This window comes from Amycolatopsis sp. NPDC045836 (assembly GCF_056431745.1).
Window position 1 is genome coordinate 1 of the sequence record NZ_JBWKKF010000031.1, and the last position, 86012, is coordinate 86012.

Here is an 86012-nt window from a genome sequence, read left to right on the forward strand (position 1 = left end):
TCTTGTACCGCCCAGTGGGTTCCTCCTCCGCCCTAACCACCCCCCCCCCCCCCCCCTCCCACCCCCCCCCCCCCCCCCCCCCCTCTTTTTCCCCCCCCCCCCTCCCCCCCCCCCCCCCCCCCCCCCCCCCCCGTCCCACTTTTGCATTTCGATTCGGACACGGCACACTCCTTCGGGTGATGGCTCCGCCCTGGCTCCAGCTGATGGACGACACCATCCGGGCCTGCGCCGCGCACGGGACCCCGGATCTGCTCCGTCGCCTGCGTGAAAGACGTGCGCAGCTGATCGACCCGAAGCTGCGCATCCTGGTCATCGGCGAGACCGGCCAGGGCAAGAGCCAGCTGGTGAACGCGCTGGTCAACGCGCCGGTGTGTGCCACGGGCGACGACCTGACCACCACCGTGCCCGCGGTGGTCGAGTACGCCGAAGCCCCCAGCGCGGCGGTGGTGCTGCACCCGTCCGCCCGCCAGGACCGGCTGCTCGAGAGCGGGCCGTCGAACCAGCTCGTGCCCGCCGCGGTGGATTCGGTGACCGCCGACGCCAACCGCGAGGCCGCCCAGCCCGGCACCGAGATCGCCCGCGCGCACATCGGCCTGCCCCGGGCCCTGCTCGCCACCGGCCTGGTGCTCATCGACACCCCGCCCGCCGGGGACGCCGCCCGCACCGCCACCGCGTTGTCGGAGATCCTGCAGGCCGACGCCGTGTTGATGGCCACCGACGCGACCAGCGAGTTCTCCCCGAGCGAGCTGGAACTGCTCGGCCAGGTCACCCGGGTGTGCCCGACGGTGATGGTGGCGCTGACCAAGATCGACATCGTGCCGGGCTGGCGGGTGGTGGCCGAGCGCAACCGCGCCCGGCTGACCGCGGCCGGGCTGAACGCCACCGTGGTACCGGTTTCGGCGGCGCTGCGGCTGGCCGCGGCCAAGGCGGGCGATCGCGACCTGAACGCCGAATCCGGCTTCGAGGAGCTGCTGCACCGGCTCAAGCACGAGTGGCTGGACCAGGCCGACGTGCTGCACAACCGGTCGGTGGCCGCGCTGGCCGGGATGACGGTGGACCAGCTGGTACCCCCGCTGCAGGACGAGTTCGCCGCCACGCAGCGCGGCGACTCGCCGGAAGCGGTGGCGCGCTGGCAGGCCGCCGGGCGCAAGCTGGAGCAGCTCCAGCAGGACTCCGCGCGCTGGCAGACGCTGCTCGGTGACGAGATCGCCGACCTGATCGCGGACCTGGAGTTCGACCTGCGTGACCGGACCCGGCAGATCCTGCGCGAGGTCGACGAGTACTTCGACGCCGCCGACCCCTCGCGCGACTGGGACGAGTTCGAGGACTGGCTGCAGGTCAACCTGGCCACCGTCGCCGAAACGAACTTCAACTGGCTGCTCGAGCGGTTCGACTGGATCGCGCACAAGCTGGTCCGCCAGGTCGCCCCCGGTGATCAGGACCTGCTGCACGAACTGCTGGTCGCGGACGCGCCCGCCGATCACGCGAGCGGGATGCGCAAACCGCGGGTCGAGCGGTTCAGCGTGGGCCAGAAGCTGTTCGTCGGCATGCGCGGGTCGTACACCGGCCTGCTGATGTTCGGCCTGGCGACCACCGTGGCCGGCATGCCGCTGATCAACCCGATCTCGCTGGGCGCGGGTGCCGCGTTCGGCGCGAAGAGCGTGTTCGAGGAGCGCGGCAACCGGCTCAAGCGGCGGCAGGCCACCGCGAAGACCGCCGCGCAACGCCACGTCGACGACTTCTTCCTGGCCTACGGCAAGGAGAGCAAGGACGCCGCGCGGCTGCTGCAGCGGGCCCTGCGCGACCGGTTCACCGCCTACGCCCAGCAGCGGCGCCAGGAGATCTCCGCTTCGGCCAAGGCGATCAAGCAGGTGATCGACGCCGAGGCCGCGCAGCGCAAGCAGCGCGCGCAGGAGATCAGGACCGCGGTCAGCGAGCTGGCCGCCATCCGCCAGCGGATCAAGGCCATGTCCGCCGCCCGGATCGTGCCCAGTTCCCCGCGTGGGCTGATCGCGTGATCGCCGAAGCCGCCGGTGCCCTGCTGCAGCGCGCGCTTTCGCTCTACCAGGACAGCGCCCGCGCGACGAGCTGGCTGGAGCGGCACCTGGCGCGGTTCGCCGAACCGCTGCGGCTGGCCGTGGTCGGCCCGGCGGCCACCGGGAAGTCCACGCTGGTCAACGCGCTGGCCGGGGACGAGGTGGCACCGCTCGAGCTCGGTGACCGCCAGGTGCTCACCTGGTACCGGGGCGGATCGGCACCGCGGGCGCTGGCGTACCCGCCGGGCGGGGCGGCGCCGTGGGAGCTGGCGGCCGACCGCAGCGAGCGGCGGTTGCGGGTGGAGCTGGCGCCACTGGCCGGGCAGCAGGTGGACCGGCTGGTGGTCGACTGGCCCAGCCGCCAGCTGCGCGACCTGGTGCTGCTGGACACGCCCGCGCTGGACCCCGAGGCCGGGCCGCAGGCGCTGGCCGGGGGGCTGACCGACGCCGACGCCGTGCTGTACCTGGTGCGCCGCCCGCACGGCCCGGAACTGGACGGCCTGCGCACGCTGCACGGCCCGCCGAGCGCCTGGGCGCCGCCGGTGCACACGATGGTGGTGCTCTCCCGCGCCGACGAACTCGGCGCCGGCCGGGTGGACGCGCTCATCTCGGCCCGGCAGGTGGCCCGCCGCTACCGCCGCACCGACGAGGTGCAGGACCTGTGCCAGGACGTGGTCGCGGTGGCCGGGCTGGTCGCCGGCGCCGGCCGCACGCTGGGTGAACCGGAGTTCGCCGCGTTGAGCGCGCTGGCCCAGGTGCCGCGGCCGGACCTGGAGAGCAGGCTGCTCTCCGCGGACCGCTTCGTCCGCGCCGACGCCCCGCTGCCGCTGCGGCCCGGCGCCCGCGAGTGGCTGCTGGGCCGGTTCGGCCTGTTCGGGCTGCGGCTGGCGACCACGCTGATCCGGCGTGGCGCGAACACCGTGCCGTCGCTGGCCGGGCAGCTGGTGCAGCGCAGCGGCCTCGGGGAGCTGCGGGACGGCATCGCGCAGCAGTTCGGCGCGCGGGAGGACGTGCTGAAGGCCCGCGCCGCCCTGCTCGGGCTGGAGGTGCTGCTGCGGCGGGAGCCCCGGCCCGGCGGGGAGCAGCTGGCCGCCGAACTGGACCGGCTGGTCTCCGGCGCGCACGAGTTCGCCGAGCTGCGGGTGCTGGCGGCGTTGCGCAGCGGCCGGACCGGGTTGCCGGAGGAGCTGGCCGAGGACGCCGTCCGGCTCACCGGTGGGGTCGGCGTCGGCCTGCTCGAACGCCTCGGCATCGAGGACGAGCTCTCCCCCGCGGAGTTGCAGGAGGCCGTCCAGGACGCGCTGTGGCACTGGCGGGAGCAGGCGGCGAACCCGGCGCTGAGCGGGACCGCCCGGCGGGCCGCCGAAGTGGTGCTGCGCAGCTGCGAGGGGATGCTGGTCGGGGCTCCGGCCTATGGGTGATGGCGCGAAGCGCTCCGCTGAGGGTGGTGGTGGGCGGGTCAGTAGTCGAACTGGTCGACGTTGTCGTTCGTGATCAGCAGCGGGTCCCCGAGCACCAGGGTCTTCTCGGCGGCGCTGTAGCGGACGGCTGGCAGTTCGGGGCTGACGTTGTTCATCGGCTCGAACACCTTGCCGTCGGCGGTCTGCTTCGCCGCCCACGCCGTCAGGTAACCGAGGTTCTCCACGTCCCAGAGCACCGAGGCCGACGCCGAACCGTCGCGCAGGTACTCCTTCATGGTCTGCGGGGTACCGACGCCGACGGTGAACACCTGCCCGATGCGCCCGGCCTCCCGCACCGCCCTGGCCACCCCGGGCGCCGAGGTGGTGCACTCGCCGACCAGCCCGGTCAGCTGCGGGTGCGCGGCCATCAGCTCCTTGGCCTTGGCCGTCGCGGCGTCCTGGTCCTCGCCGACGTAGACGATGTCGACGATCTGCGCACCGGTGTAGTTCTGCGCGGTGTAGGCCTTCTGCACCGCGATCCAGGCGTTGAGGTTGACCGCGGCCGGCCCGCAGGACACGATCGCGTACTGCCCGGTGCCGCCGGTCTTGCGCATCAGCGCGTCGGTCAGCGCGCGGCCGATGCTCTCCGCGCCCGCCTGGTTGACGAACAGTTCACGGCCCGAGTTGGGGGCGTCGGTGTCGGTGGTCAGCACGCGGATGCCCTTGGCCCTGGCCTCGGCGACCACCGGCGCGATGGCGTCGGGGTCGTTCGGCGCGACCACGATCACGTTCACCTCCCTGGCGACGAAGTCCCGCACCACGGCGACCTGCTCGGCGGCGTCCGCGGTGAGCGGGCCCCGGTAGGTCCAGCGCACGCCGAGCAGTTCCGCGGCCCGCTTGCCGCCCTCGTTCATCGCGTCGAAGTAGGCGATCGACTGCACCTTGGGCACGAAGGCGACCTCGATGTCCCCGGCCGGCGGCTCGGCAGGCGGTTCGGCCCCGCACCCGGTCAGCGCCAGGCAGGCCGCGGCCGCGATTCCGGCGAGCCGTCTCGGCAGCCTCATCCATGGGTCCTTTCGTCGGGGCGCACGCGCACACCAGAACGAACGTCCACCACGAGGGTTGCGGCCGAGTAACCAAATCGCCGCGGTCTGATCAGGGTTGGCGGGCTGCCGGACCGGGCGTGCGCGAACACGGAGTGTACGCGGACGGGCTCCCACCGCCGCGTCCCGGTCCCGCCTGTGACGTGACCCGGCTCACCGCCATCCGGGCGAACCGGTACCACTGGATACGCGGCGTACGGGCCGCCGGTTCGCCGCCCCGTACGCGATTAACACCGGACCAGACCGGGTAACTCGAGCGAGCAGGGGCGGGCGGCCTGGGCCCGAGCCGTCCGTCCCGAGGTCCCGCTCGTACAAACCACGTCGCGAGCGGGGCCGTCCCCCAACTCAGCGCACCAGCCCGCCGACTTCGTTCGCCTGCGCGTACCGCTTGGCGAAGCTGTCCGACCGCTCGGTCATGTTGCCGTAGTCCGGGAAGCCGGTGTCGTCGCGCAGCCACGCCCGGATGAGCTTGTCGTCGGCGGCGTAGGCGGTGTAGGCCTGCTCGTCGGTGATGCCGTAGGTGTTCTTGAGGTGGTGCAGGTTGGCGGCGGCGAGGTCGATCGCCAGCCGGTCGTCGCGGGCGAGCCTGCCCCTGATCTCGTCCTGGCCGACCTTCTCGCCGTGGTACTTCTCCATCAGCTCCGCCGCCGTCCCCGCCTGCATCTGGCCGATGCCAACGGAATTGCCGGCCACACCCCCCGATTCCAGGCGGCGGAACAGGTCGAACGGGACCTTGGTGGCCAGCTGCCGCCCTTCGCCCTCCTGGATCAGCAGGGCGGCGAGCACCTTCGGGTTGATGCCGTACTTGTTCGCGGCGGTCACGATGTCCTTGCCGTGCGGGTCGAGGAAGCTGCCGGAGCCGGTCACCGAACTCTTCCAGGCACCGGCGTTCCAGGCGGCGGCGAAGCTGGTGTGGGTGGGCTGGTTGAAGTCGTGCTGCTCCCCGCCGAGGTTGGCCCGCAACGCCCAGGCCGCCGTCTGGTCCGCTTCGGACGCGTCGCGCAGCACGTGGTTGATCCGGGTCTGGATGGCCTCGATCGCGTGCCTGCCCTCCTCGATGGCGTCGCGGGCGTCGTCCTTGCCCCGCCAGGTGGACCGGTCCTGCCCGTCGATCGGCGGATTCGCCGTCACCTCGCCGTTTTCGGCGACCTCGAGCCCCTTCGCCGGTGCCTCGTGGTCGGCGATCCGGTAGAGCGCGTCCTGGTTGCGCTTGATCCGGCCGTGGGCCTCCTCCAGCAGGTCGCGGATGCCCTTGGCCTGCTTGGCGGCGTCGTCGAACTCCTTGCTCGTCTCCCCGATGAACGACAGCGCCTGCTGGGCGGCGGGCCCCTTCCAGCCCGACGCCTTGAGCGGCTGGGCCACCGAATCCGTCAGCTCCGCGCCGAGCGCCTCGATCCTGCCGATCACCTTGCCCCAGTCCTCGACGGCCTGTTCGAGGGCGTGCACCGGGGCGTGGTACAGGTTCTCGTACTTCAGCATGCCCCCGCCTATTCGAAGAACTCGGCGATTTCCGCCATGGACAGTTCGGTCTTGTCCTCGGTCACCCGGTAACCACCGGCGCCGGCGGCCAGGCTCTGCTCGATCTTGTGGCACGCCTGGTGCAGCGTGGTGATCTGCGAGTACCAGAGTTCGCCGGTGCTCTTGAGCGCGTCGCCCAGCTGGAAGTTCTCCCCGCCGAGCGTGCGGCCGGCGGTCTGCGTGGTGTCGTCCGGGAGCCGCCCGTCCCTGCCCAGCCGGTCCCGCACCCCGCCCGCCTCACCGGACGCCTGCTTCAGCACCGCCGGGTCGACCTCGTAACCGTCGTTCCCCACGGCTCAGCTCGTTTTCAGGTCGCCGAGCACGGTGCTGAGCCGTTCCCGCGCCTCTTTGTCCATGTTCGACACGCTCTGCGCGCTCTGGTCGAGCTTCCACGCGGTGTTGGCGGTCTGCTCGACCAGCGTGGTCAGCTCCTTCCACCAGGTGTGCCCGCATTCGGTGAGCGCCGCGCCCGAAGCCCAGCCGCCGTGCGCCGAGGCGGCCTGGTTGCCGCTGTCGAACAGCGAGCCGATGGTGTTCTTGGCCTGGTCGGCGCTGGCACGCAGGTCGTCGGCCACCTGCCGGACGCCGTCCGGGTTCATCCGGATGTTCGGGTTGCCCATGGCTTCCTCCTAGTCCCAGTTCGGGTGGGGGCGGACGATCAGCGGGGTGTCCCCGTAGCCGGTCTGGATCTCGTTGTGCGGCGCACGCGAACCGAGGCCGATGTTCGTGCGGTTCGAGTTGTGCTGGGTGTAGAGGATTTCCCCGTCCGGCGTGACGGCGGTGACCAGCGCGGTGTGGTGGATGGTGCCGCTCTCGTTCCGCAGGTAGAGGATGTCGCCCGGCCGCGCGTCCTTGGTCTGCACGCTTTCCCCGCCGTTGGCGAGCAGGTAGTCGTGGTGGTTCTGCGCGGCACCCCACGCGGCGCCGTGCTGGGTCTTGTCGAACGAGCCGTACCCCGGGATGCTCGGGAAACCCTGGTGGTCCTCGTTCCAGCCGGTCTTGCCGCCGCCGTCCTGCGGCAGCATCCCGCCCTCGTTCATCGCGTAGGACACGAAGTTGGTGCAGTTGGCCATGCCGGGGATGTCGGTGTGGTCGGTGTTGCCGTACTTCTCGGCCCAGCGGATCATCTCGATCCGGTTCAGCCCGTCGTCGCCGACCATCTGCTTCTTCACGTCGTCGGGGATGCCCGGCATGTCGTAGAGGTTCACCGGCGCGGCCTGCAGGTACTGCTTGCGCTCGGCGTCGGTGAGGCCCTTCCACCACTCCGCCTGCGTGGCGGCGTCGGCGTTGATCGGCATGGTCTGCTTGAGCATGTTGAGCCCGGCGTGCCCGGCCTTCTTCACCTCGTCGTTGAGGACCTCGTCGGCCAGCTGCTGCTGGGTCAGCACCTTGGTGATGCCGGCGGGCTGCATCAGCCGCCGCAGGCTGTCCGCGGCTTCCTCGTCGATCTTGGTGGCGTCGTTGACGGCGTCCCAGATGAGCCAGCCCGCCCGCTTCGCGTGCTCGGCCGCCTTCGGGTCGTCGGTCCCCGATGGCACGGTCACCCCGCCGTTGCCGTCTACCTCGAGCCCGGCCTCGGTGGCGGATTCGACGGCGGCGTCGAGGTTGCGCTTGGCCGCGGTCAACGCGGTGGCCAGCCCGTCGAGGGTGACCACCACGCCGCGGATGGCCATGCCGGCGGCCTGGAAGTCCTGCGCGATCTTGCGGCAGTGCCCGCCCGCCTTCTCACCGAGCGTGTCGCCCCACTGCTCGCCGAGGGCCTTGCCACCCCGTTCGTACAGGTTCTCGGCGGCGGTCTCGGCTTCCTTCGCCAGCTTGAGCCAATCGTCGGCCGCGGTGGCGAAGGTGGCCGGCTTCGCCGCCTTGAGCTGCTGGTAAGTGACCATGCGCCTGACCATGGCCTCGCCGCGGCGGTGGTGGTGCCGGTCGATCACCCCACACTTCCGCCGCACACGGCGACGCTCTCGGGACCGGCCACGGACACCTGGTCCTGGCCGGTCGCGGCCCCCGCCGGAGCGGTGGCCCCCAGCAGCAAACCGGTGGTGGCGACGACGGTGGCCGCGCCGGCGAGCAGGCGGTTTCGAGTGTTCACGACAAGAACTGCCCCTCGTTTCGGAATCATTTGCCGGCGACCACGACAACAGCAGCGGTGGAAACGGGAAAGGGTTCGTCTCGTTGAACGGGACGCGTGGATTCAGCGACCGTCGCCCCAGGATTCGATCGCCGACAACGCCGTGGCGGGTAGCCGCGCCAGGTTCGCGCTGATCGCCGCCGCGGCGTGCTGCGCGACCGGCGCGATGGAAGCCAGTCGCCTGCCGTCGAAGACCGCCACCGCCACCGCGGCGACCACCTCGCCGGACGGCGCGAACACGGGAACGCCGAGGCACGCCGCCCGCCACGGCGCGGACCGCCGGTAGTCGAACGCGATGCCCCGGTCCGCGGCCCTGGCCACCATGCGCCGCCACTCGGCCGCGGAGTAGCCCTCCGGCGGCGCCGCCTCGGGTGCGGTGGTGGCGAAGACCACGTCCGCGGCGCACCCGCGGGGCAGCAGCGTGCCGGGGCTCCACGGCCGCACGTCGTCCAGCTCGCCGGACACCCCGGCCACGATCGTGGACTGCCCCGACGCCGCCACGGTCAGCCCCACGCTCGCCCGGTCGGAGTTCACCGCGAGCTGCCGAAGCGGCTGCTGGGCGGCGGCGCGCAACAGGGGCACGGGCTCCCACGCCTGCCCGAGCCGGAACAACCGCGGCCCGATGCGGTAACGCCCGGCGGTGCGCTGAACCGCTCCGAGTGCGGTCAGCTGGTCCAGCAACCGGTGGACCGTCGCCTTGGGCAACCCGGTACGCCCCGCGAGCCGAGCCGGACCGGCTTCCCCTTGGGAGGTGAGCGCGTCCAGCAGGAGGAAGGTCCCCTCCAGCACCCCACGCCCACCCCGGTGCCCTTGTTCCATTCCGAACCCCCCGTTCAGCGACAGGAGGCGGGGAGCCGGGGCGGAATACACCAGAAACCCGATCGGGTCAGCCTCAACGCCCGCTATCCGCGAATACGCGTTCTTGCGGACTTCACGTTTCTGCAGAAGGCATGGTGCATGGCCGGAGTTCCGCTCGGGGAGCTTTCACTCAGCGGGTGCTCGCCGTTTCGCCGCGGCCGCCCCGCGACACCGTCCGCCTGCTCAGTGCCCTCACGCCGATCCCGGACAGGGTAGCGGTGACCAGCGCGCCTGCCACGTCACCAAAGCGACCGACCGGACCGGAAGCGTCGGCGGACTACACACGTCTCTGCTGGTCAGAGACCTCTGGTCGGGATGACAGGATTTGAACCTGCGACCCTCCGCTCCCAAAGCGGATGCGCTACCAAGCTGCGCCACATCCCGTAAGCCGGCCACCACCCGGGTGGCTTGCACCCAGCTTAGCGGCAACCGGTAAGCTGCCTGTGCACCCGGTCCTCCGGGAGCACGCGGGCGTAGCTCAATGGTAGAGCCCCAGTCTTCCAAACTGGCTACGCGGGTTCGATTCCCGTCGCCCGCTCCAGCAGCGAAACCGCAGGTCAAACCGGCCAAGGCGCGCCGTCAGGTCGGTTTGACCTCTCGGGCGGTAGCCATCGCCCGTTCCGTTTCCCAGAAGGCGCGCATCGAGCGGATCAGGCCGTCCTCGCCCACCCGGTAGACGAAGACGCCGTCCGTGTCCACGCGGTAGTTCCCCGGCAGGTACGTGGTGATGGTGCCGACGTTGGCCACCTCGTTCCCCGCGGCGTGCGAGTCGCGGATGGTGAACTCGAACCGCTCCACCTGCCCGATCGCCTTGTCCCAGAAGGCCGCGATGCCCTCGTGGCCGTGGTGGCCGGTGCCGTCCGGGTCGAAGAAGGACGGGCCGACCGGGTCCTCCACCGTCGCGTCCGGGGCGAACAGGGACAGCCACTCCTCCTTCGCGCCCCGGGTCACGGCGGTCATCGAGCGCCAGGCGGCCACCCGCGCCGGCGGCTGGTCGGCCTCGGGGTCCCAGCAGACCGAGATGCTCATCCGTCCTCCCCTACCGCCGCGATGACCTCCGCGCCGAACTTGCGGATCGAGTCCTTCTTGGCCGGCAGCTCACCGTCGAAACCGATGCCGTCGAACACCCACGGCATGGTGATCACGTCGGTCACCCCGATCTCCGCCTGCGCCCGGTAACCGTCCACGCCGAAGCTGTCGATGCACACCGCCTGGTACTCGAACGGCACGTCCCCGCGCCCCTCCTCGGCCAGCAGTGAGCGCAGCCGGCCGATCGTGGAGCGCAGGTCGTCGAACTTCATCATCGCCGACGACCAGCCGTCCCCGTACTTCGCGGCCCGGCGCAGGGCGGCCTCGGTGTGGCCGCCGATGTAGAACGGCACCCGCTTCGGCGGCGTCGGGCTCATCCGCAGCTTCCCGAAGTCGAAGAACTCGCCGTGGTACTCGACCATCCCGCCGTCGAGGATCAGCCGCAGCACCTCGATCGCCTCGTTCACCCGCTTGCCGCGCCGGGCGTACGGCGCGCCGCACCATTCGAACTCCTCCGGCGACCAGCCCACCCCCAGCCCCAGCCCGAACCGGCCGCCGGTCAGCGCGGCCACCGAGTTCACCTGCCTGGCCAGCAGCACCGGGTTCCGCGAGCCGAGCTTGAGCACCGAGGTGTAGAACTCGAGGTCCGTGGTGACCGCCCCCATGGCCGCCGCGGCGACCAGCGGATCGGCCCAAGGCGTTTCCTCGTTCCAGAACCTGTTCCCGTCCGGGGTGTACGGGTAGTCCGCGGACACCTCCTCGGAGTAGAACAGCGAGTCCGGCAGCACGACCGAGGAGAAACCGCTCTGTTCGGCCGTGACCGCCAGCTCGGTGAGCTGGTCCAGTGGGCTCATGGCAACCGAGAGGGAGAACTTCACACCGCAGAACTATAACGTGTTCTAGTCGGACTGGCTATCCCGCGTCACGCCGCCGGAACACCGCGGCGGCCACCGCGAACGACCCCGCCGCGTACGCCGCGAGCACCAGCGCGGCAACCGGGCCGCTGGTCGTGGCCACCACCCCCGGTGCCTCGCGCACCCCGAACGCCACCGCCAGCGAGCCGGAGTTCGCCCCGAGCAACCCGGTCCGCAGGGCGCCGACCAGCGGGAGCGAAGCCAGCGGCGCGGACAGCTGGTCGAGCACCACGGTCACCAGCAGCCCCACGCCGATCCCGGCGCCGACGCCCCGGACCAGGATGCCGACCGCGAAACCGGTCGCCGCCCACGCCGTGAGCACCAGCCAGATCGCGGCGAACACCAGCAGCACCGGGCCGGGCCCCGGCAACGCGAACGACCGCCCCGACGCCACCGCGACACCCGTGCTGCCGACGAAGCTGGCCAGCAGCGTGACCGCCGAGAGCAGGGAGCTCGCGGCCACCACCGTGAGGAACTTCCCGCCCAGGAACGAAATCCGCGACGGACGCCGGATCAGCAGCGTGCGCAGCGTCGCCCAGCGGTAGTCCGAAGTGGACAGGATGACACCGAGCACCAACGCCATCGGGCCGCCGAACGCGGGCAGCCCGCCGAGGATGTACCGGTCCAGCCCGGCGGGCAGCAGCGCGCCGAGCAACGCCTCCGAGTCCGCGGCGGTCAGCCCACCGCGCATCAGGTACACCAGCAGGTAGCTGAACCCGAGGACCTGCACGAACCAGATGCCGCTGACGATGAACAACGCCGGGTGCCGCCGCAACGCGAACAGCTCGGCCCGGACCGCCACGGCGCTCACGCGGCCCACTCCCCGGCACCGGTCAGCTCGAAGAACCGCTCCTCCAGCGAACGCCCCGCCCTCAGCTCCGGCAGCGTGCCTTCGAACACCACCCGCCCGGCGCGGAGGACGCCCACCCGGTCGCAGACCTGCTCGACCTCGCCGAGCAGGTGGCTCGACAGCAGCACCGTGCTGCCCCCGTCCCGGAGCGACCGGATCAACTCGCGAAGCGCCGCCACGCCCGCCGGGTCGAGGCCGTTGGCGGGTTCGTCGAGCACCACCAGTTCGGGCGAGCCCAGCAGGGCCGACGCCACCCCGAGGCGCTGCTTCATGCCCAGCGAGTACCCGCGGTACCGGTCGTCCGCCCGGCCGGCGAGGCCGACCCGCGCCAGTGCTTCGTCCACTTCGGACTCCGGCAGCCCGGCGTACCGGGTGAGCAGGCGGAGGTTGTCCCGGCCGGTCAGGTGCGGGTAGAAGGCGGCGCCCTCGACCAGCGCGCCGACGCGGCGGAACACGGCCGGGTCGCCCGGCGGGTGCCCGAGCACGCGCACCGTGCCCGAACTCGGCCGGACCAGGCCGAGCAGCGTGCGCATCAGCGTGGTCTTGCCCGCCCCGTTGCGGCCGACCAGCCCGTACACCCGTCCCGCCTCGACGTTCAGGTCGATGCCGTCGAGCGCATCGGTGCGCCCGTAGCGCTTCCGCAGCGCGCCGACCTCGATGGGCTTCATTCTCCGCTCCCGTTCAGCAGCGCCTTCAGCGCCGCCGTGTAGTCCTCGAAGGCCAGCCGTCCGCGCCGGGTGAGCGACACGTAGGTCACCGGCGTGCGGCGCTGGTGGGTCTTGGTGATCTCGACGTACTCCGCGTCTTCGAGCTTGCGCAGGTGCGTCGACAGGTTCCCGGCGGTCATGCCGAGCAGGTCCTGCAGCCGCGGGAAGGAGATCGAGTCGCCGTCGGCGAGCGCCGCCAGCGCGACGGTCACCCGCAGCCGGGCCTGGGCGTGGATGACCGGGTCCAGTTCCACGCCCATCAGCACCGCCGCCGCTGGAACAACGCCTGCGCGCCGAAGCCGAGCAGGCCGCCGACCGCCACCACCGCCGACTGGTAGTCCTTGCCCACCAGCACCGCGCCGACCGCGGTCAGCAGGAACACCACCCCGGCGCCGTAGAACACCGTGTCGCGGAACATCGCGCCACCGGCCAGGCACAGCGCCCCGGCCAGCGCCATCGTGGTGCCCGCCCACAGCGGCGGTACCAGGTCCACCGGCAACCCCTTGGCCATCAGCAGCAGGTTCACCGCGATCAACGCGGCGTAGCTGAGCGGCCAGCTGATGCCGTACATCGCCCCGGCCCGTGACGACGACCCGCGGACGCCCTTGCCGGAGCGGATGCCGACCACCGCGGAGACCACCGAACCGGCGGCGACCAGCGCGGTCATCACCACCCCCGGCACCCAAGCCGGGAACACCGGTCCCGGCCAGCCCTGACCGGCCAGGTGGAAGACCAGGAAGGCGAGGAACCACAGCACCGCCCACATGGCCCCGATGTGCTGCACGCCGCCGTGCAGCTGCTTCGCCACCACCGCCCGCTCTCGATCGATCAGGTCCAGCGACTCCCGCGCCGACCAGTTCGGCGGGTCCCCTTCCGGCATCCCGGCCACATCCCCTCAGCTTTGCATTTCAAAGTATCTGGACTTTGTACCGCAAAGCTCTCGGCCGGGGCAAGCGGTTACGGCAGCTGCCCCTCCCGCCAGCCGCGGTCGAGGATCTCCGCGGCCGTCTGGGCCGGGGTCTGCCGCGACGAGTCCAGCCAGAGGCCCAACCGCGGGGTGTTCCGGCGGAGCTCGGCGTCCATCATCTCGGGCGTGTAACCCACATACGCGCTCTTGGCCCGCCCGCGTTCGCGCTCGGCGACCACGGCCGGATCGGGGGCGAGCACCACCACGATCAGCGGACGGCTGCGCAGCATGCCGACCACCTCGGCCAGGTACGGGCCGAGCACGACGTCCTGGAACACCACGCTGAACCCGGCCTCGAAGTAACCGTCGGCGCAGGCCGCCGCCAGCCGATAACGCAGCCGCAGTTGCGCTATCGCTTCCCGGGTGGGTTCGGCGGACATTTCGTGCCTGCCGGTGACCACCATCTTGCGGAAGAGGTCACCGCGCAGGTGGACCGCGGACGGCAGCGAGCCGGCGAGTTCCTGCGCCACGGTGGACTTGCCCGAGGCGGAGATGCCGGTGATGAGGTAGACGGCTTTCGACATGCCGCCAATGCTCTCAGCCCGCCCGATCGCCCGCAGCTGAATTTGTTGCCACCGGCGGATTCGGGTGAGCAAAATCGTCCGCCATGAGCACACGGGGCGTTTTCACCGGGAGCACCGCCGACCACTACGCGAATACCGCCGGGGTTACCGGCCCGAGGAGATCGAATTCCTGGCGGAGCGGTTCGCGTTGGGCGAACGGTCGAAGGTGCTCGACCTCGGGTGCGGTACCGGGCAATTGACCGTACCGCTGGCCGCGCACGCCGGGTTCGTGCTGGGACTCGACCCGTCCGCGGACATGCTGGCGCACGGGAGGCGGCGGGCCGAGGCGGCCGGGGTGACCAACACCGCGTGGCTGCTCGGGTACGACTCCGACCTCGGTGACCTCAGTGGTCTCGGTGGCCCCAGCAGCCGCACCGCCCTGCTGGCCGAGGAGAGCCTGGCACTGGTGACGATCGGGCAGGCCCTGCACTGGATGGCCGCCGGAACGGTGTTCACCACGCTTCGGCCACTGCTCGAACCCGGCGGCGGGATAGCGGTGCTCGCCAATGGGACACCGGTCTGGACCCAGGACGCGCCCTGGGCGCCCGCCCTGCGCGAGACCGCGTCGAAGTGGCTCGGCCCGCTGCGCTTCCCCACCTGCGGCAGCAGCGAGGCCGAACGCGCCGAGTACGCGAACCTCCTGGCCGGAGCCGGGTACACCGGGGTCGAAGAGCATCGGGCGGACTACCTCGAGACGTTCGGCATCGACGAGTTCCTCGGTTCCTTCTACTCGGCCGCACCCCGCGAGCGCCTGCCCGCGGAGCAGTGGGACCTCTTCGACCAAGATCTTCGCCAGGCATTGACCGCCGCGCAACCGGACGGCCGATTCACCGAAGCGGTTCCGGTGCGAATACTGATCGGGCGTAAACCACAAGGGTGATCGACGCCACGGATAACCTGTGATGTGCGTCACAACAGTTCCGATTACTGTCCGTCTACCTAGTTCCTTTTGAGCTGGGAATCTTTACTTCGCGCTCCATTCGAGCTGTTGCCCGAGTCACCGGTAAGGGGACGGAAGCGATTTCGAAAACCGGGCGATCGCGTGTTTATCGTCCCGTGATCGGCCTATTCGGTCGAGGACCCCGACACGCGAGAAACACCCCAGGAGGACAAAAGTGTCCACCGCTTCCCGGCCGTCCTGCGGCCGAAACCGCCGTCTCGGCACTTTCACCGCGGCCTGCGTCGCCGGCGCGGGCGCGTTCCTGTCCGTGCCCGGCACCGCGGTCGCCGCCCCCGCGCCCGCTCCGGTGGAGGCCCCCGCTCCGCCGCAGCACCGGGGCACCACCCACACCGAAGCCGCGAAGCCGGCCAACCAGAGCCTGCTCGAGGTCGCGGCCGCGCAGCAGGGCAAGCCGTACAGCTACGGCGCCACCGGCCCGGACAGCTTCGACTGCTCCGGCTTGACCCAGTTCGTCCACCGCCAGATCGGCATCGAGCTGCCGCGCACCTCCCGCGACCAGCGGGCCGCGGTGGCGCCGGTGGACCGCGCCGCCATGCAGCCCGGCGACCTGGTCTTCTTCGCCAACTCCGCTGGCAGCGTCTACCACGTGGGCATCTTCGCCGGTGACGGGCAGATGTGGGCCGCGCCGGAGTCCGGTGACGTGGTCCGCCTGCAGAAGATCTGGACCGACTCCTACACCGTCGGCCGCGCCTGGTGAGCCGGTGGCCCGGTTTCACTCCCCCGCGTGAGCCGGGCCACCCACCAGGGGGAACCACCCCGCGGCCGCCCGCGTTGTCCGGATCAGGAGACCGTCAACGCAGGGAGTCACCATGGGCACCGCGATCGTGCTGATCGTTCTTGTCGTTCTGGTGGTCGGCGGCGGGGTCTACCTCGCCAGGAAGAACGCCGCCGCCAAGCAGCAGCGGCTCGACGACGCCAAGGCCGACGCCCGCCGCCTGCTCGAACGCCTCGGCGGGCAGGTGCTCAACCTGACCGGCTCGGACACCGCTTCGCAGCAGGCGCTGGCCGACGCGGCCGAGCGCTACAACGCGGCCGGTTCGCAGATGGAGCAGGCGCAGACCGAAGAACAGGCCCGGCTGGTCAAGGAGACCGCCGTGGAGGGCCTCTACTACGTGCGCGCGGCGCGCCTGGCGATGGGCATGGACCCCGGTCCGGACCTGCCGCGCGACGCGGAGCGCGAGAACGCGGGCAAGGTCACCGAGTACCGCTCGGTCGACGTCGAAGGCCAGCACTACGAAGCCTCGCCCGACCCGACTTCGAACACCCCGCACTACTACCCCGGCGGCCGCGTGGCCGGGCGGCCGGTGCCGCAGGGCTGGTACAGCGAGCCGTGGTGGAAGCCGGCGCTGGTCGCCGGTGCCTGGGGCCTGGGTTCGATGCTGCTGTTCAGCGCGATGTTCTCCGGCATGGCGGGCATCGCCAGCGCTTCGGCGTGGGAATCCGGTTACGACGCCGGTCAGGAGGACGCCGCGGCCGAGGCCGACGCTGGTGGGGATGCGGGCGGTGACGCCGGGGGCGGCGACTTCGGCGGCGGTGACTTCGGTGGCGGCGACTTCGGCGGCGGCGGCGACTTCGGCGGTGGCTTCTGAACCCGGCTCAGGCCGGCTGGCAGACCGGGCACCAGTAGAGGTTGCGGCCCGCCAGTTCCCGGTGGGCCACCGGGGTGCCGCAGACCAGGCACGGCAACCCGGTGCGGCGGTAGACGTAGACCTCACCGCCGTGCCGGTCGTTGCGCGGCACCCGGCCGGTGACCTCGGGCCGGTGCTCGTGGGCCACGGTGTCGATCCGGCCGACGCGCACGCCGTCCCCCATCAGCACCACGAGGTCCGCCCAGATCTCGTCCCACAGCGCCCGGTCGAGCGCCTTGCCGGGCAGCATCGGCGCGACGCCGTGCCGGAACAGCACCTCGGCGCGGTAGACGTTGCCGACACCGGCCAGCACCGACTGGTCCATCAGCAACGCCGCGATCGAGGTCCGCGACCCGGAGATGCGCTGCCACGCCAGCTCGGGCTCGGCGTCGCGGCGCAGCGGGTCCGGCCCGAGGCGCCCCTTGATCGCGTCGGCCTGCTCCTCGGTGAGCAGTTCGCAGCGGGTGGGCCCACGCAGGTCGGTCCAGTGGGTGCGCCCGGCCAGGCGCATCCGCACCTGCCCGACCGGCTCGGTGACCGGCAGCTTCGCTTCGGTGAAGGTGCCGTACAGCCCGAGGTGCACGTGCACCAGCCCGTGGGGACCGTAGTCGTGGAACAGGTGCTTCCCGTACGCCTCGGCGGTTTTCAGCACCTGACCGTCCACAACGGAAGCCTCGGCGGCGAACCGGCCCTGCGGGCTGGAGACCTCGACCGGCGCGCCGGCGTAGCGCCGCTCGTGCAGCCGCGCCAGGCGGTGCAGCGTGTGGCCCTCGGGCATCAGGGCAGCGCCGGCGGGGTTCCGGTGCGCTCGTAGTCCAGCAGCTGCCGCACCCGCCTGCCGTGCCGCTCGTCCGGCGAGGGCTCGGTGGCCAGGAACGCCTCGACGATCTCGGTGGCCTGCTCGGTGGTGTGCATCCGCGCGCCGACCCCGATCAGCTGGGCGTGGTTGTGCTCGCGGGTCAGCTTCGCCGTCTCCACGCTCCAGGCCAGCCCGGCGCGGGCACCGGCGACCTTGTTCGCGGCGATCTGCTCGCCGTTGCCGGAGCCGCCGATCACGATGCCGAGGCTGCCTTCGTCGGCGACCACGCGGCGGGCGGTCTCGACGCAGTACGCCGGGTAGTCGTCGGCCGGGTCGTACTCGGCCGGGCCGACGTCGGTCACTTCGTGGCCCTGCTCGCGCAGGTGCTCGACCAGGTGGTTCTTCAGTTCGAAGCCCGCGTGGTCGGCTCCAAGGTAAACACGCACGGTGCTGAGTCTGCCATCCGGCGGCGCGCGGGGCGCGTCCGCCCGGCATGCTGGGCGGATGAGCATCTTCGGGCAGCCGGGGCACGACATGCGGCTGGAATGGGGCGAGGAGGGCATCAGCGCGCTCAGCGCGGAGTGCGCCGTGCTGATCATCGTGGACGTGCTGTCCTTCTCCACCACCGTCGACATCGCGCTCGGCCGGGGCGCGCGGGTGCTGCCGCTGCGCTGGCGCGACGAGCACGCGATCGAGGCGGCGCGGGCGGCCGGGGCGGTGCCCGCGGGGGAATGGGAGTGGAGCCTGCGACCGGCTTCGGTGCTGACCATTCCGGCGGGCACGCTGCTGGCGCTGCCGTCGCCCAACGGTGCGACGCTGTGCGCGAAGGCGGCGAACGCCGGCACCCAGGTGCTCACCGGCTGCCTGCGCAACGCCAGGGCGGTGGCGCGGATGGCGCGGGTGCTGGCGCAGGGCGAGCCGATCGGGGTGATCCCGGCGGGGGAACGCTGGGGGGTGGACGTGCTGGCGAACCTCGGCTCGACCGGCACGCTGCGGCCGAGCGCGGAGGACCTGCTCGGCGCCGGGGCCATCGTCGACGAGCTGATCACCGCGGGTGCGCAGTGGCCGTCAGCCGAGGCCGGCCTGGCCGCGCGGGCCTACCGGGCAGCCGGTCCGGACGTCGGCGCGGTGGTCGCCAGTTCGTCGTCGGGCAAGGAGCTGAGCCAGGCCGGGCACATGCGGGACGTCGATCTCGCGATCGCGGTGAACTCCTCCGAAGTGGCCCCCTATCTCGACGAGGGCGTTTTCGTCGACGTGACCCCGAGGTGAACGTGCGCTGGGACGAACTCGCGGACGGTGTCTGCGCCCGCCGCTACGAGAAGTGGGACCTGACCGTCGGACTCGTGGTCGGCGACGGCGCCTGCCTGGTCATCGACACCCGTGAAAACGCCGCCGACGGGGCGGAACTGGCGAACGCGGTGCGCGAGGTGACCCCGCACCCGTGGACCGTGGTGCTCACCCACGACCACTTCGACCACGCGTTCGGCGTCTCGGCGTTCCTGCCGTGCGAGGTGTGGGCCCACGAGGACTGCCACCGGGAACTGGCCGCCCGGGGCGAACCGGAACTGGCGCTGCCCGATCGGCTGCTCACCGGCCGGGCCGAGCTGGACCTCGGCGGGCGCCGGGTCGACCTGGTGCACTTCGGCCCGGCGCACTCCGGCAACGACGTGGTGGTGCACGTGCCCGACGCCTCCGTGGTCTTCGCCGGCGACCTGCTGGAATGGGCGCCGCCGGGCACGTTCAGCGCCGAATCCTTCGGCCCGGACACCACCCTCGGCAACTGGCCCGCCGCGCTCGACGGCGTGCTCGGCCTCGGCGCGGAGATCCTCGTGCCCGGCCACGGCGCTCCGGTCGACCGCGAGTTCGTGGTGGCGCAGCAGGAGATCCTGCGGAAGCTGACCACATTGGACGGTGCGCTCCGGGCCGGGGAGATCGACGCCGCCCAGGCGATCGCGGCTTCCCCGGTGGCCGAGGACGTCACGCGGTCCGCCTTGCGGATCGGCTGAGCGGGCTACCCCGCCAGCTCACTGCGGTAGGTCTCCCCGAGCAGCGCCACGCACAACGCCGCCCCCAGTGAAACACCCACCAGGTAGAGCGAAATCGGCCACGACGAACCGGTCGCGTCGTAGAACTCCGTGGCCAGGATCGGGGACACCGCACCGCCGATGATGCCGCCCATGCTGTACGCCACCGACGCCCCGGAATAGCGGTACCGCGTGGCGAACAGTTCCGGCAGGAAGGCACCCATCGGCCCGAAGAACAAGCCCATGATCACCATGCCGCCGCTCAGCGCCACGGTGATCAGCAGGAGGTCCGCGGTGTTCATCAGCCAGTACATCGGGAACGCCCACAGCACCGAGACCGCCGCCGCGCCGAGGCAGACGCGCTTGCGCCCGAGCCGGTCCGACAGCCGCGCGGAGGCGAGCGTGGCCACGCCGAGGCACACCGCGGCGATCACCGTGCAGGTCAGCATCGCGCTGTAGGACCGCCCCAGCACCTTCGTGCCGTACGACAGGTTGAAGGTCATCACCGTGTAGAACAGCGTGTGCGCGAGCACCATCGCACCCGAGGCCAGCAGCAGCACCCCGCTCTGCCTGCGGACCACCTCGAACAGCGGCACCCTGGCCCGGTCGGCGCGGTCCATCGCGCGCTGGAACACCGGTGTCTCGGCGATGGTCGTCCGGATGTGGTACCCGACGACCACCAGCACGGCGCTGAGCAGGAACGGGATGCGCCAGCCCCAGGCGCGGAAGTCCTCGGTGGACAACACCGAGGTCAGCAGCAGGAACACCCCGCCGGAGAGGAAGAAGCCGACCGCCGGGCCCAGCTGCGGGAAGCTGGAGTACAGCCCGCGCCTGCCCTCGGGCGCGTACTCCACCGACAGCAGCACGGCCCCGCCCCACTCCCCGCCCAGCCCGATGCCCTGCAGGAAGCGGAACGCGGTGAGCAGGACCGGCGCCAGCACGCCGAGCGCGGCGTACCCGGGCACCAGGCCGACCGCGACCGTGCTCAGCCCCATCAGCAGCAGGGACACGACCAGCATGCGCTTGCGGCCGACCCGGTCCCCGAAATGTCCGAAGAGGACGGCTCCGAGCGGCCGGGCGATGAACCCGACGGCGAAGGTGGCCAGCGAGGCGATCGTGCCCGCGGCCGGGGAGAACTCCGGGAAGAAGACGTCCCCGAAGACGAGCACGGCTGCCGTGCCGTAGATGTAGAAGTCGTAGAACTCGATCGTGGTACCGATGAACCCGGCGATGGCCACCCGTGAACGTGACACCGGCGTCGAGACGGCTCCCATGAGCGATGACCCTACTCACCGGAGCCGCCCGGTCACACCCCGCCGATCAGTCGAAGTTCAGCGTGTCCGTGCTGGTGCGGGTGCGCTTCAGCTCGAAGAAGTCCGGGTACGAGGCGAGCAGCTGCGCGCCGTCGAACACCCGCAGCGCGTCCTCGCCCCGCGGGATCGAGGTCAGCACCGGGCCGAAGAAGGCCAGGCCGTCGATGTGGATGGTCGGCGTGCCCACGTCGGAGCCGACCGGGTCCATGCCCTCGTGGTGGCTCTTGCGCAGCGCGTCGTCATATCGGGTGGAGTTCGCGGCCTCGGCCAGCTCCTCCGGGGCGCCGATCTCCCGCAGCGCTTCGCGGATGACCTCGTCGCCGTAGCCGCGGCCCTGGTTGTGGATGCGGGTGCCGATCGCGGTGTAGTAGTCGCGCAGCACCGCTTCGCCCTTGGCCTCGGCCACCGCGATGGCCACCCGGACCGGGCCCCAGCCCTGCTCCAGCATCGCGCGGTAGTCCTCCGGCAGGTCCTCGCGGTTCTCGTTCAGCACCGAAAGGCTCATCACGCGGAACTTCAGGTCGATGTCCCGGTGCTGTTCGACCTCCAGGATCCACCGCGAGGCGATCCAGGCGTACGGGCAGATCGGGTCGAAGTAGAAGTCCACCTCGGCCGGTTTTCCTGCGGTCATCACGTCTCCCTGGTCGATGGGGCACTCCCTGCACCCGGCAACAGCCGGGGCGCGCCCGTTGTTCCCCATCGTCAATGAGGCCGCTCACATGATTGGATGCCCTGGTAAGCGAACCGATAACCGATATCAACGACCAGAGGTGCCTGTGCCCGCCCCGAACCTGACGCGCGACCAAGCCAAGCAGCGAGCCGGACTGCTCGAAGTCGAGTCCTACGACATCGAACTCGATCTGACCGACGGCCGTGGCGGGCCGGGCGAGAAGATCTTCGGCTCGAAGACCACCGTGCGGTTCACCAGCTCCCGGCCCGGCGAGGCCACCTGGGTCGACATCGTCGCCGAGCAGATCCGCTCGGCCACGCTGAACGGCGGCAAGCTGGCGATCGAGAACTACCGCGAGGAAGACGGGATCGCCCTGCCGGAGCCCGCCGCGTCGAACGAGCTGGTCGTCGAGGCCGACTGCCGGTACATGAACACCGGCGAGGGCCTGCACCGCTTCGTCGACCCGGTCGACGAGGGCGTCTACCTCTACACCCAGTTCGAGACCGCGGACGCCAAGCGCATGTTCGCCTGCTTCGACCAGCCGGACCTCAAGTCGGTCTACCGGCTCACCGTGATCGCGCCGCGTGACTGGAAGGTCATCTCGAACGCGCTGGTGGAGTCGGCCGAGGAGACCCCGGAGGGCGCGGTCCGCACGGTCTTCCGCACCTCCGAGCGGATCTCCACCTACCTGGTCGCGCTGATCGCCGGGCCGTACGCGGAGTGGCGCGACAGCTACACCGACAGCCACGGCGAGATCCCGCTCGGCATCTACTGCCGCGCCTCGCTGGCCGAGCACATGGACGCCGAGCGGCTGTTCACCGAGACCAAGCAGGGCTTCGCCTTCTACCACGAGAAGTTCGGCACCCCGTACCCGTTCAGCAAGTACGACCAGCTGTTCGTGCCGGAGTTCAACGCCGGGGCGATGGAGAACGCCGGCGCGGTCACCTTCCTGGAGGACTACGTCTTCCGCAGCCGGGTCACCCGCTACGCCTACGAGCGGCGCGCCGAGACGCTGCTGCACGAGATGGCGCACATGTGGTTCGGCGACCTGGTCACCATGCGCTGGTGGGACGACCTGTGGCTGAACGAGTCGTTCGCCACCTTCGCCAGCGTGCTCGCCCAGGCCGAGGCCACCGAGTACACCAACGCGTGGACCAGCTTCGCCAACATCGAGAAGTCGTGGGCCTACCGGCAGGACCAGCTGCCCTCGACGCACCCGATCGCCGCGGACATCGTCGACCTGCACGCGGTCGAGGTGAACTTCGACGGCATCACCTACGCCAAGGGCGCGAGCGTGCTCAAGCAGCTCGTCGCCTACGTCGGCCAGGACAACTTCCTCGCCGGGCTGCGGCTGTACTTCGGCAAGCACGCCTGGGGCAACGCCACCCTGGCCGACCTGCTGGCCGCGCTCGAAGAGGCCTCCGGCCGCGACCTGTCGTGGTGGAGCGCCGAATGGCTGGAGACCACCGGGCTCAACTCGCTCACCCCGCGGTTCGAGGTGGACGGCGACGGCCGGTTCAGCTCGTTCGAGGTGGTCCAGTCGGGTGCGAAGCCCGGTGCCGGTGAGCTGCGCACGCACCGCATCGCGATCGGCGTCTACGACGAGGACGACGCCGGCCGGATCACCCGCACCCGGCGGGTGGAGCTGGACGTGACCGGCGAGCGCACCACGGTGCCGGACCTGACCGGGGTGGCCGCGGGCAAGCTGGTGCTGGTCAACGACGACGACCTGACCTACTGCACGATGCGGCTGGACAGCGGTTCGCTGGTCACCCTGATCGACCGGATCGCCGACATCACCGAGCCGCTGCCGCGCACGCTGTGCTGGTCGGCGGCCTGGGAGATGACCCGCGAGGCCGAGCTGAAGGCACGCGACTTCGTCACCCTGGTTTCGCGGGGCGTGCACGCCGAGAGCGAGGTCGGCGTGGTGCAGCGGCTGCTGCTGCAGGCGCAGACCGCGCTCAACTCCTACGCCGAGCCCGAGTGGGCGATGTCACAGGGCTGGCCGGCGTTCACCGGCAAGCTGCTGGAGCTGGCGCAGGCGGCGCAGCCGGGATCGGACCACCAGCTGGCGTTCGTCAATTCACTCGCCGGTGGGGTGCTGGACGAGACCGCGCTGACCGCGGTGGCGGGCTGGCTCGACGGCTCGGCCCCGCTGGAGGGGCTCACCGTGGACACCGACCTGCGGTGGCGCCTGCTGCACGCGCTGGTCGCGCACGGCAAGGCCGGCGACGCCGAGATCGACGCCGAACTCGCCCGTGACGACACCGCCACCGGCCGCCGCCAGGCCGAGGGTTCGCGGGCGCTGCGCCCGACGCCCGAGGCCAAGGCCGACGCGTGGCAGCGCGCGGTCTTCGACGACGAACTGCCCAACGCCGTGAGCAACGCGCTGATCGGCGGGTTCTCGCACCCGGGGCAGAAGGCGCTGCTCAGCGCCTACGTCGGGAAGTACTTCGAGGTGATCGACGAGGTGTGGTCGCGGCGGTCCAGCGAGCGGGCGCAGCCGACGGTGATGGGCTTGTTCCCGTCGTGGGCGGTGGAGGCCACCACCGTCGAGGCGGCCGACGCCTGGCTCGCCGGTGAGCACCCGTCGGCGCTGCGCCGGCTGGTCTCCGAAGGCCGGGCGGGCATCGTGCGGGCGCTGGCCGCCCGCGAGTTCGACCAGCAGGCCTGAGCACCACGAGAAGGGGCGTGACCACGCGGTGGTCACGCCCCTTCTTCGCTGCTCGAGTCAGTGCTTGGGCGCCGGGCCCGCCTGGTCGGTCATCATGCGCAGGCCGCTGACCAGCCCGCCGACCAGGTCGCCCTCCTTGAACGAGGCGACCATGCTCATCACCGCGAGCTTGGCGCCGCGGTCGGGCAGCCGCTGGAAGGCGTGCTCGCCGGTGACCACCTCGACCACGCGCTCACCGGGGGAAACGGCGACCAGCACCGCTTGGGAGGCGCCTTCGCCGATGGTGGCGTGCAGCCGCTCGGCCGCCGCCCGGCTGTCCGAACCCAGCTCACCCAGGTAGACGCTGAAGTCCAGGCCGGTCTCGCGGCTGGCCAGGGTCAGCGCCTCGTCGAGGCGGGCCAGCTGCACCGCGGTGAACGGCCCGCGCGGAGCGGCGGGCTCGTACATCTTGGCGACCGAGAGGCGGCCGGTCGGCAGCACCACGGTGCCGGTCGGCAGGTCGCGCTCGTCGATCTCGTCGACGGCGCTCGCGCCGCCGTGCGTCAGTTCACCAGCTCCCACGGGCCCCTCCTCGTGCCGTGCCGGCGGCGCCGGCCGCGTCGGCTTCGTCGGCCCCGGCGTGCGCCCGGCGCCCGGTGCCCTCGGGGTTCGCGCTCCACCAGATCGGCGCGTGCTCCCAGGGCTGCCCGGGGCGGTAGCGGGGCGCACCGGCGAATTTCGACCGCAGCGTCACCAGGGTGACCAGCAGGTAGATGGCCAGCGGCGCCGCCGCGAAGACCAGTAGCGTCTCGACCAAGTTCACGCGCGAAGCGTAACCGATCGCCCGGTGGAGCGTCCCGGGACGCCGTGATTCGCCAATCCTTCACCGGCCCTGCGCCGCTTGTCCGCCCGGCAACCCCCCAACAGGGCGAAGCGGGGTAGCCGAAAGGTTGCAACTGAACGTACGGGCGGCCGTACTCAGCGCTGTTGTCTTGTTCCAGCCCTGAAATGCTCGTACTTTTTTCACCTGTACGGGCCTTGCCGCCTTGCTCGCCAGCCTCGAATGTCACGGAACGGTCCCAGGAGGACAGGTCATGCCCAGTGCCCCCACCCCCGCCCAGGCGACATACGGCCAGTTTTCCTCACTCTACGAAACAACCGAGGCGGTTCTCGACTCGGACGGGCGTGGCACCAGGGTGACACGCGGCACACGGGTCACTGCCGGTACGCGCGTGACGGCCGGAACGCGGGTCACCCGGGGCACGCGAGCCACCAGAGGCACCCGGGTCACGCGGGGCACGCGAGTCACGGCGGGCACGCAGACCACGGCGGGCACGCTGGCCACGGGGGGCACGCGGGTCACCGCGCAGCGAGGCACCCGAGTCACCTGCGGCACCCGGGTCACGGCACAGCGAGGCACCCGAGTCACGGCACAGCGAGGCACCCGAGTCACGGCAAGCACCCAGTTCACGGCGGGCACCGGGGTCACCGCGGGCACCCGCGTGACGAGGGGCACACGGGTCACCCGCGAACAGCCCGGCACCCGCGTCACGGCAGGCACCCGGGTCACCGCGGGCACCCGGGTCACGACAGCGGGCACCCCGGTCACCACCGGCATCCAGGTCACCACTGGCATCCCGCTCACCGCGGGCACCCGGGTGACCCGAGGCACGCGGGTCACCCGGCAGGGCACCCGCGTCACCGCCTGAAGCAGCGACACGGACGCCCCGGCTGCCCTCAGGCCGCCGGGGCGCCGAGGTACTGGCGCCAGAGCGGATCCGCGTCCGTGGTGTGCGCGAGCAGCCGCCAGTGCGGGCCGTGCGGGGCCCGCGGGATCACCGGCAGCCGCCAGCCGATCTCGCTGAGCAGGGAGTCCGCCTTCCGGTGGTTGCACTTCGTGCAGCACGCCACGCAGTTCTGCCAGCTGTGCTCCCCGCCCTTGCTGCGCGGCACCACGTGGTCGATGGTCTCCGCCCGGCCACCGCAGTACACGCAGCGGTAGCGGTCGCGGTGCATCAGCCCGGCCCTGGTCAGCGGCACCTGGGCGCGGTAGGGCACCCGCACGTAGGTGCTCAGCCGGATCACCGAGGGCACCGGTACCGTCATGGTCGCCGCGTGCAGGATCAGCCCGGCCGGGTCGCCGTGCACCACCTCCGCCTTGCCGCACAGCAGCAGCACCACCGCGCGCCGCAGCGGCAGCGCGGTCAGCGGTTCGAAGGTGGCGTTGAGCAGCAGCACCCGACGCCGTCCGCCCAGCGGTGCGGCCGGCCCCGAACCCCCCGGATCGCGTCCCTTGCGCTGGCCGTGTACGCGGGTCACACGCCCGCCACGGCTCGGCGGCCCACTGGGCAGGGGGCCTTTCGCCCCGCCCGAGTGCGCACAGGACACAACCTCCGGCGCTTGCACGGCCGTTTCGCGGGCCGGCGCGCCGAAGGGGATCGGTTGTCGGTCTGGCACTCGACCACCTCCACCGGTTCAGCCATAGTCGACCACAGATCACACCCGGAACGCACGTGTGTTATCCGACGTGTCATCCACCGGTACCGTGGTGGCCGGTTCCGGCGACCCCGAGCGCGCATCGCCCGCTCCCCGGAACGGTCGCCGGAGGACGTGAAATCCACGTGACCACGAGCGAAACCCACGGAAAAGGAGTACCTCTCAGCCGTGAACGCCCTGCTCAGCCAGCAGACCCCGAGTCCGCCGGACGCCCTGCCGCTCTGCACCCAGGAGGCGGGTAGCTGGTGCCGCTGGGTCTACGACGTCACCGGCAACGCGTGGCTGGCCGGATCCGCCGACTGGCTGCTCGAGAAGCCGGTGCGCATCCTGATGATCCTCGTCATCGCGTTCTTCGTCCGGTTCCTCGCGCGCCGGCTGATCGACAAGGTCACCACGCTGCCGGAGAACAACGGCAGCAGCGGCAAGCTGCCCGCCATCCTGCGGCCGCTGCGCGAGCGCGCGCCGGAGATCCTCGGCCCGCTCGTCGCCGAACGCCGCCGCCAGCGCGCCAAGACCATCGGCTCGGTGCTCAAGTCGCTGACCACGTTCCTGGTCTACGGGCTGGCGGCCATCCTGGTGCTCGGCGAGCTGGGCATCAACCTCGGCCCGATCATCGCGTCGGCGGGCATCGTCGGCGTCGCGCTCGGGTTCGGCGCGCAGAACCTGGTCAAGGACTTCCTGTCCGGCATGTTCATGATGCTCGAGGACCAGTACGGCGTCGGCGACGTGGTCGACCTCGGTGAGGCGGGCGGCACCGTCGAAGCGGTCGGCCTGCGGATCACCACATTGCGTGACCTCAACGGCACCGTCTGGTACGTCCGCAACGGCGAGGTGCTCCGGGTGGGCAACTCCAGCCAGGGTTACGCGGTGGCCGTGGTCGACGTGCCGCTGAACTACAACGCCGACGTGAGCCGGGCCACCGCGCTGCTCGCCGAGGTCGCCGAAGACGCGGTCAAGGTCGAGCCGCTGGCCTCCGACGTGCTGGATTCGCCGGAGGTGCTCGGGGTGGAAGCGGTCACCCCCGAGGGCATGCAGCTGCGGATGACGGTGAAGGTCCGGCCCGGCAGGCAGTGGGCCGCCCAGCGCGCGCTGCGGGCCCGGATCATGAGCGCGCTGGAGGACGCCGGGTTCGAGCCGCCGCTCGGCCGGTTCTTCGGCACCGCGCCCGCCAACGGCGGACAGGCATGATGGAGAGGTGAACGTGACGCCCGAGACGCAGGACCCCAGGACGTTCTTCGAGGCCGTCGGCGGTGAGCCGACGTTCCGCTTCATCGTCGCGCGGTTCTACCAGCAGGTGGCCGAGGACGAGATCCTCCGGCCGCTCTACCCGGAGGAGGACCTCGGCCCGGCCGAGGAGCGCTTCCGGCTGTTCCTGATGCAGTACTGGGGCGGCCCGCACACCTACTCCGACCAGCGCGGGCACCCCCGGCTGCGGATGCGGCACGCCCCGTTCAAGATCGGCCCGATCGAGCGCGACGCCTGGCTGCGCGCGATGCGGGTGGCGGTGGACGAGGCGAAGCTGCCGCAGCCCTACGCCGATCAGCTCTGGGCGTACCTCGAAATGGCCGCACAGAGCATGGTGAACAGCTGGATCTGAGGCGGCACAACGGAAAAACGGACGCTGCCGGTCGGGGCGGGCGGTGCGGATGGAAGGATTGCGCCTTGTGCGCAGAGCTGCCGACAGCAAGGCGACCGACGGGGGCGTGACCCAGTGGTGGCGCGACAGCGTTTTCTACCAGGTCTACGTCCGCTCGTTCGCGGACTCCGACGGCGATGGGATCGGCGACCTCGAAGGACTCCGCAGCAGACTCGGCTACCTGGAGCTGCTGGGCGTCGACGCGCTGTGGCTGACCCCGTTCTACCGCTCGCCGATGGCCGACAACGGGTACGACATCGCCGACCCGCGTGACGTCGACCCGTTGTTCGGCGACCTGGCCACCTTCGACCGGCTCGTCGCCGACGCGCACGGGCGGGGCATGAAGGTGACCATCGACCTGGTGCCCAACCACACCAGCGACCAGCACGAATGGTTCACCGCGGCGCTCGCCTCGCTGCCGGGCAGCCCCGAGCGCGACCGCTACATCTTCCGCGAGGGCCTCGGCATCACCGGTGAGCACCCGCCGAACAACTGGGTCAGCGCGTTCGGCGGGCCCGCCTGGACCCGCGTGCCGGACGGGCAGTGGTACCTGCACCTGTTCGCCCCGGAACAGCCCGACCTGAACTGGAACAACCCGGAGGTCGCCGCCGACCTCGAGCGCACGCTGCGCTTCTGGCTGGACCGCGGGGTGGACGGCTTCCGCATCGACGTGGCCCACGGCATGGCGAAGCCACCCGGCCTGCCGGACATGGACCTGCGGGCGGCCGCCGCCGACGCGCTGATCAGCGGTGACTACCGCGACATCCCCGACCGCCGCTTCGACAACGACGGCGTGCACGAGATCCACCAGATGATCCGCAAGGTGCTCGACGAGTACCCCGGCACGATGGCGGTCGGGGAGATCTGGGTGTCCGACGAGGAGCGGTTCGCCCGCTACCTGCGCCCGGACGAACTGCACCTCGGCTTCAACTTCCGCCTGGTGCTCACCCACTTCGACGCCGACGCGCTGCGGGCGTCGATCGAGCGGTCGCTGGCGATCGCCACCAGCGCCGGGGTGGCGGCCACCTGGACGCTGTCCAACCACGACGTCTGGCGGCAGGTGAGCCGCTACGGCGGTGGTGCGCGGGGGGTGCGGCGGGCGCGGGCGATGGCGCTGGTGGAACTGGCCCTGCCCGGTGCGATCTACCTCTACAACGGCGAAGAACTGGGCCTGGCCAATGTGGACCTGCCGGTGGAGGCGCTGGTCGACCCGCGGGCCCGCACGGCGGGCCCGGACAAGGGCCGCGACGGCTGCCGCGTGCCGATCCCGTGGGAGGGCACCGAACCGCCGTTCGGCTTCTCCACCGCGGACCGCGCGTGGCTGCCGATCCCGGCGGACTGGGCCGAGCTCACCGTCGAGGCCCAGCTGGAGAACACCGATTCGACGCTGTCGCTCTACCGGCACGCCCTGGAGCTGCGGCACCAGCACCCGGCCTTCGACGGCGACCAGGTCGAGTGGTACGGCGCCCCGGCGGGCTGCTTCGCCCTGCGGCGCAAGCCGGGCGGCCTGGTGTGCGCGCTGAACACCTCGGCCGCCCCGGTGGACCTGCCGCCCGGTGAGGTGCTGCTGACCAGCGCTCCCCTCGTCGACGGCAAGCTCCCGCCGGACGCCGCCGCCTGGCTGGTCTGAACAGCGATCGGGGCCTCCCCCGCGTTGATCGCGAGGAAGGCCCCGGCAGCGGTGTTCCGTCAGCGGCCGTAGTGCGGCTGCGTCTGGGCGTTGAACACGTCGTACTTCACCGACTTCGCCGGCGCGGTGGCGCGGTCACGCACATCGAGCACGTCGAGGCCCTTCTGGATGTCCGACGAGTAGATGTAGCCGTTGTAGTAGTACGCCGACCAGGAACCGCCGGTGATGTTCTCCGTGGCCGACAACGGGCCCCGGTCCCACCAGGCGATCTCCTTGGGGTTCGCCGAGTCGGTGAAGTCCCAGACCGAGATGCCGCCCTGGTACCAGGCCTGCACCATGATGTCGCGGCCCTTGACCGGGATCAGCGAACCGTTGTGCGCCACGCAGTTCTCGGTGTCCGCCTGGTAGCGCGGCAGCTTGTAGTAGCTGCGGAACTCGAGCTCGCGGTCGTCACCGGCCCCGGTGATGTCGTAGATGCCGTCGGCACCGCGGGTCGGCCCGAACTTGGCGTTGCAGATGGCCTGGCCACCGCCGCCGAGTTCGTCGGTGAAGATGACCTTGGTGCCCTCGTTGTTGAACGTCGCCGAGTGCCAGAACGCGAAGTTCACGTTGTCCTGGACCCGCTCGATCACCCGGGGGTGCAGCCGGTCGGCGATGTCGATCAGCACGCCGTCACCCATGCAGGCCCCGGCCATCAGGTCCTTCTCCGGGTACGCGGTGAGGTCGTGGCAGCCGGTGGTGGCCGAGCGGCGCGTGCCGTCCGGGTTGGTGCCACCGGCGTTGCCGCCGTCCGGGAAGAGCACCGGCTCGGCGATCAGCTTGGCGTCCTGCGGGGCCTTGTTCGGCACCTGCACGATGGAGACCTTGTCGTGCGGGGGCTGGCAGTCCGGCAGGTTCGCCGCCGGGGCGTAGGAGGAGATGTAGAGCAGGGTGGAGTCGGACGCCTCGTCCGGCACCAGCGTGTGGGTGTGCGAACCGCAGTCGGTCTCCACCGCGGAGACGTAGCGCGGGTGCTCCAGGTCCGAGATGTCGAAGACCTTGATGCCCTCCCACGCCGCCGGGTTCGAGGCGGGCAGCGAGGTGCTGGAGCACGAATCGTCGCTGCGCGAGGCGTCGGTGGACAGGAACAGCAGGTCGCCGACCACGGACACGTCGTTCTGCGAGCCGGGGCAGAGCACCTGGCTGACGATCCGCGGCTTCGACGGCTGCTTGACGTCGTAGATGACAAAACCGTCGTAGTTGCCGACGATCGCGTGGTCCCCGGTGAAGGCGATGTCGGTGTTCAGCGAGTTCGTGTTGTCGAACGGCGCCTGCTTCGGGATGTTGGCGATCTGTCGGATGTTCGGGCTGTGCACGATCTGGTCCACCGGCGGAATGGTGTTCTGCGCCACCGCGCCGGGCACCCCGGTCAGTCCGGAGAGGACGAGCCCGGTCGCGCCGGCCAGCGCGACGAACACCCTGGAAAACCGCCGGGTCCGGTGAACGCTGTCCATACGGGCTCCCAACTGTAGCTTGTGGACGGAGATTATTACCTCTCGCGCACCGGGTCGATAGCTACTCAAGTAGGGGTCCGCTCCGCGGGACGTTGACGGACGGGCGGGCGACGGGGTTCGCTGGCGCCATGACACGAACAGTGACCGCCGCGGTTTTCGCGGGACTCGCCTGCACGCTGCTGGCCGGGTGCTCGGACGAGCCGGTCCCCGCTCCTCAGCCCTCGGTGGGCGTGCTGATCCCCGGCAAACCGGGCGAGAGCGCCACCGTGGTCCCGCCCGGTGAAGCCGCGCAACATCAGCAGACCGTCACCACCAGCGAAGCCGATGTGGCCTACATCACCAACATGATCCCGCACCACCGGCAGGCGCTGGTGATGACCGCGCTGGTCGCCGACCGGGCGGCCAACGAGCAGGTCCGCGCGGTGGCCGCCCGGATCGACGTGGCCCAGGGCGCCGAGATCGACCAGATGTCCTCGTGGCTGACCGCCCAGGGCAAACCGGTGCCGCCGGAGGACACCGGGCACGGCGCCCACGGCTCACACGGCGGGCACGACCACGCCACGATGCCCGGCATGGCCACCCCCGAGCAGCTCGACGCGCTGCGCGCGGCCAAGGGCACCGAGTTCGACCGGCTGTTCCTGGAGCTGATGATCCGCCACCACGAGGGCGCGCTGACCATGGCCGAGCAGCAGCTCGGCGCCGGGGTCAACGTCCGCGCGCAGGAGATGGCGCAGGAGGTGGTCACCGGGCAGTCCGCGGAGATCGAGCGGATGCGCGCGATTCAGCTGCCGTAGCTTTCGCCGCCGGAGCCCGCGTCGAACCCGGCTTCGTAGCCGTCCTCGTAGTCGGCCTGGTCGCCGTCCGACAAGGCCGCACCGGCGATCCAGCCCGCCACCGCCCCCGCCTGCAGGTACGGCGCGGCGCGGCGCCACCGCGACGGCTTCTCGATCGCCGGCTCCGGCCGCTCGTCCGCCACGGGCCGCTCCGTCCGCCACGGGGTCTCCTCGGCGCGCACGCCGTCGAGGAACTCCCTGGTGGGATCCGGTTCAGCGGGCTTCTCGCGCTCGGTCATGCCCCTACGATGACACCGGGGCCGCCCCGGATCCACCGGAACGGCCCTGGTAATCGCCTCGTAAGGAGTTCAGCGCACGCCGAACAGCAGCGGCAGCAGCGCGTGCCGCCGCCGCACGATCGCGCCGTACCGCGCGTCCATCCGCAGCCACGAGTCGGTCGCGGTCACCCGCACCACGTCGTCGCTGATCGACGAGTCCAGGAACCCCATCCCGGACAGGGCGAACAGGCAGCGCATCTGGACCTTGACCTCCAGGTCGCCGCCGCTGACGGTGAGCACCGCCTGGTCCATCAGCGAGGCGGGCGGATTGCCGTGCGGCCCGGCGTTCTCCCTGGCCAGCGACACCCCGCGATCGGCGAGGTCGGCGACCACGGTGACCGGCAGGTCGTCCACCGGCTGCCACCGGCCCGGCGAGGGCAGCTCGGAGTGCCACAGCAGGTCCCGCGACGGGCCCGGGTCCATCTTCTCGCCGCCCGCCACGGTCAGCGCCGCGAGCAGTTCGGCCCCGGGCACGGTCACGTCCGCCGGGCTGATCTCCCCGGCCACCGCCCTGGTCGCCAGCACGTCGAACGGCGTGGCCACCCACGCTTCGACCACCCCGGCCGAGCGGTTGCGCAACCGGACGGCCACCTGGCCGTCGAGCCGGACCGCACGCGCCACGAACGCACCGAGCGTTTCGCGGTCCGCCGGATCAGCGATCCGCAGTTCAGGCATCCGACTCCCCCAATTCGCGCCGCAGGAACTCCCGCTCGTCCTCGGTGAGCCGGCGCGGGCGTTCGGTCTGCACATCGTAGGGCGCGAGCCTGGTCTCGGCGGTCACGGCCACCCGGTCCGCCTCCGCGGGCCCGGCGTGCACCCGGTAGCCGATGGTGAACGAGGAGTACCGCAGGTCGGTCAGCTCCAGTTCGACCAGGATGTCCTCGTCCCCGACGACCACCGGCGACCGGTAGTCCACCTGCAACCGCACCACCACGATGCCCTTGGCCAGCTCGGTCAGCCCGGCCCTGGTGGATTCGCCGAACAGCAGCGGCACGCGGGCCTCTTCGAGCAGCGTGACCATGTTGGCGTGGTTGACGTGGCCGTAGACGTCCATGTCCGACCAGCGCGGCCGGACCAGTGCGTGGTGTGGCATCAGCGGACCGTGCTCCGCATCTGCCTGGCGGCCACCGACAGCGTGGCCAGGTCGAGCCTGCCGGAGCGCTGGATCTCGTCCAGCGAGACCCGCGCCCGCGCCAGGCGCGAGGCGTTGGTCTGCTCCCACTGCTCGATCTTCTGGTCGGCGGTGTCGTCGGAATCGCTGTGCCGCAGGGCGTCCAGGGTGATCGCCCGCAGCGACGCGTACAGGTCGTCCCGCAGCGCCAGCCGGGCCAGCGCGTGCCAGCGGTTGCCCCGCTCCAGCGCGCTGATCGAGGTCAGCATCTTGTCCACGTTGAGGTGCTCGGACAACGCGTAGTACAGCTCGGCGGTCTCGGCCGGGCTGCGCTCCACGTCGATGCCGACCTCCTGCTCGGCCAGTTCGGCGACCTCGGTGACGTCCAGCAGGCCGTAGGTGTGCAGCAGCACGCCCACCCGCTGGGCCAGCTCCGGCGGCACACCGTGCGCGGTCAGCCGGTCGACGTCCTCGCGCACCGACTCCAGCTCGCGCCCGCGCAGCAGGCTCGGCACCCGGCCGGCCAGCTGGGCGACGGTCTCGCCGAAGCGGTTGATCTCCGCGCCGACGGCCAGCGGCTGCGGCCGGTTGGTCAGGAACCAGCGCGCGGCCCGGTCGAGCAGGCGGCGCGACTCCAGCATCATCCCGTCGGCGACCTCCGACGGCACGACGTTGTCGAGCGCGTCGATCTCCCGCCACAGCGACGGCAGGTCGTAGACCGAGGTGACCACCGCATACGCCCGCACGGCGTCGGTCGCGGTCGCGTTCATCTCCTCGGCGAGCCGGAAGGCGTACGACAGGCCCGCCCCGTCGACCACCTCGTTGACCAGCAGCGTGGTGATGATCTGGCGGTGCAGCGGGTGCTCGGCGATGGCGTCGCCGAAGCGCTCCCGAAGCGGCTTCGGGAAGTACTCGGGCAGCCGCCGCGCGAACACCTCGTTGTCCGGCAGCTCGCTGGCCAGCAGCTCGTCCTTGAGGTCGAGCTTGACGTGCGCGAGCACGGTGGCCAGCTCGGGCGAGGTGAGGCCCTTGCCCTCCTTCTCCAGCCGCTTGAACTCGGCCGGGCTGGGCAGCGCCTCCAGCTTGCGGTCGAGCTTGCCGTCCGCCTCCAGGTCGGCGATCAGCCTGGCGTGCACCGACACCATCGGCGCCCGGTGCGCCCGGCTCACCCCGAGCACCGCGTTCTGCCGGTAGTTGTCCGCCAGCACCAGCGCGCCGACCTCGTCGGTCATCTCCAGCAGCAGCTCGTTGCGCTGGCCGGTCTCCAGCTTCCCGGCCGCGACCAGCTGGTCGAGCAGGATCTTGATGTTCACCTCGTGGTCGGAGCAGTCCACCCCGGCCGAGTTGTCCAGCGCGTCGGTGTTGATCTTGCCGCCGGCCCTGGCGAACTCGATGCGGCCGAGCTGGGTCAGGCCCAGGTTGCCGCCTTCGCCGACCACCTTGGCCCGCAGGTCGCTGCCGTTGACGCGGACCGCGTCGTTGGCCTTGTCCCCGGCGTCGGCGTGCGACTCGCTCTCCGCCTTGACGTAGGTGCCGATGCCGCCGTTCCACAGCAGGTCGACCGGGGCGAGCAGGATGGCCCGCATCAGGTCGGCCGGGGCCAGCTTCTGCACGTCCTCCGGCAGCGCGAGCGCCTGCCGCACCTGCGGGGTGATCGGAATGGTCTTCGCGGCCCGCGAGTAGATGCCGCCGCCCTCGCTGATCAGCGACCGGTCGTAGTCCTCCCACGAGGACCGCGGCAGCTCGAACAGGCGGCGGCGCTCGGCGAAGGAAGCGGCCGCGTCCGGGTTCGGGTCGAGGAAGATGTGCAGGTGGTTGAACGCGGCCACCAGCCGGATGTGCTCGGAGAGCAGCATGCCGTTGCCGAACACGTCCCCGGCCATGTCGCCGATGCCGACGACGGTGAACTCCTCGCTCTGGGTGTCCACGCCCAGCTCGCGGAAGTGGCGCTTGACGCTCTCCCACGCCCCCTTCGCGGTGATGCCCATGGCCTTGTGGTCGTAGCCGACCGAACCACCGGAGGCGAAGGCGTCACCGAGCCAGAAGCCGTAGCTGATGGCCACCTCGTTGGCGATGTCGGAGAACTTCGCGGTGCCCTTGTCGGCGGCGACCACGAGGTAGCTGTCGTCACCGTCGTAGCGCACCACGTCCGGCGCGGGCACGGTCCGGCCCTCGTTGAGGTTGTCGGTCAGGTCCAGCAGGCCCGAGATGAACATGCGGTAGCAGGCGATGCCCTCGTTGAGCTGGGCGTCGCGGTCGATGCCCGCGTCACCGGTCGGGGCGGGCGGGCGCTTGACCACGAACCCGCCCTTCGCGCCGACCGGCACGATCACCGCGTTCTTCACCGCCTGCGCCTTGACCAGGCCGAGGATTTCGGTGCGGAAGTCCTCCCGGCGGTCGGACCAGCGCAGCCCGCCACGCGCGACCGAGCCGAAGCGCAGGTGCACGCCCTCGACCCGCGGTGAGTAGACGAAGACCTCGAACTTGGGCCGCGGTTCGGGCAGATCCGGCACGCCCTGCGGGTCCAGCTTGAGCGCCAGGTACGGCCGCGGCACCCCGTCTGCCGACTTGACGTGGTAGTTCGTCCGCAGCGTCGCCCCGATCACCGCCATCAGGCGGCGCAGGATCCGGTCCTCGTCGAGGCTGGTCACGTCGTCGATCAGGTTGGCGATCTCGGCGGCCTTCGCGGCGGCCTCGTGCTCCCGCTGCTCGGCGTCGATCCCCAGATCGAAACGGGTCTCGAACAGGTTGACCAGCGCGGTCGCGATGTCGGTGTGCGCGAGCACGGCGTTTTCGATGTACTCCTGCGAGTACGGGCTGCCCGCCTGGCGCAGGTAGCGCGAGTAGGCCCGCAGCACGGCGGCCTGGCGCCAGCTCAGCCCGGCCCGCAGCACCAGCGCGTTGAAGCCGTCGACCTCGCACTCGCCCTTCCAGGCGGCGGCGAAGGCGTCCTCGAAGCGCAGGCGCAGGTCCTCGACCTGTTCCTCGGAGATCTCGTCGAGCACGCGCTGGTCCATGCGCAGGCCGAAGTCGTAGATCCACGACCGGGAGCCGTCCTCGCGGTTCAGCTCGTACGGCCGCTCGTCGACCACCTCGACGCCCATGCGCTGCAGCAGCGGCAGCACGGTCGACAGGGTGACGCCCTCACCGAGCAGGTACAGCTTGAACCGGCGCTCCCCGGGCTCGGCGTCGGCGGGCAGGTAGAACGACATGGCCAGGTCGTCCGGGCTGTTCAGCGACTCCAGCCGGTGCAGGTCGGCGAGCGCCTCGACGGCGGAGTAGTCCTCCTTGTACGCCTCGGGGAACACCGAGGCGTAGCGCTGGCCCTGCTCGGCCGCCGACTCCTCGGCGACCGGGCCGGCGTCCCCGTCGCGGGTGCGGCGCTCGGCCAGGATCGCCTCGACCATGAGGTCGTCCCAGCTGCGCACGGCGTCGTTGAGCCGCTCCTGGATGCGCAGGGTGTCCGGCTCGACGCGGGTACCCGGCTCGGTGTGCACGGTGAAGTGCACCTGGGCCAGCAGCGTTTCCCCGACGCGCGTGCTGAATTCGAGGTGCGTGCCTTCGAGTTCGTCGAGCAGCACCTCCTGCATGGCGATCCTGGACTTGGTGCTGTACCGGTCGCGCGGCAGGAACACCAGGCAGGAGAAGAAGCGGCCGTAGGGGTCGCGGCGCACGAACACCCGCAGGCGGCGGCGGTCGGCCAGGGTGATCGCGCCGGTCGCGGTGGCGTAGAGCGAATCGGCGTCGGCGGAGAACAGGTCCGCCCGTGGCCAGTTCTGCAGCACCTCCAGCATCCGCTGCCCGGAGTAGGACTCCATCGGGAAGCCCGCCCGGTGGATCACCTCGCGCACCCGGCCGGCGACCACCGGGATGTCCAGCACGTTCTCGTGCAGCGCGGTGGTGGTGAACATGCCGAGGAAGCGGTGCTCGCCGGTGACGCCGCCCTTGTCGTCGAAGGTCTTGACGCCGACGTAGTACGGGTAGATCGGGCGGTGCACCGTCGAGGGCGCGCTGGCCTGGGTGAGCACCAGCAGCGACGGCTCCAGCGCGGCGGCGGCCGAATCCGGGCCCGCGGTCAGGCTGCGGGCGGCGAGGCTGTCCTGGCGCAGCACCCCCAGCCCGGAGGCGAGCACCGCACGCAACGCGGGTTCCTCGCCCTCCACGGTGGCCGCTTCGACCAGTTCGTACTGGCGGTAGCCGAGGAAGGTGAAGTGCCCGTCGGCCAGCCAGCGCAGCAGCTCCGCACCCTCGCGCACCTCGCCTTCCGGCAACGACGGCGGCTCGTTCTCCAGCCCGGCCGCCAGCGACAACGCCGCCTCGGCCATCTTCTCGGCGTCCTCGACGACCTCACGCACATCCCCGAGCACCGAGGTCAGCCGGTTGTCCAGCTCACGGGCGCGGTGCGGGTCGGTGATGCAGTCGATCTCCAGGTACATCCACGATTCCGCGGCGGCGCCGTCGGGCGGCTGGGCCACGTCCGCGGCGGCGTGCACCTCACGCAGCTCACCGGTGATCTCCCGGCTGACCACCACGATGGGGTGCACGATGCGCTGCACCTGGACCCCGGTGCGCGCCAGTTCGGCGGCCACGGAGTCGACCAGGTACGGCATGTCGTCGGTGACCAGCTGGACCACGGTCGCTTCGCGGGTCCAGCCGTCCTCGGCGGTGGTCGGGTTGAGCAGGCGCACCACCGGGCGGCCCGGTACCCGGTGCCGGGCCAGCTGCAGGTGGGTGCGCACCGCCCCGACCAGGTCGGCCGGCGCGTCGTCGGCGATCTCCTCGGCGGGGGTGTGCCGGAAGTACAGCCTGATCAGGTCCTCGATGTCCGGCGCCAGCGCGGCGGCCGCGTCGACGAGCTCATCCCGGATCTGCTCGGGGCTGGCCGAGCGCCGCTGGCTCGCGCGCTCGGAGCGGTCCAGCGTGGTGCTGGTGCCCGCTCCAGGCGGGTTGGAAGCCCCGCCCACGCTGATCGAAGACGCCGTCGAACTCATTGCAGGCAACTCTCCCGTTCCCGACACCACGCTGTGTCACTGACGCTGTGTCTCTCGCTCGCCCCAGTATGGGCTTTACCTGGCACGAAAATACTGCCTTCGGCTTGAGGCGGAACGACCGCCGTCGGCGGGGGAACGAGCGTTCCCCGGCGTAGGCTGGCGGCTTCGATTCAGCCTTCGATTCAGTTCGTGGCAAGAACAATCGCCCGGTGTGCGAAGCCACACCGGATACTGGCCGGATCCCCAGTTCCGCTCAGGCTTCCCCGCCGGCCTGACGGCGGCCGTGGTCGTATTCGCCGCGGCGGGCACTGCCGTTCACCGGCTGCGCCTGCTCCCCGTCGCCCTGCGTGCCGAGCCGCTTGACCAGTGAGGCGGCACTGGACGTCCCGGCGCGGTGCTCGGCGAGCGCCAGCGCCAGCAGTTCGGCCAACCCGGCGTCCGGCGGCGGGTCTTCGGCGGGGATCACAAAATCCGCCGGTGGCGCGGGTGGGGTGTAGTCGCCGTTCGTGAGGTCGTAGTTGGGCTTGCCGTAGTCGGAGGTGTACTCGTCCACCGGTGCGAGCGAGGGTGGCAGGCGGAGCTTGGGAAGCCAGCCCTCCTCCTGCTGGGCCGGTTTCTCGGGTTCGGGCGTGGCCACCGGCTCCGCGGGCGGCGGCTCCTCCACCGGCTTGTCCCCCGCCCGGCGACGCCCCCCACCGGACCCGGACGCCGACACCCCGAGCCGGTCGAGCACCGACCTCGCCGCCACGGATCCGTGCTCGGCGTCGTGGCGGGTCGTGACGTGCGGCTCCTTCTTCGACTCCTGTGTCTTCTGGGGCTTCTGGGGCTCGGGTTCCGCTGCGGGCGGCGGTGCCAGTTCGTACCTGGGCGTCTCCCCGGACGCGGACACGTACTGCGTCGCCCCGGTCTCAGCCGTCGCCTGCCCCGATCCAGCCGACGCGTACCGAGCCCCTTCGGAGGGCTGCTCGTACCGAGGCGCCTCCGCGGGACGGGCCCCAGCAGCCGGCTGCTCCTGCCGAGCCTGCTCGTACCGACCCGGCTCACCGGCTGTTTGCCCGTAGTGGGCGGCCTCCGCAGCGGGTTGCCCGTATTGGGCCGCCTCGGTAGCCGGTTGCCCATAGCGAGCCGATTCGGCAGCCGGTTGCCCATATTGGGCCGCCTCCGCAGCCGGATGCCCATAGCGGGCCGCCTCCGCAGCCGGATGCCCGTAACGAGCCGCCTCGGTAGCCGGATGCCCGTAACGGGCCGCGTCAGCAGCAGGTTGCCCATAGCGGCCCGCCTCCGCAGCGGGTTGCCCATAATGGGCCGCCTCCGCAGCAGGCGGCTCATAACGAGCCGCCTCAACAGCCGGTTGCCCGTAACGGGCCGCTTCGGCAGCCGGTTGCCCATAATGGGCCGCCTCCGCAGCGGGCTGCCCGTAGCGGGCCGCCTCCGCGGCCGACTGTCCATAGACCGGCACATCAGCGGCGGGCTGCTGGTACTGCGGTGCCCCCGTCACCGGCTGCTGCTCATACCGAGGCACCGCCGCATACCGCGCCACCTCAGGCGGCAGCTGCTCGAACCGCGGCGCCTCCCCCGCAGCCGACACGTACTGGGTCACCCCAGCCTGCTCGTACCGCGGCGCCTCGGCCCCGGACTGGCCGTGCTGAGCCGAGCCCGCCTGCTCGAACCGCACCGGCTCGGCGACAGGCTGGCCATATTGAGCGGAAGCAGCCTGCTCGAACCGCGGTGCCTCTGACTGGCCGTACTGCGCCGCCGCCACCTGATCGAACCGAGGCGCCTCCACTCCGGACTGCGCTCCAGCCTGCTCGAACCGCGGCGCTTCGGCAGGCGGCGCATACTGCGCCCCGGTTTGTTCGTATCGAGGAGCCTCGGATGCGGGCTGCCCGTATCGCGCGGCCTCGGCAGCAGGCTGCTGGTAGCCGGACTCCGGCCGCGGCTGCTCGTAACGCGCGGCATCCGCGCGCTGCGGTTCGTACCGCGGCAGGGCCGTCTGCGTCTCCTCAGTCGCGAAGCGCGGCGCTTCGACGCGAACCGTCTGCGTGCGCGGCACCTCGGCCCGCTGCGCCGTTTCGTGGTACGGCTCGGCCCGCTGAGGCTGCGCCGGGGGACGCGCGACCTCCCGGCCCGGCGGCGGCGTCGAGTCGGTGATCCGCGGGATCACCGTGGTCTCCTGCACCCCGCTCGTCCGCGGCGACCGCGCGAGCACGTCGGTCAGATCGACCGGCGCCTGCTCCCCGCCACCGAACTCACCGCCGAGCACGGCACACGCCTGCCGCCGCATCCGCAGGTGCACCTGCTCGGCCGCACGCGACCGCCGCAGGCACTCCAGCGCGTCGGCCGGCCTGCCCAGCCGTTCCTCGACGTGCGCCAACTCCAGCAGCAACTTCGCGGTCAGCGAATGCAACCCGTGCCGATCCGCGTCGTAGACCGCCTCGCGCAGCAGCAGACCGGCGGCCTCGGGCGCACCGGTGCTCAGGTGCACCCGCGTCGCCACGGCCAGCCGCAACCAGCTCGCCGGGCCGATCACCCCCGCGCGCGGCGGCGCGTCGAGCACCGGCTCGGCCAGTTCCAGCGCCATCTCGATGTTGCCGCGGTCCAGCAGCGTGCAGACCAGTTGCAGCACGAGCCGCGCCCTGGCCAGCCCGCCGTCCGCGGAGGGGTCGCGCAACTGCTCGATGAAGCCGAGCCCGGTGCGGGCGGCGTCGGCGGCCCCGGTCAGGTCACCGTGCCTGCGCCGGTGCCCGGACATGCTCACCCGCACCAGCGAGCGCATCACCAGCCGCGTGTCACCGTCGGAGTTCTCGTCGGACAGGCACAGCCGATCCGCCTCGAGCAGCACCCGGTCCAGTTCCTGCTTCCGGCCCAGCTGCGCCATGCAACCGACCAGGTGGCACAACGCCGTGGCCCGCTCGCCCGGCGTCAGCCCGGGTTCGGCCAGCACCGGGCGCAGCAACGCCAGCCCGGTCAGCGGCATCCCGACGCTGCGCGCGCACACCGCGAGATCGGTCCGCAGCCGCGCCGAGAGCAGCGAGTACCCGAGGTGCTCCGCCGACCGCAGCGCCGCCACGGTCCGCGCCGTCACCGAGGCACGATCACCCAGCCGCACCCGGGCGAAGACCACCAGGGACTCCGCCCGCAACCAAGCCTGGTCCGACCGGGCGGCCTCGGCCAGGGAGGCCGCCCGTTCGCCGAGCACCAGGGCGAGTTCGGGCGCGCGCAACCGCAGCTCCGACGCCCGGTCGAGGAGTTGCTCGACCGGCCGGATCTGGTTGCTCGCTACCACGGCACTCTCCGGTCGGTTGATCGCGGCGGTCGGGCTCGCCTAGTGCGGACTTCAGACCTATCACGAACCACTCAGTCGCGGGTCAGCTTCCGGTGGGTGACCCGGTGCGGACGAGCCGCCTCCGCGCCGAGCCGCTCGACCTTGTTCTTCTCGTAGCCCTCGAAGTTGCCTTCGAACCAGAACCACTTCGCCGGGTTCTCGTCGGTGCCCTCCCAAGCCAGGATGTGGGTCGCGACGCGGTCGAGGAACCACCGGTCGTGCGAAATCACCACGGCGCAGCCGGGGAACTGCTCCAGCGCGTTCTCCAGCGACCCCAGGGTCTCGACGTCCAGGTCGTTCGTCGGCTCGTCCAGCAGGATCAGGTTCCCGCCCTGCTTGAGCGTCATCGCCAGGTTCAGCCGGTTGCGCTCACCGCCGGACAGCACGCCGGCCGGCTTCTGCTGGTCCGGCCCCTTGAAGCCGAACGCGCTGACGTAGGCCCGCGACGGCATTTCGGTCTGCCCGACGTGGATGTAGTCGAGCTTGTCGGACACCACCTCCCACACCGTCTTCTTCGGGTCGATCCCGGCCCGGTTCTGGTCCACATAGGACAGTTTGACCGTCTCGCCGATCTTCACCTTGCCCGCGTCCGGCTCCTCGAGCCCGACGATCGTCTTGAACAGCGTCGTCTTGCCGACACCGTTCGGCCCGATCACGCCGACGATGCCGTTGCGCGGCAGGTCGAACGACAGGCCGTCGATCAGCACGCGGTCGTCGAAGCCCTTGCGCAGGTCATCGACCTCGACCACCACGTTGCCCAGCCGGGGCCCCGGCGGGATCTGGATCTCCTCGAAGTCGAGCTTCCGCGTCTTCTCGGCTTCGGCGGCCATCTCCTCGTAGCGGTCGAGGCGGGACCGCGACTTGGTCTGCCGCGCCTTGGCGTTGGACCGGACCCAGTCGAGTTCGGTCTTCAGCCGCTTGGCCAGCTTCGCGTCCTTCTTGCCCTGCACCTCGAGCCGTTCACGCTTCTTCTCGAGGTAGGTGGAGTAGTTGCCCTCGTAGCCGACCACGCGTCCGCGGTCCAGCTCCATGATCCACTCGGCGACGTTGTCCAGGAAGTACCGGTCGTGGGTGACGGCGAGCACGGCGCCGGCGTAGGTCGCCAGGAACTGCTCCAGCCACAGCACGCTTTCGGCGTCCAGGTGGTTGGTGGGCTCGTCGAGCAGCAGCAGGTCCGGCTTCGACAGCAGCAGCTTGCACAGCGCCACCCGGCGGCGCTCACCCCCGGAGAGGTGGGTGACCGGCTCGTCCGGCGGCGGGCAGCGCAGCGCGTCCATCGCCTGCTCGAGCTGGGAGTCCAGCTCCCACGCGTCGGCGTGGTCGAGTTCCTCCTGGAGCTTGCCCATCTCCTCCATCAGCGCGTCGCTGTAGTCGGTGGCCATCAGCTCGGCGATCTCGTTGAACCGGTCGAGCTTGACCTTGATGTCGCCGAGGCCCTCCTCGACGTTGCCGCGGACCGTCTTCTCCTCGTTCAGCGGCGGCTCCTGCTGCAGGATGCCCACCGAGGCACCCGGCTGCAGGAACGCCTCGCCGTTGCTCGGCTGGTCGAGTCCGGCCATGATCTTGAGAACGGTGGACTTACCAGCACCGTTCGGCCCCACCACGCCGATCTTGGCGCCGGGGTAGAAGGCGGTGCTGACGTCGTCGAGGATGACCTTGTCCCCGACGGTCTTGCGCACCTTTTTCATGGTGTAGATGAACTCGGCCATGCAAGCGATCGTAGAGCCGTCGCGCTGGCGCCTCGACGCCGGTCACCTCGGGGCGCGCTCGGCTGACACCGCGGTCACGCCGCGCTCATCCCCTCTCCGGGGGAGAGTGCCCTGGTCACCTCCCCTTCTCCGTTCGTCTCCCACAACGGGTCCGGCTGCTCCGGCCTGCCCCGCCGGCGGACCACGGCGGTGCAGCGGCTCAGGTTCGGCCCCACCGCGTAGGCCTCGAGCTCAGCTATAGACCTGCTCTGCCCGTCGGTGACGAACTCCCGCGTGTACAGCTTCCCGGAGACGATCACCGGATCGCCCTTGACGAGACTGCCGCCGACGTTCTCCGCCAGCCGTCTCCAGCAGTTGACCCGCACGGTCAGCTCGCGGCCGTCGACCCACTCGTCGGTCTCCTTGTCCCGCCGCCGCTCGTGGCTGCGCACCCAGAAGTTCGCCACGTTGTGCCCGTTCGCGAGCGTTCGGGTGGTCAGCTCGCTGAGCACCGTGCCCACCACCGTCACCAGGGTTTCGCCTACCGCCATGGTCCTTCGCCCTTCTCCTGCGGGTTCGTCCGTGCTTCCAGCATGGGACGAGGAGCAGGGGCGGGGTGGGGCGAAGGCGAATCTGTGGACAACCGGAGGTGCTGTGGACAACTAGCCTCCGGGCGGCTTGCCTTCACCGCGGTCCGACAACTGCTTGAGCATGGCGTTGTAGGCGGCCAGGTCCGCTTCACCGGTGGCGTCGGACCGCCGGTCCGACCGCTTGGCCTCGCGTTCGTCCGCCCGCGCCCACTGGACCAGCAGCGCCACCAGCACCAGCAGCACCGGCACCTCACCGGCGGCCCACGCGATGCCACCGCCGAGTCGCTGGTCGGTGAGCAGGTCGCTGGTCCACGGCAGCTTCAGCGCCTGGTAGAAGGACTCGCCGAGCACGGTCTGCGTGTTCATCAGGATCACCCCGAAGAACGCGTGGAACGGCATCGAAGCGAACATCATGCCGAGCCTGCCCAGCGGCGGCATGCGCCGCGGTGCCGGGTCGACGCCGATCACCGGCCAGTAGAACACGTAGCCCGACAGGATGAAGTGCGCGTTCATCACCAGGTGCGCCCAGTGGTAGTTGAGCGCGGCACCGAACAACCCGGAGAAGTACAGGATGTAGAACGAGCCGACGAACAACACCAGCGCGACCACCGGATGGGTGAGCGCCCGCGACACCGGCGAATGGACGAACGCCAGCAGCCATTCGCGCGGTCCCGGCGGATCGTCCTTGCCGGCGGGCGGCAGCGCGCGCAGCGCCAGGGTGACCGGGCCGCCGAGCACCAGCAGCACCGGGACCACCATGGACAGCAGCATGTGGCTGCCCATGTGCACGCTGAACATCGCCGGGGCGTACCGCCCGATGCCGGACGAGGTCGCCACCAGCAGCACCGCGCACCCGGCCACCCAGGCGGCGGTCCGGCCGACCGGCCAGGCGTCCCCGCGCCGCCGCAACCGGCGCACGCCCAGCAGGTACACCGCCGCGAGAACCAGCGCGATCGTGCCGTAGACCAGGTCGAACCGCCAGTCCAGCAGCAGCCGCAGCGGACTCGGCGAGCCGCTGAGGTCGTAGCCGATGAGCAGTTCGGTGTTCGACGGCTGGCTGGTCACCTCCTGCGGTGGTGGTGTCCTGGCCAGCGCGGTGGCCAGCCCGACGGTGACGAACATGATCAGGATCTCGACGGAGGCGAGCCGCAGCAGCTGACCGCCGCCCGCGCCGTCGACCAGCCCGCGGACCCCGCGCTGCCGCTGCTGGTGCCCGAACACCCCGAGCACCAGCAGCCCGGCCACCTTGGCCAGCACGAGCAGGCCGTAGTCCGTGGTCAGCAGGTCGCCGGGAGCCACCCGGATCAGGGCGTTGACCAGGCCGGAGACCGCCATCACCAGCCAGCACACCAGCGCCAGCTTCGAAAAGCGCTGCGCGGCCAGCGACAGGTGCGCGCCACGTCGCCAGCCCAGCGCCAGCAGCGCGACCAGGCCGCCGACCCACAACGCGGCGGCGACCAGGTGGTACAGCAGGCTGTTGGTGGCCACGTCGTGCGCGCCACCGCTGGCGGAGTGCCCGGTGACCGCAACCGGCACGAGCCCGCCCACGGCGAGGAAGAACAGCGTCGCGGTCCAGCCCCACGACAGGGCGAGCCGGCAGCCGAGCGCGAGCAGCAGGGCGATCAACGCGGTGAACACCCAGGCCTTCGGCTGCTCGATCGCGTCGACCATCTGCAGCAGCGCCTGCGGGTCGAGCAGTTCGGTGACCGGGCGACCGGCGGCGTCCGCCGCGGAGAAGTAGATGGAGGTCACCGAGGCGAAGAACCAGCACCAGGCGGCGATGCCCGCGGTGCGCAGCGCGGCGTACCCCTCCGGGCCGAGCACGCCCGACTTCTGCGGCGGCACCAGGAACGCGGCCAGCAGCAGCGAGCCCACGCAGAGCGTGGACGCGGCCTCGGCGAGCACGCGGACCACGGTGATGCCGTACCGGGTGACCACGCCGGGATCGGCCAGCCCGGTGATCACCGAGCCCGCCCCGCCGGTCAGCGCCACGAGCCCGGTCGCGATCAGCACGGCGAGCAGGACCCCCACCGTGACCAGCGGGCCGACGTTGCCTCGGGAAGCCGGAGCGGGGGCGGTCTTGGTCGCGGTGGATTCTTCGGGCACGAGACGAGCGTAAGTCCAAGGCTGCGCGACCAGCTAGCCGCCATCTGCTCATGATGAGCATCGATTGGCCGCTGGCGTGCGAAACGACCGGCCGACATGAGATGGGCCACTGCCGGCGGCCGATCAGCGGTAACTGCGGTCCCGTTCCCGGCGACCGGCGCGCAACGCGGCCAGGGTCGCCGGGGCGATCAGGGCCGCGACCAGCGCGACCACGAGGAACGAAGTGGACAGTGAGGTCAGCTGGGCAATACCACCGATGGCCGGTGGTCCGGCCAGGAAACCGGTGTAGGCGAGGGAAGTGACGAAGGCGATCTCGCGCTCACCACCACCGCCGTCGGCCCGCTTGCCCGCCTCCCCCGCCAAGCCGAGCGCCGTCGGGAACGAAGCCGCCAGACCCGCGCCTGCCAGGGCGAAACCGGCGAAGCCGACGACCGGCGAACTGATCAACGCCGCCGCGACCAGGCCGACCGCGGCGAGCAGCGCGCCACCGGCGAGCACCGGGCGGGCACCGAACTTGGCCTGGAGCACCCCTGCGGTCAGCCGCGCGATGGCCATGGCGAGGGAGAACGCGGCGTAGGCGAGCGCGGCGGGCCCCTCGGCCATGCCGTGGTCGGAAACCAGCATCAACGCGGACCAGTCCGAACTGGCGCCTTCGGCGATCGCCGAGCAGAGCGCGATGGCCGCGAGCAACCACAACACCGGGCGCTTGACCGGGGCCACCTCGGGCTTTTCCACGGTGGTCTCCGGGCTCGGCTTGACCCCCGGCAACGAGCGGACCACGGCGAACAGCACCAGGACCGCGGCGAGCGCGGCGACGACGAACTGGCGCGCCGGCGACCACCCGTGTGCGGCGGCGAGCCCCGCGAACAGCGCGCCCGCCAGCGCGCCGAAGCTGAAACCGGCGTGGAAGACCGGCATCAGCGGCTTGCCGAGCTGGCGTTCGACGAAGACCGCGCCCACGTTCATCGAGACGTCGAGCACGCCGATCGCGGCGCCCAGCGCGAACAGGGTCAGGCCGAGCCAGAGCACCGACGTGGTCAGCCCGAGCGCGGCCAGGCACAGCGCCGCGGCGGTGGTGGACAGCGCCATGACCAGGCGCGCGCCCAGCCGTTCCACCAGCCGCCCGGTCACCGTGGCCGCGATCAGCAGGCCGGCGCTGGCGCCGAGCAGGGCCAGCCCCAGCGACCCCGGCACGGCCCCGACCTGCGTGGTCAGCGCGGGCACCCGGGGTGCCCACGAGCCGAGCGCGCAGCCGTTGAGGGCGAACACGACGAACACCGCGGTACGTGCGCTGACCATCCCACTCCTTCCAGGGAACTTGTTGCCCCAGCGTCTCTTAAGCGCTTCAGAAGCGCAAGCGGGTTCTTGCCGGTACCACTCGCCCCAGCCCCACGCAAGTACCGGTTCCAAGGTTGTGGACATCCATTACCCGTCCGGGTGACGAATCCCCACTTGTCCACAGATGACGATTTCCCTGCTGACAAATCCACCACCCACCAGCCATCGTGGAGCCATCACCGAATCCACCCGCAAACACGGAAAAACAGGGGGAAGAAATGACCAGGACCATCAAGTCCCTGCGTTCGCGGCTGCCGAAGATCCTGATGCTCGCATCCATCGGGGTGCTCGGCATGGGCACCCTCGCCCACGCCTCGGCGCCGGTCCCGTCAGAGACGGGGAACACGCAGGTCAGCTGCCAGAAGGGCGAGTTCTGCGTATGGACGGAGGAGCACTACGGGGGCGACGTGGAGCGCATGGACCTGCGCACGGTGAATCCCGAGGAATGCGTTCCACTGCTCACCGATTTCACCGCGTATTCCTTTGTCAATCGGATGGATCGCATGGTAACCGTGTACCAGGGAGAAGATTGTTCCACCGAAGGCGACTTCACCACCTATCCGGGCGGCGGCACCTATGTTCCGCAAGCCCCGTTCACCGTGCGAGCCATTCAGGTGTGGGACTGATCCACCGGAACTCCCGCGGCACTCCGGTCTCGGAGCTGCCCGGCCGCGGGTGACCCCGGGCCGCCGACCCCGAACAGCGGCCCGGTGTGGCCCGCCGGTGCCCGTCGACTCGACTCCGAGGCGCGGTGCCGGCGGGACCCGATCCGGACCCCGGCGGAAGAGGGAGCCGTTCGCGTCCCCCGCACGCGAACGTCCGCCGGGGTCCGGCCGGGGTGGTGCGGATCTCGTTCGAAGCCAGGCGCACGGTGCGTCGCCGGTCGACTGTCGACCGTAGCCAACGGCCGAATATCGGCCTCGCCCCCGAGTTACCCAGGAGCCGAGAATGCGGTTAATGTTTACCAATGGTGGTCGTGTGCCCGAAAATTGCGCACGCGAATCGACCATGAAGCTCACCCGCACGGACAGGAGGTCGCGATGCCACACCGCCCCGGCCGCGACCCCCGAAGACCGCTCCGACCAGCTAGAACCTAGTTCTCGAGCACACCAGGAGCCGACGAGAGCCGACTCGCTCGCGTAGTTCGTGCGAAGACCCTGAAACGATTCGACAGCATCGAACGATCGAGAGGGTGACGGCGACTAAGCTGCTGGCGTGCACGAGGCCAGCAGTGGCATCGACGCAGGCCCTCGTAGCTCAGCCGGATAGAGCAAGAGCCTTCTAATCTCTAGGTCGCAGGTTCGAGTCCTGCCGGGGGCACCAGCCAGGCGAGTCCATCGCCGACGTGCGCAGTGAGCGGCCGGGGAGAGCACGTGCTCTCCCCGGCGATGACCCCGGTTGCCGTGGCGACCGCTGACCCTCCACCGCAGCACGCCGCTGTCCGGCTGCGGCCAGTCCGTGATCACACTCCGTCATTGAAGGAGCACACGTGAATTCCCTGCAGCCGCCGTGCGGACGGCGCGCACACAACAAGGTCATCCGGGTGGCGTTCGACGAGGCTCGCCGAGCCGGTCTCGCTCGGCGGCACCAGCGCAAACTCCACCTCCTCAGCCGACAGGCACATCGGTCGGCGGCGAGGACAGAGGAGGCGCCTGGGCGGCCGCCGGCCGCGTGAACCCCCGTGGCCAGGAGGCGTCCGAGTGAGCGGCGCCTGCCTGGCGAGCGAGGGCAGTGCCCCGTTTTCGCCACACCCGTGCTCATCGGCCAGTTCGTCCTCGAAGGTGACCTCTTCGAGACGCTTGATGGCGGCGAGGAACCAGCCCGCGCCCGCACCGTCGACCAGGCGGTGGTCACAGGTCAGCGGCGATCCCGGGCGCGTGAACCCTCGCTTGGCCCCACGAAGGCATCCGAGAGGGCGGTGCCCCTGGCGAACGAGGGCGGTGTTCCACGCCGGTGAGCACGATCGGCCGCTTCACCACCGCGGCGTGTCGAACAGCGTGCCGTTGCGATTGCAGGAAGGAGGTTGCTTGGTGAACCAGACCTGATCGCGTGACACTGGGCACGTCGCCCGCGGTGGAAGCTCGTCGCTAGCATCGGTTCAGTGCCCAATGCCACCGCAGAGCCCTCGGAAGCCGCAGGGACTTCCTCCGGAGACAACCGAACCCTGATCAGCACGGTGGTGGCACTGGTGCTGGCGATAGCCGCGGTGGTGACGCTCGGGGCGACGGGCCAGGTGACCTTCGGCGAGGACCCGGTCGCCGGGCGCGCGGAGGCGATCCTCGCCGAGGTTCCGGGGCCGGAAACCGGGCCGGTCTGCCCGCTGGACAAGCGGTACGCCGACGAACCGGTCGTCGGGCTGCGGCCGGACGTGCTGGCGGCCTGGGAGCGGCTGCGGGCGGCAGCCGGGGCGGAGGGCGTCCAGTTGTGCGTGAACGACAGCAAGCGCAGTTCGGCGCAGCAGCAACGGGAGTTCGACCAGGCGGTGGAGAGGTTCGGCACCGCGGAACTGGCTGGGCGTTACGTCCTGCCGCCGGAGAAGTCGATGCACGTGCAGGGCATCGCGGTGGACATCCAGCCGCTCGCCTCCGCCGCGTGGGTGGAACGCAACGGGGCAGCGCTCGGGTGGTGCCGCCGTTACGAGAACGAAGAATGGCATTTCGAGTACAGCGCGGAATACGCGGTCTCGGGATGCCCGGCAATGCTGCCCAGTGCGACGGGTAGCTGAATCGCCGGGCGTCCCCTCAACGGTTGGTCAGCACTGACGAGCCGAAGTGAAACGGCGTTGCCGTCGCGGTCAGGGGTGTTCGACCAACTGTGGATGTGGTGGTTCGCGATGCCGATGCCACCCCAGCCGTTGCTGCAGGTCTTGGAGCCGGTGCGCACGCACAGCTCGACGATCTGCGCCGACGGGCCAGTCGACGCCGAGGCGGCGGGCGCGCCGAGTCTCGCCAGCAATCTGCTGGTTGGGCCGGCCGTGGGCCAGGCGGGACCGGACCTCGGCCTGGCGTTCGGTCAGCGCGACCACCCGGCGGCCTGGTTGTCCTGGACAGCGCCGGACGTCGGCACGGCCAGCCGCGGGTACTGCGGGCCCGGCGGCTGGTGGGGTTCGGCCTGGCGGTCGTGCTGCTCGTGGTGTTCGCGGCGTCGGTGGTCGGCCAGTCTCTGGCCAGTAAGCGGACTGGCCATCGGTTTCCCGCTGCGTGGTGCGCTGAGTGCGTTGGCCGAACCACTGGTCGAATGGCGCTGACCAACTACCTGCTGGCGACCCTGCTGATCCTCGCGGCCGGTGCGTGGCCGAGAATCGGGGGGGCGAACGCAGTGCGGCACCGTCGTGCTGATCGGTATCGCCACCGGTGGTGCTGAGCGCTCTGTTGCCCCTGCACCGTCGGCGATAACCCCGCGTGCACAAGGAAAAGGTTGCCCGCGGTTGCTGTGGACCAGATCACAGCGGGGAATTGGCCTCCCGGCGCCGTGATCGAGTTAGATGACCCCCTGCCCGCCCGCGAGCCGAGAAAGAAATCCTGTTGGCGATCCAGACCCGTTTCCGCACCGACATCCAGGCGCTCCGGGCGATCGCCGTGCTCGCCGTGGTGCTCAACCACCTCTGGCCGTTCGGGCTGACCGGCGGTTACGTCGGGGTCGACGTGTTCTTCGTCATCTCCGGCTTCCTGATCACCGCGCACCTGCACCGCGAAGTCGACGGCACCGGCCGCATCCGGCTCGGGAAGTTCTACGCCCGCCGGGCTCGTCGGCTGCTGCCCGCCGCGTTGCTGGTGCTGCTGGTAAGCCTGCTGGGCGCCTATCTGCTGCTGCCGTTCCCGCGCTGGGAAGCGACCGCGGCGGAGGTCCTGGCCAGCGCGTTTTACGTGGAGAACTGGCTGCTCGCGGCCAACTCGGTGGACTACTCGGCGCTGTCGGATTCGGCGAGCCTCGCGCAGCACTACTGGTCGCTGTCGGTGGAGGAGCAGTTCTACCTGGTCTGGCCGGTGTTGCTGCTGTTGCTGTTCCGGCTGCGCGGGCGCCGCGCGATGGTGGCCGGGATCGCCGTCGCCGGCACCGCGTCTCTGGTCTACGGCGTGCACCTCACCGCCGTTTCCAAGGCGTCGGCGTACTTCGTCACGCCGGTGCGCGTGTGGGAGTTCGCCATCGGGGCGCTGATCGCGCTGGGTGCGGCGAAGCTGCACCTGCCGAAGCGGCGGGCCGGTATCGCTTCGGGGGCCGGGTTCGCGCTGATCCTGGTTTCGGCGGTGTTCTTCGACCACGACACCCACTTCCCCGGCCTGCTCGCGCTGCTGCCGACCGTGGGCACCGGGCTGGTCATCCTCGCCGGTGCCGAAGCGCAGTGGCACACCAAGTTCACCGCCGCCCGGCCGGTGCAGTTCCTCGGCGGCATCAGCTACTCGCTCTACCTGTGGCACTGGCCGCTGCTGGTGCTGGCACCGTTCGCACTCGGTTCGGCGGAACTGTCCCTGTGGCAGCAACTGGGCCTGCTCGCCTGCTCGGTCCTGCTGGCCTGGCTGACCAAGGTGCTGGTCGAGGACCGCGGCATGACCTGGCGGCCGATCGCCGAGAGTTCGAGGCTCACGCTCACCGCGGTGGTGGCCGGCATGGCCGTCGTCGCGCTGACGTCGACCAGCTTGAGCTGGGTCTACGACAGGGAGGTGCGGCAGAGCGAGGTGGCCGCCAAGCGCGAGACGGTGAAGGTCTGCCACGGCGCGGCGGCGCTGGCGCCGGACAGCGGATGCGAGGTGCCGTTCGGCCCGGCGACGGTGCCGTTCCTCGGGCCGTCCAGCGAGTACCACCAGCGCCCGCCCGAATGCGGTGACTGGCTCGGCACGCACCTGGCCGGGGAGAAGAAGACCGTCAGCGTCTGCGACTTCAGCCAGGGCGCCCCGCGGCCGAAGGTGGTCTGGCTGGTCGGCGACTCGCACGCGCAGCAGTGGCAGGCACCGCTGTTCGACCTGGCGCGCGAGCACGGCTGGGTGGTCAAGCTCGGCCTGCTCGGGGCCTGCCCGATGGCGGACATCTCCTACCGCGGGTTCCGCGCGGGAACCGAAGATTCCGGTGGCGGGATCGACGTGCCGAACTGCACGCACTGGTCACGGGACCTGGCGTCGGCGATCGCGGCCGAACGGCCCGCGTACGTGTTCACCTCGTTCTTCGCCCGCCAGGAAATCGCCGACGACGGCACCGGCCGGTCGCAGCTGGCGCAGTACCGCGAAGGGCTCGACACCTACTGGAGCGCTTGGACCGCCGCGGGCGCGAAGGTGTACGTGCTGGCCGATCCGCCGCTGAACGGTGACGTCCGCCAGCCCGACTGCGTCAGCATCAACGCCCAGCGGCCGGTCCTGTGCGGGGTGGACCGCGGGCTCGCGCAACCGCCGGATCCGCTCACCGAGGCCGCCCGCACCAGCCGGAACCCCGGGGTCCACCTGATCGACCTGACCGACTACTTCTGCGACCCGAGGCAGTGCCACGGCGTGATCGGCAACGTGGTCGTCTACTACGACAACGACCACCTCAACCGCGAATACGCCCGCACGCTGACCCCGATGATCGCCGCCGAGGTCGGGCTCACCGAGCGTTGACACCCGCGCGGGCCCGTCCGGCCGGGCAGGCCCGCCGCGTACAGCCGGTGAGGAGCTGGGCGCTTCGCTGGTGCTCGACCTCGACGGCGAGCGCGTCGTCGGCCTCTGGGGTGGCTACCGCGACCAGGCCCGCACCACGCCGTGGGACGAGCTCACCATCACGAACGTCTGGTCCTCCACCAAACCGTGACCAGCCTGGCCGCGCTGGTGCTCGCCGACCGGGGCGCGCTCGACCCCTACGCACCGGTCGCCCGTTACTGGCCCGAATTCGCCGCCAACGGCAAGGAGAACGTCGAGGTCCGGCACCTGCTCTCGCACACCTCCGGGGTGTCGGGCCTGGATCAGCCCGCCACCACCCGAGGACCTCTACGACCTGGAGAAGTCGACCGCGCGAATGGCGCAGCAGGCGCCGTGGTGGGAGCCGGGCACGGCTTCGGGCTACCACGCCGCCAACTTCGGGCACCTGATCGGCGAGGTCGTGCGGCGGGTGAGCGGGAAGTCGCTGAGGCAGTTCATCGACGACGACCTCGCCGGGCCGCTGGACGCCGACTTCCGATTCGGCGCGCCCCGGGCGGACTGGCACCGGATCGCCGACGTGGTTCCGCCGCCAGCGGCGAAGCTGGGCTTCGCCGCGCTCGGCCCGGACAACATCATGGTGAGGACCCTGACCGGCCCGGCGATCGACCCGAGCACCGCCAACACCCCCGCCTGGCGGCAGGCCGAACTCGGCGCGGTCAACGGGCACGGCAACGTGCGCTCGCTGGGGCGCCTGCTCTCGGTGATCCCCCGCGGCGGCACGGTCAACGGTGTGCGCCTGCTCGGCCAGGACACCATCGAGCTGCTCTTCGACGAGCAGGCCCACGGCGTGGACCTCGGCCTCGGCATCCCGCTGCGCTGGGGCATCGGCTTCGGCCTGCCGCGCCAGGACGTGCTGCCGTGGCTCCCGGACGGCCGCGTTTGCTTCTGGGGCGGCCGGGGCGGCTCGATGGTGATCATGGACCTGGACCGCGGGCTGACGCTGACCTACCTGATGAACCGGATGGCGCCGGGCATCATCGGCTCCGACCGCAGCGCCGCCTGCACCACCGCGGTCTACGAAGCGCTGGGCTGAACCACCGGCAACCGGGCGCAGTGGCGGCAGGCGCGGGCCGAAGCCGCCACCACCCCGTGCGACACCACCGTCAGCAGCGCGGCGGGCACCACCAGCGCCCACCCGCCTGCCGGGGCCGCGATCGCCAGCACCACGGTGGCCAGCGGCATCGCCACACCGGCGGTGGTCCCGGTCCACGCGGCCACCATCGGCAGCAGCGGCGGCATCGGCAGCCGCCGGGCCAGCACGCCGGTGGTGACCAGCGTGATGCCGGCGGCCAGCACGGCGACCACGCCGATCGCGGCCAGCACCTGCGCGACCTCCGGGACCTCGCTCCCGCTCCACACGGCCAGCCAGCAGGCGATCAGCACCGGCACGGTCAGCGCCACCACGCGGGCGGTGGCGCGGGTCTGCCCGATGGTCAGCTCGCGCTGGCAGCCGGGCACGAGTTCCTCGACCGTGCCGAACTCACGCAGGACTTCCCGGTACGGCACTCCGGGGTGTTCGGCGATGGCGTCGGCGAGGCCGTCGCGGATTTCGCCGACCAGCCTGGCCTTGGCGCGGGCCGGGCCGTGCAGGGCAGCCGACAACGCGGCGGCGTAGTCCTCGACCGGATCGCTCACTGCGCTCCCCTCACGTTGAGCACCGAGCCTATCGCCGCGGTGAATTCGGCCCAGCCGCTGCGTTCGGCGGCCAGCCCGCGCCTGCCCGCATCGGTCAGCTCGTAGCACCGGCGCCGCCGTTCGCCGTCGGTCTGCCAGCCGCTGCGCAGCAGGCCGAGCCGTTCCAGCCGGTTCAGCGCCGGGTAGACGGTGCCGGTGCGCAGTTCCAGCACGCCGGCGCTGCGCCGCTGCACCGCGGCGATGATCGCGTAACCGTGCAGCGGGCCCGGTTCGAGCACCGCCAGCAGCAGTCCGTCCAGGTGCCCGCGCACCGCGTCCGCTCTCATAGGTAGACAGCCTACCTATCCATGCAGTAGGAAGGGTACATATTGGCAGCCTACATATAGAGGGGTTCCGTTGACCAAGTTCCTGCTGTCCGTGCACGTGCTCGCGGCCATCCTGGTGGTCGGGCCGATCGCCGTGGCCGCGTCGCTGTTCCCCCGGTACGCGCGCGCCGAAGGCGGCGGCGGCGCGCTGCTGCACCGGATCTGCCGCGGGTACGCCGTGGTCGGCATCGCGGTCCCGGTGTTCGGCGTGGCCACCGGCGCGGCGCTCGGCGTGCTGACCGACGCCTGGCTGCTCGTCTCGGTGGTGCTCACCGCCGTCGCGGCCGGCGTGCTCGTGCTGGCCATCCTGCCCGGTCAGCAGCGCCTGCTCGACCTCCCGGAAGAGGCGGAGCCGGGCCGCCTCGCGACCCGGCTCACCATGCTCACCGGCGGGTTCAACCTGCTCTGGGCGGTTGTTGTGGTGCTGATGATCGTCCGTCCCGGGTCGACCACCGGCGCCTGAGCGTCAGGGGATGTACACGCCGAAGTCGGCGTTGGCGGTGGCGAAGTCCTGGAAGCCCATCCGCGGCCCGGCCGCGCGGGTCACCGTGCCCGCCGCCCGCACCCCGCCGCTCGCCTTGAGGTAGACCGAGCCACCGCTGTCCCCGCCGCGGGCACCCGGCTGGCCCTGCTGCTGCTCGACCTCCACCAGGTCCTCCGCGTCCTGCCAGAAGAACAGCACCTTCAGGTCGCACACCGGGTTGCCGGTCTGCTCGGCGCTGGTCACCCCGCTCTGGCAGAGCAGCTGGCCGACGAAGACGTGCGTCCAGCCGAGCACCTGCTCGGTGGTGTTGCTGCCGCCACCGCCGACGTACATCCGGTTGCTCGCCTGGGAGGTGGGGACCAGGGCGATGTCGTGGTCGTTGTGGCCCTGGCCCACGTTGCCGATGAACTCGCCGGCGCCGTCGGTGATCCGGTGCCCGTTCTGCCCGCAGTGCTCGGCGGTCAGCACGAACTGGTTGCCCGCCCCGTTGCGCACACCGAACCCGGCCGTGCAGATGGTGCCGGCCGTCTGGTTCCAGGTGCGGGCGCCACCCTTCCACGGCGGCGCGTCGTCACCGCGGGACACCGGTGCCATCGGTTCCTCGGGCAGCACGCGCAGCGGAACCCCGGCGACGGCGTCCAGTGCGCTCATCGCCATCGTGACCCCGGGTTTCGCGGCGAGTACGAGCCCGCTGCCGTCGCCGGGGCTCTTCACGCCATACGCACCGGACTCCGGGTTCTCCCGCAACCACGAGTTGAGCCGATCGGCGGCGGCGTCCAGCTCGCGTTCGCTGTGGGCCGCCGAAGCGACCCGGACGGGCGCCGACGCTCTGGCCACGTCCAGCGCTTCGTCGACGGCCGGCGTGGTCGAGCCCTTCCACCACAGCACCACGTCGGAGGTTTCGAGCACGATGCCGGCGTAGCCGTCGGTCCCGGCCAGCCGGGCACGCAGGGCTTCGGCCGCTTGGACGAGCGGCTGCTGGTCGAGCACGCGCTGCTCGGCCGCGGTCAGCGCGCGCACGGGTGCGGCCTGGGCCGCCGCCCACGCCGGAACCGCCGTGAGCACGGCAAATCCGAGGGCCAGCAAACTGATCTTCTTGGATCGCACGGTTCGCTCCTTGGGGACGGGGAGGGGAACGAGGTGCGCCGGCGCGGTAACAGATTCGCACGAATCCGGGCGGTGGCGTGGGAAAGCACCGCCTTCCGACAAAACCGGCCAGACGAAAGTCGGGTGGAACGGCACCCTAAAGCCGCGGGTCGACGTGCACCTTCGGCCCGGGACGGCGACCGGCGAGCACCTCGGCGACCTCGCCGAGCCCGACGGTCGCGGTGACCAGCGGCCGCGGGTCGACGAGCCCGCTCGCGTAGTGCCGGATCGTCTCGGCCAGCCCCGGTGACGCGCTCAGGATGCCGATCGCGGTCACGTCCTTGAGCACCAGCGTGCGCGTGTCGATCCGGCTCGGCCGTCCGGCGAGTCCGATGTAGACGACGCGGCCGGACGGTTCGACCAGGTCCAGCGCCCAGGCGGGCAGCTCGGCCGCGTTGGCGGCGTCGACCACCGCGTCGAACGGCAGCCGGGGCAGGTCTCCGGCGGTCCAGACGTGGTCGAACCCCAGTGACCGCGCGAAATCCAGCGATCCCGGGGTGAGGCCGACCAGGTGGACCTCCGCGCCTGCCGCCCTGGCGAACATCGCGGTGAGCAAGCCGATGGCCCCCGGCCCGAGCACGAGCACCCGCGCGCCGGGACGGGCGTTCGCCGCCCGTGCCGCCCGCAACGCGTTGCCCCCGGGTTCGACCAGCGCGCCGAGCGTGGCGTCGACCGCGTCCGGCAGCGCGTGCAGCGAATCCACCGGCACGGCCAGCCGTTCGGCGAGCGCCCCGGCCCGGCCACCCCGGATGCCGACCTCCTGCCGGTCGGCGCAGACGTGCTGGTGGCCGCCCAGGCACCGGCGGCAGCGCCGGCAGCCGAGCATGGTGTCGCCGACGACCCGCCGTCCCAGCCACCCCCGGTCGACGCCCTCGCCGAGGGCGGTCACCGTGCCGGCCCACTCGTGCCCGATGCGCACCGGGTAACGCGCGTGGCCGTCCGCGAGGTACTGCATCTCGCCGGTGAAGAACTCGGTGTCCGTACCGCAGACACCGGCGCGCTCCACCGCCACCACGACCTCACCGGCGACCGCCACCGGCGGCTGGACCTCCAGCACCGCCCCCGCGCCCGGCGCGGTGACGGCGAACGCCCGCACGCGTCAGCCCCAGATCAGCGCCGCCGTCTCGACGATGCGTTCCAGCTTGGCCTTCTGCTCGTCCGGGGTCAGGTCGTTGCCCTCCTCGGTGGAGGAGAAACCGCACTGCGGGGACAGGCAGAGCTGGTCGATGTCGATGAACTCGGTGGCGGCCTCCACCCTGGCCCGCAGGGAATCCACGCTCTCCAGCTCACCCCGCTTGGTGGTGACCAGGCCGAGCACCACCTGCTTTCCCTTGGGCACGAACCGGAGCGGTTCGAACCCGCCCGAGCGCTCGTCGTCGAACTCCAGGAAGTAGCCGTCGACGTCCAGCTCGTTGAACAGGGCGTCGGCGACGAAGTCGTAACCGCCGGTGGCGATCCACGACGACCGGAAGTTGCCGCGGCACAGGTGCGTGGTCACCCGCAGCCCGGCCGGGCGGTCGCGCAGGGCGGCGTTCATCGTGGCGATGTTGCGCACGTGCTGCTTGTCCGGATCGCCGCCGGTCCTGGCCACCATCGCCCGCTGCTCGGGGTCGTTGAGGTAGGCCAGGCTGGTGTCGTCGAGCTGGAGGTAGGTGCAGCCGAGCCCGGCCATTCCGGCGATCTGCTGGCGGTAGGCGGTGGCCAGGTCGGCGTAGAACTCCTCGAGGTCGGGGTAGGCCGTCTGGTCCACGGCGGCGCGCCCGCCGCGGTAGTAGACCATGCTCGGCGACGGAATGGTCTGCTTCGGCGTCATCGAATCGTCCACAATGGACTTCAGATAGCCGAAGTCGTCGGCGAAGACGACCTCGTCCAGCCCGATCCGGCCGGTGACGCGGAAGGCCGACGGGCTGAACTCCAGGTCACCGCGCTCGTTGTGGAAGGTGACGTGCAGCCGCTCGTCGCTCCGGCCGATGCCGCGCAGCCGGTAGATGAAGTCCATGTGCCACGAACCGCGGCGGAACTCCCCGTCGGTGGCCGACCGGAGCCCGGCCGAGCGTTGCAGCCCGACGACCTCGCGGATCGCCTCGTCCTCCACGGCCCGCAGCTCGACTGCGGTGATCCCACCGGCGGCAGCTCTTTCGCGAGCCGCCTTCAGCGCGGGCGGGCGCAGCAGGCTGCCCACGTGATCGGCACGGAACGGCGGTGTCTCGCGCGGTGTCATCCCTTCATCGTCGAACAGGTGTCAAGCCCGGCGCGAATTCCGCCCGGTGCTCGGCGGCCCACTGGCGGAACGTGCGCGGCGGGTGGCCGGTGAACCGTTCGACGGTGTTGTTCACCGGCGCGGGCATCCCGCTCGCCTGCTCGGCCACGTCGATCAGGTGGTCCAGGATGGCCTCGGGCAGCCACGGCGGCCGGCGTTCGTGCGCCTGCTGCCCGGTCAGCGCGTCCACCGGGATCGGACGGCCCAGCTCGTCGGCCAGTACCGCGACGATCTCCGCCTGGCTCAGCGATTCCGGGCCGGTCAGCACGAGTTTGTGCCCGTGGTAGCGGCCGGTGGTGAGCAGTTCGGCCACCACCTCGGCGATGTCGTCTTCGTGGATCGGGGTGAACTGGCCTTCCGGGTGCACGAGGCCGACGCGGCCCGTGGTCCGGATCTGCTCGGCCCAGTCGCGGCGCGCGTCACTGGCGAGCCAGCCGGGGTAGATGACCGTGTGCCGCAACCCGGATTCCCGCACCGCCCGTTCGGCGGGGAGGTGGCCGCGGCGGATCGGGTTGTCCGGGGCGCCTTCGAAGACGTCCGGCGAGGACAGCAGCACGACGTACCGCACCCCGGCTTCCGCCGCCGCGGCGAGGAACTCCGCCGGGGCCACCCGGGTCGGGTAGGGGAACACCGCGTCGACCCCGGCCAGTGCCGCCCCCGCGTTGTGCGGGTCGACGAGGTCCAGTTGCACGGGCTCGACCCCGTCGGGCAACTCCAGGCCGGTGACGTCACGGGCCGAGGCCCGCACGCGGTGCCCGCGGCGGGCCAGTTCGGCGACCACCCGGCTGCCGACGTTGCCACGTGCCCCGGTGACCAGAACCGTCATGCCAACCCCTTTGCTAACAAATCATCTTTGCTCGCAAAGGTATACCGAAGCCGCGGCACCGTCCAGCACGGCGGTGGGCGCCGCCTTCGCGGCACCCACCGCCGTGACCCCCGGATCGTGGCTTATTTCGCCGCGAGCACCAGTTCGGGCTGCGCCACCCGCGAGCGCCGGACGACGCCGGAAACAGCGACCAGCAGGCCGAGCACCGCGATGCCGGTGACCACGGCCAGCGCGGGCGTGAGCCCGTTGAGCACGTTGGCGCCCTCGCCGCCGTTGGCGGTCAGCACCGCGGTGACCACGGCGAGGCCGATCGCGCCGCCGACCTGGACCGAGGTGTTCAGCAGGCCACCGGCCAGGCCCTGCTCGTCGTCGCCGATACCGGCCGTGGCCTGGATGTTCAGCGAGGAGAACGCCAGCGTGAAGCCGACGCCGAGCAGGATCATGCTGGGCAGCACGGCACCGGCGTAGCTGGAACCCTCGTCGATGCCGAGGAACAACGCGTACCCCACGACGTGCGCGGCGACACCGGCGAGAATGGTGCGCGGCGTGCCGACGCGGTCGATCAGCGGCTCGATCTTCGGCGAGCCGAAGGCGACGATCAGCGCCGCCGGCAGGAAGCCCAGCGCGGTCTGCAACGCGGACCAGCCCAGCACCGACTGCAGGTAGAGCATCACCACGAACTGGAAACCGATGTACGCGCCGAAGAACAGCGCGCCCCCGAGGTTGGCGCGGGCCAGCGGGCCCGAGCGGAGGATGCCGAGGCGCAGCAGGGGGTGCTTCGAGCGCTTCTCGATGAACACGAAGGCGACCAGCAGGCCGATGGCGAGCGCGAAGGACACCAGCGTGCGCGGCGACGCCCAGCCGATCTCCGGCGCCTCCACCACGGCGAAGACGAGCAGCAGTGAACCGGCGGCACCGGTGATCGCGCCGGGCAGGTCGTAACCGCCGCTGCTCTCGGGCCGGTAGTGCGGGATCAGCTTGAGCGCGGCGACCAGCGCGGCGAGCGCGATCGGCACCGGCAGCAGGAAGGTCCAGCGCCAGCCGACCTCGGTGAGCAGACCGGAGAAGACCAGCCCGGCGGAGTACCCGCTGGCACCGAACACGGCGAAGATGCTGATCGCCTTGTTGCGGGCGGGGCCCTCCTGGAACGTCGTGGTGATGATCGAAAGCGCGGCCGGGGCGGTGAACGCGGCCGCCAGCCCCTTGATGAACCGGCTCGCGATGAGCAACGGCCCGCTGTCGACCAGCCCGCCGAACAACGAAGCGACGGCGAACACCGCGACCGCGACGAGGAAGACGCGGCGGCGGCCGAGCAGGTCGGCGGTGCGGCCGCCGAGCAGGAGCAGGCCGCCGTAGCCGAGCACGTAGCCGCTGACGACCCATTGCAGCGCGCTGGTGGAGAGGCCGAGTTCGGCCTGGATGGACGGAAGGGCGACGCCGACCATCGACACGTCGAGCGCATCAAGGCCGACGACGGTGGAGACGGTGAGGAGCACGCCCCACAGGCGGGCGTCCCACCGGGTCGAGGAGGTGGACAGGTGCGCGGAAGAGCTCATGCGGGGGACATTACATGCGCATGCATCTAATGCCAACGCATTTAATGCACTTGCATATGATTCGGCTGCATGCTATCTTGGCCGGGTGAGCGACGTCGCCGAGCAGACCCTGGTGCAGGAGTGGCGCACCCTGTCCGCACGGCACGCCGCGGTGTTCAACGCGCTCGAATGCCGACTGCAGGAACAGCACGGCATCGGCATCAACGAGTTCGAGGCCCTGGAGCGCTTGGCCACCTGCGACTACAAGTGCCGGGGCACCGACCTGACCGAAGCGGTGCACCTGAGCCAGAGCGCCACCTCCCGCCTGGTCGCCCGCCTGGAACGCGAGGGCCTGGTCGAACGCGCCATCTGCGCGCAGGACCGGCGGGGCATCTTCATCACCCTCACCCCGGCGGGCCGAGAGCGCTACGAAGAGGCGAAGCCCACCCACCGCAGCATCCTCGCCAGCACCCTGCGCCCTTAGTCCCGCGCGCGGGTCGCCGCACCACACCTCACTGCCCCGGTTCGATGCCCAGGCAGCAAGCACGCTTCACAGACGAGCGACGCTCGGCAGGCGAGTGGACAGGCAAGCGAACGGCGGCCGGATGACCGAAGGGTGAGCGGTCGAACGAACGGGCGGACAAGCGGGCGGGGGAATGCTCGGACGGCCGGGCAGGCAGGCGAGCGAGACGGCGAGTGAACGGACGGACGAGCAGGCGGCGGGCGAACGCAGACAAGCGAGCGGCAGGCAAGCGGGCAAGCAGCCCAGCAAGCAAGCGGACAAGCAGCCAAGCAAGCGGGCGGGCAAACAAGCAAGCAGGCGACCAGGCGAACCAAGGGCGAGCGCGCGAACCAACGACCAGGCAGGCAAGCGAACAACAGCCAAGCAAGCAAGCGAACAAGCAGCCAAGCAAGCAAGCGAACAAGCAGCCAGGCAAGCAAGCGGGCAAACGAGCGAGCGGGCAACCAAGCGAACCAAGGGCGAGCGCGCGAACCAACGACCAGGCAGGCAAGCGAACGAACGGCCAAGCAAGCAAGCGGGCAAACGGCAGGCGAACAAACGGCCAAGCAAACGCGCGAACAAGCAGCCAGGCAAGCAAGCAGTCAAGCGGCAGGCGAACAAGCAGCCAAGCGAGCAATCAAGCGGTAGTGAACAAGCAGCCGAACGATCAAACGAGCGAGCAGAACCAAAGGCGAGCGAGCCACCCCAACCCAAGCCCCCACCCAGCCCCCCCCGTCCCACCCCGGCCCGCAGCCAAAACACGGCGGAGGAGGCTTTGTCAAGGCATCTTTCCCGCCTTGACAAAGCCTCCTCCGCCGTAGTCACACTAAAAACCGGGGTGGGTCCCCGTCCATGAACTCAGAATTGCGGAACCGCACTGACCGTCCGCCCGTTCAACGGCTGCACCCCCCGCGCATTCCCCGACGTGAACAACCCCTGGAACCGGGCGATGGTCTCCGCCGAAACAGTCAGTTCCGCGGTCAGGAACCACTGCACACCCTCACTGAACGGCGCCGTGGTCAACGAACCCCGATAGCGCAGCGTACTCCGGTTGACCGGCAGCAAAGAATTCAGATCAACCCCGGGAACCACAACCGGCGCCCCGCACTCCGGCGCCAGCGCCGCCAGCACCGTGTCCACAGTAGACGGAGCACCCGCCCGCAACGGCACCCCGATCACCAGCAGCTTCCCCGCCGCGCTCCGGTGCACCAGGTGCATTTCCAGCGGATCGGCGTGACCGGCGAACTTGTGCTCCGACGGGGTGTGGAAGTGGAACTGCTCCAGCTCGTACCGCACCCCGGCCACGGTGACGTGCCCGGCACCCGGGGTGACCACGGCTTCCTCGGTCTCCTCGTGGTGGCGCGCGGTGCAACCCGCCGGGTCGGCGTTGTCCTTCCGGACGTACTCCAGCTCCAGCTCGGAGTGCCCGTAGGCCACCTCGAGCCGCGGCTGGTGCGCGTCGAGCTTGACCGCGCCCGGGGTGACGTTGATCGGGCTCTGCAGCGGCAGTTGCGACTGGGCGGCGGCGCCGCCGGTGGTCAGCGTCGCCACGACGAGGCCGAGCGGGAGCAGGATGGCGGTGAGACGTCTGCGTGTCACGGTTCGAACCTTTCGGACCCCAGAGAAATCGGTTCACCCTTCCGGATGAACTCGATCGAGAGTCCACATCTTTCTCCCGTTTCACTCGTTTCAACCAGTCCGTTATTCGCTCAAAGGGAACAATCCACCCAAGCCTCCCGCCAATCGGAAGTGATCTGCGCTACACGCGGTTCAAGCTGCGCCGGAAACCACTCCCCCGTATTGTCCGATTTGTGCCTCTTATTCCCGTGCTCGCGTCCCTGCTGATCACCGTCCCCGTGCCCCCGGCGTCAACCCCGCAGTCCTGCGGCGGCGTCACGGTCGCCGTCTCCCTGCCCGGCGAACTCGTGGTCCGCTGCGCGCACGGCGCCACCAACGCCGAGCAGGCGCTGGCCGGAACCGGGCTCGACCTCGAACTGGGTCACGGCACCGGGGCCTACGGCGAACCCGATTACGTCTGCCGGATCAACGGCGTGCCCGCCCCGGCCGAAGACGACTGCGCCGGCCACCAGGACGGCCGGCCGTACTGGAAGGTGTGGCGCGTCGGCATCGACCCGGTCGCCTGGCGCAGCTCGCAGACCTCCGGCGGCCCGGCCGGGGTGCCGGTCTGCGACGGCAGCCTGGTCGGGTTCAGCTTCGGCACGCAGATGCCGGTGGGCCCGGCGGAGGTGGTCACCACCCCCGGCTGGCTGCCGCCGGTCTGCCGCTGACCGGCGCCGCCAGCTGCTCCACGGTCACCCAGACCGCCAGCACCAACGCCGCCAGCACCACCACCGCCAGCACCCGGAGGTCCACAGGGGCCGCGTCCGGCGCCAGGTACGGCAGGTACGAGAACAACGACCCGAACTGGGTCAGGACCGGCAGTGGCCACAGCAGGCGCGGCAGGTGGAACGCGGCGACGACGGTGAGCACGTCGGCGAGGAAGAAGTACCGCTCGTGCATGGCGGGCAGCAGGAACGGCACCAGCAACGCGGAAACCGTGGCCAGCAGCAGTATTCGCGTGGTGGTCAGCTCGGTCGCCCCGGCCAGCAGCGCGATGATCCCGCCGAGCAGCAGCAACCCGGTCAGGGCCACCCCGGCCGCCTTGAGCAGGCCGGTGTCGGTGACCTCGGTGAGGAACTGGTAGGCGTTCGGCGCGTTGAGCGTGAGCTGACCGTGGGTTTCGGTCTGCGAGGCGTAGACCGCCAGCAGCGGCACCGGGTCCGCGCCGATCAGCAACGCGGGCACGTCGAGCAGCAGGTAGACCCCGGGGACCAGCAGCAACACCCGCCAGGGCAGGTGCTTGGCGAGCACCAGCAGCAGCAACACCGGGAACAGGAACACCGCCTGCAGCTTGAACGCCAGCGCCAGCCCGAAGAAGGCACCGGCCAGGTACGGGCGGTGGCGCAGCGCGAAGTACAGCCCGCCGAGCGCGAACGCCGAGTAGCTCGAATCCGCCTGTGCCCACATCGAACTGTTCAGCACGACGGTCGGCAGGAAGGCCACCACCGCCCCGGCGAGCACCGGCCACCAGCGGCCGGGGTGGCGCAACTCGACCAGCCGGTAGGCGAAGCAGGCCAGCACGAAGTCGAAGGCGATCGAAATCAGCTTGATCCCGAGCAGCGGCGGTACCGGCAGGTAGCTCAGCACCACCAGCAGGTACAGGTACGGCGCGTTGTAGTTGGCGAACTCGTACCGCAGCGCGCGCCAGCCGCCGTGCTGCTCGATGAACTCGTACCAGCGCGACAGGAACATCTCGTAGTCCCCGGAGCGGTAGTCGAAGAACAGCGTGCGCACGGCGAACGCCGCCAGCACCAGCAGCGCGAGCGCACCCACTTTTTTGGCCATGGCGGTCAGCCAAGCGCGCTCCGCTGTGAACGGGCTGTGCGCCGGGTGTGCGCGGGCTCAGCGGAACAGGTGCTCGATGCGGCTGGAGATCGCCGAGACCAGCGGGGCGAACCTGGCCCGGCCGCCGAGCAGGGACTGCACCTTCGACCAGCGGCTCAGCGTCAGCTCGGGGTGGACCGTGCCGGGCACCCCGCGCTGGAGCGCCCGCATGTCGTCGGCGAGCAAGCTGAGGTTGTCGTCCAGGACATCGCGCTTCGGCACGTCTTCGCGGCCGGTCTGCGCACGCAGCCGGTCGAGCAGCACCAGCAGTTCGGTAGCCGAATCCGCCGTCGTCCCGGCCTCGATGCCGATCACCCCGCTCTCGCGCCGACGCCGAGAACAGACGTTACCGTGCGCGAAAAGTCGAGGGAACAGGCGGCGGGAAATCACTGTGTCCACAGTCCAACGGTTACTCACCGCCACCACCGGTGGTCCTAAGCGGACTGTCCGGTGTGCGGAGTCCTCTTCGGACCCCGGTGACGGGTGGAACCCAGCGGAACGGACGGGTCGGGGGTCAGCCCGTTCCACCGGGGGCGGGGGGAGCGGACCGGGCGGTGGCGAACCAGGCGCCGGGCTCGGCGTCGGTCGGCGGCCGCGACGGCCTGCTGTCGGCGGTGCAGCGGCATTCGTGGAAGAGGCAGGTCCAGGCATCGGGAAAGCGGGTCCCGCAGCCGCGGCAGGTCCGGAAGACCCGGCTGACGAACTCGGCGGGGCTCTCGTCCTCCGCCCGGTACGGCGGTCGCGGCTCCGATCTTTCGCCTGGCACCAGCACCTCCTGTGATCGAATCATCACGCTAGGCGCAGTGCGGAGCGACTTGTGCACCAGAAGTGCACAGAAGCCGTGGTTTACCCGGTTGGGGCAACGCCCATGCGCCAGGCCAGCCCGCGCAGTTCGCGGCCACCGGCGTCGCGGCGGGCGCTACCGAGCAGGTCAGCGACGGCCTCACGAGCGAAAACGTTGTTGCGGACCTTCTGCGGGGCCAGCTCCTCGGCCTTCAGCAACGCGGAGAGCCCTTGCTCGCGGGTCTTCCGCTCAGTGAGCAGACCGCGGCCCAGATCCATCCAGAAGGCTGACTGCCGGGAGCGCGACACCCCGGCCGGCCGCACCCGGCGGGCCAGTTCGGCGACCCCGGCCCCCATGCCGAGCTCCAGGCCGATGGTCACCTGCCAGATGCCGACGTTGGTCCGGCCGAAGTTGGTGTCCATCCACGGGCTCACGTCCGGCCCGAGCCGCGCGGCCAGCGCGGCGGCTTCGGCGAGGTGGGTGTCCGCCTGGTCGGCCTGGCCGCTGGTGGCCGAGGCCAGCGCGGCGGTCAGGTGCGCCAGCCCGGCCGTTTCGGGCCGGGTGCCGGGCATCTCGGCCACCCGCACGGCCAGTTCGTACTGCCGCGCCCGGTTCGCCCCGGACAGCAGTTGCGCGCGCTGGTAGGCGGCGTAGGTGGTCCACACCGGATCGTCGAGCCCCTCGGCCGCCTGGTGCATGCGCTCCACCGCGAGCGCGGGCAGCCCGGCGAAGCCGAGGTCGTGCACCAGGTAGGCGGCGGCCTTGTAGGTGCTGATCAGGCCGATCAGCGCGTCACGGCGGTGCGCCGGGCCGGCCGAAACGGCCAGCAGTTCGCGGATCAGCCGCGGGATGAGCTCCACCTGGGCGGCGAAGTCGGCGTCCGGGCGGAGCACCTTGTTCAGCCGCCGCACGTCGGCGGTGACCTGCGCCCACGGCCGCACCGGCGATTCCGGCACCTCGCCGACCCACCAGCCGGTCAGCGCCTCCTCCACCGCGGGCACCCCGGCCCGGACGTCGTCGTCCAGCGGGTCCCTGGCGACGTAGGGCTTGCCGGTCAGTTCGGTGGGCGAGACGCGGAGCGTGCGGGCCAGCGCTTCGAGCACCCGCCTGCTGTTGACCGGCTTCTCACCGCGCTCGATCTGGCCGAGGTAGGTGAACGAATAACCGGAAAGTTGGGCCACCGCCCGCAGGCTGAGCTGGCGCCACCCGCGAATCTCCCGGAGCCGCCGCCCCAGATCCGTCGCGGGTTCCATCGCCCTACGCCACCCTTCACCTCGACGCGCCGACTCGTCCAGGGTAGCCACCCCTAGATCAGGTGAACACTCCCACAGTGTTACTACGGGTGGTGATACGGGTACGCACGATCGCGTAGATTACGCCGGTTGGCGGAACTTACTGGAACTATCCAGCGATTTCGACCGACGCGTCGGACAACCGCGGGTTGGGCCGGCCCCGCCCGGTCTCGATCAGTTCACGCAGGCTGGTGCCGATGTAGTGGGTCCACGCGCTGGTGCAGATGTCGTAGCACTCGTAGGCGGGGACCAGGCCGCGGTGGGTGAAGCGGACCTCGGTCCGGCCGTCCCGCCCGGTGACCTCGAATTCCACCGTGGTACCGACCCACTCGGTTTTGTCCTCGGTGAACTGGAAATAATTCTCCAGCACCAGCCACGAAACCCGGCGGCCCGGCACCAGTTCGGTCAGCCGCGCGCGGCAGGTGTGCAACTCGGCGCTCCGGTACTCGAACTCGCCCCCGAGGCGGTCGGTGTCGCCGTCGATGTCGGCCGACCACCAGGCCCGCACGTCGAGCACGGCGGCGAAGACCTCGGCAGGCGGGCGGTCCACGGTGAACGCGGTGGTGAATGCGGTGTCGCTCAAGGTTTCAGTCCTTTTCGAGTTGGGTTTTCAGTGCGTCCAGGCGGCTGTCCCAGTCACGCGCCAGCGCGGCCAGGAACTGCTGCGCCACCTGCATCGGGGCCGACCGCAGCCGGTACCGCACCCGGCGGCGCTCCCCCGGCTCGGCGGTGACCAGCCCGGCGTCGGCGAGCAGGGCCAGGTGCTTGGCGATGGCCTGCCGGGTGATCGGCAGGCGGCCGGCCAGGTCGGTGGCCGTGGCCGGGCCCGCCGCGGCCAGCGCGGCCAGCAGGGCGCGCCGGCTCGGATCGGCGAGCGCGGTGAAGACCTGTTCCGCGACAGCTTCGGTGTCGGCTTCAGGCGGCATCGAGGTAGGTCACCAGTTCGCCCAGTTCGCTCGCCCAGCCGCGGACGTTGCCGTCGAACGCCTTGGCGTGGTCCTCGTCCGGCAGTTGCGCGAACCCGGATTCGACCACCGTCAGCCGGGTGCCCGCTCCGGCCGGTTCGAGGGTGAACTCGACGTAGGTGCGGCGCGGGTCGCCTTCGGGCAGGCCGTAGATGTGCCAGGTGAAGCCGTACACCGACGGCTCCTCGACCCGTTCCACGCGCAGGTCGGCCTGGTTGCCGTCGTCCCACTTCAGCTGCCCGGACCCGCCGGGGCGCAGGTCGATCGACGCCTGGTTGCCGAACCAGGTGCCCAGCCCCTCGGCGGTGGTCAGCGCCGCCCAGACCTGGCTCCGCGGCTTGCCGATTTCGACGGTGCGCTCGATGCGATCGGGGAACGCCATGGGATCCTCCTCATAGTGGCAACCAACTGGTTGCAACTCTATGGCAACCGACTGGTTGCGTCAAGACTGGGTGTCCTGCCAGCGGTCAGGTGATTAGCCTCGGTCCCATGGCACGTGTGGTGGTCCTCCGTCGGCCACGTGTGGCGCGCGGGTGATGGCCACGCGCACCGCGAGGAGCTGGCGCCGGGCCGCCCGCAACCGGTCCGCCGGTGGGGCGGGCATGTACACCCCGCAGCGGCGGGAACTGCTGGCGGGCCTGACCGGCACGGTGCTGGAGATCGGCCCGGGGGCCGGGGCGAACACCGCGCACTTCCCGCGGGGGATCCGGTGGCTCGGCCTGGAACCGAATCCGTACCTGCACGAACGCCTGCGGCAGCGGGCGAACGGCTCGGTCGTCGGCGGGGTGGCGGAGGCCATTCCGCTGGCCGAGCACAGCGTGGACGCGGTGGTCGGCACGATCGTGCTGTGCTCGGTCGAGGACCAGCACCGGGTGCTCGCCGAGATCGTCCGGGTGCTGCGGCCGGGTGGCCGGTACGTGTTCCTGGAGCACGTCGCCGCGCCGGAAGGCACCTGGTCGCGCTGGGCGCAGCAGCGGGTCGCGCCGCTCTCGCGCTGGCTCGACGGCGGCTGCGACCCGGCCCGCGACACCGGCCTCGCCATCGAAACCGCCGGGTTCGAGCGGGTGGAGACCGAAGAATTCCTGCTGCACGGGCCGTTCGGGGTGAAGATCCCCCACCTGACCGGCTGGGCCAGCACGGCCAGGTGAGGGGTTCGGCTCAACTCCCGAACTTCGACCGCACGTCCGCGACGATCAGGTCGTGGTCGATGCTCAACGCCACCATCGCCCCCAGCGCCGCGCTGGTCACCGCGTGGATCCACGGTGACGGCCAGTTCGGCAACCGGGCGGCCTCGCCGGCGGCGTAGACCCGGTCGACCGAGGTGTGCCCGTGCTCGTCGATGCGCACGGAGCCGTCGTCCATCAGCTCGCAACCCAGCGCTTCGGCCAGGGCGCCGTGTGCGTCGAGCGGGGTCTTGATGAACATGGCATCGCGTGCCACGGTCTCCCCCGCGACCGTCACCCCGGTGAGGCGGCCGTCGGCACCGGTGACCTGGTCCACCGCCTCGGTCCGGACCTCCACTTCGCACACCTTCAGCGCGGCCGCCGCCTCTTCGTCGAACTCCGGGGTGCCGTTGGTGAACAGCACCACGTCGGGGCTGTAGCGGGTCAGCTGCACGGCCAGGTGCGCCGCCGAAGTCTCCGCCCCCAGTACCGCCAGCTTCTGCCCGCGCACCTCGAAACCGTGGCAGTACGGGCAGCCGTGGACACCCTCGCCCCACAGTTCGGCCACCCCGTCGACCTCGGGTAGCCGGTCACGGCGGCCCACGGTCAGCAGCACGCTGTGCGCTCGTTCGGCGGAGCCGTCGGCGAGCACCACGGACGCACCCCCTTCGCCCGCGGTCACCGACGACACCGCGACGTCGCGCACCGTCACCGTTTCGTACTTGGCCAGGTCCGCCCTGGCGATCTCACGGAACTCCGCCGGGTCGATGCCGTCCCGGCTGAGGAAACCGTGCATCGCGTGCGCCCGCGCGTTGCGGGGTTCCCCGGAATCCACCAGCAGCACCCGCCGCAGGGCGCGGCCCAGGACCAGGGCCGCGTTCAGGCCGGACGGCCCGGCACCCACCACGATCACGTCGTACATGCTTCTCCTCTTCAATCGCCGATCCGGGAGCCGAGTTCGCGCGCGATCCGCTGCACGCCGGGAGGGCTCAGCACGGTCTGGTGGTTGCCCGGCACGCCGATGATCTCCAGCCTGCCCTTGACGGTGTTCTCCCAGCCGTAGGCGGGCTGGGTGACCGGGGTGTCCGACGCGCGGAACAGCACCACGTCACCGTGGTACCTGGCCGCGCGGTGGGAAACCAGCGCCGCGATGTGTCGCTTGTGGACATCACGCAGGCGCAGCAGCCGGGTGGCGTCGAGGCCGGTGGGCAGCGCGTTGACCTTCGCCGCCGCGGCCATCGCCGCCTCGATGGCCGCGTCGGGTTCCAGCGTGCGCAGGTGGTCGGGGTCCAGCGGCACCCCGGCGAAGAACTCGGCGATCACGTCGGCGTCGTCCACGTTCCCGTCGACCAGTTCCGGGGCCACCGAATCGATCATCGCGACCAGTTCGACGCGCTCGCCCTCGGCCTCCAGCCGGGCCGCCATCTCCAGCGCGACCACGCCGCCGAGCGACCAGCCGGCCAGGTGGTACGGGCCGTGCGGCCGGACCGCGCGCACCTCGGCGAGGTAGCGCCCGGCCATCACGGCGATGCTGTCGTCGGCCTCCTGGCCCTCTTCGAGGCCGAGCGGGGCCAGCCCGTAGCACGGCTGGTCGCGGCCGAGCCGGCGGGCGAGTTCGCCGTAGCAGAGCACGCTGCCGCCAGCCGGGTGCACGCAGAACACCGGTGTGCCCTCGCCGGGGGTGAGCTCCACCAGCGGCCGCCACCGCGCACCGCCTTCCCCGCGCAGCAACGCGGCCTCCTGCTCGACCGTGCGCGCGGCGAGCTGGCCGGCCAGCGTGATCTTGACGTCGAAGGCGCGCTGCACCTCGGTCGCCAGGCGGATCGCCACCAGCGAATCGCCGCCCAGCTCGAAGAAGTCGTCCAGCACGCCGACGCGCTCGACGTCGAGCACCTTCTCCCAGGTGCGGGCCAGCCGCAGTTCCACCGCGTCCCGCGGCGCCACGTAGGGCTTTTCCGGCCGGTGCGCCCCACGCCTGGCGTTGAGCGCCTTGCGGTCGACCTTGCCGGAGGTGGTCATCGGCATCGCGTCGAGCACGGTCAGCGTCGACGGGACCAGGTGCGACGGCAGCTTCCGGGTCAGCTCATCCAGCAGCCTGCCCCGCAGGTCGGCCCCGAGTTCGTGCCGCACCGGCAGGTTCGCCGGTTCGAGCAGCTCGTCCCCGGTCCCCGGCGGGCGGAAGTCGGCCCGCGGCTGCCCGGCCTTGCGCAGGATCACGTCGAAGGCGCCGTCGCGGTGACCGGCGGCCCAGCTGATCTCGACCTCGTACCCGCACGAACGCCCCAGCGCCCGCAGCCGCTCCGGGTCGACGGCCTCGCGCTCGGCACCGGCCAGCGCCTCGCCGAGCGTGGTTTCCCCGGAGGCGGCGAGCAGGCGCTGCCACCGGTCGTGGTGCCGCCGCACCCTGGCGTTGGGCACGCGGGCCAGCGCGATCAGCTCCCTGGCACCACCGCGGACCATGGTGGCCACCGCGTCCCAGGTCAGTTCGCCGCGGTCCCAGTCGAGCCACCGCGCGTCCACCTGGACGTGCGGGGCGGCTGCCTTCTCCAGCACCACGTCGTACCGGAACCGGCTCAGCTCGTTGTCGTAGGCGCCTTCCTTCGGGCTGATGCCGATCCGGCCCAGCTCCGGCACCTTCTCCCGCAGGCGGGTGAAGAACCGGGGGTCGACCAGCAGCTCGTTCTCCACCCGCGTCAGGTGCCGGACGCGCTGCACCACGTCCGCGGCCGGCACGTCGGCGGGTGCCTGCGCCACCTGGACCGAGGCGTGCAGGGTGTCCAGCAGCCGCAGGTTCCGCACGTCACCGACGAACATCGAACCGCCGGGCACCAGCGCGTCCACCGCCCCGCGGATCACCTCGACCAGGTAGGCCACGTCCGGGAAGTACTGGGTGACCGAGTTGAGCACCACCACGTCCACGCTGTTCGGCTGGATACCGGCGAAGTCGACCGCCTCGCGCTGCTCCAGCGTCACGTGCTCGCAACGATCGGCGAGCCGTCCGCGCACGTACTCGATGGCCGTGGCCGACATGTCCGTGCCGTGGTACGCGGTGACCTCCGGCGCGATCCGGGTGAGCAGGATGCCGGTGCCGCAGCCGATCTCCAGCACGCGCTTCGGCTGGAGGCCGAGGATCCGGTCGACCGTGCGATCACGCCACTCGAGCATTTCGCCGGTCGGGATCGGCTGCCCGGTGTAGCTGGACAGCCAGCCGGCGGTGTTGAAGTCGGCGTCGACCTCGATCACCGGTTCGGTGTAGATCTGCTCGTACAGCGACTGCCACTGGTCCACGTGCCGCCGCAGCCAGGGCGCCGAGGACAGCGACTGGCCGGTGACCGCGGTGAAGTCCGGCTCCACGAAGGCGGCGAGCACGTCCTGGTCGGCCACCACGGCCGCGTGCTTGACCAGGTCGTCGGCCCGGAGCACGGCTTCGATCTCCCCCGGTTCCACCCGCTGGCCGCGGATCTTGACCTGGTCGTCGTTGCGGCCGAGGAATTCGATCACCCCGTCGGCCCGCCACCGCGCCAGGTCACCGGTGCGGTAGAGCCTGCCGCCGGTGAACGGGTCCTCGATGAACTTCTCCCCGGTCAGCTCCGGCCTGCCGAGGTAACCCCTGGCCAGGCCGATGCCGCCGAGGTGCAGCTCACCCGGCACGCCGATCGGGGTCTGCCGGCCGGTGTGGTCGAGGATGCGGCAGGTGGTGTTCGCGATCGGGCGGCCGATGGGCACCACCGGGTCACCGGTGTGCTCCGGCAGGCACTGCCAGTAGGTCACGTCGATGGACGCTTCGGTCGGCCCGAACAGGTTGTGCAGTTCGGCGTCGAACAGCTCGAAGAACCGGTCCCGCAGATCGGCGGTCAGCGCCTCACCGCTGCAGAACACCCGCCGCACCGACGGCAGTTCGGAAACCCCTTCGGCGGCGAGGAAGTACCGCAGCATCGACGGGACGAAGTGGAGGGTCGTGACCCCCTCGTCGCGGATCAGCCCGGTCAGGTAGTCCGGGTCGCGGTGGCCGTCCGGCTTCGCCAGCACCAGGCGCGCGCCGGTCATCAGCGGCCAGAAGAACTCCCACACCGAGACGTCGAAGGTGTACGGGGTCTTCTGCAGCACCACGTCACCCGCGCCGATCGGGTATTCGGCCTGCATCCAGCGCAGCCGGTTCCACACCCCCCGGTGTTCGAGCATCACGCCCTTGGGCCGGCCGGTGGACCCGGAGGTGTGGATGACGTACGCGAGGTCGGCGGGTTCGCCGACGCCGGGATCGGTGTCCGGGCCGTCGAACTCGGCGGTGTCGACGGCCAGCACCGGACCGGGGATCCGGTCACGCAGCTCGTCCTGGGTGAGCACCAGTTCCGCGCCGGTGTCGCGGATCAGGAACTCCAGGCGCTCGGCCGGGTGGTCCGGGTCGAGCGGCAGGTAGGCACCACCGGCCTTGAGCACCCCGAGCAGGGCCACCACCAGTTCGGCCGACCGCCGCACGGCCACGCCGACCACCCGGTCCGCCCGCACACCCCGGCCGATGAGGTGGTGCGCCAGCTGGTTGGCCCGGCGGTCCAGTTCCGCGTAGCTCAGCTCCTCGTGCCCACATCGGACCGCGACGGCGTCCGGGGTGGCCGCGGCCTGCCGGGCGATCACCCGGTGCAGGCATTCCGGCTCGCCGTAGTCGACGGTGGTCTCGGCCCACCGTTCGAACAGTTCGGCTTCGGGCGCGGTGAGCAGGCCGAGCTCGCCGACTTCGCGGTTCTCCTCGCCCGTCAGCTCTTCGAGCAGGCCACGCAGGTGCCCGAGCAGGCGTTCGGCGGCCCCGGCGTCGATCCGGGTCTGGTCGAACCAGACCTTCAGCGTGGTCTCCGGGCCCGGGACGACCACCACGGTCAGCGGGTAGTTGGTCTGCTCCATGCTGTGCAGGTCCGCCACGCGCAGGCGGCTGAGCTCGTCGAGCACGGAGAAGTCGGCCGGGTAGTTCTCGAACACCAGGATGCTTTCGAACAGCGGCACCCCGGCCGGGACCTCGCTCCACTCGGCCACCTTGGTCAGCGGGCTGAACTCGAACTGCCGCTGGTCGATCTGCGCCTGCTGCAGTTCGCTCAGCCAGGGGCCCAGCCGCTGCCCGGCCGGGCAGGTGACCCGCGCGGGCAGGGTGTTGATGAACAACCCGGCGATGTGCTCCGCGCCGGCCAGGTCGACCGGGCGCCCGGAGGAGGTCACCCCGAACACCACGTCCTCGCTGCCGGAGTACCGCGACAGCAGCAGCGACCACGCCGCCTGGAACAGGGTGTTCACCGTCAGCCGTCGCCGCCGGGCCACCTCTTCCAGCTTCGCGCCCAGTTCGGCGGGCAGCACGACCTCGCGGCGGTCGTAGTCCTCGTCCCGGCGTCCGCCCTCGGACGGCCGGTCCACGCCGAGCGCCGTCGGCTCGGTGACCCCGGCGAGCAGTTCGCGCCAGTACCGTTCCGCGGCTTCGAGGTCCTGCCGCTGCAACCATTCGAGGTAGTCGCGGTACTGGCGGACCGGGGGCAGCCCGGGGGCGCGGCCGTCGCACAGCGGCACGTAGATTTCGAACAGCTCCCGCAGCACGGCGGCCGAACTCCAGCCGTCCAGCAGCAGGTGGTGGAAGTTCCAGACCACCTGCCACGCCTGGTCGGCCAGCCGGTACAGGCCGACGCGCAGCAGCGGCGCGCGGTTCAGCTCGAACCCGTCCTCGCGCTGGCGGGCCAGCAACGCCGACAGCCGCTCGGCCTGCGCATCGGCGTCCAGGCCACGCCAGTCCTCCTCGGACCACGGCAGCTCGATCCCGTCGAACACCACCATCAGCGGCCGGTCGAGCCCGGCCCATTCGACCGCCGAGCGCAGCGCCTCGTGCCGGTCGACGAGCCGCTGCCAGGCTTCGCGGAACGCGGCCGGGTCGAGTTCGCCTTCCAGCCGGACGCTGAACTGCTCGAAGTAGACCCCCGAACCGGGAGCGGACAGCGTGTGGAACAGCAGGCCCTGCTGCATGGTGGTGGCCGGGTACAGGTCGCCGACCAGCCCGTGGGTCTCGGTGATCTTCGCCAGCTCGGCCGCGGTGAGCCCGGCGAGCGGGAAGTCACCGGGCAGGTACGCCCGCGCCGCCGACCCACCGGTGGTGGCGGTCAGCGCGTCCAGGTGCCCGCGGATCTCGGCGAGCAGTATGTCTATTGTGGACTGTTCGTAGCGGGTGCCGGGATAGGTGAGTTCCACGGTCAGGGTGCCGTCGTGGATTCCGGCGTTGATTTCGACGGGGTGGTGGCGGGGGTTCGCCCCGGCGTGCGCCCCCTCGGAATCGTCCAGTGCCAGGGCGAACGCGCCCCCGCTCACGCCGTCCAGCTGGCCGAGGAAGTTGAACAACACCGCCGGGGCGCCGTCGAGCTGGTCACGCAGCAGGCCGTAGCCGAGACCGTTGCCGGGTGCCTCGCGCAGGGCTTGCTTCACCGCCCGCACCGCGTCGACCTCCTGGACCGCACCGACCGGCAGGTGCACCGGGCGCATCGTGGTGAACCAGCCGACCGTGCGTGAGAGGTCGATGTCGTCGAACAGCGGTTCACGGCCGTGCCCCTCGACGTCGACGGTGATGCCGGGGTCGCCGGTCCAGTCGGCCAGGCCCTGCGCGCAGGCGGTCAGCACCAGTTCGTCCACCCGCGCCTTCATCCGGCGTGCGGTCTCGGACAGGCGGGCGGTCAGTTCGGCGGGCAGGGCGATCCGCCGGGTCACCGCGGTTTCCCAGGTGTCGGGGCCGGGACGGTCGACCGGGAACTCGGTGACCGTGGCCAGCACGCCACGCCAGTAGTCCAGCTGGTCGCTGACGTCGTGCCCGGCGAGCCGTTCGGTCCACTGCGCGAAGGCGGTGGTCTTCGCGGGCAGCTCGCCGTCGCCCAGGTAGGCGCGCTCGAAGTCCTCGACGATGAACCGCCAGCTCACCGCGTCGACCACCAGGTGGTGGCAGGCCAGCACCAGCTTGGTCCCGTCGACGGCGGCCTTGAGCAGCGGTCCGTGCTCCAGGTCCAGGCCGGTGTGGGCGGCTCGCACCGGGTCGTCGCCCACCACCACCGGCACGTCGAGCTCGTCGATGCCGACCTGGTGCGCGCCGTCCCGGGTGAACCGCGTGCGCAGCGCGTCGTGCTGCACCAGCACCCGTGCCAGCGCGTGCCGCACGCGTTCCGGGTCGAAGGCGGTCTCCGAAACCAGCGTCACGCCTTGGTTCCACTGGTTGCGCACGGGCAGGTCCAGGCCGAAGAACCAGCGCTGGATCGGGCCCAGCTCGACCGGCCCGGTCACCGGTTCCTGCGGCGCCAGCACGGCGGGCCCGTGCCCGGCGACCTCGACCAGCCGCGCCACGGTCTGCTCGCGGAACACCTGCGCGGGCGTCAGGTGGATGCCGTGCTGGGCGGCTTTCGACACCATCTGGATGGACAGGATCGAATCGCCGCCGAGCGCGAAGAAGTTGTCCAGCACGCCGACGCGGTCCACGCCGAGCACTTCGGCCCAGATCGCGGCGAGTTCCTGTTCCAGCGAAGACCGGGCGGGGACGAACTCCGCACCGCCCTGCCAGACCGGTTCGGGCAGCGCACCGCGGTCGAGCTTCCCGTTGGCGGACAGCGGAAGCCGGTCGAGCACGGTCACCCCGGCAGGCACCATGTACTCGGGCAGCCGCTGCCGCACCCAGTCGCGGATCTCGTCGGCGTCGATCGCGGGCACCACGTAGGCGGCGAGTTGCTGCTGCCCCTCGACCTCGTGCACGGTCACCGCGGCCTCGTGCACGGCGGGGTGGGTGAGGATGACCGATTCGATCTCCCCCGGTTCCACCCGCTGGCCGCGGATCTTGACCTGGTCGTCGTTGCGGCCGAGGAATTCGATCACCCCGTCGGGCCGCCACCGGGCGAGGTCGCCGGTGCGGTAGAGCCTGCCGCCGGTGAACGGGTCGTCGATGAACTTCTCCGCGGTCAGGTCGGCGCGGCCCAGGTAACCGCGGGCCACGGCGATGCCGCCGAGGCAGAGTTCACCCGGCACGCCGACCGGGGTCTGCTGGCCGGCCTGGTCCAGGATGCGGCAGCTGACGTTGGCGATCGGGCGGCCGATCGGCACCACCGGGTCACCGGTGTGCTCCGGCAGGCACTGCCAGTGGGTGACCTCGATGGACGCTTCGGTCGGCCCGAACAGGTTGTGCAGTTCGGCGCCGAACAGCTCGAAGAACCGGTCCCGCAGGTCCGCCGTCAGCGCCTCACCGCTGCAGAACACCCGCTCCACCGACGACAACTCGGAAACCCCGTCCGCGGCGAGGAAGTACCGCAGCATCGACGGCACGAAGTGCAGCACGGTGATCCGCTCGTCGCGGACCAGCCGCACCAGGTAATCGGGGTCCTTGTGACCCTCGGGCTTCGCCAGCACCAGTTTCGCGCCGACCAGCAGCGGCCAGAAGAACTCCCACACCGAGACGTCGAAGGTGTACGGGGTCTTCTGCAGCACCACGGCCGAGGCGTCCAGGCCGTAGTGGTGCTGGCCCCAGCGCAGCCGGTTCCACACGCCGGCGTGCTCGACCATCACGCCCTTGGGATTGCCGGTGGACCCCGAGGTGTACATGACGTACGCCAGATCGGTCGCCGCGCTCCGCTTGACCGGCGGGGTGTCGGGGTACGAACCGTCCCACTCGCGGTCCAGCACCAGGATCGGCACACCGCCCGGCAGCCCGGCCCGCAGGTGCTCCTGGGTCAGCACGAGCACCGCCCCGGTGTCACGCAGCATGAACTCCAGCCGGTCCACCGGGTGGTCGGGGTCGAGCGGCAGGTACGCACCCCCGGCCTTGAGCACGCCGAGCATGGCGACGACGAGATCGGCCGACCGGTGCAGGCACAGCCCGACGACCCGGTCCGCGGCCACCCCCCGGCCGATCAGGTGGTGGGCGAGCTGGTTGGACCGGCGGTCGAGTTCGGCGTAGGTCAGTTCCTCGCCTCCACACCGCACGGCCACCGCGTCCGGCGTTTTCGCCGCCTGGCGCACCACGAGTTCGTGCAGGCATCCGGGCGCCCCGAAGTCCACGCCGGTGTCCGCCCACCGAGCGAGCTGCCGCCGTTCGGGTTCGGTGAGCAGGCCGATTCCGGCGACCGGGCGGCCGGGGTCGCCGATCAACCCCTCGATCAGCGTGTACAGGTGCCCGAGCAGGCGTTCGGCGGCCCCGGCGTCGATCCGGGTCTCGTCGAACCACACCTTCAGCTTGGTCTGGGTGCCGAGTTCGACCAGCAGGGTGAGCGGGTAGTTGGTCTGCTCGATGCCGAACAACTCGGTGACCCGCAGGTCGCGGACCTCGTCCAGGACGGAGAAGTCGGTCGGGTAGTTCTCGAAGACGAGGATGCTCTCGAACAGCGTGGCCCCGGACGGCACCTCGCTCCAGTCCTGCACCTTGGCCAGCGGGCTGAACTCGAACTGCCGACGCTCGGTCTCCTCCCGCTGGAGCTCCGGCAGCCAGTCGCCGACCGTCCGCTCCCGCGGGACCCGCACACGGGCGGGCAGGGTGTTGATGAACATGCCCGCGATTCCCTCGACCCCGGGCAGGTCCACCGGGCGCCCGGAAGAGGTCACGCCGAACACCACGTCGTCGCTGCCGGAGTACCGCGACAGCAGCAGCGACCAGGCGGCCTGGAAGATCGTGTTGACCGTCAGCCTGCGCTCACGGGCAACCTCCTCCAAGCGCGCGCCGACCTCGGCCGGGAGCAGGAGTTCGCGCCGGTCGTAGTCCTCGTCACCGCGGAAACCTTCGGCCGGGCGGTCGATGCCGAGTGCGGTCGGCTCGCTCACCCCGGCCAGCAACTGCCGCCAGAACCGTTCCGCGGCACCGAGGTCCTGCCGCTGGAGCCAGCCGAGGTAGTCGCGGTACTGGCGGACGGGCGGCAGCCGGGGTTCTTCACCCGCGCACAACGCCACGTAGCCCAGGAACAGCTCACGCAGCACAGCGGCCGAACTCCAGCCGTCGAGCAGCAGGTGGTGGTAGTTCCAGACCACCTGCCACGCGTCGTCGGCCAGCCGGTACAGGCCCACCCGCAGCAGTGGCGCGCGGCCGAGGTCGAAGCCTTCGACCCGGTCCGCGGCCAGGGTTTCCGACAGCTTCGCGGCCTGCTCGGCTTCGTTCAGCCCACGCCAGTCGGCCTCCGCCCACGGCAGCTCGATCCGGTCGAACACCACCAGCACCGGGGTGTCCAGGCCCTCCCACTGCACGGCCGCGCGGAGCACGTCGTGCCGGTGCACCAGCCGTTCCCAGGCTTCGCGGAAGGCCACGGCGTTCAGCTCGCCCTCCAGGCGCACGCTGAACTGCTCGAAGTAGACCCCGGAATCCGGTGCCGACAGGGTGTGGAAGAGCAGGCCCTGCTGGACCGGGGAAAGCGGGTAGATGTCCTTGATGGTCCTAGGCACCGGCGTTTCCTTCCATCTTGGCCATGAGGTCTTCGAGCGCCTGCTGGCTGAGCCCGGCCAGCGGGAAGTCGCTGGTGTGCGCGGCGGCGTCGGCGTTTTCCTGACCGGCGAGCAAGTCGAGGCGCCGCCGGATGCCGTCGAGCAGTTCACCCGCGGTGGCTTCGCTGTGCCGTTCGGTCGAGTAGGTCAGGTCCAGCACCAGTTCGGTCCGGTGGATGCCCGCGTTGATTTCGAACGTGTGGTGGCGGGTGTTCTCCGGCGCCTGCGCGGCACCCGCCCACGCCGGGTTGTCCAGTTGCAGCCGGAACACCGAGTCTCCGGTGGCCGACGGATCGACCTGCCCGAGGTAGTTGAACAACACCGGTGCGTCGGGCAGCCCCAGTTCCTCGCGCAGCAGGCCGTAGCCGATGCCGCCGTCCGGGGCCTCCCGCAGGGCTTGCTTGACCACGCGCACGGCGTCGGCCGCCTCCGCGCCGCCGACCGGCAGGTGCACCGGGCGGATGACGGTGAACCAGCCGGCCGTCCGGGACAGGTCGACGTCGTCGAACAGCGGCTCGCGGCCGTGGCCCTCGACGTCGATGGTGATGCCCGCCCGGCCGCTCCAGTCCGCCAGGCCCTGCGCGCAGGCGGTGAGCACGAGTTCGCCGGTGCGGGCCTTGGCCCGGCGGGCGCTCTCGGCCAGTGCCGCGGTGCTGTCCGCGGGCAGCACCAGGCGGCGGGTGACCGCACTGGCCTGCACGTCCTGACCGGCTCGGTCCACCGGCAGCGGGGTGATCGTGCTCGCCACCCCGCGCCAGTACCCGGCCTGGTCGCTGACGTCGAGGTCACGCAGGCGCGCGGTCCACTCGGCGAACGAGGTGGTCTTCGGCGGGAGGTCGCCCCGGCCGGTGCAGGCCCGTTCGAAGTCCTCGACCAGGAACCGCCAGCTGACCGCGTCGATCACCAGGTGGTGGCAGGCCAGCACGAGCCGCTGGGCGTCGCCGAGATCGACCACCACCGCCCGCAGCAACGGCCCGTTCTCGATGTCCAGTCCGCGGTGCGCGGCCCGGACCGCTTCGGCCAGCACCACGTCGGGATCGCGACCGGTGCCGTCGACCAGTTCGACCGGCACCTCGCCGGTCTCGAGTTGCTCCTGTGCGCGGCCGGTGAACCGCGATCGCAGCACGTCGTGGTGCGCGAGCACCTTGCCCAGTGCCTCACCGACCAGTTCCGGGTCCAGTTCGATGGCCGAGTCCAGCGCCACGCCCTGGTTCCAGTGGTGCGGGTTCTCCAGTTCCAAACCGAAGAACCAGCGTTGCACGGGCCCGAGTTCGACCGGACCGACCACCGGCCCCTGCTCGGCCACCACCACCGGGCCCTCACCGGCCACCTCGACCAGCCGGGCCACGGTCTGCTCCCGGAACACCTGCGCCGGAGTCAGGTGGATGCCGTGCTGGGCGGCCCGGGACACCATCTGGATGGACAGGATCGAGTCGCCGCCGAGGCCGAAGAAGTTGTCGTGGACGCCGATCTCGTCCACGCCGAGGACTTCGGCCCAGATCCCGGCGAGCACACGTTCCTGGTCGGAGCGGGCCTCGACGAACTCGTCAGCCGCCTGCCACCGGGGTTCCGGCAACGCCGAGCGGTCGACCTTGCCGTTGGCGGACAGCGGCAACCGGTCGAGCGGGGTGAGCCCGGCCGGGACCATGTACTCCGGCAGCCGCTGCCGTACCCAGTCGCGCAACTCGGACACGTCGTCGGCAACCACGTACGACGCCAGGCGTCCGTCGTGGACCACGGTCACCGATTCGTCGACCGCGGGGTGCGCCGAGAGCACCGAGTCGATTTCGCCTAGCTCGACCCGGAAGCCCCGGATCTTGACCTGGTGATCGACACGGCCGAGGAACTCGATCACCCCATCCGGCCGCCAGCGGCCCAGGTCACCGGTGCGATACAGCAACGCACGCGGGTCATCGGAGAACGGGTCCGGCAGGAAGCTCGCGTTCGTGCGCTCTTCATCACCCCAGTAACCCCGCGCCACCCCGATACCACCGATGCACAACTCACCGGCCACCCCGACCGGGCACACCTGCTGCGCCTCGTTGAGGACGTAGAAGCGCTGGTTGGCCAGCGGACGGCCGTAGGGAACGCTCGTCCAGCCCGGGTCCACGTGCGTGATGGGGTACGAGATCGACCAGATCGACGCCTCCGTGGCCCCACCACCGCTGTACAGCAGCATCTCCGGATTGACCGCCCACACCTTTTCCGGCAGCGACAGCGGAATCCAGTCACCGGACAGCAGCCCGACACGCAGTGAGGCGAGTGTGACGGCATTCGCTTCCGGTGCCTCGACGAGCAGTTGGAGCAGCATCGGCACCGAATCCCAGACGGTGACCTCGTGCCGGTCGATCAGCCGCACCCAGTGCGACGGGTCCTTGACCCCGTCCGGCTTGGGCAGTACCAGCGCAGCCCCCACGGACAGCGGGCCGAAAATGTCGTACACCGACAGGTCGAAACTCAACGACGCCAGCCCGAGCACCCGGTCCTCGGGCGTCACCTCGAACCGGCGATTGACGTCGACCACGGTGTTCAACACGCCAATGTGGTCGATCATCACACCCTTCGGCACACCCGTCGAACCCGACGTGAAGATCACATACGCCAGATCGGTCGGCGACTGCACCACGCCCGGCATCTCGGCGGAGTAATCGGCAAGATCTTCGGTGTCCAGGTTCAACCGGCCCACCTCGGGCAGCTCGACATCCGAATGCGTGAGGACCTGCCGCACCCGACCGAGTTCGATCAACTCCGCCAGACGAGCCTGCGGCAACCCCGGGTCCAGCGGCAAATACGCCGCCCCCGAAGCAACCACACCCAGCACCGCCGCCACCTGATCCGTGCCCTTCGGCAGGCACACCCCCACCAGCTCGTTCGGCCGGGCACCCCGCTCCCGCAACCACCAGCCGATCCGCGAGGCACGCGCCAGCAGATCCCGGTAGCTCAGCTGGCCGTCGTGTGCGATGACCGCCGTTGCCGTGGGGTAACGCGTCCCCGCTGCCCACACGCCTTCGTGCACGCACCCGGCCGCGTCGTCGCCGAAGTCGACGGCGGTGTCGTTCCACTCGCGGACCAGCTGGTTCCGCTCGGCCTCGGTGAGCAACGGCACCTCGCCGACCGGCTTCTCCGGCGCCGCGAGCACCCCGTCGAGCAGCACCCGGAAGTGCGCCAGGAACCGGTCGACCGTGCTCTCGTCGAACAGATCGGTGTTGTAGTCCACCGAAACCAGGAACCCGTCATCCGACTCGGCGACCATCCAGGTCAGGTCGAACATCGACCACCGGCGCTGCACGGTCACCGGCTCGACCACCAGCGAATGCAGCTCGATCGCCTCGCCCTCACCGACCTGCAACCGGTTCCCGGCCCCCACCGCCAGCGGTGCCAGCCCCTCGTTGTCGAGGGCCTGTGCCCGCTGCATCACGAACATCGTCTGGTACAGCGGCGAATACGACGAATCACGCTCCGGCGCCAGCCGTTCCACCATCTCCGCCATCGGGAAGTCCTCGTGCTCGAACGCCCCGAGCACGACCTCCTGCACCTGCCGCAGGGTGTCTTCGAAGGACATGCCGGGGGTGAAGTCGGTGACCATCGGCAGCGGGTTGATGAAGTAGCCGACCACGTTGTCGATTTCCGGCTGCCCGCGACCGGCCGTCGGCGAGCCGACCACGATCCGGTGCTGCCCGGTCTCCCGGTGCAGTAACAGCTGGTACGCCGACAGCAGCACCACGAACGGCGTCACCCCGAGGCGGGCGCCGAGTTCCTTGAGACCGCTGGAGATTTCGGCGCCCACGCCGAACACCCGGTTCGCGCCGCGGAACGACTGCACCGCCGGACGCGGGCGGTCCGCGGGCAGGGCGAGAACGGGCAGGTCACCGCCGAGCCGCTCGCGCCAGTAGTCCCACAGCCGCTGGCCGTCCGCTCCGGCCAGCAGTTCACGCTGCCAGTCGACGAAGTCGGCGTACTCGACGGCCGGCGGCGGCATGGTCGCCCCGCCCCGGTATTCGAGTGCGAGTTCTTCCAGCAGCACCACGCACGACCAGAGGTCGACCACGATGTGGTGCGCGCAGATCAGCAGCACCGACTCGCCGTCGCCGCGCTCGAACACCCGGAGCCGGACGGGCGCACCGCCGTCGAGCGCGAACGGCCGGTCGGCTTCGTCGGCCACCAGGCCGTCGAAGTCGGCCACGGCACGGGCGTCCACCACCTGGAAGTCGGCGGTGGTGTGCGGATCGATCCGGTAGTACGGGCCGTGGTCGTCCTCGCCGAACACCGCACCGAGCAGGCTGTGCCGGGAAACCACGGCCTGCCAGGCAGTTTCCAGTTGATCCAGGTCCAAAGCGGACAGCACTCGCATCGCGGTGGCGACGTGGTAGGCACCCGACTCGTCGGCGAATCGATAAATGGACCAAAGGGCTTCCTGGCCGCGGGACAACCGGGAAACCGCCCCGGGCGCACGTTCCCGCCGCCGGATCAGCGAATGCTCGCCGACCGCTTCGACCAGGCGTGCCACGGTCTGTTCGCGGAACACCTGCGCGGGCGTCAGGTGGATGCCGTGCTGGGCGGCCTTCGACACCATCTGGATGGACAGGATCGAATCACCACCGAGGCCGAAGAAGTTGTCGCGCACGCCCACGCGCTCGACGCCCAGCACCTCGGCCCAGATCGCCGCGAGCACCCGTTCGGTTTCGGAGCGGGCCTCGACGAACTCGTCAGCCGCCTGCCACCGGGGTTCCGGCAACGCCGAGCGGTCCACCTTGCCGTTGACCGACAACGGAAGCCCGTCCAGCGGGGTGAGCCCGGCCGGGACCATGTACTCCGGCAGCCGCTCGCGCACCCAGTCGCGCAACTCGGACACGTCGTCGGCAACCACGTACGACGCCAGCCGACCGTCGTGAACCACGGTCACCGACTCGGCCACCGCGGGGTGCGCCGAGAGCACGGAGTCGATTTCGCCTAGCTCGACCCGGAAACCCCGGATCTTGACCTGGTGATCGACACGGCCGAGGAACTCGATCACCCCATCCGGCCGCCACCGGCCCAGGTCACCGGTGCGGTACAGCAACGCACGCGGGTCATCGGAGAACGGATCCGGCAGGAAACTCGCGTTCGTGCGCTCTTCATCACCCCAGTAGCCCCGCGCCACCCCGATACCGCCGATGCACAACTCACCGGCCACCCCGACCGGGCACACCTGCTGCGCCTCGTTGAGGACGTAGAAGCGCTGGTTGGCCAGCGGACGGCCGTAGGGAACGCTCGTCCAGCCCGGGTCCACGTGCGTGATCGGATAGGAGATCGACCAGATGGAGGCTTCGGTCGCACCACCTCCGCTGTGGATCTTCATACCGGGGTTGAGCGCCCACACCCTGTCCGGCAGCGACACCGGAATCCAGTCACCCGACAGCAAGCCGACCCGCAGCGAAGCAAGCGTTTGCGCATTCGCCTCCGGTGCCTCGACCAGCAACTGGAGCAGCATGGGCACCGAGTCCCACACAGTGATGCCGTGCCGGTGGATCAGCCGTACCCAGTGCGAAGGGTCCTTCACGCCATCCGGTGCGGGCAGCACCAGCGCCGCGCCGACGGACAGCGGGCCGAAAATGTCGTACACCGACAGGTCGAAACTCAACGACGCCAACCCCAGCACCCGGTCACCCGGGGTGACCTCGAAGCGCTGATTGATGTCGACCACGGTGTTCAGCACACCGAGGTGATCGATCATCACACCCTTGGGCACACCCGTCGAACCCGACGTGAAGATCACATACGCCAGATCGGTCGGCGACTGCACCACGCCCGGCATCTCGGCGGAATAAACGGCAAGATCTTCGGTGTCCAGATCCAACCGGCCCACCTCGGG

70 protein-coding genes, 3 tRNA genes and 1 pseudogene are annotated in these 86012 nt (G+C 70.9%); 24 read left to right on the forward strand and 50 right to left on the reverse strand.

Annotated elements, in window-relative coordinates:
* Nucleotides 1-176 precede the first annotated feature (176 nt).
* Nucleotides 177-2018: a dynamin family protein gene (locus AC07EG_RS36455; protein ID WP_478257823.1), complete on the forward strand. Its 1842-nt coding sequence runs from the start codon at nucleotides 177-179 to the stop codon at nucleotides 2016-2018.
* Nucleotides 2015-3457, forward strand: a complete 1443-nt coding sequence (locus AC07EG_RS36460; RefSeq protein WP_478257824.1) for a hypothetical protein — start codon at nucleotides 2015-2017, stop codon at nucleotides 3455-3457. Before AC07EG_RS36455 ends, AC07EG_RS36460 begins: the two co-directional genes overlap by 4 nt.
* Nucleotides 3458-3495: 38 nt before the next feature.
* Here the strand turns inward: AC07EG_RS36460 and AC07EG_RS36465 are convergent, their stop codons facing one another.
* The 8 genes from AC07EG_RS36465 to AC07EG_RS36500 form a co-directional block, all read right to left on the reverse strand.
* The gene (locus tag AC07EG_RS36465; protein WP_478257825.1) at nucleotides 3496-4500 is read right to left on the reverse strand and encodes an autoinducer 2 ABC transporter substrate-binding protein; all 1005 of its coding nucleotides are present in this window, start codon (nucleotides 4498-4500) and stop codon (nucleotides 3496-3498) included.
* Nucleotides 4501-4884: 384 nt separating this feature from the next.
* Nucleotides 4885-6018, reverse strand: coding sequence for a transglycosylase SLT domain-containing protein (locus AC07EG_RS36470; RefSeq protein WP_478257826.1), 1134 nt, complete (start codon nucleotides 6016-6018; stop codon nucleotides 4885-4887).
* 8 nt (nucleotides 6019-6026) lie between these two features.
* Nucleotides 6027-6350: a hypothetical protein gene (locus tag AC07EG_RS36475; protein WP_478257827.1), complete on the reverse strand. Its 324-nt coding sequence runs from the start codon at nucleotides 6348-6350 to the stop codon at nucleotides 6027-6029.
* A 3-nt stretch (nucleotides 6351-6353) separates the two neighbouring features.
* Complete coding sequence (locus AC07EG_RS36480) at nucleotides 6354-6677, reverse strand: WXG100 family type VII secretion target (RefSeq protein ID WP_478257828.1); 324 nt, start codon at nucleotides 6675-6677, stop codon at nucleotides 6354-6356.
* 9 nt (nucleotides 6678-6686) lie between these two features.
* A complete protein-coding gene (locus AC07EG_RS36485; RefSeq protein WP_478257829.1) occupies nucleotides 6687-7943 on the reverse strand; it encodes an amidase domain-containing protein in 1257 nt (418 codons plus the stop codon).
* 44 nt (nucleotides 7944-7987) lie between these two features.
* Nucleotides 7988-8149, reverse strand: a complete 162-nt coding sequence (locus tag AC07EG_RS36490; RefSeq protein ID WP_478257830.1) for a hypothetical protein — start codon at nucleotides 8147-8149, stop codon at nucleotides 7988-7990.
* A gap of 102 nt (nucleotides 8150-8251) precedes the next feature.
* On the reverse strand, nucleotides 8252-8977 hold the full coding sequence (locus AC07EG_RS36495) for a helix-turn-helix domain-containing protein (protein WP_478257831.1): 726 nt from the start codon (nucleotides 8975-8977) through the stop codon (nucleotides 8252-8254).
* Nucleotides 8978-9353: 376 nt separating this feature from the next.
* Nucleotides 9354-9430: transfer RNA gene (locus tag AC07EG_RS36500), tRNA-Pro, on the reverse strand.
* An 83-nt stretch (nucleotides 9431-9513) separates the two neighbouring features.
* Here AC07EG_RS36500 and AC07EG_RS36505 point away from each other — a divergent pair.
* Nucleotides 9514-9587, forward strand: a tRNA-Gly gene (locus AC07EG_RS36505).
* Between the two features lie 38 nt (nucleotides 9588-9625).
* On the opposite strand, the gene AC07EG_RS36510 is transcribed toward AC07EG_RS36505, so the two are convergent.
* The 7 genes from AC07EG_RS36510 to AC07EG_RS36540 form a co-directional block, all read right to left on the reverse strand.
* Complete coding sequence (locus AC07EG_RS36510) at nucleotides 9626-10075, reverse strand: nuclear transport factor 2 family protein (RefSeq protein WP_478257832.1); 450 nt, start codon at nucleotides 10073-10075, stop codon at nucleotides 9626-9628.
* Nucleotides 10072-10953: a TIGR03619 family F420-dependent LLM class oxidoreductase gene (locus AC07EG_RS36515; RefSeq protein WP_478257833.1), complete on the reverse strand. Its 882-nt coding sequence runs from the start codon at nucleotides 10951-10953 to the stop codon at nucleotides 10072-10074. Before AC07EG_RS36515 ends, AC07EG_RS36510 begins: the two co-directional genes overlap by 4 nt.
* A gap of 34 nt (nucleotides 10954-10987) precedes the next feature.
* Nucleotides 10988-11800 carry a hypothetical protein gene (locus AC07EG_RS36520; RefSeq protein ID WP_478257834.1) on the reverse strand — a complete coding sequence of 271 codons (813 nt, stop codon included), beginning with the start codon at nucleotides 11798-11800 and terminating at the stop codon, nucleotides 10988-10990.
* Nucleotides 11797-12507: an ABC transporter ATP-binding protein gene (locus AC07EG_RS36525; RefSeq protein ID WP_478257835.1), complete on the reverse strand. Its 711-nt coding sequence runs from the start codon at nucleotides 12505-12507 to the stop codon at nucleotides 11797-11799. Before AC07EG_RS36525 ends, AC07EG_RS36520 begins: the two co-directional genes overlap by 4 nt.
* On the reverse strand, nucleotides 12504-12806 hold the full coding sequence (locus AC07EG_RS36530; RefSeq protein WP_478257836.1) for a transcriptional regulator: 303 nt from the start codon (nucleotides 12804-12806) through the stop codon (nucleotides 12504-12506). Before AC07EG_RS36530 ends, AC07EG_RS36525 begins: the two co-directional genes overlap by 4 nt.
* Nucleotides 12806-13426 carry a hypothetical protein gene (locus tag AC07EG_RS36535; RefSeq protein WP_478257837.1) on the reverse strand — a complete coding sequence of 207 codons (621 nt, stop codon included), beginning with the start codon at nucleotides 13424-13426 and terminating at the stop codon, nucleotides 12806-12808. Before AC07EG_RS36535 ends, AC07EG_RS36530 begins: the two co-directional genes overlap by 1 nt.
* Nucleotides 13427-13503: 77 nt before the next feature.
* Nucleotides 13504-14037 carry an AAA family ATPase gene (locus AC07EG_RS36540; protein ID WP_478257838.1) on the reverse strand — a complete coding sequence of 178 codons (534 nt, stop codon included), beginning with the start codon at nucleotides 14035-14037 and terminating at the stop codon, nucleotides 13504-13506.
* A gap of 64 nt (nucleotides 14038-14101) precedes the next feature.
* Here AC07EG_RS36540 and AC07EG_RS36545 point away from each other — a divergent pair, with 64 nt between their 5' ends.
* From AC07EG_RS36545 to AC07EG_RS36555, 3 genes are all read left to right on the forward strand, one after another.
* A complete protein-coding gene (locus tag AC07EG_RS36545) occupies nucleotides 14102-14956 on the forward strand; it encodes a class I SAM-dependent methyltransferase (protein ID WP_478257839.1) in 855 nt (284 codons plus the stop codon).
* 235 nt (nucleotides 14957-15191) lie between these two features.
* Complete coding sequence (locus AC07EG_RS36550; protein WP_478257840.1) at nucleotides 15192-15734, forward strand: C40 family peptidase; 543 nt, start codon at nucleotides 15192-15194, stop codon at nucleotides 15732-15734.
* Between the two features lie 112 nt (nucleotides 15735-15846).
* Entirely contained in the window at nucleotides 15847-16626 is a 780-nt protein-coding gene (locus AC07EG_RS36555) for a hypothetical protein (protein ID WP_478257841.1), read from the forward strand.
* 7 nt (nucleotides 16627-16633) lie between these two features.
* Here the strand turns inward: AC07EG_RS36555 and AC07EG_RS36560 are convergent, their stop codons facing one another.
* Nucleotides 16634-17443: an Fpg/Nei family DNA glycosylase gene (locus AC07EG_RS36560; protein WP_478257842.1), complete on the reverse strand. Its 810-nt coding sequence runs from the start codon at nucleotides 17441-17443 to the stop codon at nucleotides 16634-16636.
* On the reverse strand, nucleotides 17443-17910 hold the full coding sequence (locus tag AC07EG_RS36565; protein ID WP_478257843.1) for a ribose-5-phosphate isomerase: 468 nt from the start codon (nucleotides 17908-17910) through the stop codon (nucleotides 17443-17445). The genes AC07EG_RS36560 and AC07EG_RS36565 overlap by 1 nt, the downstream gene beginning before the upstream one ends.
* A gap of 58 nt (nucleotides 17911-17968) precedes the next feature.
* Here AC07EG_RS36565 and AC07EG_RS36570 point away from each other — a divergent pair, with 58 nt between their 5' ends.
* Both AC07EG_RS36570 and AC07EG_RS36575 read left to right on the forward strand, forming a co-directional pair.
* Nucleotides 17969-18733 (forward strand): 2-phosphosulfolactate phosphatase, encoded by a 765-nt coding sequence (locus AC07EG_RS36570; RefSeq protein WP_478257844.1) that lies wholly within the window; start codon nucleotides 17969-17971, stop codon nucleotides 18731-18733.
* Nucleotides 18730-19470: an MBL fold metallo-hydrolase gene (locus tag AC07EG_RS36575; RefSeq protein ID WP_478257845.1), complete on the forward strand. Its 741-nt coding sequence runs from the start codon at nucleotides 18730-18732 to the stop codon at nucleotides 19468-19470. Before AC07EG_RS36570 ends, AC07EG_RS36575 begins: the two co-directional genes overlap by 4 nt.
* Before the next feature lie 5 nt (nucleotides 19471-19475).
* Here AC07EG_RS36575 and AC07EG_RS36580 read toward each other — a convergent pair whose 3' ends face one another.
* Together AC07EG_RS36580 and AC07EG_RS36585 are read right to left on the reverse strand one after the other, a co-directional pair.
* A complete protein-coding gene (locus AC07EG_RS36580; RefSeq protein ID WP_478257846.1) occupies nucleotides 19476-20762 on the reverse strand; it encodes an MFS transporter in 1287 nt (428 codons plus the stop codon).
* 46 nt (nucleotides 20763-20808) lie between these two features.
* Nucleotides 20809-21432, reverse strand: a complete 624-nt coding sequence (locus AC07EG_RS36585) for a mycothiol-dependent nitroreductase Rv2466c family protein (RefSeq protein WP_478257847.1) — start codon at nucleotides 21430-21432, stop codon at nucleotides 20809-20811.
* Between the two features lie 145 nt (nucleotides 21433-21577).
* Between AC07EG_RS36585 and pepN the strand changes: the two genes are divergently transcribed.
* Nucleotides 21578-24145, forward strand: a complete 2568-nt coding sequence (gene pepN / locus AC07EG_RS36590) for an aminopeptidase N (RefSeq protein WP_478257891.1) — start codon at nucleotides 21578-21580, stop codon at nucleotides 24143-24145.
* Nucleotides 24146-24202: 57 nt separating this feature from the next.
* Here pepN and AC07EG_RS36595 read toward each other — a convergent pair whose 3' ends face one another.
* Both AC07EG_RS36595 and ctaJ read right to left on the reverse strand, forming a co-directional pair.
* Nucleotides 24203-24706, reverse strand: a complete 504-nt coding sequence (locus AC07EG_RS36595) for a DUF5130 family protein (RefSeq protein WP_478257848.1) — start codon at nucleotides 24704-24706, stop codon at nucleotides 24203-24205.
* On the reverse strand, nucleotides 24693-24947 hold the full coding sequence (ctaJ, locus tag AC07EG_RS36600; RefSeq protein WP_478257849.1) for an aa3-type cytochrome oxidase subunit CtaJ: 255 nt from the start codon (nucleotides 24945-24947) through the stop codon (nucleotides 24693-24695). Before ctaJ ends, AC07EG_RS36595 begins: the two co-directional genes overlap by 14 nt.
* Before the next feature lie 679 nt (nucleotides 24948-25626).
* Here ctaJ and AC07EG_RS36605 point away from each other — a divergent pair.
* On the forward strand, nucleotides 25627-25833 hold the full coding sequence (locus tag AC07EG_RS36605) for a hypothetical protein (RefSeq protein ID WP_478257850.1): 207 nt from the start codon (nucleotides 25627-25629) through the stop codon (nucleotides 25831-25833).
* A 28-nt stretch (nucleotides 25834-25861) separates the two neighbouring features.
* Here AC07EG_RS36605 and AC07EG_RS36610 read toward each other — a convergent pair whose 3' ends face one another.
* Nucleotides 25862-26581 carry an HNH endonuclease gene (locus tag AC07EG_RS36610; RefSeq protein WP_478257851.1) on the reverse strand — a complete coding sequence of 240 codons (720 nt, stop codon included), beginning with the start codon at nucleotides 26579-26581 and terminating at the stop codon, nucleotides 25862-25864.
* 207 nt (nucleotides 26582-26788) lie between these two features.
* Between AC07EG_RS36610 and AC07EG_RS36615 the strand changes: the two genes are divergently transcribed.
* The 3 genes from AC07EG_RS36615 (at nucleotide 26789) to AC07EG_RS36625 (ending at nucleotide 29886) form a co-directional block, all read left to right on the forward strand.
* Nucleotides 26789-27808: a mechanosensitive ion channel family protein gene (locus AC07EG_RS36615; protein ID WP_478257852.1), complete on the forward strand. Its 1020-nt coding sequence runs from the start codon at nucleotides 26789-26791 to the stop codon at nucleotides 27806-27808.
* A gap of 13 nt (nucleotides 27809-27821) precedes the next feature.
* The gene (locus tag AC07EG_RS36620) at nucleotides 27822-28217 is read left to right on the forward strand and encodes a globin (protein ID WP_478257892.1); all 396 of its coding nucleotides are present in this window, start codon (nucleotides 27822-27824) and stop codon (nucleotides 28215-28217) included.
* Between the two features lie 67 nt (nucleotides 28218-28284).
* Entirely contained in the window at nucleotides 28285-29886 is a 1602-nt protein-coding gene (locus AC07EG_RS36625; protein ID WP_478257853.1) for a glycoside hydrolase family 13 protein, read from the forward strand.
* 59 nt (nucleotides 29887-29945) lie between these two features.
* Here AC07EG_RS36625 and AC07EG_RS36630 read toward each other — a convergent pair whose 3' ends face one another.
* The gene (locus AC07EG_RS36630) at nucleotides 29946-31379 is read right to left on the reverse strand and encodes an LVIVD repeat-containing protein (RefSeq protein WP_478257854.1); all 1434 of its coding nucleotides are present in this window, start codon (nucleotides 31377-31379) and stop codon (nucleotides 29946-29948) included.
* 128 nt (nucleotides 31380-31507) lie between these two features.
* On the opposite strand from AC07EG_RS36630, the gene AC07EG_RS36635 reads away from it, so the two are divergent.
* Nucleotides 31508-32173, forward strand: a complete 666-nt coding sequence (locus AC07EG_RS36635) for a DUF305 domain-containing protein (RefSeq protein ID WP_478257855.1) — start codon at nucleotides 31508-31510, stop codon at nucleotides 32171-32173.
* On the opposite strand, the gene AC07EG_RS36640 is transcribed toward AC07EG_RS36635, so the two are convergent.
* From AC07EG_RS36640 to AC07EG_RS36680, 9 genes are all read right to left on the reverse strand, one after another.
* Nucleotides 32161-32451, reverse strand: a complete 291-nt coding sequence (locus AC07EG_RS36640; protein WP_478257856.1) for a hypothetical protein — start codon at nucleotides 32449-32451, stop codon at nucleotides 32161-32163. The two genes, AC07EG_RS36635 and AC07EG_RS36640, sit on opposite strands and share 13 nt — an antisense overlap.
* A gap of 69 nt (nucleotides 32452-32520) precedes the next feature.
* On the reverse strand, nucleotides 32521-33165 hold the full coding sequence (locus AC07EG_RS36645; RefSeq protein WP_478257857.1) for a DUF8010 domain-containing protein: 645 nt from the start codon (nucleotides 33163-33165) through the stop codon (nucleotides 32521-32523).
* Nucleotides 33158-33583, reverse strand: coding sequence for an acyl-CoA thioesterase (locus AC07EG_RS36650; RefSeq protein ID WP_478257858.1), 426 nt, complete (start codon nucleotides 33581-33583; stop codon nucleotides 33158-33160). The genes AC07EG_RS36645 and AC07EG_RS36650 overlap by 8 nt, the downstream gene beginning before the upstream one ends.
* Nucleotides 33583-38592 carry an NAD-glutamate dehydrogenase gene (locus AC07EG_RS36655; protein ID WP_478257859.1) on the reverse strand — a complete coding sequence of 1670 codons (5010 nt, stop codon included), beginning with the start codon at nucleotides 38590-38592 and terminating at the stop codon, nucleotides 33583-33585. Before AC07EG_RS36655 ends, AC07EG_RS36650 begins: the two co-directional genes overlap by 1 nt.
* A gap of 253 nt (nucleotides 38593-38845) precedes the next feature.
* Nucleotides 38846-41878: a hypothetical protein gene (locus tag AC07EG_RS36660; RefSeq protein ID WP_478257860.1), complete on the reverse strand. Its 3033-nt coding sequence runs from the start codon at nucleotides 41876-41878 to the stop codon at nucleotides 38846-38848.
* Between the two features lie 71 nt (nucleotides 41879-41949).
* A complete protein-coding gene (gene ettA / locus AC07EG_RS36665) occupies nucleotides 41950-43626 on the reverse strand; it encodes an energy-dependent translational throttle protein EttA (RefSeq protein WP_478257861.1) in 1677 nt (558 codons plus the stop codon).
* A gap of 74 nt (nucleotides 43627-43700) precedes the next feature.
* Entirely contained in the window at nucleotides 43701-44156 is a 456-nt protein-coding gene (locus AC07EG_RS36670; RefSeq protein ID WP_478257862.1) for a single-stranded DNA-binding protein, read from the reverse strand.
* Between the two features lie 111 nt (nucleotides 44157-44267).
* Complete coding sequence (locus tag AC07EG_RS36675; protein ID WP_478257863.1) at nucleotides 44268-46301, reverse strand: bifunctional copper resistance protein CopD/cytochrome c oxidase assembly protein; 2034 nt, start codon at nucleotides 46299-46301, stop codon at nucleotides 44268-44270.
* A gap of 123 nt (nucleotides 46302-46424) precedes the next feature.
* A complete protein-coding gene (locus tag AC07EG_RS36680) occupies nucleotides 46425-47600 on the reverse strand; it encodes an MFS transporter (RefSeq protein WP_478257864.1) in 1176 nt (391 codons plus the stop codon).
* A 257-nt stretch (nucleotides 47601-47857) separates the two neighbouring features.
* On the opposite strand from AC07EG_RS36680, the gene AC07EG_RS36685 reads away from it, so the two are divergent.
* From AC07EG_RS36685 to AC07EG_RS36710, 6 genes and pseudogenes are all read left to right on the forward strand, one after another.
* Entirely contained in the window at nucleotides 47858-48265 is a 408-nt protein-coding gene (locus AC07EG_RS36685; protein WP_478257865.1) for a peptidase inhibitor family I36 protein, read from the forward strand.
* Nucleotides 48266-48885: 620 nt separating this feature from the next.
* A tRNA-Arg gene (locus AC07EG_RS36690) sits at nucleotides 48886-48962 on the forward strand.
* A gap of 865 nt (nucleotides 48963-49827) precedes the next feature.
* Complete coding sequence (locus AC07EG_RS36695; RefSeq protein WP_478257866.1) at nucleotides 49828-50364, forward strand: D-alanyl-D-alanine carboxypeptidase family protein; 537 nt, start codon at nucleotides 49828-49830, stop codon at nucleotides 50362-50364.
* Between the two features lie 108 nt (nucleotides 50365-50472).
* Complete coding sequence (locus AC07EG_RS36700; protein WP_478257867.1) at nucleotides 50473-50886, forward strand: hypothetical protein; 414 nt, start codon at nucleotides 50473-50475, stop codon at nucleotides 50884-50886.
* Nucleotides 50887-51163: 277 nt separating this feature from the next.
* Nucleotides 51164-53227 carry an acyltransferase family protein gene (locus AC07EG_RS36705; RefSeq protein ID WP_478257868.1) on the forward strand — a complete coding sequence of 688 codons (2064 nt, stop codon included), beginning with the start codon at nucleotides 51164-51166 and terminating at the stop codon, nucleotides 53225-53227.
* A 207-nt stretch (nucleotides 53228-53434) separates the two neighbouring features.
* Nucleotides 53435-54338: pseudogene (locus tag AC07EG_RS36710) on the forward strand (serine hydrolase domain-containing protein).
* On the opposite strand, the gene AC07EG_RS36715 reads toward AC07EG_RS36710, so the two are convergent.
* Nucleotides 54320-54940: an HAAS signaling domain-containing protein gene (locus AC07EG_RS36715; protein ID WP_478257869.1), complete on the reverse strand. Its 621-nt coding sequence runs from the start codon at nucleotides 54938-54940 to the stop codon at nucleotides 54320-54322. The pseudogene AC07EG_RS36710 and the gene AC07EG_RS36715 overlap by 19 nt on opposite strands.
* Complete coding sequence (locus AC07EG_RS36720; protein WP_478257870.1) at nucleotides 54937-55266, reverse strand: helix-turn-helix transcriptional regulator; 330 nt, start codon at nucleotides 55264-55266, stop codon at nucleotides 54937-54939. Before AC07EG_RS36720 ends, AC07EG_RS36715 begins: the two co-directional genes overlap by 4 nt.
* 70 nt (nucleotides 55267-55336) lie before the next feature.
* Between AC07EG_RS36720 and AC07EG_RS36725 the strand changes: the two genes are divergently transcribed.
* Nucleotides 55337-55768, forward strand: coding sequence for a hypothetical protein (locus AC07EG_RS36725; protein WP_478257871.1), 432 nt, complete (start codon nucleotides 55337-55339; stop codon nucleotides 55766-55768).
* Between the two features lie 3 nt (nucleotides 55769-55771).
* Here AC07EG_RS36725 and AC07EG_RS36730 read toward each other — a convergent pair whose 3' ends face one another.
* From AC07EG_RS36730 to AC07EG_RS36750, 5 genes are all read right to left on the reverse strand, one after another.
* The gene (locus AC07EG_RS36730; RefSeq protein WP_478257872.1) at nucleotides 55772-56896 is read right to left on the reverse strand and encodes a chymotrypsin family serine protease; all 1125 of its coding nucleotides are present in this window, start codon (nucleotides 56894-56896) and stop codon (nucleotides 55772-55774) included.
* 136 nt (nucleotides 56897-57032) lie between these two features.
* Complete coding sequence (locus tag AC07EG_RS36735; RefSeq protein ID WP_478257873.1) at nucleotides 57033-58031, reverse strand: zinc-dependent alcohol dehydrogenase; 999 nt, start codon at nucleotides 58029-58031, stop codon at nucleotides 57033-57035.
* A gap of 3 nt (nucleotides 58032-58034) precedes the next feature.
* On the reverse strand, nucleotides 58035-59156 hold the full coding sequence (locus AC07EG_RS36740) for a 5-methyltetrahydropteroyltriglutamate--homocysteine S-methyltransferase (RefSeq protein WP_478257874.1): 1122 nt from the start codon (nucleotides 59154-59156) through the stop codon (nucleotides 58035-58037).
* 4 nt (nucleotides 59157-59160) lie between these two features.
* Nucleotides 59161-60021, reverse strand: coding sequence for an NAD(P)H-binding protein (locus AC07EG_RS36745; RefSeq protein ID WP_478257875.1), 861 nt, complete (start codon nucleotides 60019-60021; stop codon nucleotides 59161-59163).
* Between the two features lie 122 nt (nucleotides 60022-60143).
* Nucleotides 60144-61577, reverse strand: a complete 1434-nt coding sequence (locus AC07EG_RS36750; RefSeq protein WP_478257876.1) for an MFS transporter — start codon at nucleotides 61575-61577, stop codon at nucleotides 60144-60146.
* Nucleotides 61578-61662: 85 nt separating this feature from the next.
* Between AC07EG_RS36750 and AC07EG_RS36755 the strand changes: the two genes are divergently transcribed.
* Nucleotides 61663-62040: a MarR family winged helix-turn-helix transcriptional regulator gene (locus tag AC07EG_RS36755; RefSeq protein ID WP_478257877.1), complete on the forward strand. Its 378-nt coding sequence runs from the start codon at nucleotides 61663-61665 to the stop codon at nucleotides 62038-62040.
* 876 nt (nucleotides 62041-62916) lie between these two features.
* On the opposite strand, the gene AC07EG_RS36760 is transcribed toward AC07EG_RS36755, so the two are convergent.
* The gene (locus tag AC07EG_RS36760; protein WP_478257878.1) at nucleotides 62917-63657 is read right to left on the reverse strand and encodes a carbonic anhydrase family protein; all 741 of its coding nucleotides are present in this window, start codon (nucleotides 63655-63657) and stop codon (nucleotides 62917-62919) included.
* A 212-nt stretch (nucleotides 63658-63869) separates the two neighbouring features.
* Between AC07EG_RS36760 and AC07EG_RS36765 the strand changes: the two genes are divergently transcribed.
* A complete protein-coding gene (locus tag AC07EG_RS36765) occupies nucleotides 63870-64346 on the forward strand; it encodes a hypothetical protein (protein ID WP_478257879.1) in 477 nt (158 codons plus the stop codon).
* Here the strand turns inward: AC07EG_RS36765 and AC07EG_RS36770 are convergent.
* From AC07EG_RS36770 to AC07EG_RS36800, 7 genes are all read right to left on the reverse strand, one after another.
* Nucleotides 64309-65463: a hypothetical protein gene (locus tag AC07EG_RS36770; RefSeq protein WP_478257880.1), complete on the reverse strand. Its 1155-nt coding sequence runs from the start codon at nucleotides 65461-65463 to the stop codon at nucleotides 64309-64311. The two genes, AC07EG_RS36765 and AC07EG_RS36770, sit on opposite strands and share 38 nt — an antisense overlap.
* Before the next feature lie 57 nt (nucleotides 65464-65520).
* Nucleotides 65521-65817: a hypothetical protein gene (locus AC07EG_RS36775; protein ID WP_478257881.1), complete on the reverse strand. Its 297-nt coding sequence runs from the start codon at nucleotides 65815-65817 to the stop codon at nucleotides 65521-65523.
* A 199-nt stretch (nucleotides 65818-66016) separates the two neighbouring features.
* On the reverse strand, nucleotides 66017-66268 hold the full coding sequence (locus AC07EG_RS36780; RefSeq protein ID WP_478257882.1) for a hypothetical protein: 252 nt from the start codon (nucleotides 66266-66268) through the stop codon (nucleotides 66017-66019).
* Nucleotides 66269-66348: 80 nt separating this feature from the next.
* A complete protein-coding gene (locus tag AC07EG_RS36785) occupies nucleotides 66349-67539 on the reverse strand; it encodes a helix-turn-helix domain-containing protein (RefSeq protein ID WP_478257883.1) in 1191 nt (396 codons plus the stop codon).
* A 148-nt stretch (nucleotides 67540-67687) separates the two neighbouring features.
* Nucleotides 67688-68161: an SRPBCC family protein gene (locus AC07EG_RS36790; RefSeq protein WP_478257884.1), complete on the reverse strand. Its 474-nt coding sequence runs from the start codon at nucleotides 68159-68161 to the stop codon at nucleotides 67688-67690.
* A 4-nt stretch (nucleotides 68162-68165) separates the two neighbouring features.
* Complete coding sequence (locus AC07EG_RS36795) at nucleotides 68166-68504, reverse strand: ArsR/SmtB family transcription factor (protein ID WP_478257885.1); 339 nt, start codon at nucleotides 68502-68504, stop codon at nucleotides 68166-68168.
* A complete protein-coding gene (locus tag AC07EG_RS36800) occupies nucleotides 68494-68925 on the reverse strand; it encodes an SRPBCC domain-containing protein (RefSeq protein WP_478257886.1) in 432 nt (143 codons plus the stop codon). The genes AC07EG_RS36795 and AC07EG_RS36800 overlap by 11 nt, the downstream gene beginning before the upstream one ends.
* Nucleotides 68926-69079: 154 nt before the next feature.
* Here AC07EG_RS36800 and AC07EG_RS36805 point away from each other — a divergent pair, with 154 nt between their 5' ends.
* Nucleotides 69080-69691 carry a class I SAM-dependent methyltransferase gene (locus AC07EG_RS36805; protein WP_478257887.1) on the forward strand — a complete coding sequence of 204 codons (612 nt, stop codon included), beginning with the start codon at nucleotides 69080-69082 and terminating at the stop codon, nucleotides 69689-69691.
* A gap of 10 nt (nucleotides 69692-69701) precedes the next feature.
* Here AC07EG_RS36805 and AC07EG_RS36810 read toward each other — a convergent pair whose 3' ends face one another.
* Genes AC07EG_RS36810 through AC07EG_RS36820 form a run of 3 tightly spaced genes read right to left on the reverse strand, consistent with a single transcriptional unit; the run spans nucleotide 69702 to nucleotide 85997 of the window.
* On the reverse strand, nucleotides 69702-70628 hold the full coding sequence (locus tag AC07EG_RS36810) for an NAD(P)/FAD-dependent oxidoreductase (protein WP_478257888.1): 927 nt from the start codon (nucleotides 70626-70628) through the stop codon (nucleotides 69702-69704).
* Nucleotides 70629-70639: 11 nt separating this feature from the next.
* The gene (locus tag AC07EG_RS36815; protein ID WP_478257889.1) at nucleotides 70640-80122 is read right to left on the reverse strand and encodes an amino acid adenylation domain-containing protein; all 9483 of its coding nucleotides are present in this window, start codon (nucleotides 80120-80122) and stop codon (nucleotides 70640-70642) included.
* The gene (locus AC07EG_RS36820; RefSeq protein ID WP_478257890.1) at nucleotides 80115-85997 is read right to left on the reverse strand and encodes an amino acid adenylation domain-containing protein; all 5883 of its coding nucleotides are present in this window, start codon (nucleotides 85995-85997) and stop codon (nucleotides 80115-80117) included. The genes AC07EG_RS36815 and AC07EG_RS36820 overlap by 8 nt, the downstream gene beginning before the upstream one ends.
* Nucleotides 85998-86012: the final 15 nt, after the last annotated feature.

Coding starts and splice junctions, on each gene's coding strand:
- AC07EG_RS36785 (WP_478257883.1), bottom strand. CDS start 67,539: ATGGAACCCGCGACGGATCTGGGGCGGCGGCTCCGGGAGATTCGCGGG.
- AC07EG_RS36795 (WP_478257885.1), bottom strand. CDS start 68,504: ATGCCGCCTGAAGCCGACACCGAAGCTGTCGCGGAACAGGTCTTCACC.
- AC07EG_RS36750 (WP_478257876.1), bottom strand. CDS start 61,577: ATGAGCTCTTCCGCGCACCTGTCCACCTCCTCGACCCGGTGGGACGCC.
- AC07EG_RS36570 (WP_478257844.1), top strand. CDS start 17,969: ATGAGCATCTTCGGGCAGCCGGGGCACGACATGCGGCTGGAATGGGGC.
- AC07EG_RS36480 (WP_478257828.1), bottom strand. CDS start 6,677: ATGGGCAACCCGAACATCCGGATGAACCCGGACGGCGTCCGGCAGGTG.
- AC07EG_RS36700 (WP_478257867.1), top strand. CDS start 50,473: ATGCCGATGCCACCCCAGCCGTTGCTGCAGGTCTTGGAGCCGGTGCGC.
- AC07EG_RS36635 (WP_478257855.1), top strand. CDS start 31,508: ATGACACGAACAGTGACCGCCGCGGTTTTCGCGGGACTCGCCTGCACG.
- AC07EG_RS36670 (WP_478257862.1), bottom strand. CDS start 44,156: ATGGCGGTAGGCGAAACCCTGGTGACGGTGGTGGGCACGGTGCTCAGC.
- AC07EG_RS36685 (WP_478257865.1), top strand. CDS start 47,858: ATGACCAGGACCATCAAGTCCCTGCGTTCGCGGCTGCCGAAGATCCTG.
- AC07EG_RS36740 (WP_478257874.1), bottom strand. CDS start 59,156: ATGACACCGCGCGAGACACCGCCGTTCCGTGCCGATCACGTGGGCAGC.
- AC07EG_RS36540 (WP_478257838.1), bottom strand. CDS start 14,037: ATGTCGAAAGCCGTCTACCTCATCACCGGCATCTCCGCCTCGGGCAAG.
- AC07EG_RS36640 (WP_478257856.1), bottom strand. CDS start 32,451: ATGACCGAGCGCGAGAAGCCCGCTGAACCGGATCCCACCAGGGAGTTC.
- AC07EG_RS36485 (WP_478257829.1), bottom strand. CDS start 7,943: ATGGTCACTTACCAGCAGCTCAAGGCGGCGAAGCCGGCCACCTTCGCC.
- AC07EG_RS36770 (WP_478257880.1), bottom strand. CDS start 65,463: ATGGCCAAAAAAGTGGGTGCGCTCGCGCTGCTGGTGCTGGCGGCGTTC.
- AC07EG_RS36655 (WP_478257859.1), bottom strand. CDS start 38,592: ATGAGTTCGACGGCGTCTTCGATCAGCGTGGGCGGGGCTTCCAACCCG.
- AC07EG_RS36630 (WP_478257854.1), bottom strand. CDS start 31,379: ATGGACAGCGTTCACCGGACCCGGCGGTTTTCCAGGGTGTTCGTCGCG.
- AC07EG_RS36555 (WP_478257841.1), top strand. CDS start 15,847: ATGGGCACCGCGATCGTGCTGATCGTTCTTGTCGTTCTGGTGGTCGGC.
- AC07EG_RS36470 (WP_478257826.1), bottom strand. CDS start 6,018: ATGCTGAAGTACGAGAACCTGTACCACGCCCCGGTGCACGCCCTCGAA.
- AC07EG_RS36580 (WP_478257846.1), bottom strand. CDS start 20,762: ATGGGAGCCGTCTCGACGCCGGTGTCACGTTCACGGGTGGCCATCGCC.
- AC07EG_RS36530 (WP_478257836.1), bottom strand. CDS start 12,806: ATGGGCGTGGAACTGGACCCGGTCATCCACGCCCAGGCCCGGCTGCGG.
- AC07EG_RS36510 (WP_478257832.1), bottom strand. CDS start 10,075: ATGAGCATCTCGGTCTGCTGGGACCCCGAGGCCGACCAGCCGCCGGCG.
- AC07EG_RS36585 (WP_478257847.1), bottom strand. CDS start 21,432: ATGACCGCAGGAAAACCGGCCGAGGTGGACTTCTACTTCGACCCGATC.
- AC07EG_RS36800 (WP_478257886.1), bottom strand. CDS start 68,925: ATGGCGTTCCCCGATCGCATCGAGCGCACCGTCGAAATCGGCAAGCCG.
- AC07EG_RS36720 (WP_478257870.1), bottom strand. CDS start 55,266: ATGAGAGCGGACGCGGTGCGCGGGCACCTGGACGGACTGCTGCTGGCG.
- AC07EG_RS36805 (WP_478257887.1), top strand. CDS start 69,080: ATGGCCACGCGCACCGCGAGGAGCTGGCGCCGGGCCGCCCGCAACCGG.
- AC07EG_RS36650 (WP_478257858.1), bottom strand. CDS start 33,583: ATGCCACACCACGCACTGGTCCGGCCGCGCTGGTCGGACATGGACGTC.
- AC07EG_RS36535 (WP_478257837.1), bottom strand. CDS start 13,426: ATGCCGGAAGGGGACCCGCCGAACTGGTCGGCGCGGGAGTCGCTGGAC.
- AC07EG_RS36680 (WP_478257864.1), bottom strand. CDS start 47,600: ATGGTCAGCGCACGTACCGCGGTGTTCGTCGTGTTCGCCCTCAACGGC.
- AC07EG_RS36810 (WP_478257888.1), bottom strand. CDS start 70,628: ATGTACGACGTGATCGTGGTGGGTGCCGGGCCGTCCGGCCTGAACGCG.
- AC07EG_RS36645 (WP_478257857.1), bottom strand. CDS start 33,165: ATGCCTGAACTGCGGATCGCTGATCCGGCGGACCGCGAAACGCTCGGT.
- ettA (WP_478257861.1), bottom strand. CDS start 43,626: ATGGCCGAGTTCATCTACACCATGAAAAAGGTGCGCAAGACCGTCGGG.
- AC07EG_RS36525 (WP_478257835.1), bottom strand. CDS start 12,507: ATGAAGCCCATCGAGGTCGGCGCGCTGCGGAAGCGCTACGGGCGCACC.
- AC07EG_RS36465 (WP_478257825.1), bottom strand. CDS start 4,500: ATGAGGCTGCCGAGACGGCTCGCCGGAATCGCGGCCGCGGCCTGCCTG.
- AC07EG_RS36745 (WP_478257875.1), bottom strand. CDS start 60,021: ATGACGGTTCTGGTCACCGGGGCACGTGGCAACGTCGGCAGCCGGGTG.
- AC07EG_RS36560 (WP_478257842.1), bottom strand. CDS start 17,443: ATGCCCGAGGGCCACACGCTGCACCGCCTGGCGCGGCTGCACGAGCGG.